The organism is Acidocella aquatica, assembly GCF_030160635.1.
Lineage (GTDB): Bacteria > Pseudomonadota > Alphaproteobacteria > Acetobacterales > Acetobacteraceae > Acidocella > Acidocella aquatica.
Window position 1 is genome coordinate 113,723 of sequence record NZ_BSOS01000065.1, and the last position, 111,352, is coordinate 225,074.

A 111,352-nucleotide genomic window follows, 5' to 3' on the forward strand; every position below is an offset into this window, starting at 1 on the left:
ATTCCCGCAGATGATGCGCTACGCGCTTCCAGGCCTGGCGAACAACTGGCAGGTGATTCTTAAAGCCACTGCACTGGTCTCGCTGATCGGTCTGTCCGACATCATCAAGGCAGCGCAATATGCCGGTGAGGGGACGTTCCGTACGTTCTTTTTCATGAGCATCGCGGGGCTGGTGTATCTATTTCTGACGACGATTTCCAACGGCGTGTTGCTGCTGCTGGAACGTAAATACGCGGTTGGCGTAAGGAAGGCTGTGCTGTGATCTATATTTTACAGAATTTCGGTCGGGAGTTTTTATACACCGATGGTTATCACATCACCGGCCTTGCGATGACGCTTTGGTTGCTGCTGATCTCGTGTTCAATCGGTTTTTGTATCGCATTGCCATTGGCGATTCTGCGCAACGCGCGCAATCCGCTGATCTGGGGCCCCGTGTGGGTTTATACTTTCGTGATCCGCGGAACGCCGCTGTATGTGCAATTGCTGATCATCTACACCGGCTTTTACGGCTTGGATTTCGTGCGAAATTCCGCACCGCTGGCGGCTTTTTTCAAACAGGGAATTGACTGTACGCTGCTCGCCTTCGCCCTGAATACTGGTGCTTACACCACGGAAATTTTCGCCGGCGCGATCCGTGATACCTCGTTTGGTGAAGTGGAGGCCGCTCGCTCGCTTGGCATGTCGCAGTTCACACTATACCGGCGGATCATCATTCCCTCGGCGCTGCGCCGCGCGCTGCCGGTATACAGCAACGAGGTGATCCTGATGTTGCACGCCACAACGCTGGCTTTCACCGCGACGGTGCCGGACCTCTTGAAAGTGGCCAACGATGCCTACGCCGCGACATATAATCCCTTCGCCTCGTTCGCGACGGTTGCGTTGATCTATTTGTGTATTTCCTTCACGCTGATCTTCGCCTTCCGCAAGGCCGAGGGCCATTTCCTGGCATTTTTGAAGCCGTAATCAATTTTCTTCAGTTCTTCCCAGGTGTACGCGCTCAACCGCGGCACCGCTCGGAGTTTATCCCCGCAAAATGAGAGAGTTCATAGATTACCCAATCGCCGTCGTTGATGAAGCCTTTGGCGCGCCCACGACTGTTGGCCGTGTCGTCAGCGCGCTCGTGGCGGCGTTCGAGGCGCGAAACCACCGGGTGTTGACCGGGATCACCATCGCCGATGCCAGCGCGGGGCGGGTTCTCTACACTGGCCTCTCCGCCGTGCTTATCGCCATTGACGGTTTTGCAACGCGTGACGCATTGATCGAGACGCTGACCACTTTGTTGGATCTCGCACTTGCACGCGCGCCGGATTTGCCGATTTTTCTCTACGGCGAACAACGTATGCAGGAGGATTTGCCGACCCATCTGATGGGCCGGATCGACGGCTATCTCTATCTTCATGAGGACACGCCAGGCTTCATCGCCGGCTATGTGTCGAGCGCCATCCACCGTTATGTCGACGCGATGCTGCCGCCATTTTTCAAGGCGCTGGTCCGCTATACCGATGCCGCGAAATATTCCTGGCACACCCCAGGGCACGGCGGCGGCGTTGCGTTCATGCGCTCGCCGGTCGGGCAGGCGTTCCACCGGTTTTTCGGTGAAAACACGTTGCGCGCGGATCTTTCCGTTTCAGTTCCCGAATTAGGTTCGTTGCTCGATCATTCCGGCCCCGTGCGCGAGGCCGAGCGCGAGGCGGCTCAAAGCTTCGGCGCTGACACAAGCTTTTTTGTAACCAACGGAACCTCAAGCGCCAATAAAATCATCTGGTCCGGCCTCGTCGGCCCCGGGGATTATGTTCTGGTTGATCGCAATTGCCATAAGTCGCTGGTTCACGCGCTTATCATGACCGGCGCACAACCTATTTATCTGCGCCCCAGCCGTAATGCCTATGGCATCATCGGGCCGATTCCGCGCGCGCAATTTGATGCCGAAGCCCTGGCGGCGCGGCTGCCGCCGGGCGCGCGGTTGAGCGTCGCCACCATCACAAACTCAACTTATGACGGACTCTGCGTAAATACCGACGTCGTAAAAGCCGCGCTTGCTCCCATCACAAATGCAATTCATTTTGATGAAGCCTGGCTGGCGCAGGCCAAGTTCCACGAGTTTTACAGCAGCTTTTACGCCATGAGCGACACCGCGGCGCCGGTTTCGTCTCTGGTTTTCTCCACCCAATCAACCCACAAGGTTCTCGCGGCCTTCTCGCAGGCATCGATGATCCACATCAAGGAAGGCACTGAAGTCCGGCTTGATCCTGATCGCTTCAACGAGGCTTTCATGATGCATTCCAGCACCTCGCCTTGGTATGGCATCATTGCCTCCTGCGATGTTGCCGCCCGTATGATGCGTGGCGCCGCGGGCCGCAGCCTGGTTGATGAAACCCTGCATGAGGCTGCTGATTTCCGCGCCGGCATCGCGCGGCTTGGCGCTGAATCCACCAGGGCGGGCGATTGGTGGTTCCGCCTGTGGGAACCGGAAAATGCCGGGCTGGATCAGGATGACTGGACCCTGAAACCCGGCGATTCCTGGCATGGTTTCAGTGACATCACCGAGAATTTCACCTTGCTCGACCCGATCAAGGTGACAATCCTTTGCCCTGGCCTCGGTGCGCAGGGTGAGGATGCGCCGGGCATCCCGGCTCCTATCGTCGCGAAATTCCTCTGGTCGCGCGGGATTGTTGTCGAGAAAATCGGCATCTATCATTTCCTGATTCTGTTCACGCTGGGCGTATCGCGGGGGAAATGGAGCAACCTGATCACCGAGCTTCTGGCCTTCCGCGCCCATTATCAGGCCAACACCCCGCTTGCGGATGTTCTGCCCGATCTGGTGCGTTCAGCGCCCGAACATTATGAACGCATGGGGCTGGCCGAACTCTGCGCGGCGCAGCATGAGGCGTATCAGCAAGGCGATGTGTTGGCGCTGCAGAGCGCCATGTTCGATGATTTGCCCGAACCCGCGATGACCCCGCAAATGGCGCATGCGGCTCTGGTGGGTAACCGCGTTGAGCAGGTTGATCTGGACCATTTGGAGGGGCGCATTCTCGCGCGCATGGTGGTGCCTTACCCGCCGGGAATTCCGCTTATTTTCCCCGGCGAGAGGGTCACACTGCCCGCCATTATCCAATATCTGCGGTTTGCCGAATCGTGGGACCGCCGCTTCCCCGGCTTTGAAACCGATATCCACGGTGCGCGCAAAGCCAGCGATGGCACCTACAGGCTTGACTGCGTGATCCTGCCGGAAGGGGAGGGGCGCTGAGTGGCGTGAGGCCCTTGGCGCCTTACACCTTGCGCAGGTAGCAGGCTTTCAGCATGAAATTCCCAGCATCCATCTTGCAGTCGACCTCATGGTCGCCACCAGCGAGGCGGATGCTCTTCACCTTCGTGCCGACCTTCAGCGTGGTGGAGGAGCCTTTTACCTTCAGATCCTTAATGAGCACGACGGAATCGCCATCGGCCAGTACATTGCCGTTGGAATCCTTCACCACATCGCCGTCATCGGCATCAGCCTTGGCGGCGTCCAGCATCGGCCATTCATAGCCGCAGTCGGCGCAAACGTAGTTCGCCCCGTCCGGGTAGGTGTTTTCCATGGAACATTGTGGGCAGGCGGGATTTTTTGACATGCCGGCCTTATACCAAGTGCCGCCGGGAATGACACTTGGCGCCGGAGATTATTTTTTCCTGATCTTTGCGGGTGCGGCCTTGCGCGTGGCTTTTTTCGGCGTGGCGGGCGCTGGCGCCAGCAGCTTCTTGCCCGTGATCTCCTCGATATAGGCGCGGTAGCGCGTGAGATAATCGTTGATGTCGAGGTATTTCTCCGCGAAGGCCCGCGCCCCGGCCCGCAGCCGCGCGGCGTGTTTGGTGTCCTGCAAAATATGCAGCACTGTTGCGGCCAGCGCGTTATGGTCGAGTGTGGGCACCACCAGCCCGTTTTCCTCGTGTTTCACGAATTCGGTCACCGTATCGGTGTCACCGCCAATCACCACGCAGCCCACCGCCAGCGCCTCGCGCAATGACCACGACGCCACGAACGGATATGAGAAATACACATGCGCGTCCGAGCGTTGCAGCAGGGTCAGATGGTCCTCGTAAGGCACCTTGCCCATGAAATGCACGCGGGTCAGGTCGATTTTATCACCCAATTCGCGCATCATCACCTCGCGCCAGGTGCCAGCCGCGGGTGGTGCGCCATAGCTGATCTCATCGCCGCCGACGATGGAAACCACCACATCCGGCCGCGCCGCCAATATAGCGGGCAGCGCGCGCATGAAAGTATGGAAACCGCGATAGGGCTCCAGATTGCGCGCGACATAGGTGATGAGCTTCTGCTTCGGCGTCACGGTCAGCTTGCCCACCGTAACGGTTTTTTTGCGCAGCTCCGGGTTGGCCTTGCAGATGTCGAGGTTCACGCCTTCCTCGATCAGGCGGATCTGTTTGCGCGCCCATTCGGGATAGGTACTGAGCTGCCACTGGGTCGGCGCCTGGCCATATTGCTCGAGCGCGAGTGCCAGCAGGTTCACGGCATTTTTGCCGCGCACCGCCGAAAACCGCGCCTCCGCCATCGGGAATTCAGGGTCGAAATTCACATCCGTACCAAGGATACGATAGTAGAATTCGAAATAACCGAGGATCGGCACACCGGGGAACACGTCCACCAGATTGAGCATTTCACCCCAGCCGTGATGGCCGATGATGATATCCGGCTTGAAGCCGAGCGCCTTGATCTGCAACGCCCCATGGTAGGCGGCCTGCCCCCGGCGGGTCGCCATCTCGAATTCGCGCGCATCCAGATGCACGCTGGCTGAAATGGACGGGGGCGTTGAATAGGTGACCTTGCGCACCCCGGTCATATTGTTGTGATTCGGTTCGGTCATGAACAGAATCTGATGCGTGCCTTCACACGCATCGTTATCGGCGATCAGGCTGCGCACAAGGTGCAGATACTGGCCGGGGAAGTTCTGGTGGACGAAGAGAAAGTTCACGGTGCGATCAGCGTTTAGCCTTGCCTCCCCGGCGGGTGCGCGGGGTCAGGGTGATCTGGAAGGCTTCCAGCGGTGCCAGTGTATCAGCCTCGCAGGTCTCATCATTACCGGCCGGCCCGGCGCTGGCGCCGCCAACGAAGCTGGCCGAGCAGCTCAGTTCATAATTTTCGGCAGCCTCTCCGGTCAGGCGGATGCGCAGGCCGAGCAAAGGCAGGGCCATGCCGCGCGAGCCGCAATACTGCCCGGCTTCCACCCAGGGGGAGAGCCAGCCACGGCCGAGCACGGCCTGATAGGACAGATCCGCCGGGTTGATCCCCTCCGGCGCGTTGAGGGCAAACCCCTCGATCCAGTTTTGGCTGCCGCGTTCGCCGAGCCAGACGCCGAACTTCGCGCCCACATCACCGCGGGTCTGTATATGCGCCATCATATCCATCACCTCGGGCGCCACCGGGGCGGGGGCCGGAGCGGGCGCGGGGGCATTGGCGGCAACCGCTGGCATATCGCCCGCGGTGAGCAACTGGCGCACCTGTAATTTGGGCGCCGCGTCGGGCATGTTTGGCAGTTGATAGATGGTGACAAGCACCTGCGCCGGCCCCTTGCGGATTCGCACGAGCGCCGCATCGCCATCGGCATTCATCCAACCATCGGCCCGGAAGCTCGAGATTTCGATATTCTGCCCACCGGCGGGGGGCGGCGAGATGCGCACGCCGGGCATGCCGTTGTTCTGGCTGGCGGCCGGATTGGCTTCATTGACAAAACAAAACAAACCGGCCGGCAAGGTCATCAGATGTCCCGAGACCTTGAGCTCCTGAACAGATGTGTGGTTATCACCGGCGCTCGCTCCGGCATTCGGTTGCGGCGAAGATTCGGCGGGTTTTTGCGCTTGTTTTACCTGAGCCATCTAAAGTCCTTAAATCTGCAGCCGTTGTAATACGAGGTTAAATACCCGTCGTTCCTATCGCAGTATAGCCATTAGATGTCACTTTCGGTTTAAAAAAAAGCGTCATTTTCCGTGGGTTGGCATCCAACTTCGCAAAATATCGTTGATCCGTGGCGCAGGCAGGCCAAGCGGCAAAGTCAGGCCCCGCCCGGTGGCGCGCAGGCGCTCGGCCTGGGCGCCAAGGTCGAATGTCACGGCGTAGAGTCCGGCGCGCCAGGCTTCGCCGAGCGCGAAGCACCAGGTTTCCGGCCAGATCGAGGGCAAAAACACGAGGTCCGGCGCAAATCTGGCGATCAGGCCTTGGGCCTCGCCCTCCTGGTAATGGCCGGTGACGAAAATACGCCCGGTGGCAAGCAGCTTGTCATCATCGGCGCTGCTGCCCGCGACGATGAATTGCAGCCCCAGCCCGCGCGCCGCCGCATCCTCGGCGCACGCGGCTAACAGATCAAAACCCTTGGCCGGGCCTATGCCGCCTATCACCATGATGGTGCGCGCCCCGTTGCCTGGAGGGTGCCGTGGCACGGTGAGGGCATCGTCCTCCCAGGGGACAACCCGGGGCACAACTCCGGGAAAATGCCGTGCGATGCGTTTCGCGGCATCGGCGGAGGGGACCGTGATCCGCGCCGCCCCGGCGAACTCGGCGGCCGAGCGTTTGAGCAGGGCAGGGACGCCGAGCGCCTCGTAAATGCCGTTATGGTCGCGCGCGCAGCAGGCGATGCAGCCGCGCACACCGGGTTCGCCGCAATAACGCGGCGGGGCGTCCGGTTCCGGGCGGGTGAGCAGGTTCACGCGCGGGCAGAAGCTGGCGTAGTCATGAACCACGATCTCCTGCGGCACGCCCAGCGCCTTGGCCAGCGTGCGCACGCCCGGGTGGTGCCCAAGCGTGTGGTGCAGAATAACCCTTTGCACGCCTAAGGCTTTTAACAGGCGCCGCAGCGCCGGGCGCTCTCGCGGCAGGGTGTAGGCGAGGTTGGGCGTATCCTTTGGGCTACCCTCGCTCAGCAGCGCGGGCCAGGGATAGGGCGTGCTCAGCGGATCAGCGGGAAACTGCGTGAGCAACAGCAACGGCCGCACGCCTTGCGCGCGCAGCGCCGCCATATCGGCCTCCACCTGCCGGGCGACGCCGCCGCCATGGCTGTGCGAGATCAGCAGCACGCGCTCTCGCGCCGCCTCCGCGCGCAGCCGGGCGGCATCCAGCTTTGCCCGCGCCGGGCGCAGCGGGTCTGCGGCGATGAAACCCGTCACCAGCTCATGATACCCCGGATACAGCCGCTCCAATATGCCAAGGTTGCGCAATGTCAGCCCATGCGCGGCGGCGCGGAAGGAAACCCCGCCCGCATGCGCCACATACGCCCCCAGCGCGGCCTGATGCCTGAACCCCTTGTGGCGCGCGCGCAGGCACCAGTCATTTTCCTCGCCGTAGCCCTGCGCGAAAATCCCGGGCCGCAACCCGCCCACGGCCCGCAGGCAGTCGTGCCGCAGATACATGCAGAACCCGACCCCGGTGGGAATTTCCAGGCTCCGGCGCCCGTTGCTCCGCCGCGCCAGCGCGTCCAGCGCCACCGCGTCCGCGAGGCTGGGCATCGGGTTGCCGCCGCGCGGGTCCGGGTAGCTTAAAATTGACGCCTCATTGGCAAAGGGTGTCACCGATCCGGTGGCGGCATCGGCATAGGCGACCGCGCGCATGGTTTTCACCGCACCCGGGGGGAGCAGAATGTCGCTGTTGAGCAGCAGCACATCATCCCCGGCGGCGGCGGCCAGCCCGGTGTTCACCGCCGCGGGAAAACCAAGGTTGGTTTCGTGGCGGCATAAAACAATGCGCCCCGCCGCCGCCAGCCCATCCAGCCAGGCGGCCAGCTCCGGCTCCGGCGTGGCGTCATCCACCACGATAACCCGCACCAGCCCAGCCACCGCGAACACACTCTCCAGACAGGCCTGGGTCTCCCCCAGCCCGCGATACACCGGGATCAACGCGCTGAGCGCCCGGCGCGCGGGCAGGCGCGCGCGCTCCCGGCCGCGCCGTGCCGCCGGGCGGGGGGCGAGGGTGGCGAGCACCGCCGGGTCCAGCGGGCTGCCGGCAATGTTGCTGCCATCAGGGCCGCTGAGCGTAAAGGGCGGGGTCAGCCCCGCCAGCGCGCGCGGCGCGATTTTGAAACCATGCCGGGGCAGCAGGGGCACATCGTCATCGGCGGGCAGAATTTTACCGAATTTTACCGCGCGGCGATGCCCGGCGGCGTCGCGCAAGGTGAGTTGCGGCGGCGTATGTGGCGCGGCCTGGCGGCAGGCCCAGCCGCTCAACCCTCCCTCACCACTCACCGCGACCAGCCCCTCGACCCGCATAAGCGCCGCCCGGTCCAGCGGCGCGCCGAGCAACCGGCCTCTGCCCTGGCCGCGCATTTCGCCCTCCGGGTCCAGGCCGCAAAAACCATCATACCCGGCGGCGGCGGCAACCTGCCCGGCAATGGCGGAAAAACCGGGCTCGTCAGGCAGGCAATGGCGCGCCAGCAGGGTATTCAGCGCCGCCGCCGCGCCGCTTGCGTCACCCTGCCTGAGCTTGGCCATGGCCAGCCCGAGCCAGGCCGTGGCATTGTCATAGCGTTGCGCGACCCGTTCAAAATCCCCGGCGGCAGCGGCAATATCCGTCTCGCCGCCGCTCAGGCGGAGCCGCGCAAGGTCAAGCGTGATCCGCGGGTCACCCGGCGCCAGCCGCGCCGCGCGTTCCAGCCAGGGGATGCTGGCCTCGTCCAGCCCGCGCTTCCAGGCGCCGGCCGCGTCACTCCGTTGTGGAGGTTTCAACTTCAGTTTCGGCTTCCGGTTCCGGCTCGGGTTCGGGCGGCACCAGTGCGTCAAGGTCGTTCTGTGCCTCGGCGATGCCGCCGTTCAGCGCCTGGGTGAACCAGTGTTTGGCTTCGGCCAGATCAACCTCGGTGGCGATGCCGTGCGCCAGATAGCGGCCCAGCATGAGGCAGGCCAACGGATGCCCGCGCTCGGCGGCGGCGCGGTAACAGGCCAGCGAGCGCGCGCGGTCGGTGGGGATGTCATGCCCGCCGCCATACATGGCGCCCAGCGCGAACATGCCCCTGGGATCACCCCGGTTGGCGGCGCGTTCATATAATTGCCGCGCGGCCTCGTGGTCGCGCGGCCCGCCAGCACCCTTCAGGCACAAATCCGCCAGGGCGATCAGCCCGTCCGGCAACTCGACATCGGCGCATTTCTGCAGCCATACGCGCGCCTCTTCCGGGTTGGCGTCCACCCCGCGGCCTTCCGCAAGCATAACGCCGTACCAGTATTGCGCGTTCAGCACCCCCTCGGCGGCGCGGCGCATCCATTTCGCGGCGCGGATTTCATCGCGCTCCACCCCCACGCCCTGGGCCAGGCAAACCGCGTAGTTGAACGCGGCGATCAGATCGCCTGTTTCGGCCGCCTGCTCAAACCACTCATGCACCGGCGCCGGTTCGGTCAGCTTCGGGCTGGTCTGGCCGCTGAGCAGCAGCGAGGCAAGGTCGGCCTTCGCGGTCTCGTCTCCCGCCTCGGCGGCGCGGCGGAACCAGATGGCGGCTTCATCCGGGTTGCGCGGCACGCCGGTGCCCGTGAGGTAGAGCATCCCCAACGCCCTGGCGCTGTTCTTATGCCCCAATTCGGCAGCGGTGCGGAACCATGAGGCGGCTTCGGCATAGTTGGGCGGCAGCTTACCGTCGCCGCGCACATAAATCTCGGCGACCAGCGCCGCCGCCTCCGGGTCCCCCGCCAGACCGGCCCGGCGCAGCCAGGACTCCCCCTCGACCTGATTGGCCTTGATGCCGATGCCGTTGAACAGCATGAAGCCATATTTCGCCTGCGCGTTGGAGAGGTTGGCCTTGGCGGCAATGCCGTAATGCTTTGCCGCGCGTGCCGGGTCGGCCGGGAGATTAACCCCCATGTCATAGAGCAGGGCGAGGTAATAATGCGCGGTGGGCAGTTCCGCATCGGCGGCCAGGCGGATATGCGCGATGGCTTCGTCCGGCGCCTCTCCGGCGGCCTGGCGCAGCAGCGTGATGCCAAGGCCCAGATGCCCTTGCGGCGCGCCGGCCTGCACGGCTTTCTCAAACCAGGGCAGGGCTTTGGCATCATCGCGCTGCGGCCATGTCGGGTTGGAATAGATGAACCCGGCCATCAGCTGCGCATCGGTGTCTCCAGCCTCCGCCGCCGGCAGCGCCCAGCGCAAGGCGGTGTCGTAGTCAGGCGGGGTGTTTTCGGCTTCCGCAGGTGCGCCTTGCGTGAATAACGAAGCGCCGGTGTGCGAGACCGCATCCTCGCGCATGCCGAACATATACAGCCCCGCCAGATTGCGGCTGGCCACCATGTCGCCCTTTTCCGCCGCGCGCATAAACCAGCGCGCGGCCTCCACGGCATTGCGCCGGACCCCTTCGCCCGTCAGGTAATGCCGGCCAACCTCGCGTTCGGCCTCCGCGATTCCAGCCTGCGCCGCGACGCTGAAAAGCTTGAGGGCGCGTTCATACTTCCCCTCCGCGTAAAGCTCTTTCGCGCGTGCCAGCGCCTTTGGCGGCTTGCGCGCTGCCACGCGGTCGGAAATATCCTGTTTGATACTCATGGAATTTTATGGCTCATGCATGCTCTGATAGGCGACGGGCAGGATCTGCCGCATGAAATAGGCCAGCATCGTGTGTTGGCCGACCTTCACATCCGCTTCAACCGGCATGCCGGGAACCAGATGGAAACCGGGCGGCAGGTTATGCAGGTTCAGCACATCGAGCGAAATCTGTGCCTTGTAGAATAAATCGCGCGGCGCATTGGGCAGGGGGACGCCATTGACCCCATAAGCCTGCTGGTCGAGCGGGTTGATGCTTTGCGGGCTGATGAAGGTCACGGTGCCGGAAATTTGGCCATATTGCAGATAGGGAAGCGTGACGAGCTTGATGGCAACCGGGTCACCGACGGCGACATAGCCTGATTGCGAGCCGTCGATGTCCACTTCCACGCTGAGCGGCGCGTTCACCGGGGTCAGGTCCATGAAGCTCTGCCCGCTTTGCAGCTGGCTGCCGACCGAGACCGATGCGATAGACTGCACGATGGAATCCTGCGGCGCGGTCAGCACCACCAGCGAGTTGTTCAGCCTGGCCTTGACCAGCGCCTGCTGCGCCTGCGCGAGGTTATTGAGCGCCGTCGCCAGCTGTTGCGAGATATTCGCCTTCCACTGCTGGTTTGCGCTGTCGCGCTGCGCCGTGATCGAGGCGATCTGCTTTTGCGCGGCCTTGGCCGAGGATATCGCACTATCGAGCGAGGCCTGCATGCCCACCCGGTCATCCGTCGCGGCCAGCGTGTCCAGCCGGCTTCCCACCTGCAATTGCTGCAAATCCTTGCGCATCGTCTCGACATTCGAGGCAATGCTCAAACGCTGGCGGTAATAGGCCGCCTGGTCGTTATACCCTTTAATCTGGGTTTGCAGCTGGCTGATCTGCTGGTCGTAATACTCAACAGTCGAGTTATACTGGCCGATCTGCTGATTATAGGTCTGCAGCGCCAGCGTGGCGGCCGGGTTGTTGGGGTCGCCGTAATAGGGTTTGCCGTCTTCCTGCGCCTGCAACTGCGCCACCTGCGCGGCGTAGCTTTGCTGCTGCTGGGTCAGTGATGTCAGGTCGGCCTCGGCGTAGGTCGGGTTCAGCGTGGCCAGAACCTGCCCCTTGGTGACGAACTCCCCCTCATGCACGTTGATGCTTTTGATGATCGACGCGGTCGAATCCGCGGCAAAGGCCTGCACCACGGTATCGGGCACGGCGGAGACCAATGTGCCCGAGGAGGTGACAAGCTGGTCGATCGGCATCATTCCCGAGGCGGTGAGCCCCGACAAAACGAGCGCGCTGACAAACCAGTTGATATACCGCCCCACGAACGGCACAGGCGTGGCGATGACAGCCGCGGTCGGTGACTGAAACTCCAGCACCGCCAGCGGCATTGTCTCGGCATTGGCCACAGCGTTGCGCGAACCGATCGCCTTAGGCAAGAGTTGGCTTAGGCGCAGCAGCATGAGTTTTTCCTTGTGGGTCGAGATGGCGGTTTTGTTGCAGCCACAGATGGCGATAGATGGCGCAACGCTCCACGAGTTCGTGATGCGTGCCGATATCCATGGTGCGGCCGCGATCCAGGACCATGATGAGGTCGCAATCAATCAGCGAGGACAGCCGGTGCGAGACGATCACCATGGTGCGCCCTTGCGCGATGCGCAGCAGGTTGGCGTTCACCAGCGCCTCGCTCTCGGGGTCGAGCGCGGAGGTCGCCTCATCGAGGATCAGCACTTTCGGGTCGGATATCACCGCGCGCGCAATGGCGAGGCGCTGCTTCTGCCCGCCGGAGAGGTTGGGCGAGCCTTCCTGAATGAACGTGTCATAGCCCTGGGGCATGCGCTCGATGAATTCCTCGGCCCCGGCCAGCCGCGCGGCCTGCACCGCATCCTCAAAGGAGAGCCCCGGCCGCCCGGCGATGATATTATCCTTCACCGAGCCGCGGAACAGGAAGTTATCCTGCAGCACCATGCCGAAACTCTTGCGCAGATGCCGCAGGTTGATCTCGCGCATATCCGTGCCGTCGATTTTTATGGCGCCTGAATAATCGCGGTTGATACCCTGCAACAGCCGGGTCACGGTTGATTTCCCCGAGCCCGAGCGCCCCACCAGCCCCAGCATGGTGCCGGCGGGAATTTTAAAGCTCATCTTGTCCAGCGCGGGCGTCTTGGAGCCTTCATAGCTGAAGGTCACGTCGTCAAACTCCACCGCGCCCTCAAAACGCGGCCGCAACCCGTGGGTCAGCGCGCGTTTCTCGTTGGGCCGGTTCAGGATCGAGCCAACCTGCCAGATCGCGGCCTGCGCTTTTTGGACGTCCTGCATCACGGTCGCCAGGCTCACTAGCGGCCCCGCCACCCGGCTGCCCAGCAGCATGTAGCCGGTGAGCGCGCCGATATCGAGCGGGTTGTTGGAGTTCATGGCGATATAGGCGCCAAAGATCATCACCCCGTATTGGCTGTAGCGCTGCAGGGGCATCACCAAGGTGGCCGGCCAGTTCGCCAGCTGCCCCATCTCCATGCCCAGATTGGCCGAGGTGGCGACCTTGCGATCCCAGTCGGCGGCGCGGGCCGGCTCCAGCGCCAGCGCCTTGACGGTGCGGATACCGTAAATGGTCTCGACCAGCACCGAGCCCTTGGCCGATTCAGCCGCGATCAACTTGCCGGTCATGATCCCCAGCGGGCGCAGGAAGATGCCGATGATCACCGCGATCAGTGAAGCGGCGATCAGCACGGTCCAGGCCATCGGGGCGCTCATATAGAACAAGATCGGCAGCAGCAGCACCACCATGAACACATCGATAAACGTGTTCATCAGCCGCCCGGTCAAAAACTCGCGGACCTGATAGATCTGCTGCACCTTATAAGTGAGCACGCCAGCCTGCTCGCGCTCGAAAAACTCGATGGGCAGCGAGACCAGCCGGTCAAAAATCCGCAGGTTGAGCCGCGCGTCGAGCTTGGTGGCGATCATCACCTCCAGCAGCTTGCGCCCGAAGGTTAAAATCATCTCAAAGCCGGTGGAAAGAATGATCAGCACCGTCACCAGCGCCAGCGTGTTCCAGCTATGATACTGGATGACTGTGCCGATGACGCGCATCACCATGAAGATCGGGATGATGCTGAGGATGGTGATGGTGATCGAGGCGATCCCGATATCGCGCAGCAATGCCCGGTCGGACCATACCAACCGGCCCAGCATGGTAAAGTTAAAGGCCTGTTCTTCGTCATTGCCTTCGCGCGCGGTGCGCACCAGCAGCGTGGCGCCGCTCCACACCTGTTTCAGCCGCAGCTCGTCCACCGGCATCGCGGGGTCGCTGGCGCGTCCGCGCGGGTCGCGCAGCAACAGCACCTGGTTTTCCGGGTCACGGCCGGTCACCAGCGCGGCGCCGCCATCGTCGAGCAGCAGGACAATCGGGGCGGCATCATCAATGCGCATCAGCTGGCGGAAGGTCATGGGCACGCCGCGTGCCCACAGCCCGGCGTCCTTCAGCCAGTCCAGCAAAACCAGCGGGGAGGGGGCGGCGTCATCGGTCTGCAGCCGCAGGTTCTCGGGGTTCAGCTCAACGCCATGGTAGCGCGCCACATTCATCACCGCCGCCAGCCGCGCCTGCACCAGGGGGCTGACGTTGATCTCGGCATCCATCAGCGCCGCCATGTCCAGGTTGGCTGCCCCGTGCCCCGTGGCGGAATTCGCGCCCGGATCGCGCTGCGTATCGTTCATGCGGTATCAACCTTCTCTGCACAGCTACTTAACCCCGGTGACCCGAGGGGGTGTAGGCGGCTTATGCCCGAATTACCTCCGCGAATACAACGCCATTCGGCCCATCTATCATTAAGGTTGTGTTTTTTGGACCGTGATTTCCTCAAAATGCCACGCACCGGGCGCCCCGGCGCTGTTCAATATCCAAGGAATCTGTAAATTCAGCCCATCACAAGGGGTATCACGGTCTCGTATGGAAATCCTGAACGCAACAGACTCAGACCTGCCGGCCATCCAGTCGATCTACGCGCATCATGTGCTGGCCGGCACCGGCACATTTGAGGAAGTGCCGCCCTCGCTTGAGGAGTTTCAAATCCGCTACCGTGCCGGCCTGGCCGCGGGTTATGCCTGGCTGGTCGCGCGCGATGCCTCCGGCTGCCTCGGATTTGGCTATTACGGCGCCTTCCGCGACCGTGCGTCCTACCGCTCCACGGTGGAGGACAGCGTGTATGTTCGCGAAAATGTGCACGGCCAGGGCGTGGGCAAGGCGATTGTAGCGGCGCTGCTGGCACATGCCTCGGCGGCGGGGTTCAAGCAGATGCTGGCGCTGATAGGCGATTCGGAGAACGTGGCCTCCATCGGCGTGCATGCGAGCCTGGGCTTCCAGCCGGTCGGCACCATGCGCAAGGTCGGCCATAAATTCGGCCGCTGGCTGGATGTGGTGATTATGCAAAAAGGGCTTTGAGGCAGCCGGGCCAAGGGTGGCAGTCCCCTGGCCCGGCTGTGTCAGCGGTTACGCGCCCAGCCCGTCGAGAGACCCCTTCATCGCCGCGACGAGAATCCGCTTCATATCAGCGGCGGTGGCGGGGCGGGGGTTGTCGGGCGTGTTGGGGTCGAGGAAGGCTTCCTGTGCCAGCCCATCCAGCGCGTCTTCCGTCACTTTCAAATCCACGATGGTATGCGGAATTTTCAGCGCCGCGCGCAGATCCAGCACCCAGGTCAGAAACCCGTCGAACCCGCCCGCGAGTCCCAGGCAGCGCGCCAGCACCGCCATCCGCTCCTCGATCACCGGCCGGTTATAGGCCAGCACATAAGGCATCAAAACCGCGTTGGTCAGGCCATGATGCGCATGGAAGCGCGCGCCGATCGGGTGGCTGAGCGAGTGGATCGCCCCCAGCGCCTTCTGGAAGGCGGTCGCCCCCATCGAGGCGGCGGCGAGCATGTTCATGCGCGCGTTCGCGTTGCGCGGCTCGTTAACGGCGGTGATGAGGTTTTCCTTCACCAGCAACATGCCCTGAATGGCGATGCCATCGGCAAACGGGTTGTAGAACGGCCCGTAATAAGCCTCCAGGCAATGCGCGAGCGCGTCCATGCCGGTCCACGCGGTGATGCTGGCGGGCAGGCCGAAGGTCAGCTCGGGGTCCAATATCACCAGCCGGGGCAGCATCTGCGCGTGCAGCAAAATCAGCTTGCGGCCGATGCTCGTGTCGGTCACCACGCTGGCGCGGCCCACTTCGGAGCCTGTCCCCGCGGTGGTCGGCACCGCGAAAATCGGCGGCAGCGGGCGGTCCAGCTCCGGCCCGGCCAGCGTGATCTCAAAATCCCACAGCGGGCGCGAGGTCGATACCGCAAGCGCAATGGTCTTGCCGCAATCCAGCCCCGAGCCGCCGCCAATGGCGATCACCGCCTCCGCCCCATGCGCCTTATAAACCTCGGCCCCCGCCGCCACGTTGGCGGCAATCGGGTTGGGGTTCACATCATGGAACACGGCGGGGGCAATGCCCTCGGCTTCCAGCCCGGCCACGATGGCCGCGAAAAACGGCAGCCCGGCAACGCCCGGATCGGTCACAATCAGCACGCGCTTTATTCCAAGCGCCTTCACCCGGCCGGGCAGTTCCGCGATGCGCCCCGCTCCGGCCAAAATCTCAGTCGGGATACGCCAGTTGCCGCGTAATTCGATCGTCATCTCACATCCTCTCAAATGACCGGAAACGCTCCCAGTCGGTAACGGCCGCGTTGAACGCGTCCAGCTCAACCTTCGCCATATTGGCGTAATGCGCCACCACGTCCGCGCCGAAGGCAGCCTTGTTGAATTCGCTCTCGCGGAACAGCCGGGCGGCATCCGCCAGCGTATTGGGCACGCGCGGCAGCCCGGCGGTGTAGGCATTGCCGGTAAACATCGGCACCGGGGCCAGATCGCTCTCCACCCCGTCCAGCCCGGCGGCGAGCATGGCGGCCAGCACCAGATAAGGGTTCACATCGCCGCCCGGCAGGCGGTTTTCCACCCGCAGCGACTTGCCATGGCCCAGGATGCGCAGCGCGCAGGTGCGGTTATCCATGCCCCAGGCCAGCGCGGTGGGCGCGAAGCTGCCGGTGGCAAAGCGCTTGTAGGAGTTGATGTTGGGCGCGAAAAAGAATGTCAGCTCCGGCGCATGTTTCAACAAACCCGCCAGAAACTGCAGGAAGAACTTCGATGGGCTGTGCCCGTCGTCATCCAGGAACACAGCCTTTCCGTTGCCGTCGCGCAAGGAGAGATGCGTATGGCACGAACTGCCCTCGCGCTCGTTGAACTTGGCCATGAAGGTGATGGCATGGTCCATCGAGGCGGCAATCTCCTTCGCCGCTTCCTTATATATAACGTGTGCGTCGCAGGTCGTCACCGCGTCGCTATACGCAAAATTGATCTCATGCTGGCCGAGGTTGCACTCACCCTTGGAGTTTTCCACCTGGATGCCGGCGGCCTCCATCGCGTTGCGAATCGCCCTTATCACCGGCTCCACCCGCGCGGTGCCGAGGATCGAATAATCATTGTTATACTGGTTCGCCGGGGTCAGCCCGCGATAGGCGCGGTTCCAGGCATCCTCATAGGTATTCTTGAAAAGAATAAACTCAAGCTCGGTGGCGGCGAAGGCGCTGAGCCCGTGCGAGGCCAGGCGCTCCAGCTGTTTCTTCAGCATGGTGCGCGGCGCGATGTCAGCCGGGCGATGGCCTTTCAGCTCGATGTCGCACAAAATAATCGCAGCGCCCGGCTGCCAGGGCGCGAGTCGCAGGGTGGCGAGGTCCGGCGCGAAGATGAAATCGCCATAGCCTTTTTCCCAGGAGGTAAGATCATAACCGGGAACCGTTCCGCATTCGATATCGGTGGCGAGCAGATAAGAGCATCCCTCGGCGGCCTCGGAAGCCACCGAATCAAAGAAAAATTTAGGCATCACCCGCTTGCCCTGCAACCGCCCCTGCATGTCCGGCGCGGCCATGATAATCGTATCAATTTCGCCGCGTTCCGCCATTGCGCGCAGTGTTGGCAGGGTCAGTTTCGGTTCGTCAGCCATGGGTGCCTCCCTCTGTTTTGCGGATATAAGCACAGCTTTGGCGGCGCGAGAATGACAGCGCAACACACCAGCCCCCGCGTTAAATGACAGGGCGTTAAGTTTCGCTTGAAGAATGTGGGAGCTTCTGCCTAGACTGAACCAATCATTAATAGTGGATGAACCACTCGAGGGGGTTAAATATGGCGGACCAGACCGAACAACAAATACTCGCGGCCGATGCCGCGACCCTGCACAAGATGGGCTACGCGCAGGAACTCTCAAGGCGCATGCACGGGTTTTCAAATTTTGCCGTGTCGTTTTCGATCATCTGCATCCTGGCCGGCGGCATCACCTCCTTCCAGGTCGGCTTCTCCACAGGCGGCGGGCTGACCGCCATTGTCGGCTGGATCGTGGGCTGCACCTTCGCCCTCATCGTCGGCCTTTCCATGGCGCAGATCGCCTCGGCCTACCCCACCGCGGGCGGCCTGTATCACTGGTCATCCATCCTTGGCGGGCGTGCCTGGGGCTGGATCACCGCCTGGTTCAACCTACTGGGTCTCATCTTCGTCATCTCCTCGGTGAACGTCGGCGTCTACAACCTAGGCGTCGGGCTGATCCTCAATAACATTTTCGGCATCAACACCTCCGCCTGGGGTTTTGAGCAGCAGACCATCGCGGTTATCGGCATCACCGTCGCCCAGGGGCTGCTCAACCATTTCGGCATCCGCACCACGACCAAGCTGATCGACTTCTCCGGCGTGCTCATTCTGGTCATCGCCGTGCTGCTGACCGGTGTGATGCTTTTCGGCATCCAGCATTTTGATTTCTCGCGCCTCGTCACCTTCACCAACTACTCCGGCGATGCCGGTGGCGGCGTGGTGCCGCATGCCTCCAGCCCGTTCTACCTGTTCTTGCTGGCGCTGCTCTACCCGCTCTACACAGTCACCGGGTTTGACGGTTCAGCCCACACCTCCGAAGAAACCGTGGACGCCCGCCGCAACGTGCCGCGCGGCATCCTCAACGCCATCATCTGGTCGGCCGTGTTCGGCCTGGCGATGGCCGGCGCCTTTGTCCTGGCGATGCCCGACCAGGCAAAAGCCGCGGCCGCCGGCGGCAATGTCATCTTCAACCTGATGGCCTCGCTCACGGTTCCCGACTGGATCAAGGACGTTCTCTATGTCGGCATCGTGCTGGCCAACTTCCTCTGCGCCCTGGCGGGTGTTACCTCCACCTCGCGCATGGTCTATGCCTTCTCGCGTGACGGCGGCCTGCCCGGCAGCAAATGGCTCAAACAGGTGAACGAGACGCATCGTTCGCCGGTCTACGCCATCTGGTTCACCGTGGTGCTCTCCATCGCCTCCACCCTCTACTCCCCGGCCTTCGCGGCGCTGGCGGCTGGTTGCGCGATGTTCCTCTACATCTCCTACGCCATGCCGATCCTCGCCGGGCTGTTCGCCGAGGGCAAAACCTGGACCGAGTTCGGCCCGTTCCGTCTGGGCTTCCTCTCCAAACCGCTGGCGCTCATCACCAGCATCGGCGGGGTTATCATCATCTACATCGGCACGCGCCCACCCAATGACGTTCTGGACAGCTACCTCATCGGCCTGCTCGGGTTGATGGCGATCATCTGGTTCGGCATCGCCCGCACCCGCTTCCCCGGCCCGCCGATTGGCGCCGCCGCGGTCGCCGCCCGCGCCGCCGAGATCGCCGCCGAGGAAGCCGCGCTGCGCGGCTCCCCGGACTAGAGCGCGATCGTTTGAGGCTCGCTCAACCGAGCGAGCCGAAAGCGTGAATCGCCCTCAGAAAAACGGCCAGAGCCTGATCGCACTTAAAGCGATCAGGCTCTGGCGCGATCGTTTGAGGTTCGCTCAACCGAGCGAGCCGAAAGCGATCAGGCTCTGGCACGGATGGCATGAGGTGGAATCGCTCCGCGATTTCATCTCATTCCGGAGGCGGCTTGCGGGCGAGTCCCTTCCGCCGCCGGAATTGCCGGCCCAGTAGTCTGGCCCGGAAACACACAGGTCCGGCCATGAAAAGGTCAAAAAAAACGGCGCCACCAGGCGCCGTTTTTTTTGAAAGCCGAAGTTAAAAATTCAGTGGGCGTCGAATGTCGCCTCCGGCGGCGCCAGAGACTTCATCAGGTCGAACATGCGCTTGCGCATCGCGGGGTCGGTAATGCGGTAATAGGCGCGCACCAGCTCCAGCGTCTCACGCTTGGTCAAATGGTCATCCACCCCGGCGGAGAAAGGCTCCTGCGCCTCGGCGAAGCCATACATCCGCCCGCGCGGCCCCGAGACCGGGCTTTCCGACATGCCTTCAGGCATATCGTCAAAAAAATAACTGATCGGCACATCCAGCACGCGGGAAATATCGAACAGGCGCGACGCGCCAACGCGGTTCACGCCGCGCTCATATTTCTGCACCTGTTGAAAAGTCAGGCCCAACGCGTCACCCAGCCGTTCCTGAGACATGCCGAGCAATGTGCGGCGCAAGCGGACCCGCGAGCCCACATGGATATCGATCGGGCTCGGGCGGCTTTCGCGTTCTGGACGTTCGGCGTTCTCTTCGGCCATTTAACTCAACATCTCCAACAATGGGGGCGAATTACTCTCGCTTCCCGGTACGCCTGACAGCCACAATATTGCCACCACCCGGCGGCTGATTGAACCCGCTTAAACTAAATTTGTCGTACATCACCACCCAGGGTAAAGTGCAACCAGACTAAAGTGATTACCAGAGGTTAACGGGCAAGACAATACAAAAACTACAAATATCGAATTATTAAAGAGACGATCAAGCTGAGCATCAGCAAATATGAGGCTAAGCCAGGGTGGAAATTAATACACCGGCAATCGTTGCAACAAAAGCGAGCATAGCAGGGATTTCCAGTCCAAACCTAGCAAAAAACGGTGCCGGAAGGTTTCCTGGCAAAGATGTAACCAGCACACCTTGGCTTTTTAGCGGCAGATATGCATCGACATGACCAAAAGCGTCGAACATGGCGGTAATGCCGGAGTTCGCGTCGCGCGCGAGTGGCAGCCCTTCCTCCACGGCGCGCAGCCGCGCGTCGGCGAAGTGCTGGCGCGGCCCGGCGGTGTCACCAAACCAGGCATCATCGGTGACATTCACCAGCCACGCCGGCCGGTCATGCATATCCACAATCTGGCCCGAGAAAATAGCCTCATAGCAGATCAGCGGCCCGAATGGCGGCAATCCTGTTACATGCAGCGTCTCGGGCCCGGGGCCGGAGGTGAAGCCGCCGCCCATCATGTTGGGGATGATCCTGAGCGGAATCCATTTGGGCGTATACTCGCCAAAGGGCACCAGCTTCCATTTGTCGTAGATGCCAACCGCCGGCAGCGGTCCGTCAGTCACCACCAGTGAGTTGCGGAAATCAGTCGCGCTCACCCGCCGCAGCGAGCCGGCCAGGATAGGCGCGGTCCCGGTCACGGCGGCGAGCTGTTGGCGGGCGGCGGCATCGGTATCCAGCAGCCAGGGGGAGGCGGCTTCGGGCCAGACCACCGCCGTCGCGCCGTTGTTCAGCCCGGCCTGGCTCATGTCCAGCAATTGCTGCCAGCGCGCGAAGAGTGCCGCGCGATCATAGGAGCCGGGCACCGGAAAATCGGGCTGCACCAGCGCCAGAGTCACGCCCGTGGCGGCGACCGGGGTTTGCAGCCGGTGCCAGCCATACCCGGCCCAAACCAGCATAACCGCCAGCAGCGCGGCCAGCCCCCGCCGCCCGAACATCGGCAACCCGGCCAGCAGCACGGTCAGCAGCGTCATGCCCTGCACACCAATCAGCGCCGCAGGCTGGATGAGCACATCGCCCGCCACGCCCGGAATCGCCCAATCCGTGCCCCAGAGATTCCATGGAAAACCTGAAAAGGCGAATTGCTGCACCAGATTCGCCGCCCCCCAGGCCCCGGCAAACACCAGCAGGCGGCCAAACCCGGGCTTCACCGCCCGCGCGGCCAGGGCGGGAATAATGGAATAAAATGCCACCGCCCCCGCCAGCAAAGGGGCAGCCAAGGGCACCAGCCACCAGAAGGTGCCAATCTCGGTCAAAATCGGTTCGGTGATCCAATACAGCCCGGCCAGCCCCAGGCCAAAGCCGAACAGCCAGCCGGTCAGCACCACCTGTTTCCAGGTTTTCGCAGCCCCGATCAGCCGCAAAAACGCTGGCACGCTGAACAGCAGCACCGGCAGCAGATGCACCGGCGGCAGGCCGAGCGCCGAGGCCATGCCCCATAAAAAAGCCCGCACCAGCGGGCGCGCGGCCAGCCGTGCGCGGATTCGCTCAAACATGCGGCAGACCAAATTGCTGCGCCACCCCGGCAAAATCCACCGCGGTTGGGTGCCGTGCCGAGGCCAGGGTGCCATCCTGCGGGCGCACCAGCTGGCAGGTGCGCAAGCCCGCCGCGCGCGCCGCATCCAGCTCCGCTTCAACATCGGAGAGAAACAACACCTCGCCCGCCGGAATCCCGATCCCGCGCGTAATCGCGCCATAGCTCGCGGCTTCGCGCTTCGGCCCGGCCTTGGTGTCGAAATACGCCTGGAACAGCGGTGTCAGATCGCCCTCGGCGCTATGCCCGAACAGCAGCTTCTGCGCCGGCACGGAGCCGGAGGAATACACATAAAGCCGCACCCCCCCGCGCGCCCAGCGGCGCAGGGCAGGGGCCACATCCGCATAGATTTCCGCCTTCAGCTCGCCCGCCGCATAGCCTTCCTCCCAGATCATCCCCTGGATGGTTTTCAGCACCGGATCTTTCTCGTCGCGGTCCATCTGCGCATACAGCGTTTCAAGCGGCGGCACCGGCACGCCGCCCACCTCGGCATGTGCCGCGCAAAACGCCGCGAGCCGCGCCCGCGCATAGGGAAACAGCACACGATGCACAAAGGCGATGGGCGTGGTCGTGCCCTCAATATCCGTGAGGACGGCGGCGGGCGGCACCATTACGCGACGGGGAAGCGGGTGGAAATATCGTCCCCGGTGAACTGCGCGACCCAGCCGGAGGTGTCGGTGAACACCCGCAGCGCCGTGAACAATGGCGCCGCTCCGGCATCGAACCAGTGCTTCGCGTTGGCGGGCACGCGCAGCAGGTCCCCCTGCTCGCAGAACGCATCATACACCCGCCCGTTCTCATGGATCACGAAATGCCCGCTGCCCTGCACGAAAAAGCGGATTTCATCCTCGCTGTGCGTGTGCTCCTTGAGGAATTTCTCGCGCAATGCCGGGGCGGCGGGATTATCAGGCGTCATTTTGATGACATCGGCCGACCCAGCCCCCGTGGCGCCCATCAGCGCATCCAGATACGGCCGGTAGGCGGCCAGAATCTCCTCCGCCGGCGCGTCAGCGGCCAGATGCACCGGGCTCTCCCAGCGCGCGAAGTCAACGCCGATCTTGGTCAGCTCCGCCGCCACCGCGCCCGCATCCTCGGAGCAAAACACTGAAACACCGGGGTTCGTGTCTTCATAGATCGTCAAACGGCTCATTTCATTCGTCTCCGTTCCAACTCACATTGCAGCAGAAATTCCAGCGCCTCCAGCCGCCAGTAGGCATGCTCAACGCTGGTTCCCCAGGCGTAAACGCCGTGCCCGGCGATGACATAGCCAATCGGCGGGTCGCGCAGCAGCAGCGGCTCGATATACGCGGCCAGCCGGCCGATGTCCTGGTCATTGGCATATACCGGCAGCACCACGTCTATCTCATGCGTGGCAAAGCCGAAGGCTTTCAAAATTTCATAGTCCGAAAAGGTGATCGCCCCCTGCATGGAGAGCACGGTGGCGGCCACCGAATGGCCGTGCAGCACCGCGCCCACCTGCGGAAACAGCCGGTAGAGCTGGCAATGCAGCAGCGTCTCGGCGCTGGGCTTCATCCCCTCGCTGAGCGTTTTGCCGTCATAATCCACAGCCATGATGTCGCTGGTCTTCAGCCGCCCCTTATGCACGCCGCTGCGGGTGATCGCGATACGGGCATCATCCACGCGCGCGGAGAGGTTACCGGCGGAGCCTGGCACCCAGCAGCGCAAATCCATCCGCTGCCCGGCCTCGGCCAGCGCGTTCGCCAGTTCAGCGGGGACCATTTCAGCCCTGGTTGACGGTCGTCTTGTTCTGGTCCGGCACGGGCGCGCTCAGCGAGTCCGGCTGGCTCATCGAGGCGTCCGCAGGCCCCTTCTTGCCGTCCTCATCGGCGATATTCTGCTTGAAGGTTTTAATCCCCTTGCCGAATTCGCCCATCAGATTGCTGACCTTGCCGGTACCGAACACAAGCATGACCACAAGCAGCACGATCAGCCAGTGCCAGATGCTCAATCCACCCATAAATACTCTCCACCCAGATATTTTCTGCTTCAGTCTACGACGATCACGGGCGAATGCCAAATCGCGGGAGTTGTAGGAGCAACCAACCTGTGGTTGAAAAACCGCAGATGCGTATTGAGCCCGCCAAGCACCTCACCATTTTCCGCCATGCTGCGGTGTGCCTGCTCTATCTCGCCGCCAGCTGGGTTTTCTACGCGCCGCCGCGCCATTGGCCGGGGCTCACCTATTTCGGCGACGAGCAGGATTCCCTGGCCTTCATCTGGTTCCTCAACTGGTGGCCTTTCGCGCTGACGCATCATTTGCCGCTGCTGTTCACGCATTATGTGGATTACCCGGCGGGCACCGATCTGGTCTGGAAAACCTCCATCCCCGCTCTGGGCTTGCTGGCGGCACCTTTCACCCTGCGCTTTGGCGCGGCGGCGGTGTTCAACGTGCTGATGATCGCCGCCCCAGCACTCGCCGCCTTCGCCCTCTACCTCGCCGCCTGGGAGCTTACCGGCGTATTCGCAGCCGCGCTGCTGGCCGGCGCCATGTTCGCCTGTTCCGGCTATGAGATCGGCCAGACCCTTGGCCATCTCAACCTCGCCTTCACTGCCGCCGTGCCGTTCAGCCTCTGGGCCTGCCTGCGCGCGGCCGCGCATAACTGGCCGCGCTGGCATCTGGGCGCCGTGCTGGGCGGCCTGTTTTTATTCGAGTTCGGCGTCTCCCAGGAGGTTTTCGCCAGCGAAATGCTTTTCGGCGCCGCCGCGCTGCTGCTGCTGGCCTGGCTGGCCCCTTTGCCCCGCCCCGCGCTGGGCCGCCTGCTGGGCGGCATCCTGCTGGGCCTGGCGCTCTGCCTGCTGCTGGCAGCCCCCTTCATCTGGGCCATGCTGCGCGGCTACGCTGCCGCGCGGGCGAATTTCTCCACCCCGGATGTCTACGCCAACGACTTGCTGGCAGCCTTCATCCCCACCCCGCTGGTGTTCCTGGGCGGGCATCCGGCGCTACCGCTGTCAAAGCTTTTTACGGGCAATTCAAGCGAGCAGGGCGGCTATTACGGTCTGCCCCTGGTGCTGCTCGCGCTCCATATCTGGCGCACAACCCCCCTCCCGGCGGCGCGGGTGCTGGCAGGCATGGCGCTGCTGGCGGTGGTGGCCTCGCTCGGCCCTTATGTCCATGTTCTGGGCCACCGGCTTGGCCCGGCGCCGTGGCTGCCCTTCGCCCAGATGCCGGTTTTCGCCGCGATGCTGCCCGGCCGTTTCGCGCTTTACGCCTGGCTCTCCCTCACGCTGCTGCTGGCCCTGTGGCTGGCGCAGCCGGGCAGCGGCTGGCGCCGCTACGCGCTGGCCGGGCTGTGCCTGCTCAGCCTTCTTCCGGCGCAATCCACCGCGCGCAACTGGCGGCAGCCGATGCTGCCCCCGGTCTTCGCCACCCTGCCGCCGGGCGCGCATGTGCTGGTCATGCCGGTGTTCGCCCAGGAGATGGGCTGGCAATACGCCGCGGGCATGCGCTTCATGCTGGCGGGCCAGGGCTATATCGGCAACGGCCAGCCTGCTCCCTTCAGCTCCTGGCCGTTATATCAGCCATTGTGGGAGAATCGCTTCCCCGCCATCGCCCCCGGGGAATTCTCCGCCTACCTGCAGGCCTATGATGTGCAATATGTGGTGCTGCTCCCCCAGGGCTACGCCTATTACAGCGGCAAGCCGGTTGATGAAGCCGCCGAAACCCGCGCCGCCGCCACATTGCTGCAACAGGCTGGCTGGCGCATCGCCACCGCGACGCCGCGGGGCGCGGTCTACCAGCCCAGCGCCACCACCCCTCGCTGGACCCCGGCCCAGATCGCGGGCTTCATCGCCCAGGGCACCCAGCAACATCGCGCCGATGTGCTCCCTTATGAAATTCACCGGGTCTGCCAGATCCGCCGCCTCGCGCGCCTCATCCGCCTCAACCCCGCGCCGTTGTTATACCTCTGGGCGCTTCACGCGCACCCGCTGGTCCCCGCGGCCACGCTCGCCTGTCCGCTCAGCGCACAAACAATCCCGCCGCCAGCATAGACCCGCCATTGTAGAGGATATGCAGCACAATCGCGGGCCGGATGGAGCGGAACTTCAGCCGCAGCACCACGGCGCAGGCCGCCATCAGCCCCACATCGATAAAGCCCGGCGGATAATACATCTTCTCCGGCGCGTGCGCGGCCATGAAGACCAGCGTGGTCACAACCCCCGCCCAGCCCGGCCCCAGCCGCGCCGCCAAACCGGCAAAGGCGATGCCGCGGAAGACGATCTCCTCCAGCGCCGGGCCAATGAACACTGCCACCACCAACAGCGGCAGCGCCGCCACCCCGCTGGCCTCAAAGAGCCTCGCTTCAGGCAAATTCCGCAACGCCCGCATATCCGGCGGAAAGAAGTGGAACAGCAGCCCGACGCTGCAAACAATCCATACCGCCATAACAGCCGCGCTCACATAACCCAGCGCCGGGGCGGCGCACCAGCCGATGCCGGTCTCTCCGCCGTCCTCCACCCGCGCGGCACCCAGCTGGCGCAGATACCACACCACCCACAACGCCGCCGCGCACTCCCCGGCCAGCACCATCGCCAACAGAAACGGCTGCCCCGTGAAATCCACCCGCGCCTGCGCGTGCCGGGCGAGCAGGGTGAAATCCTCGAGGGTAAGCACATTCGCCAGCACCGCGCCGCCGCTTGCCATCGCGAGGCCAAAGCCCGCCATCCCCCAGATGCCCTGCGCCACGCCAAAACGCGCCGCCGCTCCTGGTGGCCGCCGCGCACCAGGCAGCAGCGCGAAGCACATCGCCAGCACAAACAGGTTGAACCCGAACTCCGCCCCCAACCCGATCAGCTTCATCCGCAAAGCCGGTGCATGCACATGCGGAAACATCACCTGGATGAACACATCCATGGCAACACCGCCCAGCAGCGCAAACCCCGCGAGCCACGCCAGGCTGACCAGAATACGCCTCATGCCGCGATGCCCTCCTCGAATTGCCGCAAAATCGCGCGCGGCTGCACGCCCGCCGCCCGCATGGAGCGTAACGTAGCGGCAAAATCGCGCTTGGCCAGCCGCCTGCCTTGGGCATCGCGCAGCAGCCGGTGGTGCGCATAAACCGGCGTAGGCAGCTCCAGCAGCGCCTGCAGCAGCACATGCACATGCGTCGCCTCAAACAAATCCTCACCCCGGATCACATGGCTGATGCCCTGCAGCGCATCGTCATGCACCACGCAGAGATGATAGCTGGCCGGCGTATCCTTGCGCGCCAGCACCACATCGCCAAAGGGCAGGGGCCTGGCCTCGATCCAGCCCTTGCTCTCCTCGAAAAACCGCAGCTCCCCCGCCTGGCGCACCGCCGCCGCCATATCCAGCCGCAGCGCATAGGCCGCCCCGGCGCTCATCCGCTCCGCCCGCGCGGCCTCGCTCAAATGCCGGCAGGTGCCCGGATACACCGCCTCCGCCCCATGCGGCGCGGCCTGCGCGCGGGCAATTTCCGCCCGGCTGCAAAAACACGGGTAGAGCAACCCCCGCCCGCGCAACCGCTCCAGCGCCGCCTGATATTCGGATAAATGCGCTGATTGCACGCGGATTTCGCCATCCCATGCCAGACCCAGCCAGCGCAGATCCTCAATGATGGCGGCGGCAAACGCAGGCCGGCAACGTGTGCTGTCGATATCCTCCAGCCGCAGCTGGAAAACATCCGCCCGCGTCCGGGCGTTCCATGCCGAAAATGCGTGGCCAAGGTGGAGATATCCGGTCGGGCTGGGGGCGAAGCGCGTGGTGATATTCATGGCTCCGCCGATATAAGCATGGCGGCGCGTGCGTGTGACAAGTGGTTTACAAACGCTTTCCTGTCTTGCGGCGGCCCGTCGCATTTGTCATAAAGTTCACATGACTCGTACTAACCACCATATCTGGCTGGGGTTCGCGGTTTCTCCCCAAAATCTGGTCCCGTTCTGGGACAGGTTCAGTAATGCCTGACGGCGGGTCAAATTTTCCCGCTCTCGTCTTGAATGCGGATTTCCGTCCGCTGTCCTATTTTCCGTTGTCGACCTGGAACTGGCAGGATGCCGTGAAAGCGGTGTTCCTTGATCGTGTCTCGGTGCTTTCCGAATATGAGAAAGAGGTCCACAGCCCCAGCTTCACCATGCGCCTGCCCAGCGTCATCGCGCTGCGCGACTTCATCCCCTCCGCGCGCAACCCGGCCTTCACCCGCTTCAACGTGTTCCTGCGCGACATTTTCACCTGCCAATATTGCGGCCACAAGCGCGCCGCCCCGGAGCTGACCTTCGACCACGTCATCCCCCGCGCCCATGGCGGGCGCACGAGCTGGGAGAATGTCGTCACCGCCTGCGGACCGTGCAACCTGCGCAAGGGCAGCAAGCTGCCGCGCGAATGCAACATGATCCCCCATCAGGAACCCCGCCGCCCCACCAGCTGGGAACTGCAGGACCGGGGCAGGGGCTTCCCGCCCAATTTCCTGCACCAGAGCTGGCGCGATTTCCTCTACTGGGATTCCGAGCTGGAGAATTAACCAGCCCGCCGCACCCTTGCTCTCCCGCGGTTTTCGTTGGATCAGACGAACAAGGCCTCCTCGGGGCCGAGGGTGAATTCTGAACAGAGGTTGTATGCCGATCGTAATCGAACCAGCGGTGCTGGAAAAAGCTCTCGCCGGCGGGGTGCTCATCGGCATTTCCGCCGCCGGGTTGTTATTGGTCAATGGCCGCATCGCCGGCATCAGCGGCATCATGGCGGGGGCCTCCGGGCGGCAGTCCAAAATCTGGCAATGGGCATTTCTGCTCGGCCTGGTGATGGCGGGTATCGCCGCGGCCCCGCTTGGGCGCGGGTTGCCCGCCGCTCTGGGGCGCGAGTCGCTGCCCTTGCTGGCGGCGGCCGGCCTGCTGGTCGGCTTTGGCACCCGCCTGAGCAATGGCTGCACCAGCGGCCACGGCGTTTGCGGCATCGCCCAGCTCAACCCGCGTTCCATCATCGCCACTTGCGTGTTCATGCTTGCCGCCGGGCTCACCGTGTTCGTCACCCGCCACCTCCTGGGGCACGGCTGATGCGCCCCACGCACATATTTTCCGCCTTCGCCTTTGGCCTCATCCTCGGCGCCGGGCTGATCCTCTCCGGCATGGCCGATCCTGACCGCGTCAAAGCCTTCCTCGATGTCTCCGGCGCCTGGAATCCCTCCCTGGCCCTGGTCATGGGCGGCGCCATCGCCGTTGCCGCCCCGGCCTTTGTTTGGGCCAAACGCCGCCGCCTCACCCCGCGCGGCTGCGCCGCCGCCTCTCCCGGCGACAAACTGGCCAGCACCAAACTTGTTCTCGGCGCCGCGATCTTTGGTCTCGGCTGGGGGCTTTCGGGCATCTGCCCCGGCCCCGGCATCGTCCTGCTCGGCTATGGCGCACGCGGCGCAATCATCTTCGCCGTCACCATGGTCATCGGCGCCCGCCTCGCCGGGTTGTTTGCCCCACCCGGGGACGCATGAACAACTTGTCATCAGCCCGCGGCAATGGCACTGCGGGATGACCAGATTACCAGCCTCGAGGAAAGCAGCATCATGAGCGAAGTCAAAATCGGCAACCGCCCCGTCGGCGGCAGGCACCCCTGCTACGTCATCGCCGAAATCGGCATCAACCATAACGGCGATCTCGACATCGCCAAACACCTGATCGACGTCGCCGTTGCCGCCGGCTGCGATGCCGTCAAATTCCAGAAGCGCACCGTCGATGTCGTCTACACGCCCGAGGAACTCGCCCGCCCGCGCGAAAACCCTTTTGGCGCCACCAATGGCGACCTCAAGCGCGGCCTCGAGTTCGGCCACGCCGAATATCACGAGATCGACGCCTATTGCGCCAAAAAGAACATCGCCTGGTTCGCCTCCTGCTGGGATGAAGCCTCCGTCGACTTCATCGACCATTTTGACCCCCCGGCCTATAAAATCGCCTCCGCCAGCCTCACCGATGACGACCTGCTGCGCCACACCCGCGCCAAGGGCAAAGCCATCATCCTCTCCACCGGCATGAGCAGCCTGGAGCAGATCGACCATGCGGTTCAGGTTCTCGGCAAAAAGGACCTCATAATCCTCCACTCCAGCAGCACCTACCCGGCCCATTACGAGGAGCTGAACCTGCGCGTCATCCCCGTGCTGGCGCAGCAGTTTGATGTTCCGGTCGGCTATTCGGGCCACGAAACCGGCATCCCCTCCTCCGTCGCCGCCGCCGCCATCGGCGCCTGCGTGGTGGAGCGCCACCTCACGCTCGACCGCGCCATGTGGGGCTCAGACCACGCCGCCTCCCTGGAGCCCAACGGCATCACCCGCCTGGTGCGCGACATCCGCCTGGTCGAAACCTCCATGGGCGACGGCGTCAAGCGCGTGCTTGACCGCGAAAAGCCGGTCATCGAAAAACTCCGCCGCGTCCACGGCCCGCGCATCCAAGGCGCATAATTATGCCGCTGGTGGACGCCGTGGTGCTCGATGTCGACGGCGTCCTCACCGATGGCAGCTTCTGGTGGGGACCAAACGGCGAGGAGTGGAAGCGCTTCCACTTCGCCGATGTCATGGGTATCTCGCGTGGCCGCCAGGCTGGTCTGGTCTTCGGCCTCATCTCCGGCGAGGCCAGCCCCCTGGTTGACCGTTTTGCCGCCAAAATGCAGATCACCCAGGTCTTTAAAGGCATCAAGGACAAAGGCGCCGCCCTGCGCCAATTCTCCGCCAACACCGCCATCCCCCTGTCGCGCATCTGCTTCATGGGCGATGACGTGAACGACCTCCCAGCCTTCGCCCTCGCGGGCCTCGCCGCCGCCCCCGCCAACGCCCAACCCCAGGTGCTGGCCGCCGCCGCCATCCGCCTCACCCAATCAGGCGGCAACGGCGCCGTGCGTGCGTTGATAGAGCTGGTGCTGGCCCCGGTGGAGGCCACGCCATGACCACCCCCCCGGACAAACTCATCTGCGCCGTCCTCCCCTGCTACAACGAATCGGGCAACATCGCCCCCTTGTATGAGCGCATCACCGCCGCCTTCGCCACCATCCCGGACCAGCGCTACACCCTCCTCTTCATCGACAACGCCTCCACCGACTCCACCGTTGCTGAAATCAAACAACTTGCCGCGCGAGACTCCCGCGTGAGCCTCATCGTCAACGCCCGCAATTTCGGCGTTTTGCGCTCAGGCCTGCACGGCTTTCTCTCCGCCCCCGGCGACGCGCTGATCACCATGGTAACAGACCTGCAAGACCCGCCCGAGATGATCCCCGCCTTCGTCAACAAATGGCGCGAGGGTTTCAAGGTCGTCATCGGCATCAAGCCCGAAAGCCGCGAAAACCGGCTGATGTTCCTCATCCGCCGCGCCTATTACAAACTCATCGGCCGCCTCTCCGAAGTTCCGCTCATCGAAAATTTCACCGGCTTTGGCCTTTATGACCGCGAAGTGGTCGAGCAGGTCCGCGCCACGGGCGACCGCTACCCCTATTTCCGCGGCCTGATCGCCGACCTCGGCTACCCCCGCGCCGAAATCCCCTTCATCCAGCCAAGGCGCGAACGCGGCGTCACCAGCAATAATTTCTACTCCCTGTATGACCTTGCGATGCTCGGCATCACCAGCCACTCCAAAGTCCCCCTGCGCCTCGCCACCATGGCCGGCTTCTGCCTCTCCGCCATCAGCCTGCTCGTGGCGCTTGGCTACCTGGCGGCAAAATTATTGTTCTGGTACCGCTTCCCCGCCAACACCGCCCCCATCCTCATCGCCGTATTCTTTTTCGCCTCGGTGCAATTGTTCTTCATCGGCATTTTGGGCGAATATATCGGTGTTATTCTTACTCATGTCACCAAAAGACCGTTGGTGATTGAGAAGGAGCGGGTGGGGAGATTGGAGGTGGAACGATGACGTATGTATTTAAACCCAGAGTCGCTCTTATAACGGGTGGTGGGTCAGGTATCGGTGCAGCCATGGCCAGGGAATTGGCGTCACGAAAAACGTACGTTGTCGTTGCGGATATCGATCTTAAAAAAGCCGCAAACGTAAGCCATGAGATCGGCGAAAGAGCAGAAGCCATTAAACTCGATGTAACGGACCGTAATCAGGTAGAGGCTCTATTGATTAGCTTGCAAGATCGTCTTGGTAGCCTAGATTGTCTGGTGAATTGTGCTGGCATCAATTCTTATGGAGAGGCGCTTGATGCCCCTTGGAGCGATTGGCACCGGATAATATCCGTGAATCTAATGGGAACCATAACCTCAAGTATGGCTGCGTATGCCGTGATGGCAAAACAGGGGCATGGAACAATCATCAACATGGGCTCGATGGCAACATTTCTTGTTGATCCACTTTTTGCCCCTTATGTAACTAGCAAATTTGGTGTCGTTGGTTTCTCGCGCGCATTGGGCGTCGAAGCCGAAGCTTATGGCATCCACGTTTGCGTTGTTTGTCCAGGCAACATTCTAACTCCTATGCGGGGAGAAAAATACAAGCTTTCTTGGTTAACGCCGGCCATGACAACAACATTGGCGGTAAAAAAAATTCTTCAAGGCGTAAAGAAGCGCCGCCGAATCATTGTGTTCCCCTTTCATGCCAAAATGTTTTGGTGGCTTGATCGGATTAGTCCAAGGCTTCTCAATTCAGTGAGACGAGAAATTTTTAGGCGTGCCAAAAAGCGAGTAAATTCAAATTAATGCATACGAAATGGCACTCTATTTCAAAAAAATTTAAAATTTTGGCTGTTTTTGCTATGTCAAGAAGTTGTTGGATCGTGGCCAAGTCTATGGCTGAAGCAGATAATGGAGCAGGGATAAACGGCCTGTGATATATCGCTAATTTTTATTGCAAGTAAAAAATTAATTGTTTAATTTAAAAAGATGAAGACTAAAAATTTAAAATTTAAAGAAAAACCATCATCCCGACATTTTTTATAAACGATCCAAACCAAAGTCCGTGTCTTATGACGCGAACGCGGCGCATTACCATGGTGCTAGATGGCAAACAAGAAGCTGCTTCAAGTGCTAAATAATCAGATGTTTTTAATTTATCTCGAAAACGCAATGAAAATGCGGTGGCTTGAAGTGCTAACTGACGAATCAGAAATTGTACTCGACTGTGAGCTTTGCCGATTTTTTTTGCGGCTTGACTATAATTTTGTGTCAACGGCTCCAGAGAATCATTGGCGCCATGCCTTCTGTAAAGAAGGGTAGATTTTTTAATTAAAACAATTTTGCCAAATGCGCAGGCTACGAGCGCCAGCCACCAGTCGTGATAAGCGGCACCGCCATTTAACGGCATAGCTAAAGTAAGAAGAGGACGGTTGAACAACATTGTTGGACCCAAAACAGGGTTTTCCATCACCATCAGTGACAGCTTTGATGTCGAATTCGTATTCATCCTTGCCCACTTCCAGAGCGATGGTGAAATAGGTTTCAGGTCTTTGTCAACAGGTTCTGCGTCAGTGCCGATAACAATGGGCATATCTACCCCAAATTCTTTCTCAGCTTGCATCATCACTTCGTATGTCAGCGTAATTTTCCCAGGTTTCCATACATCATCAGGGTCGCCGACCATTATTAGCTCTGCGCAACATTCATCAAAAATAGCCTCATAGTTTCCAACTATTCCGAGGTTTATTTTTTCTGGATTTTTGATAATTTTTATTTTTTCGCCAAGCCGGTTTCCCCAAGAAAGAATAATATTTTCAGTGCCGTCTTTGGAGCCATCGTCACGGGTCACTATTCTCCAATTGGAGAAATCCTGCTGCACGATAGATTCCAGAAAAGCATCAAGCCATTGCGCAGAATTATAGGTTGGAACGGCGATATCAATGTTCATTTTGACTGTCCTGCTTTATTCCGATACCTAATATCGCAGCGCTCACTGGAATCTTTAATCCTTCAAGACCAATCCCTGCAATAAGGTGAATTTTTTGAATTGATTCCGAGAAAGTATTGAATGCAACTTTGATGATGCACACGATAGTGTCTATAAATAGACCACGCTGAGTTATGACTGCAGATTTAGCTTTCATAGTTAAAACCTCCTGAAAGCCTCCAATCTTTAAAATGAATCTCAATGATTCGATACTGAATAAACATTTGTGCGTCCAGTCACAATATCTCCAACGTGCCGCTAAAGGAGAATCTGCATTGGGGACTTCACAAACGAGTTTGCCACCGGGGGCCAAAGCAAATCTAACGGAGGAGATAAACTCTGCTTGATGCTCTACGGAAACATGTTCTAAAACGTGCATAAAAAAAATCAGAGCGTATTTGTTCTCATCTTTGCGCAAAAAATCATTCACTTTGTCTTCGGGTACATACTTTATGGGGATACCATATTTTTGAGCGTCTAAGGCTAGATTTTTATCAATATCTAATCCCAAGGCATTTTTATATTCATTTTTTAGTAATAGGCTGATTACCAATCCATTGCCCGGTCCAATTTCTAGAATAGGTGCCTCACGATTGGCAGGAAGATATGGGCGAATAGTCTCAAAATTTCGATTGGCTAATAAATGCCATACCGGACTATCTTTGTCACGCGCAGAATAGTAATGCTTGGAATAATCTATCGTTGACATCAAGGGCCTGCTTTCAGTGTTTGTAGCCTTTTAATTTTCATAACTTTTAAAATTTTCAAGGAAGACTTGGGCATCTATTTATGCATTTTGTTGTTAGCTTAGGTTAAATAATATAAGCTTATCTATGACTATCATATTCATCGTTACTCACCCTCACACCACCCCCTCACTCTCCTCCGTCAGCGCCCCCAGCATCCGCGCCCTTAACGCCGCGCGCGGCAGCAGCGGTGTCATCTCCTCCAGCCCTATCGCCTTCGCAACCGTCCCCAAATCCGGCATGAACAACCCGCCCCCGGCCCTGATGTCATGAGCGCGCCGCCAACTCCCCCGCTCCACCGGAAAAGAGGCAATAAAATCAGCGCCGCGCACCGCAATGGTCATAATATCCCCAAACCAAGTGTTATCTTACCCCAATGATGCCAGATACCCCGCCGTGTCGGCAATCTGTTCATCCAGCCCGCGCAGGCTCACCCCCGCCAGCGCCGCCGCCCGGCGATACCCCGCCATATCCCCCGTATAATAATCCGCCGCCCCCTCGCGCCACGCCGGGCGTATAATCTCCGCGCCGCCCGCGCCCATCACCCGCGCCACCCGCGCCGCCAGATCGCCAATCTCCACCTCCACCTCGCCCGCCGTATCAAACCCCTCCAGCGTCACTCCCCGCAGCAACCCCGCCAGCCCGATGCTCAACACATCCCCCACATGCGCATAAGAGCGCCAGACCGGATGCGCCGCCCGTAACCGCACCGGCCGGCCCCCAGCCACATCCGCGATCATGCAGGCCAGCGCATAGTGATTCACATTATTGATAAACGGCCCCGCCAGATTGAAAATCCGCGGTATCACCGCCGGAAACCCCAGCCGTTTCGCCAGCGCCGCAAAAACCGCCTCGTCCTCCAGCTTCAACGCGCCATAAATATCGTGCTCCGCCCGATACGCCGCCCCCGAGGAGGGAATGAAAACCCCCGCCGCCCCGTTGCGCTCAATATAGCCGCGCACGGCCGCCGTAATCCGCCGGTTCACCGCCTCAAAATCAGGCGCCTGCGCAAAGCCGCGCGTCAAAAACGCAAAATGCAAAACCAGCCCCGGCGGCCCCGCCTCGCGCTCCAGCTCCGCGAACGCGCGCGCCTGCACCACAAGCCCGCAGCGCAGCCGCACATCACGCGCCGCCGCCGCATACACGCGCACCCGCCGCGCGAAGTCCTCGCCCAGCGCGCCCTCCAACATCTCCAGCGCCGCCTGGCCCAGCCACCCGCCCGTGCCGGTCACCACCACCGGCACATCGCGCAGCCGCAGCGCCCCGGCCAGGGCAGGGGGGAGGCAAAGCCGTTTCATCAGGCGCAGTTGGCGCGGCGCGCCCAGCCGGTCATTATGCAATCCATGACCTTAGAGACCACTCATGCCGCGTGAGCGCAACCGCCGGATCTTGTTCATCTCCGGCATCGGCCTGGGCCAGCGCGCGGCGCAGCTGCTCAGCACGCTCATAACCCTGCCGCTGGTGCTGCATGCGCTGGGCCTGGCGGGGTTCGGCATCTGGGGGGCGGCCACCTCGCTGGCCTGGCTGTCGAGCATGCTCGACCTCGGCCTCGGCAGCGCGCTGCTCTCCCTGTTGCCGCAGGCCAAGGCCGCCGGGCAAAGCGCTGCTCTGCATCGTTATATCACCGCCTCGCTGTGCATCGCCGCTTGCCTCTCGCTGCTGGTCCTGGGCGGTGGCGCGGCGCTCTGGCTTGGCGGGCAACATCTCCTCTCCGCCCCCTTTTTGGCCGCGGTCATCCTGCTCGCGTTGAACATTCCGCTCAATATATCACGCGACATCTGGTTCGGCCTGCACAAGGGCTACATCGCCGGCTATTGGGATTTCGCGCAGACCCTCCTCACCCTGGCGCTTCTCCTGCTCGCCGCCTGGTGGGGCGGCGGCATCACGATCATGACAATCGCCGTCTACGCCGCCATGCTCGCCATCAACGCCGCCAGCCTCGCCCATGCGCTGCTGCGCCACCCTGAGCTGCGCCCGCGCGCGCCGCCGGCCATCGCCGCGCTGCGCGAAATCCTCACGCGCGGCAGCCTGCTCTTTGCCATCACCATCGCAGCTTCCTGCGCCTATTCGTTTGACACCCTCTTAGCACTGCACTGGCGGGGCGCCGCCGCCGCCGCCCAAATGGTCATCGCCATGCGCGTCTGCACCACCGCCATCGGCTTCCTCAACATCATCACCCAGCCGCTCTGGCCGGAATTTGTTGAAGCCGCGGCCGAAGGTGACCTGCTCTGGCTGAAAAAAATCCTGCGGCACGGCACATTGCTCACAAGCGCGCTGGCCATCGCCGGGTCAGCGCTGATCGTGGCCTTCGGCGCGCCGGTGCTGCGCTGGTGGCTGCATCAGGATATGCACATAACCCAGGCCTTCCTCTGGGTCATGGCCGCCTGGATCATCGCCCTGAACCTGCCGCGCATCGCGGGACTTTATCTGAATGCGGTCAGCGAACTGAAATTCCAGATATACCTGCTTACCGCGGCCGCCCTGCTCGGCTTCATCCTCAAATATTTCGCCGTGAAAAGCTTCGGCGCGGCCGGCATCCTCGCCGCCACCCCCATTCTCTGGCTGCTCATTGTAGCCCCAGCCTATTTCTGGCTCGCCTGGGGGCGGGTGCAACGAGGAAACTAGCGCCTGATCGCTTTAATTGCGATCAGGACCTAGCCGTTTTTCTGAGGGCGATTCACGCTTTCGGCTCGCTCGGTTGAGCGAACCTCAAACGATCGCACTCTAGGTCCTGATCGCTTTAATTGCGATCAGGACCTAGCCGTTTTTCTGAGGGCGATTCACGCTTTCGGCTCGCTCGGTTGAGCAAACCTCAAACGATCGCACTCTAGCGCCGAGGGGCGCCGCCCCCCGGTTTAACGAAACGCCCAGACACAGCCTCAGGTATCCAGATTGGCGACCTTGAGGGCGTTGGTGACGATAAAGTCCCGCCGGGGTTCCACAATGTCGCCCATGAGGGTGGAGAAGATCTGGTCGGTATCCTCCGCGTCGGCGATTTTCACCTGCAACAGGCGGCGCACCTGCGGGTCGAGGGTGGTTTTCCAGAGCTGGTCCGGGTTCATTTCGCCGAGGCCTTTAAACCGGTTGATGGCAAGCCCCTTGCGGCCATAGCTCAGCATGGTCTCCCACAACGCCACCGGGCCGTGAATCGGCTTCGGCGGGCCGTCGATGCTTAATGTGGCATCGGTGCCGAAAAGCTGTGCGAGGCGTGTGCCGCGCTCGGCGAGGTAGCGGGCCTCGGTGGTGCGCAACACGGCGGCATCCACCGTGTAGCGCTCGGCGACACCGCGCACCATGCGCCCCAGCGTTACCCCGGAAGCATCAGAGGTCACCACCCAGCCGCGTTCAGTGGGGGCGGCGTTGCTGTTCAGCCGTGTGGCCAGCGCCTGGTCGCGTTCCGGGTTGCCCAGCGCGTCAGTCGCGAGCAGGCCGGTGATGGCCATTTGCTCCAGATAGGTGATCGGCAGCAGGCGCGAAAGCGCGTTGAAGCGGTGCACCACCTGGCCGAGCCAGGCCATTTCGCCGCGCAGCTCGTCACCGGCGTAAAGCGTGCCGTCGGCGGCGGTGAGGGTGGCCTCGCCCAATGCGCGCTCCAGCAGATAGGTCTCCAGCGCGTCGTCGTCTTTCAAATACCGTTCCTCATTGCCGCGCTTGGCGCGGTAGAGCGGCGGCTGCGCGATGTAGAGATAGCCGTGCTCGATGAGTTTGGGCATCTGGCGATAAAAAAACGTGAGCAGCAGCGTGCGGATATGCGAACCGTCGACATCCGCGTCCGTCATGATGACAATGCGGTGGTAGCGCAATTTGGTCTCATCAAACCCGCCCTGTTCCGGCTCGCCCCGGCCGATGCCGGTGCCAAGCGCCGTAATCAGCGTGCCGATCTCCTGGCTGCCCAGCATCTTGTCAAACCGCGCGCGCTCAACGTTGAGGATTTTGCCCTTCAGCGGCAAAATCGCCTGGAATTTACGGTCACGTCCCTGTTTGGCGGACCCGCCCGCGCTGTCACCCTCGACGAGGAACAGTTCAGACTTCGCCGGGTCGCGCTCCTGGCAGTCAGCGAGCTTGCCGGGCAGGGAGGAAATGTCGAGTACGCCCTTGCGGCGGGTAAGTTCGCGCGCGCGCCGGGCGGCTTCGCGGGCGGCGGCGGCGTCCATCACCTTGCCGACGATGCTTTTCGCTTCCTTCGGATGCGTCTCAAACCAATGGCTCAGCGCATCGGCCACGGCCGCCTGCACCACCGGCTGCACCTCGGAGGAGATGAGCTTATCCTTGGTCTGCGATGAGAATTTCGGGTCCGGCACTTTCACCGATAGCACCGCGGTCATGCCTTCGCGCATATCCTCGCCGGAGAATTCCAGATTGTCCTTCTTGCTCATGCTCTGGGCATATTTGCTCACCACACGGGTCAGCGCGGCGCGGAAACCGGCGAGATGCGTGCCGCCGTCGCGCTGGGTGATGTTGTTGGTGAAGCAGAGCATGGTCTCGTGGTAGGAATCATTCCACGTCATCGCGAATTCAACGCGGATGCCATGTTCCTTGGCCTCGCCGATGGAGGTGATGGGCGTTGCCAGCACGGGTGTTTTGGCGCGGTCGAGCCAGGAGCAGAATTCCGCGACGCCACCTTCGTAATGGAATTTGGCTTCCTGAATCGGGTCGTGGCGCTCATCGCGCAGGACGATCGCCAGGCCGGAGTTGAGAAACGCAAGTTCGCGCAGGCGGCGCTCGAACACCGCGTAGTCGAATTCGGTATGTGTAAAAGTCCCGGCGGAAGGTTTGAAGGTGACTTCGGTGCCGTTGGGGTGGCCGGAGGTGCCGATCAGCTTGAGCGGCGCCATGGTCTCGCCGTGCTGGAAGCGGATGAAATGCTCCTCGCCATTGCGCCAGATACGCACCTCCATCCATTCGGAGAGCGCGTTCACCACCGCGGCGCCCACGCCGTGCAGGCCGCCGGAGACTTTGTAGGAATTCTGGTTGAACTTCCCGCCAGCGTGCAGCTTGGTCAGCACCACCTCGGCCGCCGAGATACCTTCCTCGGCGTGGATGTCAGTCGGGATGCCGCGCCCATTGTCGCGCACGGTCATCGAGCCATCGCCGTTGAGGATCGCCTCCACCCGGTCGGCGTAGCCGGCCTGGGCCTCGTCCACCGCATTGTCGATGATCTCGAAGCCCATATGGTGCAGGCCCGAACCGTCATCCGTATCGCCGATATACATGCCGGGGCGCTTGCGCACGGCATCCAGCCCCTTCAATACGCTGATGGAAGCAGCGTCATAGGCGTCGTCTTTCGGGGCTTCGGGCGAGGTCGGCGGCAGCGGTTCAGACATAAAGGCGGATGCTCCAGAATCGTCAGGACTAGCACCCTGTATAGCCGAATACGCCACAAAATCCTAATCCGGGGCTTAGGGTATCTCCGCCGAGGAGGTGGCTCCCAGCGCCTTGGCCAGGGTGGCGATGGCATCGCGGAAGGGGCCGCGGACCGAAGCGGCGGGTGTGCCGAACTGGCTTGCCTTTGGCACGGAGCGCGGGAGATCGGGGATCACCGCATCAAAGCGCAGCCCCAGGCTCTGCTCCATATAGCTTTGGGAGAGCCCCCCCGGCGTTTGCGCCCTGTTGAGCACAACCAGCGGGCGCGAGGATTGCGAACGCTCACCCGGCAGGGTGTGCAGCCGCTCCAGGTTGCGCACGGAGACCATGCTGGGGTCCATCACGATGATCCGCTGCTGGGCCAGGTTCAACAGGTCGCGCGAGAAGGGGGAGAGGCGGTTGCCGGCATCCATGACGACAAAATTATAGCGTGCGTGCAGCGCGCTGATGAGCGTGCCGCCGCTGCCTGGCTTGTAGGTGAAATCCTTGTCCAGCCCTTCCTGCCCGGCCAGCACATGCAACCGGTCCCCGGCTGGCTGCATCGAGCGCTCCAGCAGCAGCTGGTCCACCCGTTCGGGCACGGCCAGCGCCGTCCCCAGGCCGTTGTTGACATTCAGGTTGAGGTTGAGCGCGATGGTGCCTGTATGCAGCTCGGCATCCACCAGCGCGGTGTGGCGGTGCAGCTCGTTGCCGATCAGCCAGGCGAGGTTGGTGGCGACGGTAGAGGTGCCGACACCGCCGCGGGTGCCCGCGAACACCACGAACCGCCCGCTGCGCCTGACCGTGTTGTCCTTCGCCATATTGCTGATGATGGGAAGAAAATTCTGTTCCAGCGTGGCGTGATTGAGGGGTTTTGGCAGATATTCCTTAATCCCCATGCCCTTGGTGACGGTCCGGTAAAAATTCACGTTGATGGTCTCGCCGATGGCCATCACGACGGTTCCAGGCTCGACCACCTCGGCCAGTTCCATCACGGCGTTAATCGGCTGATCCTCGCCCGAGAGGTCGATCAGCACGATCTCGGGCGTGGTCATGGCCGAGAGAATGGCCAGGCTGGCGCGGAAATCCACCACGTGGATCTGGTTGCTATCGCGCAGCTGCGGCGCCAGCACCGTATGCAGCATCCTCGCACTGGCCTCATCGCGCGCGAAGCCGATGAATTTTTCCCGTTTGGGGAGGCTCTGGTCCGGCGGGAGTGGTTGCGCGAAGGCGGCGTTGTATGAGGGAGCGACCCTGGAGGGGGTCAGCTTCGGGAAAGAGCTCGATGCATTTATACCAGACATATAGGCAATCCTCCGGGTGAGGGGCCGCCGGACTTGCCGCCGGACAAGTCTTTTTCAACAGATCAAGATTGCCGGGGCGTTAATGGATCAACCCTGGATCGAAAAATTATGAATAAATGTTTGCGGCGCGTGGCTTTTCGCGGCGCGCCGCATTCGCTATCAGCCGTGTCTCATTCTTGATTGGATTTAATATGGCTAAACAAAAGCGGGGCCGCAAGCTCGACGGCTGGCTGATTCTGGATAAACCCCAGGGAATCACCAGTACGCAGGCGGTAAACAAGGTGAAGCGCGCGCTGGATGCGCAGAAGGCGGGGCATGGCGGCACGCTGGACCCGCTGGCCACCGGTATTCTGCCGATCGCTTTGGGCAATGCGACCAAAACCGTGCCTTATGTCATGGATGGGACCAAACTTTACCATTTCACCATCCGCTTCGGCGAGGCGCGCGACACCGATGATGCCGAGGGCGCGGTGACGGCGACCTCGGATGCGCGGCCCACGGATGAGCAGATAAGAGCGGCGCTCCCCGCGTTCCGGGGCAGTATCATGCAGATTCCGCCCGCTTTTTCGGCCATCAAGGTCGATGGCGAGCGCGCCTATGACCTGGCGCGCGCCGGAGCCCCGCCGGAGTTGCCGGCGCGCCCCGCGCAGGTTGACCGTTTTGAGCTGATCGGCCGGCCCGATGCCGACACCGCCGAATTTGAGGTGGAGTCCGGCAAGGGGGTTTATATGCGCTCGCTGGCCCGCGACCTCTCCGCCGCCTGCGGCACGGTCGGGCATATCGTGGTGCTGCGCCGCCTGCGCGTGGGGCCATTCCTGGAAAACATGGCGGTTAGTATGGACACGATCCTCGATCCGTCGCATACGCCCCAGGCACTTGCCGAGCTTGTTCGGCCGCTCGAGACCGCGCTGGACGACATCCCGGCACTGGCCCTGACGGCAGTAGAGGCTCATGCCCTCTCACAAGGCCAGCCGATTAACCTGGTTGACCTGATGGGGCGGATTCCAGATGCCGCCAATCCTGATGAAGGGCTGGTTCGCGTACTGGCGGCGGGGCGCGTTCTGGCGCTGGCCCGACTCTCTGATGGGTGGCTGAAGCCGGAGCGGTTGATTCAACAATTTTCGTGAAGGATATCACGATGTCGATTACGCCAGAGCGCCGCACGGCGCTGATTGCCGAATACGCGACCGCCGAACATGACACCGGCAGCCCCGAAGTGCAGGTTGCCCTGCTCTCCGAGCGCATCTCCAACCTTACCGAGCATCTCAAGACCCACGCGAAGGATTTCCATTCGCGCCGTGGCCTGCTCGTGCTGGTTGGCCAGCGCCGCTCGCTGCTGGACTACCTGAAGCGCAAGAATGTGAAGCGCTACCAGGACCTGATCGGCCGGTTGAGCCTGCGCCGCTGATTTTTCAGAAGTGACATTAAAAGCGCCGTGTGGGAAACCGCACGGCGCTTTTTTTATGCGCCTACGGGCGCCTCACGCGGCGCATTCGCGGGCAACATATTGTTCTTACACCCCAATTTGCGCGGGTTTGGTATAAAAACGGCGCCTTCAGAATTGATACGCAACTTAACTTTATTCTCCAGCTAAAGTATTGTAGCTTACAAAATGGGAGATACCTCGGCGCGTGGGGTGTCCGCATATAAAAATACCGGAGGAGAATTGCGATGGACCAGGCTGTTACCCTTGCCAATTTTGACTTCAGCCATGCCGGTGAACTCGGCGACCGGCTGTTCCCGATCCTCAATGAACTGCGCGAGAGCGACCCGGTGCATTGGGATGAGAAGTCCAGATGTTGGATCGTGACGCGGCATGCCGATATCATGGATGCGCTCTACGGGCGGGTTCCGGTGAGCAACGTGCGGCTGGCGCAGGCGTCTATTTCGGCGATTCCGCAAGCGCAATGGGCGGAGAAACTGCCAAACCTGGTTAAATACTCCCCCTACCAGATCACCAATATGGACCCGCCAAACCACACGCGGATGCGCGGGCTGTTGACCAAGGCGTTCAGCCGCAACGTGGTGGAGGCGCTGCGGCCCTATGCGAAGGGTATTATCGCCGGGCTGATGGAAAAGCTGCGCGCGCCGGGAGAGATTGAGTTTGCCGATATTGCGCTGGCGCTGCCGGGCAATGTGATTTTGAAGCTGCTGGGGCTGCCGGAGGAATTTTATCCACGCCTGCGGGTGTGGGCGAATGATGTGATGGTGGGGCTGGGCACGCCGAACCCGCAGGGCGAATGGGTGATCGCCGCCGACCGCGCATTTGCCGAGCTGACCGCCGCGGTGCTGCCCATCATCAAGGACCGGCGCGAGACCCCGCACCGGGCGGATGATTTCATCTCCTCGCTGGTTTACGCCAAGGACGGCAAGGACGGGTTGAGCGAGGATGAGATTGTCGGCGTGTTGCAGGTGGCGGTGATCGCCGGGCATGACACGACGGCAAATTCGATGACGCTGGGGATTGAGAAACTGGCGCGCGATGCGAAAGCCTGGGCGTATATGGCGGATCATCCCGAGCAGATGATGAATGCGGTGCTGGAGCTGATGCGCTACTCGGCGATGTCAGCCGCGCAGAACCGCGCGGTGGCGGCGGATTTTGAGTGGCATGGCAAGCAGATAAAAAAAGGCGATACGATATTTTTGATGCATGCGGCCGGGAACCGCGATCCGCGCGCTTATGAAAATCCGGAGGTGCTGGATTTGTCGCGCACGAATGACCAGTCGCTGACCTTCGCGCCGGGGATTCATCATTGCATAGGGCATCTGCTGGCGAAAATGCAGTTGACCGAATTTTTCGCGGCGCTGACTGAGAATTTTTCCGGGGCGGAGGTGCTCGATGCTGAGGTGAAATTCGCCAATATTCTGGCGTTCAGGGCGATACCTTCGTTGCGGATGAAGTTTTATCCGCGGTAGGGGGGCTGGCATGCTCAAGGCGAAAGTGCGGGCGTTTTTCGGTGTGCTGGCCAGTGGAGATTTGAACGCGCTGGAGCGGCTGGTTGCGGATGCCTATGTGCCCCATTGCGCGAAACTTGCAGGTGTGCCGGTGTTGCAAGCAGGGCGCGAGGCGCTGCGGCGGCGGCTGGCCGCGCGCGGGGCGCTGCCGCACCAGGTTTTTCGAATTGTCGCCGATGGCGATTTTGTTTTTGCGCAGGTGAGATATGATGGCGCGGTACCGGTTTCCGGCGCCGATATTTTCCGGTTTGATGATACCGGGATGATTGTTGAGCATTGGAATTCACGCCAGTTTATTCCACAGGATTCTCTAAACGGCGTGGACAGGTTTGCCGGCGGCGGTAATGCGGATTTGCCGGTGAGCGCGGCGCGGCGGGCGGAGATGAAAACGGTAATGACCAGCGTTTTGCTGAATATGTGGAGCAAGGGCAACGCGGCGCTGGTGCCGGTTTATTACGATGAGTCATATATTCAGCATAACCCTGACATGCCGGGCGGGTTTCATCGCATCAAGGAAATTGTCGAGACGGAGATTCCAAAATACATCGCAGCAACCGGCGGGGATTTCCCGGTGGATATTCATTTGATGGGCGCCGGGGGTGATTTGATCTACGTCTATCACAGTGTTTTTATGGCGGGGATCAATCGCAACGACGGGGCGCGCTCAACGAATACGGATATTTTCCGCATGAATGCGGAGAACCGGATGATTGAGCATTGGGATGTGTTGGAGATTGAGGGCGATAAATTGGCGGATGACGCGACGTTGTTTTAGGGGGGGGAGATGCCAGCTTTCGCTGGCATGACGGTGAAAATTCCGGGGCGCAGCCTTGGTGCCTAGGGTGTCCGTTTCGGTTTCATCGTCTCCGGGATGGTAAAACCCAGGTGTAAAAAACTGTCGCGCATGTGTTTGGGCAGGGGGGCTTCTACCGTCAGGAAGCCGCCGTCAGGGTGGGGGAATGACAATCGCCGGGCGTGCAGGTGCAGTTGCGGCGCGAAACCGTCGGCGAAGGCCTGGCCGTAGGCGGCGTCGCCCAGAATGGGGGTGCCGAGTGCGAGCATGTGGGCGCGTAGCTGGTGCATGCGCCCGGTTTGGGGTTGCAGCTCCATCCAGGCGAATTTTTTGCCCGCATATTCCACCACGCGGTAGCCGGTGACGGCTTTCAGCGCTTCGGGGTCTTTGCGGCTGGCGGGCTCGGAGCGGGACATGCCGCTGACTTCCACGCGCACCAGGGGAAGGTCGATGCGGCCTTCCAGCACATCGGGCACGCCCCAGACCAGCGCCCAATAGGTTTTTTCAACATCGCGCCCGCGGAAGGCGGTGGCGAGCTTGCTGGCGGGTTTTACGCCGCGCGCCAGCAGCAGAACGCCGGAGGTGTCGCGGTCCAGCCGGTGGACGAGTTTGGGGCGCTCGGTGCCCTCGAAGCGCAGGGCATCCAGCATGCCGTCGAGATGCACAGTGATGCCGCTGCCGCCCTGGCTGGCGAGGCCGGCGGGCTTGTTGAGCACGATCACGGAGTCATCCCGGTAGAGGATCATGGCCTCCAGGTCGCGGATCATATGCGGGTCCATGGTCATCACCTGCCGGACCTTGGGCATTTCCTTCGGCGGGGTGATCTCGGGCGCGGTGACGCTATCACCCAGGGCGAGGCGCGTATTGGCCTCGGCCTTGGCGCCGTTCACCCGGATTTTGCCCGCGCGCAGGAATTTTTGGATATGCGCCTGGGTCAGCCCCTCGACATTGCGGCGCAAAAAACGGTCGAGGCGAGTGCCGGTCTCGGCCTCGGGTACTTCAAATGTAAGAGTCATGCGCCCTCTTCGCGCAATTTCGCCCAATAAGCGAGCCTCTTGGCGATATCGCGCTCAAAACCGCGCTGCACGGGGCGGTAGAAGTCCGGGCGGCCCATGCCTTCGGGGAAGTAGTTATCGCCCGAGAAGCCTTCGTCAGTGTCGTGGTCATAGGTGTAGCCCTCGCCATAACCGAGGTTTTTCATCAGCTTGGTCGGGGCGTTGAGGATGTTTTGGGGCGGCATGAGGCTGCCCGTCTCCTTCGCGGCGCGGTTGGCAGCACCCAGAGCCTTGTAGGCGGCGTTCGATTTGGGGGCGGTGGCGAGATAGAGCACGGCCTGGGCGATGCAGAGCTCGCCCTCGGGGGAGCCGAGGCGCTCGTAAGCGTCCCACGCGGCCAGGGCCTGCACCAAAGCCTGCGGGTCGGCCAGGCCAATGTCCTCGGAGGCGAAGCGGGTGAGCCGCCGGGCGATGAAGCGCGGGTCTTCGCCGCCTGCGAACATGCGGGCCAGCCAGTAGAGGGCGGCGTCGGCATCCGAGCCGCGCATGGATTTATGCAGCGCGCTGATGAGGTTGTAGTGTTCCTCGCGGTCGCGGTCATAAAGTGCGGCGCGGCGCGAGAGCAGGCGGCTTAAGTCTTCTTCATTTAAATTTAAAGTTCCGGCGCTGGGGAGCGAGAAAAGCTGTTCGGCCATGTTGAGCAGGGCGCGGCCGTCGCCATCGGCCATGGCGCGCAGCATCGCGCGGGCCTGGGGGGTTAGCGGGAGGCGCAGCCCCGTTTCAGCCTCGGCGCGCTGGAGGAGAAGCTCCATGGCCTCGTCGTCCAGCCGCCGCAACACCAGCACCTGGCAGCGCGAAAGCAGCGCGCCGTTGAGGGCGAAGGAGGGGTTCTCGGTGGTGGCGCCGACCAGCACGATGGTCCCGGCCTCGACCACGGGAAGAAAGGCGTCCTGTTGCGCGCGGTTGAAGCGGTGGATTTCGTCAACAAAAAGAAGCGTGGCGCGGCCTGCTTTTTTTAGCTTCAGCGCATCGTCGAACACGCGCTTGAGATCGGCCACGCCGGAAAAGACCGCGGAGATCTGCGTGAAGTGCAAATTGGCGCCGGCGGCGAGCAGGCGCGCGATGGTGGTTTTGCCAACGCCCGGCGGCCCCCAGAGGATGAGCGAGGCGAGCGAGCCGCGGGCCAGCATTCCGGTAAGGCTGCCCTGCGGCCCAAGCAGATGTTCCTGGCCTGCAATGTCCGCCAGGGCACGCGGGCGCAGGCGCTCGGCCAGGGGCTGGCCCTGTGTCGGCAACGATTCGGCGGCGGCGGGGGCGAACAGATCATCCTCGGACATCATTCCATTGTAGCCCGCGCGCGGGCCGGATTGAAGCGGGGGTCTCGTTGCGCTTTTAGCGCGGCAGGTGCAGAATGATATTGCGCTGCACTTGCTCAAGCAGGGCCTTGGCCGATTTGTGCCGATGGCCGCCTTTTGAGCTGGCCGTGCAAGCGTGTAAATTTCCGAACAGCTAGCTTATGAAAGTAGTCCGATGAACGCATTTAAAGTGACTGGATTGGCGGCGGCCGGTCTGCTGCTGGCAACCGTTGCGGCGATGGCGGCAACGCCCCCCGCGCTGTACACCCAGACGCAGGCAACCGCTGGTGCCGCTGTGTTCGCGCAGAGCTGCGCGATGTGCCACGGCGCCGACCTTAAAGGCGTGGCAGGCCCCGCCTTGATCGGGCCGACTTTTGCGGCAGCGGGTAACAAATATACCGTTGGCTCGGTGTTCACCGAGATCGCGCAGCAGATGCCGGTGAGCGCGCCGGGCAGCCTGTCGCACGACCAGTATACCGATATTATGGCTTATATCCTGAGCAAAAACGGCTACCCGGCCGGAACCGCCGCGCTGGATTACACAGCCGGCATGGCTTCGACCGTGCCGTTCGTTTCGCAGGTGAAGTAATTTTAAGTAACTTAGCGTAACTTAGAGTAACACGACCGATACAACGCCGCCGGGGGAATTCCTCCGGCGGTTTTGTTATTCAGGCAGGCGTAGCCAGTCTGGCGGCTTGGGGTGCAGCGGGGTGGAACCGGCCAGCAGCGTTTTGCCCAGCGCGTCCACCCGCAACATCGCCAGCGCCATTTGCCCGGCGTGCGAACCCAGCGTGCCGGCTTCCACGCCATCGGCCAATATCGGGGTTCCCGGCGGTGGGGGTTGCGCGCCGCAGAGCACGGGGATGAGCCGGCGCTTGACCAGGCCGCGGTATTTGGTGCGCGCGGTCAGCTCCTGGCCCATGTAACAGCCTTTGTCCCAGGCGATGCCGTGCAATTCATCAAACCCGGCTTCCAGCAGGAGCGTTTTCTCCACCTCCAGGTCCGGCGGGCCGTCGGGCAGGCCAAGCGCGATGCGGTGGGCCGCGTAATCGGCGGCGGTGGCGTTGGTGGCGAGCGGGGTCTCGCTCAGGGCGCGGAACCCGGCCTCGGGCAGGCGCGGGTCCGGCGCGATGACCTGCGCGGCAGGGGCGCCGCCACCCCAGCCGGCGTAGATGTGGAAGTGCTCCGAGACATCGGCCAGTTCGGCCGCCGCGCGCAGTTTGAAACGCTTCAAGCGGGTGAGCAGGCCCGCCAGCGCTTCGCGCGGGGTTTCCAGCAGCAGCGAGTCAGCGCTGGCATAAATGAAAAAGTCGCACAGGTAGCGGCCCTGCGGCGTGAGCAGGGCTGCCCAGACCGCACGGCCGGGGGCGGCTAGGGCAACATCGTTGGAGACGAGGCCGTTGAGAAAGCCGACTCGGTCCGCGCCGGTGAGGGAGATAACGCCGCGCTGCGGTAGATGTGCCAGAAAGGTCATGCCATTGAAAATGGGCGCTTGGCGCGGGAGCCGCAAGCCGTGCTAGACGCATGGCCAGATGCGAATCCTTTTTATAACCTCGTCGCGGCTCGGCGACGCCGTGATCTCCTGTGGCATTTTGGAGCAACTGCGCCTGGAGAATCCGCAAGCGCGGATCACGGTTGCGTGTGGTGTGGTGGCGGCGGGGGTGTTTGCCAGAATGCCGGGGCTGGAACAATTGATCGTCTTCGAGAAGGAAGGCTTCGACCTCCATTGGCTACGGCTATGGACCCGGCTGGTAGGGAAATTCTGGAGCCAGGTGGTGGATGTGCGCTCCTCCGGCATTTCGTTTTTTCTGGCGGCGTGGCGGCGTAAAATCCTGCGCGGCGGGCGGCGTCCCGGGCGGCGTTATGAGCAATTGGGGGCGGCCATGGGGTTCTCCCCGGCGCCCTTGCCCGTGGCCTGGACCGCCCCGGCGGACGACGCCAGGGCCGCGGCCCTGCTGGGCGAGGGGCCGGTGATCGGGCTTGGCCCAACGGCCAACTGGGGCGGTAAAATCTGGCCGCCGGAGCGCTTTGTCGCGTTGTATGAGGCGCTGACGGCGCAAATTCCGGGCGCGCGGGTGGCGGTGTTCGCGGGGCCGGGGGCGCATGAGCGCGCGCTGGCCGCGCCGGTTTTGGCGGCCTTGCCGGGCGCGATTGACCTTGTCGGCAATCTGGCGCTGCCGGAAGTTGCCGCCTGTTTGCGCCGCTGCGCCATTTTTATCGGCAACGACTCTGGGCTGATGCATCTGGCCGCCGCCGCCGGGGCGCCGACTTTGGGGCTCTTTGGGCGTTCGCGGGCGGATGAATACGCACCGGCTGGTTTGCGTACATCCGTTGCCGTCGCGCCTGGCCCGGTTGGCGAGGCGCCCATGGAAGGGTTGATGGTGGAAACCGTGGTTGCCGCCGCGCGGAGGCTGTTATGCGCATAGCTCAGATCATCGCCGGGAGCGGCGCCGGTGGAATGTATGAGCGCATGTCGCTGCTGCTCTCGCATAATGGCCATCAGGTGTTTCCGGTAATCAGCCCTGACCCGGGGCTTGAGCTGCGGCTGCGCACGGGCGCGCTGGCGCCCATGACGCTCGAATTCGGCGGGATGCTGGATTTTGCCACGCTGAGAGACATCCGCGAGGTTTTGCAGGCGCGCAAGGCGCAGATCGCTCTGGCCTGGACGGGCCGGGCCGCCACGTTTCTGCCGCGCGGGCCGTGGGTGAATGTTGGCCGGCTGGATGGCTATTACGGCCGTAACGAGTTTGGCCTTTGCGCATATCTGGCGGGGAGTACGCGCGGCATTGCCAGCCATATCGCGCAAAGCGGATTTTCACCCGCGAAGGTGCTTTATCTGCCTGATTTTGTTGAGGACTATACCCGCGAGGATCCGGTAGGCCGTGCGGCGCTGGGCGTGCCCGAGGCGGCGCCGCTGTTGCTGGGCCTGGGGCCGCTGGAGCGGAGCCGGGGGTTTGATACGCTGATCCGCGCGGCGGCGCTGCTGCCTGATATGTATTGCGTGATCGCGGGCGAGGGGCCGGAGCGCGTGGCGCTGAGCCGGTTGATCGCGCAATTGCGCCTTGAGAAACGGGTGCGGCTGTTGGGCGCGCGGCGCGACACCGGGGCGTTGTTGAAGGCGGCGGATGTGTTCGTATGCCCGGCGCGGCAGCGGCCGCTGGGGCCTGAGGTGCTGGAGGCGTTCTCCGCGCAGACGCCGGTGCTGGCCACCGATGTTGAAGGCGAACACGCCGTGGTGCGCGACGGCGAAGACGGGCTGCTGGTGCCGGTGGACGACCCCGGGGCCCTGGCCGCCGCCGCCGGGCAGATTTTTAATGATACGCGGTTGCGGGTGAAACTTGCGCTGGCCGCGCGCCAGCGCTTTGTTGGGGAATTCTCGCCGAAAGCCGTGCTCGGCATCTGGCTGGAAAATTTGCAGAAACTGCTGCCGTGAGGCGGGGTGATTTATGTATGTGAGGCTGCTATGAGTTTCGATCTTTTGCTGCAAAACGGCACCGTGGTTCTGCCCTGGGGCGAGGTTCAGGCCGATATCGGCGTGCGCGATGGGCATATTGCCGCCATTGGCAAAAACCTTGGCCCCGCCGCGCAGGTTTTTGATGTGGCGAACCTGCATGTGCTGCCCGGCGTGATCGACCCGCATGTGCATTTCCGCGATGGTGGAATGGGCGGGATCGCGGGGGTGGAAGACATGCGCTCGGGCACGCTGGGCGCGGTGCTGGGCGGGGTGACCTGCGTGTTCGACATGCCCAACACCAACCCGGCGGCCACCGATGTTGAGAACCTGACCCGCAAGCATGACTACATCGCCGGGCGGGCCTATTGCGATGTTGGCATTTATGTTGGCGCCAACAAGGAAAATATCGAGCAGCTCGGCATGATGGAGAGCATGCCCGGCGTGTGCGGCATCAAAGTGTTCGCGGGGTCTTCCACGGGGAATTTGCTGGTGGAGGATGATGCCAGCATCGAGCGTGTGCTGCGCAGCGGGCGGCGGCGGGTTTCGTTTCACTCTGAGGATGAATACCGGCTGGTCGAGCGCAAGTCGCGCTTCACCTGCGGTGATCCTTATTCCAGCCACGCGCTATGGCGCGACCCTGAATGCGCGTTTCTCGGCACCCGCCGGGTGGCGGCGCTGGCGCGCAAGACCGGGCGGCCAGTGCATATATTGCATGTGTCGACCGAGGAGGAATTTGCCTACCTCAAGGATTACCGCGCGCTGGTCACCACCGAGGTGTTGCTCAACCATCTCGTGCAATCGGCGCCGGATATTTATGACCGGCTGGGGCCTTACGGCGTGATGAACCCGCCGGTGCGCGATGAGCGCCACCGCCTGGCCGCCTGGGCCGCGGTGGCCGATGGCACGGTGGATACCCTGGCCTCCGACCATGCGCCGCATTCCAAGGCGGCGAAGGAGAAGCCCTGGCCTGATTGCGCCTCGGGCATGACCGGGGTGCAGACGCTGTTGCCGATGATGCTCGAGCAGGTGGCCCAAGGCCGGCTCTCGCTGTTGCGGCTGGTGGATTTGATGTGTGCCGGCCCGGCGCGGGTTTATGGCGCGGTGAACAAGGGGCGGATCGCCGCAGGGTATGATGCGGATTTCTCGATTGTGGATTTGCGGGCGGCGCGCCGGATCGAGAAATCATGGATCGCCAGCCAGTGCGGCTGGACGCCTTTCGAGGGCGTGTCCTGCACCGGCTGGCCGGTGGCGAGCGTGGTGCGCGGGCAGATTGTGATGCGCGAGGGCGCGGTGGAGGGTGAGCCGCTGGGCCGCGCAATGAGCTTTCGCTCATAGGTGAGGTTGGAGGGCGGTTCAGACTTCAGCTTTCCCCGCGCCGCGGGTCAAGCTGAAGTCATCGTACTTAAAGCGATCAGGCTCTAGATGCGGCGCAGGGTGAAGACTTCGGCCAGCGAGGCCTCGATGGCGGCGCCGTGGGCGGCATCGCGGGCTTCGATCATCACTTCGAGCTGCGCATCCTGCACCGAGGGGCTGGAGAACAGGCGGTGGTGCGAGACCTCGATGATGTTGCCGCCGAGCGCGCCGATGCGGGTGGCGACTTCGGCCAGCATGCCGGGGCGGTCTGGCATTTCCACCACCACGCGCAGCAGGCGGCCGTCGCGCAGGAGGTTGCGCATGAGGGTGTTGGCGAGAATGCGGGCATCAATGTTGGCGCCGCAGAGGGTGACGCCAACTTTTTTGCCGCGAAAGCGCTCGGGGAAGGAGAGGACGGCGGCCAACGCGGCGGCGCCCGCACCTTCGGCGACCTGCTTGGCGCTTTCCACCAGCAGGGCGATGGCGCTCTCGACAGCATGTTCGGAGACGACGAGGACTTCGACGTTCAGCGCGCGCAGGACTTCGAGCGGGTTAAGCCCGATATCGCGCACGGCGATGCCCTCGGCCACGGTCGGGCCGCCGACATGGATGGGTTTGCCCGCCAGGACCTGGGCGAAGGCGGAATAATTTTCGACCTCGACGCCAAAAACCTCCATCTGCGGGCGCAGGGCGCGCGCCACTGTGGCGCAGCCGGAAACCAGGCCGCCGCCGCCGGTGGCAATCACCATCGCGTCGAGGTCAGGCACATCCTCCAGCATCTCCAGCGCCATCGTGCCCTGGCCGGCCATCACGGCGGGGTCGTCATAGGGGTGGATGAAGAACAGGCCCTCTTTTTGCGCCAGCTCATGCGCATGCGCGGCGGCCTCGGCCAGGGTCTCGCCAAAAAGCACCACCTTGGCGCCCCAGGAGGCGGTGCGGGTGACCTTGGTGGAAGGCGTATGCACCGGCATGACGATGGTGGCCTTGATGCCCGCGCGCTGCGAATGGCGCGCTACGGCCTGGGCGTGGTTGCCCGCCGACATGGCGATGACACCAGCCGCGCGCTCCTCCGGCGTGAGCAAAGCGATGCGGTTGGCAGCGCCGCGCTCCTTGAAGGCGCCGGTGGCCTGGAGATGGTCGTATTTCAGGTAAATCTCGGCGCCGGTGAGGCGGGAGAGACCGTCAGCGCGCAGGAAGGGGGAGCGCAGCACCGCGCCTTCGATCCGCTTGGCGGCGGCCTGAACGTCCTGGAGGGAGATCATGATATTATCAGCCGTAGGTGATCTTGAGGATTTCATATGAACGGTCGCCGCCCGGCGCGGGGACGGAGACGGTGTCACCGACTTTTTTGGCGATCAGCGCTTTCGCCAGCGGCGAGGTGATGGACAGGCGGGCCTTGCGCACGTCCGCCTCATGGGTGCCGACGATCTGGTAGCAGAACTCCTTCTCGGAATCCTCGTCCATGATGAGCACGCTGGCGCCGAACATCACCGTGTCGCCCGAGAGGGAGGCAGGGTCGATGACTTCGGCGGCGGAGGTGATCTCCTCCAGCTCGGCGATGCGCCCTTCAACAAAGGACTGCCGCTCGCGCGCGGCGTGGTATTCGGCGTTCTCCGAAAGGTCGCCATGGCTGCGGGCTTCCGCGATGGCGCGGATAATGGCGGAGCGTTCCGAGCCTTTGAGGTGGCGCAGCTCTTCTTCGAGAGCGGCGAGGCCGGAGGCGGTCATGGGAAATTTCTGCACTGCATCTCCTCAAAGCGCGTGGGCGCCCCGATGGTTGGGGGGAACAAAAGGCAAACGCCGCCGGCACCCGCGCGGGTGCCAGCGACGCTGTTGAAAGGCTAGGGAAAGTACGACTGAAGCGGCGCAACTTCAAGACTGCCCGAAATGAGGGCGGCGATGGCGTGCGCCGTGGCCCGGGCGGCGGCGATGGTGGTGAAATTTGGCACACCATGGGTCAGCGCGGAGCGGCGGATGTCAAAACTGTCGGTGACCGACTGGGCGCCGTGGGCGGTGTTGATGACGAGCTGGATTTCACCCGAACGTATGGAGTCGACGCAATGCGGGCGGCCTTCCAGCACCTTGTTGACGCGCTTCACCGGAATGCCCGCCGCGGCGATGTGTTTGGCGGTGCCGGAGGTGGCCATGATGGAGAAGCCGAGGTCAGCCAGGCGGCGGGCCACCGGAACGATGGCGGCCTTGTCCGAGTCCTTCACCGAGAGAAAGGCCGTGCCTTTGACCGGCAGGATGACGCCCGCCCCCGATTGCGCCTTGGCGAAGGCGCGGGCAAAATTGGTGTCCAGCCCCATGACCTCGCCGGTGGATTTCATCTCCGGGCCGAGCAGCGTGTCAATATTGGGGAAGCGGGCGAAGGGGAACACGGCTTCCTTCACCGCGACGTGACGCAGGGCGACCGAATCGTCGAGCTTGAAGGAGGCCAGTTTTTCACCCGCCATGATACGGGCGCCGATCTTGGCGACATCCACCCCGGTGGCCTTGGCCACGAAGGGCACGGTGCGCGAGGCGCGCGGGTTAACCTCCAGCACATAGATCAGATCGTTCTGGATGGCGTATTGCACGTTCATCAGCCCGACGACGTTGAGCGCCTTGGCCATGGCCACGGTCTCGGCCCGCAGCTCGGCGACGATGGCGGGGGAGAGCGAATAGGGCGGGATGGAGCAGGCGGAATCACCCGAATGGATGCCCGCTTCCTCGATATGTTCCATCACCCCCGCGACGTAGACGGTCTCGCCATCGCAGATGCAATCAACGTCAACCTCGGAGGCCTCGTTGAGGTAACGGTCGATGAGGACGGGGTTTTCAGCCGAGGCGCGCACGATTTCGCGCATGTAGCGGGCAAGGCCGTTGCGATCGTAGACGATTTCCATCGCCCGCCCGCCCAACACATAGGAGGGGCGGATGATGATGGGGTAGCCGATGCGCTCGGCGATGGCCTCGGCCTGTTCGGCGGAGCGGGCGATGCCGTTCTCCGGCTGGCGGAGCCCGAGTTTTTGCAGCAGCTCGGCGAAACGCTCACGGTCCTCGGCGATGTCGATGGCATCGGCGGAGGTGCCAAGGATGGGAATGCCCGCTTCCTCCAGCGCCTGGGACAGTTTCAGCGGCGTCTGGCCGCCGTATTGCACGATGCAGCCGAGCAATGTGCCGTTCTGCTGCTCGGTGCGGATCAGCGAGATCACGTCCTCGGCGAAAAGGGGCTCGAAATAGAGCCGGTCGGAGGTGTCGTAATCGGTGGAGACGGTCTCCGGGTTGCAGTTGACCATGATGGTCTCATACCCGGCCTCGCGCAGGGCGTAGGCGGCGTGGACGCAGCAATAGTCGAACTCGATGCCCTGGCCGATGCGGTTGGGGCCGCCGCCGAGAATGATGATCTTCTGGCGCGCGGTGGGGGCGGCTTCGCAGATGGGGGCGCCGTAGCTGCCCTCATAGGTGCCATACATATAGGCGGCCTGGGAGGAGAATTCGCCGCCGGAGGTGTCGATGCGCTTATACACCGGGGTGACGCCGAGCTTCAGCCGCGCCTCGGTGATGGTGGCTTCCGTGCGGCCGCAGAGCTGGGCCAGGCGTTTGTCGGCGAAGCCGAGCGCCTTGAGCTTGCGCAAGCCCAGGGCATCGCGCGGGAGGCCGTTTTTCTTCACCTCGTTTTCAGCGTCGATGATGATCTGCATCTGGTTGAGATACCAGGGGTCGAACTTGCAGGCGGCGTGGATGTCTTCCACCGAAACGCCGGCGCGCAGGGCCTGGGCCGCCATCAACAGGCGGTCAGGGCGCGGGGTGGAGAGGGCGGCGCGGAAGGCATCGGCCGTGCCGTCGCCCGGCGGGGTGATTTCGTCGAGGCCGGAGAGTCCGGTCTCCAGGCTGCGCAGGCCTTTTTGCAGGGCTTCGGCGAAGTTACGGCCGATCGCCATGGCCTCGCCGACCGATTTCATCGAGGTGGAGAGCAGCGCCGGGGTGCCGGGGAATTTTTCGAAGGTAAACCTGGGTATTTTGATGACGACATAGTCGATCACCGGCTCGAAGGACGCGGGGGTGGCCTTGGTGATGTCGTTTTGCAGCTCATCCAGCGTGTAGCCGACCGCGAGTTTGGCGGCAATTTTGGCGATGGGGAAGCCGGTGGCTTTCGAGGCCAGGGCGGAGGAGCGCGAGACGCGGGGGTTCATCTCGATGACGACCATGCGCCCGTCCACCGGGTTGATGCCAAACTGCACGTTGGAGCCGCCGGTATCCACGCCGATGCGGCGCAGGCAGGCGATGGAGGCATCGCGCAGGATCTGGAATTCTTTGTCGGTGAGGGTGAGGGCCGGGGCGACGGTGACGCTATCGCCGGTGTGCACGCCCATGGGGTCTATGTTCTCGATGGAACAGACGATGATGCAGTTGTCGGCGCTGTCGCGGACCACCTCCATCTCATACTCTTTCCAGCCGAGCACGGATTCCTCGACCAGCACCTCGTTGGTCGGCGAGGCATCAATGCCCGAGGCGCAGATTTCAAAAAATTCCTCGCGGTTATAGGCGATGCCGCCGCCGGTGCCGCCCAGCGTGAAGGAGGGGCGGATGACGGCGGGCAGGCCCACGAACTCAAGCGCCGCGGCGGCTTCCTCGCGGTTATGCGCGATCGCGGATTTAGGCCCGGCGATGCCGATTTCGGCCATGGCGTCACGGAATTTCAAACGGTCCTCGGCGCGGTCAATCACATCCGCCTTCGCGCCGATCAGCTCCACCCCGTGTTTTTCGAGCACGCCGGATTTCGCGAGGGTCATCGCGGTGTTGAGCGCGGTCTGGCCGCCCATGGTGGGGAGCAGCGCATCCGGGCGCTCGCGGATGATGATCTTCTCCACCATCTCGGGGGTGATGGGTTCGATATAGGTGGCGTCCGCCAGCGACGGATCGGTCATGATGGTCGCGGGATTGGAGTTGACCAGGATGACGCGGTAACCCTCCTCACGCAGCGCCTTGCACGCCTGCGCGCCGGAATAGTCAAACTCGCAGGCCTGGCCAATGACGATCGGGCCGGCGCCGATGATCATGATGGATTTTATGTCGGTGCGTTTGGGCATGGTGTAAAAATTCCTAGAAGAAGTAAGACCAGGGCTCTGCCCTGCAACCCGCCGGGGCCTGAGGCCCCGGTCCCCCGTTAGTTAGTCAGTTGATGATCGGCGCCGTAGGGTGGGTGGAGCGCAGCGCAACCCGCCGATGATTCGTGAAACACCATCATTGCGAGCGCCGCGAAGCAATCCATCTTTTTGCGCCATCAACATCAGGCAATTCCTCGTAATGTTCCGTTAGATTTTTCATGGGGTATAACTTGCCGCCCATAAATTTTCTCCAAAAGAAAATTTCCTTCAGCAGAAAAAAACGGAATAAGCAAAGCTATCTCATCGGCTATTTCATCATCATAGGCTTCGCACTTCTTTTTCAAAGTGTCGCGGAATCTCATCCAAACGTCCCAGCTTTGCGTGAGAAAGCCACGCTCGTAGCCGAGCCGAATGATGTTGTGGAAGGAGAGTTCGCGCACGCCGGCTGGCTCTGAGGCTTCGAGGTAGCGGCGCAGCGTATTATGGGCCAGCTCGTAGCAATATCCGAATCGCTGGATGCAGGCGTCACGGATAAATTTGTCCTCCGGCGCGCGCGCGCGGGCCGCGAGTGTTTCGTCCAGCGTGGCGAGGGCTTTCTCCAGAGAGGAGATGTCAATCACGCCAGCATATCCACGAACCGTTTGAACAGATACGAGCTATCACTCGGCCCCGGCGACGCCTCCGGGTGGTATTGCACCGAAAACACCTTTTTGGCCTTGCAGGCGATGCCCTCGTTCGAGCCGTCGAAGAGCGAGACATGGGTGACTTCCACGCCTTCGGGCAGGGATTTTTCATCCACCGCGAAGCCGTGGTTCTGCGAGGTGATTTCCACCTTGCCTGTCACCAGGTCTTTCACCGGCTGGTTGGCGCCGCGGTGGCCGCGTTCCAGCTTGTAGGTTTTGCCGCCGAGTGCTGTGGCGAGCAGCTGGTGGCCGAGGCAGATGCCGAAAATGGGGATTTTCATATACATCACGCCCTGAATGGCGGGCACGGCATAGCGCGCGGTGGCGGCCGGGTCGCCGGGGCCGTTGGAGAGGAACACGCCGGCGGGGTTGTGCTGCAAAATGTCGTTGGCCGAGGCGTTGGCGGGGACGACGATGACCTTGCAACCGGCCGAGGCCAGCGAGCGCAGGATATTGCGCTTGGCGCCATAATCCACCGCCACGACGGTCTTGCGGGTCTCGGGGGTGGCGAAGCCGTGCTCCCAGCTCCAGGTGCCGCCGGTCCATTCATAGGGCTGGGTGCAGGAGACCTCGGCGGCGAGGTCCAGCCCGTTCAGCCCGCTCCAGGCGGCGGCGGTGGCGGCCAGGGCGGCGAGGTCGAACTTGCCGTCAGCGGGGAAGGACAGCACCGCGCTGGGAGCCCCAAGGTCGCGGATGCGCAGGGTGAGCGCGCGCGTGTCCACCCCGGCGATGCCCGGCACCCCCATGCGCCTGAGCCAGACGTCGAGATCGGTGGTGGCGCGGTAGTTGGAGGGCGCGGTCGGGTCTTCCTTCACCACCAGGCCGCGGGCGAACACCTGGGCCGCTTCGCAGTCTTCCTCATTGGCGCCGGTATTGCCGATATGGGGGAAGGTGAAGGTGATGATCTGCCCGGCGTAGGAGGGGTCGGTCAGGGTTTCCTGATAGCCGGTCATGCCGGTGTTGAAGCAGAGTTCCGCGGGCGTGCTGGTGCCGTGCGCGCCAAAGCCGCGGCCCCAGAAAACGGAGCCGTCAGCCAGCACCAAAGCGGCGGTGGCGCCGGGCGGGGTGTCGCTTTCCACCGGCGGGCGGGGCAGGTCTTCCATGGGCAGCCCGGTGGCGGACATGATCGCGGGCCAGTGGCGCGAGGGGATGGCGCCGGCGGCACGCCATTTACGGATGGCATCGGGCGAAACGCCTGTTAAAGTGGCGGCGGCTTCGGGGCCGCCGAGAAGCTCGATGAGGTCAGCGATGGAAATTGGCATGGAAATCTGCTACCGGATTTTTTATCCGGCTTCAACGTGTTTCAGAGAGGCTGGAAATTATTTCCGGAGGGGATGGATATGAGTTTGCGTGAAGATATTACCGCCGCTGTAAAAACCGCCATGCTGGCGCGCGACGCGGAGCGGACCTCCACCCTGCGGATGATCCAGGCCAAGCTGAAGGACACCGATATCGCCGCCCGCCCGAAGGGCGTCACGGCGATACCGGATGACGAGATTTTCGCGATGCTGCGCTCGATGATCAAATCCCGCCGGGACTCCGTAACCCTCTACCGCCAGGGCGGGCGCGAGGAGCTGGCCGCGAAGGAAGAGGCGGAAATTGCTGTTATTGAAGAATTTTTACCGCAGACGCTGGCTGGCGAGGCGCTGCGCGAAGCGATTGCCGCCGCCATCGCCGAGACGGGTGCTAGCAGTGCGAAGGATATGGGCAAGGTGATCGGCGCGCTGAAGGCCAAGCACGGCGCGGCGCTGGATATGGGCGTGGCCTCCGCCGCCGTGAAGGCCGCGCTGGGCTGAAACCATGGCGCTGCCCGCCAATTTTCTCGATGAGCTGCGGGCGCGCACGCCGATTGCCGGGGTGATCGGGCGCAGCGTGAAACTCACGCGCTCGGGGCGGGACACCAAGGGGTGTTGCCCGTTCCATGGCGAAAAAACGCCGTCGTTTTATGTATATGACGACCATTTCCACTGTTTTGGCTGTGGTGAACATGGCGATGTCATCACCTTCGTGATGAAGACCACCGGGGCCGGGTTCATGGAGGCGGTGGAGAGCCTGGCGCAGGAGGCGGGGCTGGAAGTGCCGAAGGCGAGCCCTCAGGCGGCGCAGGCCGAGCAGCGTCGGGCCGGAATTTCCGAGGTGCTGGAGGCGGCGGGAAAAATTTTCCAGAGGTTTTTGCATGAGCCGCAGGGCAAGTCTGCGCTGGATTATCTGCGCGGGCGCGGCCTGAGCGAGGAGACGATCCGGCGGTTTGGCCTGGGCTGGTCGGGCGAGGGCCGGGGCGTTTTGGCGGCGGCCTTGCGCGGGCAGGGAATAAAGCCGGAGCAGTTGATAGAGGCCGGGCTGATGAAGCAGGGCGAGCATGGCCCGGTGGATATGTTCTTCTCGCGCGTGATGTTCCCGATCACTGACCGGCGGGGCAATGTGATCAGCTTCGGCGGCCGGATCATGGGTGATGGCCAGCCCAAATATGTGAACGGGCCGGAGACGCCGGTGTTCTCCAAGCGGCGCTCGCTTTATGGGCTGCATCTGGCCCGTGACGCCGTGCGAAAAGGCGCGCAACTAATTGTTGTTGAAGGTTATATTGATGTCATCGCCCTGGCGCAGGGCGGGTTTGGCGGGGCGGTGGCGCCGCTTGGCACGGCGCTCACGGAGGAGCATCTGGCGGAGGTCTGGCGGCTGAGCCCTGAGCCGGTGATCTGTTTTGACGGCGATGCGGCCGGGCGGCGGGCGGCGCTGAAGACCGTTGATCTGGCGCTGACCGCGCTGGCGCCCGATAGGTCATTGAAATTCTTAAACTTACCGGAAAAGGATGACCCGGACAGCTTGATCAGGCGGGAAGGACCCGCGGCGTTCAAGGCGCGGTTGGACGGGGCGCGGCCGATTTCGGCGGCGTTGTATGACATGCTGGCCGAAGGCGGCGGGCGCGCCACGCCGGAGGCGCGGGCGGCGTTCCGGCAGCGCTTGATTGAAGTGGCGAACCGGATTCCGGATAAAAATCTGGCCTCGGAGTACCGTTCCATGCTGCTGGAGCGGTTTTTCGCCGAGCGCAGGGTCAAGCCGGGCGCGCCTAAAAAACCGGCGGTGTTCGCGCGCGGCAGTGCGCCGCCGGATGCCGGAGAGGCGAATTTCCGGCGGGGGCGGTTGATGCTGGTGACGCTGCTGAGCCATCCGGCGCTGATCAATGATGTGGACGAGGCGTTTGCGCGGGTTGCCTTGCCGCCGGCCTATGCCAAAATCAGGGATGCGCTGCATGAGTTCGCCGCTGGCGCAAAAAGCCTTGACACGGAGGGCCTGTTTGCCCACTTGAGCCTCCTTGGATTGGCCGAGGAGGCAAGGTTGATCGAGGCTCTCGCCGCTGAGGACCACCGCCCCGATCCTGATGCCAGCCTGGCCGAGGCTGCTGAAAAATGGTGGAGTTGGTATATACTGATGGATTTCAGTGTTGAGATGTTGCGTGCCCAGCGTGATGAGCTGGAGCAGTTTTGGAAGGCGCATCAGGATGATGCCGGCGCCTGGGAGCGACTCATAAAATATAACGAGCTGCTGCGTCAGGCCCTGGCCGGAGAGTACGGCAGTGCCGAAAACTGACTAAAATGAGGCAAGCTCCTTGCCTACATAACGAATAGTAAAATAATACAGCCCCGTATTTCCCGGAGTATCGCCTGATCATGGCACTTAAGCCCGCGACCACCAACGCCGCCGAGACCCCAGCCCCCGAGGCCGAAGCCGATGCCAATGTGCTCGACACGCAATCGGCCTCCGTCAAGCGGCTGATCGCCAAGGGCAAGGAGCGCGGCTACATCACCTTTGATGAGCTGAATGCCGTGCTGCCCGCCGAGCAGAACTCGTCGGAGCAGATCGAAGACATCATGGCGATGCTCTCCGAGATGGGTATCCAGGTGGTGGAGAGCGAGGAAGGCGAGGATGCCGAGACCGCTGCCGCGCCGAAGGAAGAGGCCGCCGAGGACGAAGAAGGCCCGGCGGGGAATATTTCGGAGAGCTCGGTCAGCCGTACCGATGATCCGGTGCGGATGTATCTGCGCGAAATGGGCACGGTGGAGTTGCTCTCGCGCGAGGGCGAGATCGCCATCGCCAAGCGGATCGAGGCCGGGCGGGACATGATGATCCGCGGGCTTTGCGAAAGCCCGCTGACCTTCCGCGCGATTATCGCGTGGCATGAGGCGCTCAATAACGGGCGGATGCTGCTGCGCGACGTTGTTGACCTGGAAGCGATGCAGGCCGGCAATGAGCCGGGCGTGGCGGAAGGCTTTGCCGCGGCCGAGGAGCTGGATGAGGACGAGGAAGGCGATGGCGGCGGCATGTCGCTGGCGGCGCTCGAAGAGAAGCTGAAGCCGGAAATCTTCACCTATTTCGAGGATATCGAGAAGCTTTATGAGAAGCTGGCGAAAATCCAGCAGAAGCGGCTGGATAATCTGACCGCCGGCGGCGATGTCAATTCACGCTCCGAAAAAGCCTATGAGAAGCTGCGCGACGAGCTGGTGGCCAAGGTGGAGCAGGTGCGGCTGCATAACAACCGCATCGAGGAGCTGGTGGCGCAGTTGAAGGTGCTGAACCAGAGGCTGAACGGGTTGGAAGGCCAGATCATGCGCCTCGCCGAGGGCGCCAAGGTCTCGCGCGAGGAGTTTTTGCAGCACTACCGGGGCCGCGAGATGGACCCGGGCTGGATGAATTACGTCTCGGCGCTGCCGGGCAAGGGCTGGAAGGATTTCGTCAAGAAATTCACCACGCAGGTAACCGAGCTGCGCGCGCAGATCGGCAAGGTCGCTGCCGAGGGCGGGTTGCCGATTGAGGAGTTCCGCCGGGTTTATACCACGGTTTCGCGCGGGGAGCGGGATTCGACGCGGGCGAAGAAGGAGATGATCGAGGCGAATCTGCGGCTCGTGATCTCGATTGCCAAAAAATACACCAACCGTGGCTTGCAGTTTCTGGATCTGATCCAGGAGGGCAATATCGGGCTGATGAAGGCGGTGGACAAGTTCGAGTATCGGCGTGGCTATAAATTCTCCACCTATGCGACATGGTGGATCCGCCAGGCGATCACGCGCTCCATCGCCGACCAGGCCCGCACCATCCGCATTCCGGTGCATATGATCGAGACGATCAACAAGCTGGTGCGCACCTCGCGCCAGATGCTGCATGAGATCGGCCGCGAGCCCACGCCTGAGGAGCTGGCCGAGAAACTTGGCATGCCGCTGGAAAAAGTGCGCAAGGTGTTGAAGATCGCCAAGGAGCCGATCTCGCTGGAGACGCCGATTGGCGATGAGGAAGACAGCCATCTGGGTGACTTCATCGAGGATAAGGGAGCGATCATTCCGCTTGATGCCGCGGTGCAGGCGAATTTGCGCGAGGCGGCAACGCGGGTGCTCTCCTCGCTGACCCCGCGCGAGGAGCGTGTGCTGCGCATGCGCTTTGGCATCGGCATGAACACCGACCATACGCTCGAGGAAGTGGGACAGCAATTTAACGTGACGCGCGAACGTATCCGCCAGATTGAGGCGAAGGCGTTGCGCAAGCTCAAGCACCCCTCGCGCTCGCGCAAGCTGCGCAGCTTCCTGGACGACTGAGGTGCTGGACTACGCTCGCCTTGCTCCGGGTGAGGCCTTCGACCGGGTGGAGGTGGAGGTGGTGTTTTTGCGCATGGACCAGGCGCCGCGCCGTCCGCGTGCGGTGTTTCCGGCGGGCGCGGTGCTGAGCTGCGAGCCGTTGGGCGTGGCTGAATACCGGATGCTGTATAACGAGGTTGGCGCCCCCTGGCTGTGGTGGCTGCGCCGCATGATGCCCGATGACATGCTGGCCCGGCATCTGGCGAACGCGGCGGTGGCGTTTCATGTGTTGCGGGTGGATGGGCAGGTGGCGGGGTTCTTTGAGACCGATGCCGGGTATTGGCCCAATGTGAATTTGAATTATTTCGGCCTGATGCCGGGGTTCATCGGCAAGGGGCTGGGCAAGCCGCTGCTGGATGCGGCGGTGGACAGCGTGTTCGCCGGTGGCTCGCCGCTGCGCGGGATGACGGTGAACACTTGTTCGGCGGACCATCCGCGCGCGCTGCCGAACTATGTGGCCGCCGGGTTTAAGGAGGTGCGGCGCATCCGCGAGGAGTGGGACATTCCCCGCCGCCTGGGTTTGAAATTGCCGGAGCATTTGCGCGGGTGACGCCCCCCGGCGTGCTGTATCAGGACCGGCGGTTTATAATTGTGAATAAGCCCGCTGGCTTGCCGGTGCATGCCGGGCGCGCGGGCGGGCCGAGCGTGGAGGATTTTTTCCCCCAATGGCGGCTGGGCCGGGATGGCCCGTGGCTGGCGCACCGGCTGGACCAGGATACGGCCGGGTGCCTGGTGATTGCGTTGAAGAAATCGGCGCTGCTGGCGGCGCAGGCGTGTTTTGCTGACGGGCGGGCGCAAAAGACCTATTGGGCCGTGGTGCGCGGCGTGCCGAAGGCTCTGGAGGGGGCGGTTGATCTGCCCCTGGCCAAAGTGACGCAGGGGCGGAGCTGGAAGATGGCGCCGGATGGCGCCGGGCAGCCCGCGCTGACGCTGTGGCGGGTGATGGGGCAGGGGGCGGGGATGAGCTGGATCGAATTTTCCCCGAAAACCGGGCGCACGCACCAGATCAGGGCGCATGCCGCGGCGCTGGGCCACCCGATTATGGGCGATGCGGTTTATGGCGGCGGGGCCGGTATGTTGCATTTATTGGCGCGGCGGATTGTTTTGCCGCTGGAACCGGAACTGACGGCGCAGGCGCCGGTGCCCGCGCATATGGCGGCGGCAATGAGGGCGTGCGGCCATGCCGCGCTCTGAATTCGAGCCGGGGCAGTATGTGCGCCATCCGCAAAAGCCGGAATGGGGGCTGGGGCAGGTGCAAACCGCCATTGGCCACCGGGTGACGGTGATGTTCGAGCACGCGGGCAAGGTGTTGATCGACACCTCGGTGGTGATGCTGGAGCGGGTTGCCGATTTTTAAAGCGCAAGGTGCGCCGTGCAACCGGCGAGAAAAATATCCACAGCGTCGCGTGCGCGTTTTTCCAGCGCCTGTTTGCTGGGCGCGGCGCGGAAGCCGACCAATACGCCGAGGTGGAATTCGCCGATGGCCATGCCAAAGAGCATGGCTGCCATTTCCTTCGGGTCGGCGGTGAGGCTGGTGTGTTTTTTGACGATTTCCGCGAGGCAGCACTCCAGCTTGTTCTTGGCTTTGGTGACATGCGAGCGCAGAAATACCCGGCCGAAATCCGGGCTGTGGGTGTATTCGGCCATGATGAGGCGGAGCAGGGAGATCTGCTCGGGAGAGAGCAGGTAGCGGGCGAGGCAGAGGACGTTGGCGATCAACTGGTCGCGCGCGGTGGCATCTGGCGCGGGCTCTGGAAATTTTAGCAGCGCGTGGTGATGCGCGAGCAGGGCGGCGAATAGATCGGCCTTTGATTCGACCAATGTATAGACGGTTTTTTTTCGACATGCCGGCGGCTTTGGCGACATCGCTCATGGTTGCCGCATGGTAGCCCTTGGCCAGGAAAATATTCTCCGCCGCGGCGATGAGTTGGGGCATGCGTGGCGTGCCGCTGGCATCGGCCCGTTCGGTTGGTGTCTGCGCGGCAGAGATGCGTGGTTTGGTTATTGTTTTGCGACCCGCGGGATGATCAGCCATTGCGGCATCATAGGAAGTTTTTAGAAACTTACAAGTTTCCCGCACGGGAAATTGTAGGGTTTTTGCGGCTTGACGGGTTGGGGAAACATCGGTAGCTGAAACGTATGAAACCAACGGGTTTCCTTCATTGGTCTCTCTCCCTGTTGCTCGCCAGCACGCTCGCGGCTTGCGCCGTAGGGCCTGATTATCATCAGCCCGCGGCACCCCAGGCCGCGCTGACACCATCGCCTTTGCCTGTGCAAACGCAGAGAGCTGGTGGGGTGGCGCAGGTTTTCGCGCCGGGCGCGGATATCGCGGGGGATTGGTGGAGCCTGTATCACAGCCCCGAGCTTGACGCGCTGATCAACGCGGCGCTGGCGCATAATCCAAATTTGCAGGCGGCGCAGGCGACCTTGTTGCAGACGGAGGAAAATGAGCGCGCCGACGTGGGGGTGCTGATGCCTTCGGTGAGTGCCGGTTTCAAGGTGCAGGGTGGCCAGAACTCGACGGACAGCGTGGCGGGAACGGGGTTCGCCGCCTCAACGAAGCCGCTGCCGGCCTATAGATTATATAACGCCTCGCTCAGCGTCTCGTATGCGCTCGACATTTGGGGCGGCGCGCGGCGCGGGTTGGAGAGCGCGCAGGCGCAGACGCAGTATCAGCGTTATGAGCTGGAGGCGGCGTATTTAAGTCTCACGGCCAATATCGTGACCGCCGCGGTTCAGGAAGCCTCGCTGCGGGCGCAGATAGATGCCACGAACCAGGTGATCGGCGACGAGCGGCAGCAATTGGGTATTTTGCAGAGCCAGCTCAGCCTGGGCGGGGTGGCGCAGGCCAGCGTGCTGCAGGAGCAGGCGACGCTGGCGGCGAGTGAGGCCGCGTTACCGCCGCTGCAGGCAGCGCTGGCGCAGGCGCGCAACCAGCTGGCGGGGTATGTCGGGGTTGTGCCGGGGGATTTCCACGAGGCGGATTTCACTCTGGATTCTCTGCATTTGCCGGATACGCTGCCGGTGAGCGTGCCTTCGGAAATTGTCGCGCAGCGGCCCGATATTCAGGCGGCCTCCGCGCAGCTTCATGTCGCTTCGGCGAATGTCGGCATCGCGGATGCGCAGATGCTGCCGCAGATTTCACTCACCGCCGATATCGGCCGCGAGGCGATAAACACGGGCGATTTGTTCATGCCGCAAACGCTGCTGTGGAGCCTGGTGGCGGGGGTGACGCAGCCGATTTTCGAGGGTGGGCAGCTCTCGGCCAAGCGCAAGGCGGCGCTCGCGGCGTTGCAGGCTTCCGGGGCGCAGTATCAGGCCACGGTGATCGGCGCGTTCCAGAATGTGGCCGACGCGCTCTCGGCTTTGCAATATGATGCGTTGACGTTGAGTGCGGCGGATACGGCGGCGGATGCGGCGGCGCAGAGCCTGGCGCTGACCCAGGCGCAGTACCGGCTGGGCGGGCAGCCGCTGAGCGCCGTGCTGATCGCGCAGACCAATTACCAGAACGCGGCGATTGCCCAGGTGAAGGCAAGCGCCGCGCGGCTGGTCGATACGGCGGCATTATATCAGGCGCTGGGCGGCGGGTGGTGGCATCGTAGCGATGTTGCCGTATCCTGTTGCGGCGTTATTCCATGAGGATCGCGTAGGCATGAGCAAGGCACCGAATTTAACCCGGCGCATGATAATAGTGCTGGCGAGCGTTGGCATTTTGTTTTTCCTGGTGTTTGGCTACGGCACTTTCAGGAGCATCATGATCGCGAAGTTCCTCGCCGGGTTCGCCAACCAGGTGCAGACGGTGGCGACGATCACCGCCGCACCTTCGTCCTGGCAGCCTGAGCTTAGCTCCGTGGGCAGTGTGACAGCGGTGAACGGTACGCAGATTTCGGCGGAGCTTCCCGGCATTGTCGAGAGCATTCATTTTCAGTCAGGCATGGATGTGCCGGCCGGGGCGCCGCTGGTGACGTTGCGCGCGAATAACGACCCCGCGGTGCTGGCGCAGTTGCAGGCGGCTGCGGCGCTGGCGAAGATCACTTATGAGCGCGATGTGAAGCAGTTCCAGGCCAAGGCCGTGGCGCAGGCGCAGGTGGATACCGACCGGGCCAATCTGGCGGCGGCGCAGGCGCAGGTGCAGGGTGAGCAGGCGTTGATCGCGGAGAAAACCATCCGCGCGCCGTTTGCCGGGCGGTTGGGTATCCGGCTGGTCGATCCGGGCCAGTATCTCACCGCCGGGGCACCGATTGTGACCTTGCAGCAACTCAACCCGGTGTATGTTGATTTCTATCTGCCCCAGCAGGCGCTGGCGCAGGTGAACGCCGGGCAGGATGTGCAGGTGATGGTGGATGCGTATCCGGGGCAGGTGTTTGCAGGTAAAATCTCGGCGGTGGACGCGGCCGTGGACACCGCCAGCCGCAATGTGCATGTGCGGGCGGTGCTGCCGAACGATAAGTTGGCGCTGCGCCCTGGCATGTTTGCCACGGTAAAGGTTTCAGTGGGAATGCCGCAGGATTATATCACCCTGCCGCAGACGGCGATCACCTATAATCCTTATGGCGATACGGTGTTTGTGGTGAGCCATGAGACCAGCCAGGCCGGCAAGGATGAGCTTGCCGTGCATGAGCAGTTTGTGACCACCGGCGATACGCGCGGCGACCAGGTGGCGGTGACGGGCGGGCTCAAGCTGGGCGATGTGGTGGTGAGTGCTGGGCAACTGAAGCTGCGCAACGGCTCGCTGGTTGCGATCAATAATTCAGTGCAGCCGCCCAACGACCCCAACCCTAACCCGCCGAACGAATAGACCGATGAAACGCTTCACCGATCTTTTCATCGCCCGCCCGGTGCTTGCCATCGCGGTCAGCGTGTTGATATTCGTGCTGGGCCTGCGTGCGGTCGGCCAGTTGCCGGTGCAGGATTTTCCGCAGACGGAAAACGCCACCATCACGATCACCACCACCTATCCCGGCGCCTCGCCGGATGTGGTCGCGGGGTTCATCACCACGCCGATTGAAAATGCCGTCGCGCAGGTGAATGGCATCGACTATATGACCTCGTCGAGCCAGACGAGCATTAGCACCATCACCATCAATCTGGTGTTGAACCATGACCCGGATAAAGCGCTGACGGAGATCAGCGCGCAGGTGAATTCGGTGCTCAACCAATTGCCGGGCGGGGCGCAGCAGCCGGTGCTTTCGTTGAAGATCGGCCAGACGTTCGACTCAATGTATATCGGCTTCCGCAGCGATGTGCTGTCGGGCAACCAGATGACCGATTACATCACCCGCGTGGTGCAGCCGCAGCTGCAGGCGGTGAAGGGTGTGCAGCAGGCGGAGATTTTGGGGGCACAGAATTTTGCCCTGCGCGTGTGGCTGAATCCGCAGAAGCTGAGCGCCTACGGGCTGACGGCAGCGGATGTTTACGCAGCCCTTGGCAGCAATGATTTCATCGCGCCGCTGGGCAACACCAAGGGGCAGATGACGCAGATTTCGCTCACGGCCTCCACGGGCCTGCACAGCGCTCAGGAATTTGAGAATCTGATTGTCAAACAGCAGAACGGCGCGATCATCCGGTTGAAGGATGTCGCCAATGTGATGCTGGGCTCGGACACCTATGAGCAAAACGTGACATTCGATAACAAGGCCGGCGTGTTCATGGGCATTCAGGTGGCGCCGAGTGCCAATCTGTTGCAGGTGGTGGCCGGGATACGCAAGGTCTTCCCGCAGATCCAGGCCAATCTGCCGAGCGGGCTGACCGGGCAGATCGTGTTTGACTCAACTGATTTCGTTAACGCATCAATCCGCGAGGTGCTGACCGCGCTGGTCGAGGCGCTGATCATCGTGACGCTGGTGGTGTTCGCGTTTCTGGGTTCGCCGCGCTCGGTGCTGATCCCGGTGATTGCCATTCCGCTCTCGCTGATTGGCGCGTTCGCGATGATGCTGGCGTTTGGATTTTCGATCAACCTGCTGACGCTGCTGGCGCTCGTGCTGGGCATCGGGCTGGTGGTGGATGACGCGATTATCGTGGTGGAGAATGTGAACCGGCATCTCGATGCCGGGGAGACGCCCCGCGAGGCGGCGCGGCGGGCGGCGGGCGAGCTGGGCGGGCCGATTGTCGCCATGACGGTGGTGCTGATCGCGGTGTATCTGCCGATTGGCTTTCAGAGCGGGCTGACCGGCGCGCTGTTCACCGAATTTGCGTTTACGCTGGTGGGTGCCGTGACGATTTCAGCGCTGATTGCGCTGACGCTGACGCCGATGCTGAGCTCGCGGTTTCTCAAGCCGCCCCGGCACGGCGCGCCCAACTGGGAGGACCGGCTGGTTGACTTCATCGACAGGCGCTTCGCCGAGGTGCACAACCTCTACACCGCGGCGCTGCACAGCAGCCTGAATACCGTGCCGGTGACCATCACCTTCGCGGCGATTATCCTGTGCAGTATTGCCTTTCTGGCGCTGGGCTCGAAGAGCGAGCTGGCGCCGCAGGAGGATGAAGGGGCGACCTTCGTGTTCGCCACATCGGCGCCCGATGCCACGATCACTCAGAAGGCGATGTGGGATGCGCATCTGAACGCGATTTTGCTGAATAATCCAGAAGTCGCGCATACGTTCCATATTGATGTTCCAGGGGTGGATATCACCGGCGAGGTGCTCAAGCCCTGGGACCAGCGGACCAAGACCGCGACCGTTTTACAGACGCAGTTTCAGAACGAGGCCAATGCCGGCGATGCGGGGCAGCAGGTGGTGGTGGGCCAGCCGCCGCCTTTGCCGGGGTCATCGGGATTGCCGGTGCAGTTTGTTATTAAATCCACCGATGATTTCTCGAAAATTTATCCGGTGAGCCAGGCGTTGCTGGCGGCCGCGCTGAAGAGCGGGAAGTTCATTTTTCTGCAGAGCGACCTGAAGCTTGACCAGCCGCAGGCCAATGTTGTCATCGACCGTGACAAGGCCGCCGCGCTGGGGCTGAACATGGCCAATGTGGGGGCAGCACTCGGCGAGGCGCTGGGCGGGGGGTATGTCAACTATTTCAGCCTGGATGGGCGCTCCTACAAGGTGATCCCGCAGGTGGAGCGAAAATCCCGGTTGAATGTCGCGGATTTGGATAATTATTCCGTGGCCTCGGTGAACGGGGTGAACGTGCCGCTCTCCTCGATCGCCAAAATCACCACGAGCGTGATTCCGGAATCGATCAATCATTTTCAGCAACAGAATTCCGCGACATTGCAGGGCGTGGCGGCGCCGGGGGTGAGCGAGGCGCAGGCGTTGCAGACCTTGCAGCAATTGTCTGAGAAAATTCTCTCTCCTGAGGATAGTGTCGATTACGGCGGCGAGATGCGCCAATATGTGCAGCAGAGCAGCGGGTTTATCCTCACCTTTGCCTTCGCGGTGATTATTATTTTCCTGGCGCTCTCGGCGCTGTTCAATTCGTTCCGTGATCCGTTGATTATTCTTGTTTCGGTGCCGATGTCGATCGCCGGGGCGCTGATTTTCATCTATCTCGGTTTCGGCGGGCTTTCGCTGAATATCTATACCGAGGTCGGGTTGATCACGCTGATGGGCCTGGTCAGCAAACATGGCATTCTGATGGTGGAGGTGGCGAACGAGGCGCAGCTGGGGGGCATGAACAAGCGGGCGGCGATTGAATATGCCGCCAACATCCGGTTGCGCCCGATCCTGATGACCACGGCGGCGATGGTGCTGGGTGTGTTGCCGCTGATTATCGCCACGGGTGCCGGCGCGGCATCGCGTTTCAACATGGGCATGGTGATTGCCGGCGGCTTGTCGATTGGCACGATGTTCACCTTGTTTGTGGTGCCGGCGGTGTATCTGCTGCTGTCCAGCGTGAAGCAGGTGGATGAGGATAATGATGAACTGCCGGAAATTGCCGGGGCGCAAGAGAGTTGAATTTTAATTGAGGCGCCTTCAGTTCACTTTGGATTGATCGGGCCCTGATTCGAGGGTTTTGCGCTTTTGTTGGCAGGTGACTCATGGCACCTTGCAAGCGCAATGAAATACAAAAATTCTACTCAAGGTTTCGCAGACGTTTCGCTGATCGATACGTTATCGCCTGAAATACGTCCGCAGAAGCCTGGCGTGGGTGTTAGTGGCCACCGCGCCCGTCTGCGCGCGCGGTTTTTGGCGGGCGGGGCGGACGCGATCGCTGAGCATGAGATGATCGAGATGGTGCTCTTTCTGGCCTTGCCCCGGCGGGATACCAAGCCGATCGCCCGTTCGTTGCTGATACGCTTTGGCTCCTATGCCGGGGTGATTTCAGCCAGCGTGCCTGATTTGCTGGCGGTGGACGGTGTGGGCGAGGCCGGGGCGTCGGCGCTGAAGATCGTGCAGGCGGCGGCGCAGCGGCTGTCCAAGGCGGAGGTGCTCTACAAGCCGGTGCTCAACAACTGGGACCGGCTGATGGAGTATCTGCAGGCGGTTTTGGCGCGCGAAAAGATCGAGCAGTTTCGTATTCTGTTTCTGGACAACCGCAACCGGCTGCTGGCCGATGAGTCGCAGGGCAGCGGCACTGTGAACCACACGCCGGTATATCCGCGCGAGGTGATAAAGCGCGCGTTGGAGCTGCATGCGACAGCGTTCATCCTGGTGCATAACCACCCCAGCGGCGACCCGGCGCCCAGTGAGGAGGACATCGCCATGACCAAGGAGATAAAACATGCGGCGACCGCGCTTGCCATTGTGCTGCATGACCATGTGATCGTTGGCAACGGCCGGTGGTTGAGCTTCCGCCGGGCCGGACTCTTGTGATGCGCGCGTTATGAGCTCCAGCCGGTGAGCACGGCCATGCGCAAGGTGACCTCGTACCGGTCCGCGCGCATGGGCAGCGCGGCCAGCGCGGTTAGGAAGAGGGCGCGGGGGGTGAATTTGCGGCTGCGGGCCAGCACGGCGTTGGTCTCTCCGGCGTCGCGCAGCTCGTGCAGCAGGGCCAGGGGGTTGGCGTATAAAAAGTTGATGTCCTCAACATCGGCGACCGGAAGCGCGAACCCGGCGCGCTGGAGCAGCCCGGCGCAGTCGCGCAGGTCGGGGAAGGGGGAGACGCGCGGGCTGACGGCGCCAGTGAGGGTTTCCTCGGCGGTGAGCAGGGCGGTGCGCAAGGTGGCCAGCGTGCCCAGCGCCGGCATGCTGGCGAGCAGCAGCCCTTTTGGGTTGAGCGCGCGGCGTAGCTGGATGAGCGCGCCGGGGAGGTCGTTGATCCAGTGCAGCGAGAAATGCGCGGCGATGAGGTCAAACTTGCGCCCCTCCAGGCCGAAGTTTTCGCTGGCGATCACGAGCGGTTCGCCGCCGGCCTGGGCCGCGAGGCGGGGGGAGACATCGGCGGAGACAACCTGCATGCCGCGTGCGCGCAGGGCCGGGGCAATGGCGCCGCGGCCGCCGAAGTCAAGCGCGGTGGTGAAGGTCTGGGTGGTGTCGTCCAGGCGGCCGAGCAGGCGGGCGGCGAGTTCGTCCAGCACCGGGGCGATGTTTTTGAGGCGGGGGGCGGCGCGGTCGCGGTGTTTGCGCATCGCCTCGAAGTCGAAAATCTGGTCCAAATGAAAACCCTCTTGCGGCGCGTGCTTGATACCCTGCTGCCGCCTGGCTGTCTCGCCTGCGATACGCCGGTTGATGATGACGGGCAGTTTTGTCTCGGTTGTTTCCGCGTGGCGAATTTTGTCTCGGCGCCGATGTGCGCGCAATGCGGGGCGCCGCTGCCCCATGGCGGCTTGGCCGGTGAGGGGGGGCTGTGCCCGCATTGCGCCGCGCGGCCACCCGCCTTCACGCAGGCGCGCGCCGCGCTGCGTTATGATGAGACCGCGAAGAAACTGATCCTGCCCTTTAAATATGCCGACCGCACGGAGATGGCGCGCGGGCTGGCGCGGCTGATGCGCCGCCCGGGGGCGCGGATGCTGGCGGCGGCGGATGTGCTGGTGCCGGTGCCGCTGCACAGGCTCCGGCTGCGGGCGCGGCGTTATAACCAGGCGGCGCTGCTGGCGCGCGAACTGGCGCGGCTCAGCGGGCGGCCCTGTGTGCCCGATGGGCTGATCCGCCAGAAACATACGGCGCCGCTGGAGGGGTTGAGCGTTGCGCAGCGGCAGGCGGAATTGACCGAGGCGATCATGTTGCGTCCCGGATTCGAGGTGGCGGGGCTGTGTGTTCTGCTGATTGATGATGTCATGACCTCCGGCACGACCGCGGATGCCTGCGCCACCGCGCTGCTGGCAGCGGGCGCGGGGCGGGTGGATGTGCTCACCGTGGCGCGCGTGGCTGATCTGCGATTTGAGTAAAAAGCACTTGCATAAGCCTAACGCTCGGCTAGATGACTGGGATGGCTGATATTGAAATTTATACCCAGGATTTTTGCCCCTATTGCGTGCGCGCCAAGGCGTTGCTCCAGCAAAAGGGGATTGGCTTTACTGAAATAAACGCGCCGGGCGGCTCGGCGGCGCGCGCGCAGGCGCGTGAGCGTTCTGGCGGGAAAACATCGGTGCCGCAGATTTTTATCGACGGCAAAGCGGTTGGCGGGTGCGATGATCTTTTTGCCCTCGAGCGCGCGGGCAGGCTGGATGCCTTGCTGGGCAAATGATCCATTACCAGTTGCATTGCGCCGGCGCGCATGAGTTCGACGGCTGGTTCAAGGACAGCGACGCCTTCGAGCGTCAGGCCAAGCGCGGGTTGATCTCCTGCCCGGTTTGCAGCGGGACCAAGGTGGAACGCGCGCTGATGGCGCCGGGGATTCCCCGCAAGGGCCGCGTGAAACCAGTGGAAACCATGCCCGTGCCCGAACCGGCAAAACCGGCGGCCGGGGGTGTCATCCCCGATGCGGTGCGCGCGGCGTTGGGGAAATTGCGCGCCGAAGTGGAGAAGAGCTGCGACTATGTGGGCAATGATTTTGCCGAGGAAGCGCGGCGGATTCACCATGGCGAGGCCCCGCCGCGCGGGATTTATGGCGAGAGCAGCGACGAGGAGGCTGAAGCCCTGGCCGATGAAGGAATTGATATTGCCCGCATCCCCTGGGTGCCGCGCACGGATAGTTGAGTCAGGCGGCGCTGGCCCTAGCCCGCGCCCCTAACCGGCGCCAATAAGCACGCCGGTCGCGAACACCAGCGCGCCGCCCAGCGCCACCTGCAATGTGGCGCGGATGGGGGAGGTGTCCATGAATTTCCAGCGGATCCAGGAGATGAGGGCGAGTTCGACCGCGACCACGCAGAAGGCGACGAGCAGCGCCATGTGCAGGCTGGGGATGAGGAAGGGCAAGGTGTGGCCGATGCCGCCCAGGGTTGTCATCAGCCCGGTGACCACGCCGCGGATATAGGGCGTGCCGCGCCCGGTCAGGCTGCCATCGTCGGAGAGGGCTTCGGCGAAGCCCATGGAGATGCCCGCCCCCAGCGAGGCGGCGGCGCCGACGATGAAGGCGGCGTGCGGATGGCCGGTGGAGAAGGCGGCGGCGAAAATCGGCGCCAGGGTGGAGACGGAGCCATCCATCAGCCCGACCAGGCCGGGCTGGATGTATTGCAGCATGAAGGCGCGTTCGGCGTGGATGTCTTCGGCGCGGCGGGTTTTATCGGGCAGGTTTTTGGCGGAGAGCTCGTCGGCGCGGTGTTCGTGCTCAACCTCCGCCTCAGCGAGGTCGCCGAGCAGCTTGCGGATGGAAACATCGGTCGCGCGCGAGGCGGCGAGGCGGTAGAAGCGCTGGGTTTCGGCTTCCATGCTTTCCACGAGGCTGCGGATGTCGTCGATGCTGGGCTTGGGCAGCTGCCAGACGGGCTTGCGGGTGAGGAACCCGCGTACGTCCTGCCTACGGATCAGCGGAATATGCTCGCCGAATTTTTCGCGGTAGAGGTCGAGCAGCTTGTGGCGGTGCTCGTTTTCCTCGGCGGCCATGTCGATGAACATTTGCGCCGAGGCGGGGTATTCCTCGCGCAGGCGTTCGGCGACGTCGTTATAGATACGTCCGTCCTCTTCCTCGGCGCCGATGGCGAGCGCCAGGACCTCACGTTCGGAAAGCTGTGAGAAATCGCGCATGAAACACTCCTCCTGATGCGCCCATGTGGCGGCAGATGGTGGTTTGGTCAAGCGAATCATACGGTTTTGCGAATGCGTCGCATTCCGGCAAACCGTTGAAGCGGTTCATGTTTTACCGCGCGCGCGGGTGGCGTTGCCGCATGGGGCAAAGCGGGTAATATGGGGTGGCAACGGACTGGCGTGGACACGGTGACGCAACAAAAATTGGATGATGTTTTGTGCCGTTGTGGTAGCGGGCTGCGCCGGGTGCGGTGCTGCGATGCTGATATCTCCGCCTGGCCGGGGGGCGAGGCGGTTGATGCGCTGGATGCCCAGGGGCAGGAGGCGGTTAAGCTTTTCAACGAGAAGAAATACGTTGAGGCCGAGGCGCTGGCGCTGAAGCTGCTGGATTTGGCGCCGAACCTGCGCCCGGCGTTGCGGGTGCTCTTTGAGATCCGCAAGGCGCAGAAGCGCGGCACGGCGGAGGAGGCGCTGGCGATAAGGCTGGCGGCGCTGCCCGGCGCGCCGGCGGTGCGCGCGGCGGCTAATTTGCTGCTGGCGCAATATTATGTGGGGCAGGGGCGCTATGCGCTGGCCCGCCCGCCCGCCGCCGAGGCGGTGATGGCCACCCCCCGGGATGCCACCGCGCAGCATGTGCTGGGCGTGGTGCTGACCGAGAGCGGGGCGCTGCAGGCCGGTGAACGGCACTATCGCCGGGCGCTGGCTGTGCTGGGGCGCGATGACGGGGTGGTGTTGGCGAATCTGGCCTGGAATTTGAAATTGCAGGGGCGGCTGGATGATGCCGTGGTGATTTACGAACAGGCCCTCGCGCTGCGGCCGGACAACCGGCGCGGCCAGGGTGGTTACGCGCAGGCGGAGTTCGCGCGCGGCAACCGGGAAAAGGCGCTGCGCCTGCTCGATGATGGTTTGGCCCGCTGGCCCGATGACAGGGCGCTGCGGCTGCTGCGCGCGATGGCGGATTTGGCCATGGGCGATGCCGAGGCGGTGCTGGCGCGGCTCAGCAATGCGCCGGAGACCCTGCTCTCAGCCGAGCTTTGCACGCGCGGCCAGGCGCTGGCGCGGCTTGGCCGCCCGGTGGAAGCGGTGCAGCATTACGCAACCGCGAAATTGCTCCAGCGTGAGCGCCATGGCCAGCAATATCAGGCGGAGGCGTTCGCCGCCAAGGCAGAGGCCTGCAAGGCGTATTTCACCGCCGAGCGGGTGCAGCCGCTGCCCCGCGCGGTGGCGCCGCCAGCCCGCCAGCCGGTGTTTCTGCTGGGGTTTGCGCGCTCGGGCAGTAGCCTTCTGGAGCAGTTGCTAGGCCAGGTGCCGGGTTTTGCGGCGGGGGATGAGTTCTTCCCGGTGGCGGAGTTGAATGAGATAATTCCGGCGCTGGCCGGTGCCGCGCGCGATTATCCCGAGGCGCTGGATCACGCTCTGGTGGGTGATGGCTGGGCGCTGCCCGAGCGGCTGCGCCAGCGCTATGAGGAAGCGCGGAACCAGCTGGGGCTGGCGCGGCCGGGGGTGCAATTCATCACCGACCGTTCGGCCTCCAACCATTGGCAGCTTGGGCTGATCAAGCTCTTGTTCCCGGATGCGCCGGTTATTCATGTGCTGCGCCATCCGCTCGATGTCATGCTCTCCAACCTTGGGCAGGACCGCCGGCTGGAGGCAAATTGCGGGGTTTCAATGCTGGCGCTGGCGCGCCACTATGCGCTGGTGATGTCGCTGATCCGGCATTTTCGCGGGCAGTTGACGTTGCGCTATCTGCCGGTGCGCTATGAGGATTTGGTGAGTGATACCGCCGCCAGCCTGCGCCGCGTGGTGGAGTTTGCGGGCGCGGACCCGGCGGCGGTGCCGCCCGAGGCGGTGTTGCGGGCGAATAGCGCCATGCCGCCCGGCCCGGTGCCGGCGCATTTTTCGGGGCGGGAGGCGGTGCATGGGCGCGGGCTGTATCGCCACCGCGCTTATCAGACCCAGATGCCGGCGCTGTTCGCCGAGGTGCGGGAGATTTTGGACCCCTGGATTGCCGAACTTGGCTATCGGGAGGACGGACCATGAGCGGCGCGCAGCCGGGCAAGCAGGTTGTGCCGCTGGCCGAGGCGCTGGCCAGGCTGGCGGCGCTGGAGCAGGCCAACAAGCTGGTGGAGGCGGATGATCTGGCCAACCGCATGCTGGCCGCGATGCCCGAGCATCCGCATATTCTGCATCTGGCGGGGATTATCGCGTATCGCAACGGGCGGATCGCGCAGGCGGTGGAGCGGATGGAAAAATCCGAGGTGCTGGCGCCCGAGGCGGCACTTTATCCGCGCAATATGTGCGAGGTGTATCGCGGCGCCGGGCAGCTCGATGATGCGCTGCGCGCGGGGCGGCGGGCGATTGAGCTGGCGCCGCGGGATGCGCGGGCGTATTTCAATCTTGCGCTGATTCACTACGAAAGACTGGAGCTAGACGAGGCGGTGCGGATTGCCGATCAGGCGATCGCGCTGGAGCCTGATTTTGCCGAGGCGCATTTTGAGAAGGCCGAGGCGCTGCTGCTGGGCGGGCGCATGAAGGAAGGCTGGGAGAGCTATGAATGGCGCTTCAAGCTAAAGCAGGCCGAGGGGATGCTGCCCAAAACCGGCAAGCCGCAATGGGACGGCCGGCCGCTGGCGCCGGGCAAGCTGTTGATTGTCGGCGACCAGGGGTTTGGCGACTGCATCCAGTTCAGCCGGTTGATCCCCTGGGCGGCGCTGCTGTGTCCGCAGCCGGTGCTGGCCTGTTCGGGCGAGCTGACCACGATTTTGCGGCAGATTTCCGGGATTGGAAAAATCGTCACGCGCTGGGAGGATACCGGCGATTACGAGGCGTATATCCCGCTCTCCGGCCTGCCGCGCCTGGCTGGGATCACCACTGAGAACGTGCCCCCGGCGGGGTATCTCGCGCCCGGCCCGGCGTTGGTGGAAAGCTGGGGCGCGCGGCTGGACCGGCTGGTGCCCAAGGGCCTGCGGCGCGTCGCCCTGGTGTGGGCCGGGCGGCCGACACATAAGAACGACCGCAAGCGGACGCTGAAACTCGAACAGTTCGCGCCGCTGTTTGCGCGCGATGATCTGGCGATTCTCACGGTGCAGAAGGGCGAGCAGATTGCCCAGGTGGGCGGTTATTACGGCCGCGCACCGTTGTTGAATCTCGGCCCGGAGATTGTGGATTTTGCCGACACCATGGCGATATTGCGGCATGTGGAGCGGCTGGTGACCATCGACACCTCGGTTGCGCATATCGCGGGCGCCATCGGCGTGCCCACGGCGCTGGTGCTGCCCCATGCGCCGGACTGGCGCTGGCTGCTGGGGCGGGAGGATACGCCCTGGTATCCGTCGGTCCGGCTGTTCCGGCAGGAGCGGGCGTATGACTGGAGCGGCGTGATCGAGCGGGTTTCGGATTCGATCTGATCGACTTGCGCGTCACGAAGCTGTGTTTTTTGTTGCAGACCCGCGCAAATTCGGGCGCGAAATAAACTAACGGATAGTTAGATAAAATCCGCGCAACCGCTCCATTTGGCGCCCTCAGGCCGCTCTCCAGAACCGCAACGCCACCACCAGCATCATCACCTGCATCGCGCACACGATCGCGACGCACCCCGGCCAGCCATAGCCATGCCACACCCTGCCCGGCACCACGCCACCAGCACTCCCGCCCACGTAATAAATCGCCACATACAGCCCCACGGCGGTTGATTTCGCCTCGCGCGCCGCCACGCTCACATACGCCGTCGCCAAGGTCTGCTGCATGAAAATCGCGGAACTCATCAGTAGCAGACCAAGCCCGATCAGCCAAAGCGGTGCCGCCAGCGTCAGCGCCAGCCCCACCCAAACCAGCGGCGCCGCCACCGCCATCACCCGCCGCCGCCCAAAATGGTTCGCCAGGCGTGCCGAGAGCGGGCTCATCACCACCCCGCCCAGATACACCACAAAAATCCCCCCCAGCGCCGCCGGCCCCAGAAAATAGGGCGCCGCCGCCAAACGGAAATTGATATAGGTGAATACCGCCACGAGGTTGAACAAAACGCCAAAACCGACCACGCAGGTCGCCACCAGCTCTACATTGCTTAAATGCAACGGAAACGCCCCGAGCGCGCGGCGCACCCCATACATCGGCTGAAACAGCTTCTCCCGTGGCAGCATCACCGCGATGATCGCCGCCAGCAGCAGCGTCATCGCCGCGATCGCCCAGAATGCGGCGCGCCAGCCGAACCCGGAGGTCATCATCCCCGCCAGCAACCGCCCGCAAAACCCGCCGAAAATCGCGCCGGACATATAAGTTCCCGCCAGCCGCGCCGCCGCTGCGCCGCTGGTCTCCTCGCCGATATAGGCAATGGTGATGGTGAAAATAAACGGCAGCAGCAGCCCCTGCACAAACCGCCAAACCACCAGCGCCTCGAAACTCCGCGCCGTCGCCGCCAAAATTGTCGGGACCAGCAGCAGGATCACCGCGCCCAGAATAAACTTCTTGCGGCCGAACCGGTCAGAGATTAGCCCCACCACGGGCGCCGCCATCGCGGTCGCCACCAGCGGCGCTGTCACCGTCAACCCCGTCCGCGCCTCGGAGACATGGAAACTCGCGGCCAGCACCGGCAGCAGCGCCTGCGTGCACCACATGTTGATGAACGTGGCAAAACCACCGGCAAATGCCGCGATGTTGAGCCGCGCGCTAGAACCTGCGCTCAAAGACAGTGATGACATCGCCAGGTTGCGCCAATGCAAACAGAGGAGCGCGATAGGGGGCGGGGATGCCGCCCTTCTCGCGTGTGACTCCGGCATAGCCTTGCTCAGCCCGATAGGTGAAGCCTCCCGCGACCGAAATTGCAGTCAGGACAGTCATGCCCGGACGGAATGGATACTGCCCCGGCGTGTTCACCTCGCCCAGAATGTAGAACGGCCGGTAGGCGGCAACCTCCACCGCGACACTCGGATGCAAAATCAACCCGCCATCGCGCAGGCCGTTGGCGATGGCGGCGCTCAGCCCATCAGTGCTCAACCCCGCGGCTTTTACCAGCCCCAGCAGCGGCATATCCACCATGCCGCTGTCATCGACCTGATAAGTGCCTGACATCTGCGCCTGATCATAAATCCTGATCCGCAGCGTGTCCCCCGCTCCCAGCAGATAAGGCCCCCCGGGCGGCGGCGGCAGTGCGGCCAAATTTGCGCCCGGTGCCGCCAGCGTGGCGCAACCGCTCAAGCCCGCCAGCAATCCACAAAAAATTCCACGCCGCCCCAGCTTCATGGCCCGACTATATTGTACAACTTAAAATAGCGCCAGATTGACCGGCTCATTCCCCATGTTACCAACGCATATGATCGAAGACCGCATCGCCCTCATCGCCGCCGCCCGTGCCATGTCCGCGCGCGGGCTGGCCCAAGGTACGTCCGGCAATTTGTCGCTCCGCACGGCGCGGGGCATCCTCATCACGCCCTCCGCCATCCCCTATGACCAGCTAACCCCCGAAATGCTGCCCCTGATAAGGCTGGACGGCGCATACGGCGCCTATGAGGGCGATTACCGTCCCTCCTCGGAATGGCGGTTTCATCTTGATATTTACCTCGCCAAGCCAGCGGCCGGCGCCGTGGTGCATCATCACGCGCCCTATTGCACGGCGCTCGCCATGGCGCGGCGCGAAATCCCGGCATGCCATTATATGATCGCCCGTTTCGGTGGCGCCCCGGTGCGTTGCGCGCCCTATGCGCTGTTTGGCACAGCGGAACTCTCGGCCCATGTGTTGCAGGCTTTGGAGGAGCGCACCGCCTGCCTGATGGCCAGCCACGGCGCCATCGCCACCGGCAAGACCATCGAGGCCGCGCTCGCCGCCGCCGCCGAGCTGGAAACCCTGGCGCAACAATATTTGCTTTCGCTCGCGGCTGGCGGACCGGCGCTGCTCTCGGCGGAAGAAGTCGCCGCCGCCGTGGCGCAGTTCGCCCAGGTCTACGGGCCGAATATCAAAAAAGCCTAATTCACTTCGGTCAGGCGGCGCAGCTTCGCCGCGGCGGGCCGGTAGCTCCCTGGCGTGGTTTCGCGTGCCCGGTTGATTTTGAAGGCTGAAATGGAACGGTTGAGTTCGTTGATTTCGCTTTTCAGCGAGTGCACCGCCGCTGAAGCCTCCTCCACCATCGCGGCGTTCTGCTGCACCACCATGTTCATCTCGTTCACCACCTCGCTCACCTGATTCAAGCCCCCTGACTGGTGCTGCGCCGCGTTGGCGATGCCCGAAACCAGCCCCTCGATCTGCGCCACATTGGTGCCGATCGTCTCCAGCGACTGCCCGGTTTTGCGCACCAGCTCCACGCCCTGCACCACCTGCGCGGAGGAGGTGGAAATCAACGATTTGATCGCCTTCGCCGCCTCCGCCGAGCGTTGCGCCAGCGCCCGCACCTCCGAGGCCACAACCGCAAACCCGCGCCCCGCATCACCGGCGCGCGCAGCCTCCACCCCGGCATTGAGCGCGAGCAGGTTGGTCTGGAAGGCGATATCATCGATCAACCCGATAATCTGGCTGATTTCCTGCGACGATGCCTCGATCTTGTTCATCGCATCGCCCGCCTCGCTCACCACATTGCGCGAATTGGCGGCGCCTGAATTGGCGGCCCCCACGGCGACATGGGCCTGCGCCGCGCCGGTGGCGGTGCGTTGCACGCCTTGGGTCAGCTCGTTCAACGCGGTGGTGGTTTCCAGCAGACCGGCGGCCTGCTGCTCGGTCCGCCGGGCCAGATCATCGGTCGCCTGGGAGATTTCGTCGATACTTGTGTTGATAACCCCGGTCGCCACCTGAATGCCCGAGAGCGTGCCGGCCAGACGCTCCACCGCGCTGTTGAAATCCTCGCGCAGCCTTGCATATTCGTCAGGCAGGGTGTCGCCGATCCGGTGGGTGAGATCGCCGGTGGCGAGCGCGCTCATCGCCTCGGTTACCGTCTGCATTACTTTTTTGCTGACCGTTTCGGCCTTGGCCTCGGCGGCCTTGCGCGCCGTCTCCGAGGCGCTGAGATATACTGAAATGGCAAGATCCATGTCCAGAAGTGCGGCTTTGAGCAGCGCTCCCAGCTCCGCGTTCAGCTCCTCGCAGCTTTCCTGGTGTTGCCAGAACTGGCGTTTGGGCCAACGGGCCGCGACCACGGCGGCGATGAGCGGTTCCAGGACCAGCGCATACCCGCCGATATACCAGCGCGGCTCCAGACTGATGCGGGCGTGAATCTCGCCCACTTTTGTCACCGCATTCAGATATTCCTGGTCAAAACGGCCTTCTGAGATGGTGTTCCAATGCAGCATCTGCCGGGCCTCGGCATGTTTCATCATCTCATCGCCGGAGAAAAACGCCCTGGTATGCGGCTCCGCGCTGATTTTGGTGTAAAAGCCGCTGAGTGCCGCGGGAAGCGCCTGCCGGATTATGGATTTTATGCCCCGCAACCGTGCCAGCGCCTTCGCGTTCAAGTTAATGAAATTGAGACGATCGGTCAGCGGGTTCGCATCCGGCATCACAGGGCTTCCTTCAGGCGTGAGGACATGTGGCCCAGTTTGGCCGCGTCGTGCTTAAGTCTGGATTAAATCCGGGAATTAAACTTGCCGCCGTGCCGGGGCATTTGGCCGCCGGGGATGGGCATTCTATAACGGCTCATGGATTTTAATTTCTCCGAGGACGAAATTCAGCGTTACGCGCGGCATATTCTGCTGCGCGAGGTTGGCGGCGTTGGCCAGGCGCGGCTGAAGGCCGCTAAGGTGCTGATTGTTGGCGCGGGGGGGCTGGGGTCGCCGCTGGCCTTATATCTGGCCGCTGCCGGGGTGGGCACCATTGGCCTGGTGGATGGCGATGTGCTGGAGCTTTCCAACCTGCAACGCCAGATCGCGCATGGCATGGAAAATCTGGGACAGCTCAAAACCGAGTCGGCCGCCGAGTCGATGCGCCGGATCAATCCGCTGGTACGGGTGAACACCCATGACCATCGGCTGGACGCGGCCAACGTGGCGGGGCTGGTGGAAGCCTATGATATCATCTGCGACGGCACCGATAATTTCGCCACGCGCTTTTTGCTCGCCGACGCCTGCGTGGCGGCGCGGCGCACGCTGGTGAGCGCCGCGGTGTTGCGTTTTGAGGGGCAGCTCTCCACCTTTAAGCCGCATGCCGACCCGCAGGGGCCTTGCTACCGTTGCCTCTACCCCGAACCGCCGCCCGAAGGGCTGGTGCCGAGTTGCTCCGAGGCCGGGGTGCTGGGCGCGGTGACCGGGGTGATGGGCAGCTTGCAGGCAACCGAGGTGCTGAAGGAGATTATGGGGATCGGGACTTCAATGTCCGGCTGGCTGCTGATCTGGGACGCGCTGGACGCGCAATTCAGGAAAATCAGATTACGGAAAGATAAAGCATGCCCCGTATGTGGTTGAGATGTTGTGCCCTGGCGTTGTTGCTGCTTGGCGGCTGGACCACCGTGCCCCCGGGCAGCGGGCCGGGGCCGGGGATTGGGCCGGTGACGAAACTGCCGGTGCCGCGCTTTGTCTCGCTGCGCACCGATGAGGTGAATTTCCGCGCCGGGCCGGGGTTTCAGTATCCGGTCTCCTGGGTTTATCAGCGCGATGGATTGCCGGTGGAGATCATCGGCGAGTTCGACGTGTGGCGGCAGGTGCTGGCCCCTGACGGTGGAACCGGCTGGGTGCATATGGCGACCATTCGCGCGCGCCGCACGTTTTTTATCACCGCGCAGCAGGCGGTGCTGCGGCGGAGTGCTGATGCGGATGCGGCGCCGGTGGCGTATCTGCAAAACGGTGTCAGCGGCACGTTGATCGCGTGCAAGCCGCCGTCGGATTTCTGCAAGGCGGCGGCCGGGCAATATACGGGGTATTTGGCGCGCGAGGATTTCTGGGGCGTGTTTCCGGACGAGACCGTTAAGTAAAAAAAGTTTTCCACAGAAAAGGACTCGTGAAAGTCTCTCTAGATATTGCGGGTAAGCCTCGCCCTCTCTACTGTATTTTGTAGTTTGAGTGAGGGGAGCCACAATATGGAGTGGACGGAAGAGGCAATTGCGAAATTGCGGAGCTTATGGGCCGAAGGGCTTTCAACCGCGGAAATTGGCCGCAGATTGAATATTTCAAAAAATGCCGTGGTCGGGAAGGCGCATCGTCTGAATCTGCCGCCGCGCCCCTCGCCCATTCGCCGCCATGAGGGCGAGGCGGCGATCGCCCGCCCGGTGGTGCCCAAGCGGGTGCAGGGGGCAACGCTGCCGCCGCTTTCGGCTTCGATGTCGGTGCCGATGCCGGCGCTGCGGGCGATGATCCCGGCGGTGAAGTTCAGCCAGCGCGCAACACCTTGTTGCTGGCCGATTGGCGAGCCGGGCAAACCCAGCTTCCACTTCTGCAATGCCTCCGCGGTGACGGGCAAGCCGTATTGCGAAGAGCATGCCGCGATCGCCTATGTGCGGGTGCGCGACCGCCGCGAGGACGCCGCCTGATTTTGTTTGTTTTGGCGGGCAAATTTATCCGATCAGATGCTTCCATCTGATCGGATGTTGCTAAAACGGGTGAGTGACAAAACGCCGGGTTGTTAGTGACCGCAACTTTTAGATGTTGCCGGCGCGAACAGTCCGGTTTTTTCTGGCGGTTTGAAACCTCCTGCTGCGATGCAGCACATGTTCCAATTGATAAATTAAGATCAATGCGCGTAATCTCAGCCTTGCCGGCGGACGTGACCGGCATAATGAGGCACGCCCGGTAGCGATCCGGTATAAGGAAGGTGTCGGTATGGAAACAATTCATGGTGACAATGCGGGGCAGGAAGCCGCCCTCACGGGCGTTGTCAAATGGTTCAATCCTGGAAAAGGCTATGGGTTCATTGCGCCGGATACCGGCGGAAATGACATTTTTGTCCATATCAGTGCGGTGCAGCATGCCGGTTTGCGCAAATTGAACGAAGGTGAGCGCGTGCGCTTCGCATTGCAGCAGCGCGAAGGGCGGGTAGCCGCCGTGGGGATCGAAAAACTGCATTAGAGCGCGGTCGTTTGAGGTTCGCTCGCCTGAGCGGACCGAAAACGTGAATCGCCATTTGAGAATTTCAAAGCATGATCGCATTTAACGTGGTCATGCGTTCGTGTGGCCGAAATTTGCCGGGGGGCCACGCAACTGCCCTTGGTTGCCCGTACCTGATATAACGGACCTGATATAACGGATCAGGGAAGATGGAGTCGGGCATGGCACGGGAATTGGCGGGGCTGGCGGCGGACGGCGATATGGCGTTGCCGCTTTATGGGGTGCGTCCGGGCGGTGTCGCGGCGCTTCTGGCTGAACTGCCGCCGGAGGAGGCGGCAATGCTGCGTTTCCAGAATTTTGCCGGACAGGCGGGCGTTGCAACGCTGCTGCCTGGTCCTGCCGGAGCGCCGCGGGCGGCGTTGCTGGGTCTGGGCGGTGAGCCGGCCGTGCATGGCTTTGGCGCGGCGGCGGGGGCCTTGCCGGCCGGGAGTGTGTGGCGGATCGCCGCCGGGGAGTATTCTCCAGAGGATGCGGCGTTGGGCTTTCTGCTTGGCGCCTACAGGTTCGAGCATTTAAAAACAAAGACGCAAAAAAAACTGGCCCAGCTTGAGCCCTCCCAGGTGCCGGAGCGGGTGCGCGTGGTTGCGCAGGCTGTCTGCACGGCGCGGGACCTGATTAACACACCAGCCAACCTGCTGGGGCCGGCTGAGCTGGCGCGCGCGGTGCTGGAGGTTGGCGCGCGGTTTGGCGCGCGGGCCGCGCATGTGCATGGCGGGGAGGTGGCGGCGCGCTATCCGGCGCTGGCGGCGGTGGGGGCGGGCTCAGAGCGTGGCCCTGAGGTTGTGGTGCTTGCATGGCAAGGTTCCAACACGGACGCACATGCGCCGCTGCTCTCGCTTTGCGGCAAGGGTGTGTGTTTCGACACCGGCGGCTACGATCTGAAGCCGGGCGCCGCGATGCTGCGCATGAAAAAAGATATGGGCGGAGCTGCAATATTGTTGGGGCTTGCGCAGGCGGTGATGGCGCTTGATTTACCGTTACGGTTGCAATTGCGCATTGGTTGCGTGGAGAACAGCATTTCGGGCCACGCCATGCGGCCTTCCGACGTGTTACAGACTGTTGCTGGTTTAAGCGTGGAAGTTGGCAACACCGATGCGGAAGGCCGGCTTGTGCTGTGCGATTTGCTCGCGGAGGCCGCGCGTGAATCACCGGATTGGCTGATAGATGCGGCAACGTTGACGGGTGCTGCGCGTGTGGCGCTGGGGCCGGATTTGCCTGCGTTGTTCTGTAACGACGATCGGCTGGCGGAGACAATTTTGGCGGCGGGGCGGTTGGTTCATGATCCGCTCTGGCGTTTGCCGTTGTTCGATGGATATGCCGCATGGCTGGACAGCCCGGTTGCCGATCTCAACACCGTCTCCGCCAAGCCCATGGCTGGTGCGATAGTTGCGGCCTTGTTCCTGCGGCATTTTGTTCCGGCTGGTGTCGCCTGGGCGCATGTGGATGTATACGGGTGGAATGATTCCACACGCCCTGGCAGGCCGGAAGGCGGCGAGGCGCAGACGTTGCGGGCTTTGCTCTCGGCGGTTGAGTCGCTCAAGGCGTGAGCGCGCAAGGGCGCTGATACCCGGGCCATTTTTTGAGGGCGAAGCACGTCTTCGGCCCTCTCGCCAGCGCAAGCCTCAAACGATCGTGCCTCTGCTTTGAAGCTTGTGGTTTATCCAGGCGCATGCGGATGCAACCGGTTACTATCGCGAGATGATTAAATCTGCGCAACTTTTAATGATGATGAAATGTTTTTGTTTTTTAACAGCTTGAATTTTGCAGCTATAATGCGTATTTCCGGTGCTCCTTGTTTCATTGCGTGAAGCTTTCGCCGTTTGGTTTCGGTTTGCTCAGCGAGGGAACGGGAGATGTGGTTTCTAACTTGTTAATCGTCTGCCGTGGTGACTTGGATTATGTTTTGATAGTCAACCGGATGGATATAAGCCACGGCTAAAAATAAAAATGGCTTTCATGCTTTTGGTTAAGGATCTCAGTTTATGGCGGCGCAACTCTCTTCTGACCAACTTGTTGGTATTCTGCGTGACACAATCGTCTCTCTGGTGCGGCGCGAGGGCGTTGACCTTTCGGCCCGGCAGTTGGGTGTATTTCTGACCTGTTACCTGAACGAGGGCGGGCATACCGTGCGCGGGTTGGCACAGGATCTGAATGTCTCCAAGCCTGCGATTACCCGCGCGCTGGACCGCTTGACCGAGTTGGATTTTGTCCGCCGCAAGGTGGACCCCTCCGATCGCCGGAGCGTGCTGGTGCAGCGCACGGTGAAGGGCGCGGCGTTTTTGCGTGAAACGCGGCATATTATGACCGATGCCCTTGCCGCGAATAAGACCGAAGCCGCGAGCCGCCGTAGCGCGAGCTAAGGCTGTGGCTTTGAGATGCTGTCGCGTTGTTTTGGCAGCGCTGTTGGGGCTTTTTGTTTTGGAGTCTGCGCCGGCGATGGCGCAGACGCATCCGTTCGTGTTGAGTCCCGCCGATCAGGCGTTGGTGACGCAGGTCGAGACTTATTTGAACCAACAAACCGGGCTGACCGCCAATTTCCTGCAGGTGGCGGCGGATGGGTCGACGCGGACAGGCAAAGCCTGGCTGGAGCGGCCGGGGAAGATGCGCTTTGAATACGACCCGCCGGACAAGCAGTTGCTCGTCGCGGGGTTTGGGCTGCTGGTGTATTATGATCCAGATTTGGACCAGACGACGAATATTCCGCTGGGCAGCACACCGCTCGGAATTTTGCTGGCAAAGCATGTGAATTTGAATTCGGCCGGCGTGGTGGTGACAAATATCCAGAGGCAGCCTGGCGAAGATGACATTACACTGGTGCGCAAGGATAAAGCCGCGGCGGGGAGCCTGACGCTGGTGTTCGGCACTGATCCGCTGGAATTGCGGCAATGGGTGGTGGTGGATGCGCAGGGGCGCCAGACCCGGGTGAGCCTTTATGATATCGTGCCCGGCGGCCCATATCCTGACTCGCTGTTTCAATATAACACCGGCACGTCCCCGATACAGTCGGGCGGTTAAGGTTACATGAAGATCACGATTGCGACCTGGAACATCAATTCATTGCGGCTGCGCCAGGGGTTGTTGCATAAGCTTATGGCCGGGCTCGCGCCCGATGTGATTTGTCTGCAGGAAACCAAGGTGCCGGACGAGCTGTTTCCCGAGGCCATCGCCGGGGAAATTGGTTTTGCGCATGTGCTCAAGCGCGGCATGAAGGGTTATAACGGCGTTGCGATATTGTCGCGGCTGCCGCTGGTGCTGGCGGAGAACACACCTGATTGGTGCGCGAAGAATGATTGCCGGCATATTTCCGCGCGGCTGGAGACAGGCGGCTTGCCGCTGACATTGCATAATTTTTATGTGCCGGCGGGTGGCGATATCGCGGACCGGGAGCAGAATGTGAAATTCGGCCATAAGCTGGATTTCATTGCGGAGGCGCGGGCGCATTTTGCCGCCTATCCGCCAGGGCGCAGCGTGCTGGTGGGGGATTTGAACATCGCGCCGCTGGAGAACGATGTTTGGAACCACAAGCAGTTGCTCGGCATCGTCAGCCACACGCCGGTGGAGACGCAGGGGCTGAACGCCTGGATGGCGGAGGGCTTTGTGGATGCGCTGCGCCATTTCGTGCCGCCGGAGCAGAAACTCTACACTTGGTGGTCATACCGCAACCGCGACTGGGAGGCCTCCAACCGCGGGCGGCGGCTGGACCATGTGTGGGTGAGCCGTGACCTGGAAGCGGGGCTGGTTGGCTGCGAGATTTTGCGGGAGGCGCGCAACTGGGAGCAACCTTCAGACCATGTGCCGGTGAGCGTGACCCTCAAGCTGGATTGAGGCTCAGGGCGTGCGGATTTCCCAGCCGTTTTCGGTGGGCTCGCAATGGAGCGGCACGGCGTTGGGGGTTAACCCTTCCTTTGTCAGCCCCATGAGGTCGCGCAGGGCGCGGAAAATGCCGCCATGGGCGACGACGAGCACCGGGCCGGGCTGGGCGAGCACGCGGCGCATGGCGATGCGCGCGCGGATGGTGACCTCGGCGAAGGTTTCAGCGCCTTCGGGGGTGAAGCGGCCTTCCATCCATTCCGGGAACCAGGGCTGGAGGGGTTTGCCTTCCATGCCGCCGAAAACCACCTCGCGCAGACCAGCCTCGAAGCTGACCGGCAGGTTGAGGAATTCGTTGATGATGGCGGTGGTCTCGCGCGTGCGCACCATGGGCGAGGAGATGATGGCGGTGATGCCCTGGCCGGCGAGCAGCGGCCCGGCGGCCTGCGCCTGCGCGCGGCCGGTGGCGTTCAGCGAGATGTCCAGCGCGCCTTGGGAGAGTCCGGCGGCGTTATAGTCTGTCTCGCCATGGCGGAGGAACCAGAACGGGACGGATGGCAGGGACATTTACGCCAGGCCTTCGGCGGCCAAGGATTGTTGCACGCTGGGGCGGGCGAGCATGCGATCAAGATGTGCCTCGAAACATGCGGGCATTTGCATTTTTGCGCGCGTGCGGGCCCAGAATTCCAGGTAGAACAGCGCGCAATCGGCAATGGAGAAATCGCCGAATAGATACGGCTTGGTGCCGAGCGCCGGTTCAAGGTTGGCGAAACCCTGGACGGCGATCTCGCGCCCGGTCTGTTTGATCTTGTCAGTGTCGCCCGGGGTGGTGCTGAAGGCATCGGCGCGAAACATGCGGGTGAAGCCGCGCATGTGGACGGTGGCGACCATGAAATCGAGCAATTCCAGGGTGCGGACTTCACCTTCGAGATCGTTGGGGAGGAGATGCATCTCGGGGTTGGTGAGTGCCAGATAAAACGCGATGGCGGGGAATTCGGTGAGGATGCTGCCGTCGTCGCGTTGCAGCACCGGCACCTTGGCTTTTGGATTGATGGCAAGGAATTCTGGCGTGTGATGCGCGCCTTTGTGCAGTTCGGTTCTGACCAGTTCGAAGGGTTTGCCGATTTCGCGCAGCAGGACGTGGATGCCGAGTGAACAGGCGCCGGGTGAGTAGAAGAGTTTCATGAGACGCCTCGCGATATGGGTGCGGCTGGCTAGTCGAACAATGAGCTGACCGAACTTTCGGTCGAGATGCGGCGCATGGCCTCGGCCAGCAGCGGGGCGATAGAGAGCTGGCGCACGTTATGCGCCAGGCGCACGGCCTCGGTGGCGGCGATGGAGTCGGTGATGGTCAGCATCTCGATCTTGGAGGCGGCAATGCGCGCGACGGCGCCGCCGGAGAGCACGCCGTGGCTGACATAGACGCTGACGGAACGCGCGCCCTCGTTGATCAACGCTTCAGCGGCGTTGCAGAGCGTGCCGCCGGAATCCACGATGTCGTCGATGATGATGCAGTCGCGTCCTTCCACCTCGCCGATGATGTTCATCACCTCGGAGACGCCGGCGCGCTCGCGGCGCTTGTCGATGATCGCGAGATCGGTGTTGAGGCGCCGGGCGATGATGCGCGCGCGCAGCACGCCGCCGACATCGGGCGAGACGATCATAGGGTCGCGCCCGGCGAAGCGCTCGGTGATGTCAGCCGAGAACAGCGGGGCGGCGGGGAGGTTATCCACCGGAATGTCAAAAAAGCCTTGGATCTGGCCTGCATGGAGGTCCATGGTGAGGACGCGGTTGGCGCCGGACTCGGTGATGAGGTTGGCGACCAGCTTGGCGGAGATGGGTGTGCGCGGGCCTGATTTACGGTCCTGCCGTGCGTAGCCGAAATAGGGGATGACCGGGGTGATGCGCCGGGCCGAACCGCGGCGCAGGGCGTCGCAGGTGATCAGCAGTTCCATCAGATTGTCGTTGGTCGGATACGAGGTGGACTGGATGACGAACACGTCCTCCCCGCGCACGTTTTCATGGATTTCGACGAAAACCTCCATATCGGCGAAGCGGCGGATGGAGGCTTTGGCGAGCGGGATGTTCAGACCGGCGGCGACAGCTTCGGCCAGCGGGCGGTTGCTGTTGCAGGCAACAATTTTCATGAAATTTCTTTCCGGTCTGGCTAAAAGTAAACTCGGGCGCGGTTTAGCAACGGGGGGCGGCAATGTCCATTAACTGGAGAGCTCGCGTGACCGTTCCGTGGCAGCCTGAATCGCTTTTGCGAAAGTTTCCGGCCAGGCGTCATCCGCGCGCAACACCGCCAGGGCGCGCTCGGTGGTGCCGCCGGGCGAGGTGACGGCGATGCGCAGGGCGGCGGCGTCCTCATCGCTGGCGGCGAGCAGAGCCGCGGAGCCGATGAGGGTCTGGCGGGCCATCTGGCGGGCGAGCGCGGGGGGCAGGCCCTGGTCCAGCCCGGCCTGTTCCATCAACTCGGCGAGCAGGAACACATAGGCGGGGCCGCCGCCGGAAATGGCGGTCACGGGGTCGAGCATGGCCTCGCTCTCGACCCAGGAGATCAGCCCGGTGGCGGCCAGAAGCTCATCGGCCAGGGTTTTTTGCGCGGGGGTGACATGGCTGCCCGCCACCGCGACGGTGATGCCCTGGCGCACGGCGGCGGGGGTGTTGGGCATGGCGCGCACCACGGCGGCCTTGACCCCCAGCATCGCGGCGATGGCGTTGAGGGTTTTACCGGCCATGATGGAGATGAACACCGCGTGGCCGCCAAAGCGGGCATAGGCGGGCAGGGCCTGCGCGGCCATTTGCGGCTTTACCGCGAGGATGACGGCGCCGGGGGCGAAGCCATGCGGAATATCGGCCGCTGATGCGACCACGGTGACATTCGGCCCGGCCAGCGCGGCGGCGGCGGGTGAGGGGTCAACGACGAGCACGGATGAAAGTCCGCGCTCGCGCCAGCCAGCCAATAATGCGGAGCCCATGCGGCCGCCGCCGACGAGGAGAAGCGAGGGAAGGGTGTTGCTCATGCGCGGCGGGGTATCACGCCTCGCCGGCACATTCCAGCATGGCGGCTTCCAGCGCATCGCTGGGGGATTTGCCGCCCCAGAGGGTGAACTGGAAGGCGGGGAAGAAACGCTCGCATTCGGTGATGGCGATGTCCACCAGGTCCTCGATGGATTCGGCCGAGGCGCTGGGGGTGCCGCGCAGCAGCACCGAATGGCGGTAGATCGGCATGCCGGTGTCTTCGTCCATGCCGAAATGGCCGATCCACAGGCGCTCATTGGCCTTGGCCAGCAGCTCGTAGAGGGCGCCGCGGCGTTTGGGCGGTGATTTCAGCTCGAAGGCGCAGGAGAAATGCATGACGGAAATTTCGTCCGACCAGCAGAAATACAGGCCGTAGTCGCACCATTTGCCGGGGGCTTCGGCGGCCATGTCAGAGTCTGAACGGCGGTCAAAAGCCCAGTCATTGGCCGAGATCACCTGCTCGACCAGGTCGAGCGGGTTGGCGACCGAGGGATTGTCGAAGGAAAGAGCGAGGCTCGGCATGGGAGTCTCCTGATCCAGGGATGGTCCAAACGGGTGGAGACAACTCTAGCGCTAGTGCCATGAGTGTTTCTTCACCACGACTCCTAGTCTACCGGGTTTTTATGGCGCGCTGCAATGAAGGAATTTTGCGAAGGGTGACGGCTTGCCAGTTTTGCCCGGGGCGATGATAGAGGCGCGGATTGTTGCCGCGCGGTTTGGCGCGGGCGCGAGATTGAGGATTGGTTGATGAGTTACGCGGTGAAGGAGATATTCCTTACCTTGCAGGGAGAGGGCTTGCAGGCCGGAAGGGCGGCGGTGTTCTGCCGTTTCGCGGGCTGTAACCTGTGGTCCGGCCGCGAGGAGGACCGCGCCGCGGCGGTTTGCACGTTTTGCGACACTGACTTCATCGGCACGGACGGGCCGGGGGGTGGCAGGTTTGGCGATGCGCAGGCTCTGGCCGGGGCGATTGAGGCGGCCTGGCGCGGCGGGGGGGCGGAGCGGCTGGTGGTGTTGACCGGCGGGGAGCCGTTTTTGCAGGTTGATGCCGCGTTGACCGCGGCGCTGCATGCGCGGGGTTTTCGCATTGCCGCCGAGAGCAACGGCACGCTGGCGCCGCCCGAGGGGATCGACTGGCTCTGCATCAGCCCGAAAGCCGGGGCGCCGCTCGCGGTGAGCGGGGGCGACGAGCTGAAACTGGTGTTTCCGCAGGAGCAGGCGCCGCCCGCCCGGTTTGAGGCGCTGGATTTCACGCATTTTTTGCTGCAGCCGATGGATGGGCCGGAGCGCGACGCCAATACAAGGGCGGCCATCGCCTTCTGCCTCGCCCATCCGCGCTGGCGGCTCTCGCTGCAAACACATAAATATCTGGGTATTCCGTGATGCATGAACTGAGCAAACAATTCCGTTTTGAGGCGGCGCACACCTTGCAGCGGCGCATCGATGCCGAGCCGAGCCGGCGGATCCATGGGCATTCGTACCGCGCCGAGGTGGTGCTGCGCGGCGTGCCGGACGCTGGTAGCGGGATGCTGATCGATCTGGGGCATTTTGCCCAGTGCATCGGCGAGGTGCGCGAGGCGCTGGATCACCGGTTTTTGGATGACATCACTGATTTGGGCCCGGCGACGCTGGAGAATCTCTCAAGCTGGATATGGCGCAGGCTGGCCGGGGCATGTCCGGGGCTGGTGCGGGTGAGCGTGTATCGCGACAGCGAGGGCGACACCTGCAGTTATTTCGGGCCGGGGTAGGCGGGCTAATAAATCCGGCACAACAAAGGCCCCGGTGGCGAACCGCCGGGGCCTTTGTGTTTTAGACGATCACCGGAAATCAGGCGCGGCGCAGGGCCGGGCCGTTGTAGCGGGCGGTGAGGCCCAGCTCGTCCTCGATGCGCATGAGCTGGTTATACTTCGCCGTGCGGTCAGAGCGGGCGAGCGAGCCGGTTTTGATCTGGCCGCAGTTGGTGGCGACGGCAAGGTCGGCGATGGTGGAATCCTCGGTCTCGCCCGAGCGGTGCGACATCACGGCGGTGTAGCCGGCGCGATGCGCGATCTCCACGGCTTCCAGCGTTTCGGTCAGCGTGCCGATCTGGTTGACCTTCACCAGGATGGAGTTGGCGGTGCCGGCGGCGATGCCGCGGCGCAGGCGGGTTGGGTTGGTGACAAAGAGATCATCGCCGACCAACTGCACGGTGGCGCCAAGGCGCTCGGTGAGGAGTTTCCAGCCGTCCCAGTCGTCCTCGGAGCAGGCGTCCTCAATGCTGGTGATGGGGAAGCGCGAGCAGAGCCCGGCCAGGTAGTCAATGAAACCGGCGGCGTCGTATTTTTTGCCCTCGCCGTGCAGGTTGTAGATGCCGTCCTTATAAAACTCGGTCGCGGCGCAATCCATGGCGAAGGTGATGTCCTCGCCGGGGCGGTAGCCGGCGCGCTCAACCGCCTTGGCGATGAAACTGAGCGCCTCGTCGGCTGATTTCAGGTTGGGGGCGAAGCCGCCCTCGTCACCCACGTTGGTGTTATGGCCAGCCTCGGCGAGGGATTTTTTCAGCGCGTGGAAGACCTCGGAGCCCATGCGCACCGCCTCGGCGATGGAGGAGGCGCCGACCGGCTGGATCATGAATTCCTGGATGTCGATGGGGTTGTCGGCATGCTGGCCGCCGTTGACGATGTTCATCATCGGCACCGGCAGGGTGCGGGCCGAGACGCCGCCGATGTAGCGGTAGAGCGGCATGCCGTTATCGGACGCGGCGGCTTTTGCCAGCGCGAGCGAGACACCGAGGATGGCGTTGGCGCCCAGGCGCGATTTGTTGGGGGTGCCGTCCAGGTCGATCATGATATTGTCGATGGCGACCTGTTCCTCGGCGTCCATCCCGCCGATGGCGTCGAGGATTTCAGTCTCGACCGCGGTGATGGCCTTGGTGACGCCCTTGCCGCCGTAGCGCGATTTGTCGCCGTCGCGCAGCTCCACCGCCTCATGCGCGCCGGTGGAGGCGCCGGAGGGAACGGCGGCGCGGCCGAAGGCGCCGGATTCCAGAAGCACATCAACTTCGACGGTCGGGTTGCCCCGGCTGTCCAGGATTTCGCGGGCGACGATATCGGCAATGGCGGTCATGTTGGCATCCTCCGGTTGATGGGCGCGTTGTGCGGGCGGGGTAGACCAGCGGACGCGGACAGGCAAGGTTTTAGCGTAAATTACCAAGTGTGATGAGGCTAAATGACCTTCCCCACTTCACGCCGTGTTTCAATCTGGTAATAGACGCCCATATGTATGGGCGCGTCCACTCAAGGGGGTGGGCTAAAAGCCAAACCAGGGTTTTCGGACAATGAAGCTTATCAATGCCATCCGCATGGGCGGAACTGAAATTCTGCCCCTCGTGGAGGGCGGCAAGGGAGTTGCTGTCTCCAACGGCGTGACCGCCGGCCATTGGGCCGCGGGCGGCGGGGCGGGGACGTTCTCGGCGGTTAATCCTGACAAATATGATGCGGACGGGCATGTGATCTCGCCGGTTTATCACGGCAAGACCCGGCGTGACCGCCATGAGGAGCTGATTGCCTACGCCATCGAGGGCGGCGTTGCCCAGGCCGAGCGGGCGTATGAGATATCCGGCGGCAAAGGCCGCATCCACGCCAATATCCTGTGGGAGATGGGCGGCGCGGAGCGGGTTATCACCGGTATCCTCGAGCGCACCAAGGGCATTGTGAACGGCATCACCTGCGGCGCGGGAATGCCTTACCGGCTCTCCGACATCGCGGCCAAATTCAACGTGCATTATTACCCGATCGTCTCTTCCGGGCGCGCGTTTTCGGCGCTGTGGAAGCGGGCCTATTCCAAGGCCGCGAATCTGCTTGGCGGCGTGGTGTATGAAGACCCCTGGCTGGCCGGGGGGCATAACGGGCTTTCCAACAGCGAAGACCCGCAGAAGCCCGAGCCGCCGTTTCCGCGCGTGCTGGCGCTGCGCAAGATCATGCGCGAGTTCGGCCTGGGGGAAACCCCGATTATCATGGCGGGCGGTGTGTGGGCGCTGGAGGAATGGGAAGACTGGATCGATAACCCCGAGCTCGGGCCGATCGCCTTTCAGTTCGGCAGCCGCCCGCTGCTGACCAAGGAAAGCCCGATTCCGGCGAGCTGGAAGGAGCGCCTGCGCACCCTGAAGCCGGGCGATGTGTTCCTCAACAAATTCTCCCCCACCGGGTTTTATTCATCCGCCGTGAACAACAGCTTCATTCAGGAGCTGCGCGGCCGCAACGAGCGCCAGGTGGCCTATTCACCCGAGCCGGTTGGCGAGCATGTGGTGGAATATGGCGTCGGCGCGCGCAAGCGCTCTGTGTATCTCACGGCGCCTGATTATGCGCGGGTGAAGGGCTGGGAAGACGCTGGTTATGTGGATGCGCTGCGCACCCCCGATTCCACGCTGATCTTCGTGACCCCGGACAAGGCCGAGGAGATCCATACCGACCAGGTGAACTGCATGGGCTGCCTGAGCCAGTGCCGGTTCTCCAACTGGAGCCAGGAGCCGCCGGAATATGACAACGGCAAAAAGGCCGATCCGCGCAGTTTCTGCATCCAGAAGACCTTGCAGGATATTGCCCATGCCGCGCCGGATGATCTGGACGCGCTGGACCATAACCTGATGTTCGCCGGGCATAATGCCTGCCGCTTTGGCACCGATCCGTTCTATTCCAACGGGTTCATCCCGACGGTGCGCGAGCTGGTGGACCGGATTCTGACCGGGAAATAACCGGTCAGCCGGGTTTGGGCAGGTAGCGCCCGGCCGCGAGAAAGCCGGCGCCGGTGCCCGCGAACAGCAGGGCGAGACCGGCGATGTTCAGGCAGGCCCTGGGGTAGCCGAGCGTTGCGGCGTCGAGAAACGGGTAAGGGTAGTAGCCGCTAAGCGCGCCGTGCAGCAGGGTGTAGGCCGCGTAGACCAGCGGGCAGATGAGCCAGTAGGGGATCTGGCGGAAGCGTAGCGCTCCCTTGGGCACGAAGAGCGCCCAATCCAGCACATAAAGCGGCGGGTTGATGTCGTGCAGCTGGAAGTTCACCAACCAGTCCAGCCCGGTGAGGTGGTAGAGTTTGCGCAACAGAAAATAATACACCACCGCGATTACGAGGATATAGACCCCGATGGCCGTGCGCACGCCGGGGCGGAGGAAAAACGCGGGCCGGGCGGCGGCTGGCAGCAGGGGCGCGGTGAAGGCCAGGGCCACGAGAAGATTGCCCCAGATGGTGAAGAAGCCGAAATAGGTGATGCTGCCGGGGAGCAGGCCCGCGTGCGAGGTGGTGAGCCAGTATTGGGTGAGCAGCGCGGACCAGCCGGAGGACGCGCCCGCAACGCGGTATAGGTTCATGTCACCCCTCTCCTGTTTTATGCCGGTGGTATAAGGCGGCGGCGCGGCGGCGCATAACGAATCCTTGGGCAGAATCGGCAGACTCGGTTAAAGGAGGATTCGAAACCCGAGTCGGAGAGTTGCCCATGGCCAGCGTGTCTGCCCAATCGCGTCCTTATGTTATCGTGCTGGGCAATGAGAAGGGCGGCTCGGGCAAATCCACCACCTCCATTCATATCATCGTCTCGCTGCTGCGCGATGGCTACAGCGTGGGGGCCATGGACCTTGACGCGCGCCAGGGCACGCTGGCCGGCACGCTGGCGGCGCGCAAGCATTTCGTGGAAAGCAAGGGGATTTCGCTGCCGCTGCCGGAGTTCCGCTCCGTGCACCGCGCGATTTTGGACAACCGGCTGGAGGCCGAGGCCGAGGAACGCACGCGGTTTGATACGGCGTTGGGCGAGTTCGAGGGCTTGGACGTGGTGGTGATCGATTGCCCGGGGGCGGATACATATCTCTCGCGCTACGGGCATAGCCACGCGGATACGCTGATCACCCCGATCAACGATAGTTTTGTCGATTTCTCGATGCTGGCGAAGGTGGACCCGGATAACCACGATATTGTGAACCCGAGCATCTACTCGGAAATGGTGTGGGAGGCGCGCAAGAACCGCTTCTCGCGTGACCGCGGCAAGATCGACTGGATGGTGATGCGCAACCGGCTGGCGGCCTCCGAGGCGCGCAACAAGCGCGATGTGGGCGAGACGCTGGAGCTGCTGGCCAAGCGGATCGGCTTTCGCACGCTGAAAGGCTTTGGCGAGCGGGTGATCTTTCGCGAGCTTTATTTGCAGGGGCTGACGCTGATGGATGTGCGCGAGGCGAATATCGGCATCGCGCTGGGATTGTCGCATATCGCCGCCCGTACCGAGGTGCGCGCGCTGATCAGCGCCATCAAGCTGCCGCCGGCGAAAATGTCGCTGGTGGCATGATCGCAATTTAGGACTCACGTTCCGGCGCCGCCCGCATTATATGGCGGGAAAATGCTGGAGTGTGTGATGGGGCGCGTGTTTCTGGCCGGGGCTGGTCCCGGAGACCCGGAATTGCTGACATTGAAGGCCGCGCGCGTGATCGCGGCGGCTGATGTGCTGCTGTATGACAGCCTGGTGGACCCGCGCGTGGTGGCGATGGCCAGGGCGGATGCGCGCCTCATCGATGTTGGCAAGCGCTGCGGCAAGCATTCGGCCAGCCAGAAGGAGATTTGCCGGCTGTTGGTGGCGCAGGCGCGCACCGGCAAGCTGGTGGTGCGGCTGAAAGGCGGCGACCCGATGGTTTTTGGCCGGGCCACCGAGGAGATGGAGGCGCTGCAGGCGGCGGGGATCGGCTTTGAGGTCATCCCCGGCGTTACGGCGGCGACAGCGGCGGCGGCGGCGCTGCATGTCTCGCTCACCAAGCGGGCGGTGGCGCGTTCACTGCATTTTCTGGTGGGGCATGGCGCCGAGAGCGGATTGCCGGCGCATGACTGGGTTTCCCTCACCAAATCCGGCGGCACGCTGGTGGTGTATATGGGCGGGCAGACGCTGCCCGGCCTGGCGGCGCATTTCATCGAGGCGGGGATGGCGCCTGATATGCCGGCCGTGGCGGTGGAGAGTGCGAGCCTCGAAGGGCAGCGGATTTTGCGCGGAACCATCGGCTCGTTGCCGGGGCTGGTGCTGGGGGCCAAGGCCACCGGGCCGGTGATCGTGTTGATCGGCGAGGCCATGGAGCAGTCTGACGAGCTGGACGATGTGCTGCTGCAGGTTGAGGCCGAGGGGTAGGCTTCTCTATGCCAGCCGCGCCAGCCGCACCGCCGTGTGGCCAAGGCTGACGCGCAGGCTGGGCATCACCAGCATGCAACTGTCATAGGGGGTGCGGATTTCGGTATCGCCGTCATGGGCGATCAGCGTATCGGCGGCGGGGATGATCTCGCCGCCCTGGAAGCTCCGCAGAAACACGAAACGGTTGGTGCGCGCGGTGATGGTGTGGGTGACCTGCGCGAAGGTGATGGGTGCGGGCGGCGGCGGCGGGGCCAAAAGCATGCCGGTCTGGCGCAGCAGGGCGCGCACGGTAGCGCGGGTTTGGCTCAGGGCGGCGGGTTCCCAGTGTTGGCCCGCCTCGGCCAATATGCCCGTGGCCTCGCTGAAGCGGCCGTAGTCGATAAGGCGCTTGCCGCCGGCGTGGCCGCTGTCGGCGATAACGGTGGCGGGTGTCGCCAGCTTGAGCGCAAGCTCGCGCCCCTGCGCGGTGGGGCCGCACAGCAGAACCGGGTTTGAGGGCCAGAGCATTGTGTGCAGGTCCAGCAGGATATCGGCCGTGTCGACCAGCGGGCGGATTTCGCGCGCGCGGTTAAGCTCCAAGGAGCGGCGCACGCCAAAGAGCTGCAGATCGTCCCAGACGCGGTTCATGTCCTCCTCGATATGGCGCGAGGCGAGGGGGGTTTGGGAGTTGAAACGGTCAAACGCGGCGAGGTTAGCGAAGCCGAAGGTGAGCTTGCCCCGGCGGGGGGTGAATTTCGCGCGCAGCAATTCGGCCAGAATGGCCGCACCGGCGATCTCATTGCCGTGAATGAGGCTGACCAGGACCACATGCGGGCCGGGGAGGCCGGAGTCATGCGTGGTGAATCCGGGAATGCCGGTGTTGCCCTGGCGGAAGGCGGAGATGTCAGGTGTTGCGATGTGAACCGGAAACGCCTGAAGGTCCGCCGGGCGGGCGGAATCTACTGGGGCGAAATCAGCCGGCGGCGGGCCAGGAGTCATGAAGGCAGTGTAACGCAGTTGTGACGAGGCGCAATCGCGGGGGTGCGCGGGATTGACGCCAGCGAACACACGCCGCAAAGCCGCCGCATGGTTACCGCAAGAATTTTATGCACCGATCTGGCCGGGTTACGGGCGCAGGCTCTGGGTCTGGCCGAGGCCGCCGGCATGGATGCCGATATGCGCACGCTGGAATTTCAGCCGCCCTGGGACAAGATTTCGCCCCGGTTATGGCCGAATATTCACTGGGCCGTGGGCGCTGATGCGTTTGAGCCGCCCTTGCCCGCGGTGGTGCTGGGCTGCGGCGGCGCGGGGGCGCGGGTGGCGGCGGGCCTGCGCGGGCCGGGGGTGAAGGCGGTGGCGATTCAGCATCCGCGCATGAATTTGAACAAGTTTGATCTGGTGATGGCGGCGCGGCACGACGGCATTACTGGCGCAAATGTGATCGTGACCCGCACGGCGCTGCACCGGGTGACACAGCCGCGCCTGGCGGCGGAGCTGATAAAATGGGCGCCGGTGTTTGCGCCTTATCGGCGCCCGCTGTTGGCGGTGCTGCTGGGCGGCAGCAACGGGCGCTACCGCTTTGAGGCAGCCCAGGGCCGCGAGCTGGCCGGGCACCTCGCGGCGCTGATCCGCCGTGACAGGATCGGCGTGGTGATAACACCCTCGCGCCGGACCGCGCCGGAGATTGTCAAAATTTTGCGCGAGACGCTGGAGCCGCTGGGCGGCTGGATCTGGGATGGCGCCGGGGAGAATCCGTATTTTGGCATGCTGGCCTGCGCCGATGCGATTTTGTGCACGGCGGATTCGGTCTCCATGGTCTCCGAGGCGGTAGCGACCTCCGTACCGGTGTTTTTGCTGCGGCTGCCGGGGAAATCCGCGCGGATCGGCGCGTTCATGGATAGTCTGGTGGATGCGGGGCGCGTGCACGACTTTGCCGGAAAACTGGAGCTGTGGGATACGCAGAGCCTGGATGACACGCAGATGGCGGCGCAACAGATGCGCGACCGCTTGGGATTGTAACGATGCTGGATATTGAGACCTTCGATAATCTGCGTGGCGGCAACGTGGCCTATAAGGCGCTGGCGCATCCGGTGGCGGCCGAGGGGCTGATACGGGTTGCGGCGGAGGCGGGGCGCATGGCGGTTTTTGACCCCGATGGGATCGCCGGGCCGTTGCTGGCGCTGTGCCCGGATTTTGATGTCGAGGGCGTTTATGTGCAGGACACGCTGGCGGTCGGCCAGCTGCGCGGCGGGCATGTGGCGCGCGCGCTCACGCAGCTGAGCACCGCAAAGGTGCGGAGTGTGCTGATTGCCGCGTTCGATGCCGGGCGGGTGGCGGAGCGGCTGGCGCGCTTTGCGCCGCCGGGGGCGCGGGTGCTCACGCTGGATGGCGCGAAGCTGCCGGAGGCGATGCTGACCAGCAGGGCGCGGTATCTGGACGCGGTGAATTTCGCCACCAATTTCGTGTTCTTCCGTGATGACGGGCGTTTCTCCACGCGGCTGACGACGGCGAATTACTGGGCCGGGTATGGCGCGAAGGCGGTGCGGTTTTTCTGCCGCCTCTACGGCGCGGCGGGCGAGGTGCTGGCGCAGTGGGAAGAGGCGGCGCCAGCGGGTACTGGCGGGTTTGTGCTGGATAGCGCCGCGGTGCGCGCGCGGTTTGGCCTGGGGGCGTTTACCGGGCAGCTGTTCATCCATGCGATCGGCGCGGCGGGGCATGATGTGGTGAAATATGCGCTGGATACCTACGCCTCGGACAATGGGGCGTCGCTCTCCTGCACGCATGATGCGAATGCCTGGCCATCGGAGCGCTTTGCCGGCCTGCCCGCGCCGCGCGCGGATGAGCGGGTGATATTATGGGTGCAGAACAGCCATGCCGTGGCGATCCCCGCCGGGGCGCTGGCGCTGGACCGCATGGGCGCCGAGGCGCCGGTGGCGCTTGCCGCCGAGGTTGCGCCCTTCGCGACCCTGGCGGTGGATGTGGCGGCGGTGCTGCCGGGGGTTTCCTGGCCGGCGCAGGTGGAGTTGCGCGCCGGGCGGCATGTGGTGCGTCCGCGCTACGAGGTTGAGCGCGCCGGGCGCACGCGCATCGCGCATGTGAATGTGGAGCGCGGGGATCTGCGCGGCGATGCCGGGATCAAGACGCTGCATTCAGAGCTGGGGCGCGGGTTTCTGCTACCCTTCCCCGTGCTGCCGCGCGGGCGCTTCAAAACCATCGTGCAGCCGACGCCGATGGCGGTGCATGAGCACAACATGCCGCTGCGGCTGGATGTTTTCGGCGCGGACGGCGTGAAGGCGGCTGAGCGGTTTCTGGGCGTTTTGCCGCGCCGGCATGATCTGGCGCTCGACCTCGACGATGTGTTGCGCCCCGGCGTGCTGGAGGATGGCGGACATGCCGAGCTGGTCTATGATTTTCGCGACGGCGGCGAGGCCAACGGCTGGCTGCACGCGCTGTTCCGCTTTGAGGACCGGGTGAGCGGGCACGCCGCGGAGAGCAGCTTTGGCGGGCATATTTTCAATACGATCATGACCTATAAGAACGAGCCGCAGAGCTACACCGGCAAGGCGCCGGGCCTCTCGACGCGGTTGTTTTTGAAGCTGGGGTTTGGCGGGCGGCAGAGTTTTTGCGTGCTGATCTATCCGGCATCCGGGCCGTGGCTGGATTTTTCCAGCACCACGCTGGAGCTTTATGATGCGGCGGGCGCGCTGCTGGCCAGCGCGGCGCTGCGGATCGCGTGTTCGGGTTCGGCCATTGTGTATCCGGCGAAGTATTTTTCCGGGGCCGAATTAAGCGCGGCGGGGGAGGCGGGTTATGTGCTCATCCGCGATACCACCTGCCGGCTGTTCGGGTTTCATGGGGTTGACGATGGCGCGGGCGGGTTTTCATTCGACCATATGTTCGGATTTTAGCTGAAAATCAGCGCCTCGAGCCGTTTGACCTCGATTTCGACGAAGGCCATCGGCGTGTCGGAGGCGTTCATCACGTCATGCTCGATGCCCGAGGCGCGGCTGTATGAGTCTCCGGCCTTGCGCGGGTAGTCGGTAATGTTTTTGCCGTCGTCAACGCGCATTGTTGAATCGGTCAGCATAACGATGAAATAGGGTAATCCGTGGCTGTGCCATCCGGTCACCGCGCCGGGGGCAAAATCCCAGCGTGTGATCCGAACATCGGCATCGTCGCGCTGGACGGTGGGGACCGCGGGGGTGGTGCATGCGAAGGCCATTCAGGCTCCCTCTTCTGGTTGGTAATGTTATGTTGGATAATGCGCGAATTATCCGGCGGGCGCCAATGCCGAAGCCGTGAAATGATGCAACCGGTGTTCCACCAGCGGCACCCATTGCCCGTGTTTTAACACCTCGCTGGGGCGGAATTTGGCCTTGTAGGCCATTTTTCGGCTCTCCTCGACCCAGTAGCCGAGGTAGACAAACGGCAGGCCCAGCGCCACCGCGCGGGCGGCCAGCCAGAGGATGGCGTAGGTGCCGAGCGAGCGTTCGTCCATGCCGGTTTCAAAGAAGCTGTAGACGGCGGAAAGCCCGTCGCCGAGGTGGTCGGTGAGGCAGGCGCCGAGCAAGGTGCCCTGGGGGGTGCGGAATTCGATGACCGAGGTTTCAATCGGCGTGTCCTCGACCATGGCGCGGTAGTCATAAAAACTCATGGTCGCCATGTCGCCCTCGCCGTGGCGGGCCTGCTGGTAGCGCTGGAAGAGCTGGTATTGCTCGGTGGTGGCGCGGGGCGGGATTTCCTGCACCACCAGATCGGCGTTGAGGCGGGCGATGCGTTTTTGCGTGCGGTTGGGGGTAAAGTCGCGCGCGCGGATGCGGATGGGCACGCAGGCGTTGCAGCTGGGGCAGACCGGCGCGTAGGCGATGTTGTGGCTGCGCCGGAAGCCGCCGCGCGAGAGACGGTCGTGCAGGGTTTCAGCCGAGACGCCGGCAAGCTCGGTCACCACCTTGCGCTCGGTGCGGCCCTCCACATAGGGGCAGGGCAGCGGCGCCGTGGTGTAGAAGAAATGCGGGCGGCGGGCGGGCTTGAAACTCATTATGCGTATGTTTGGGTGTTCAAGGGCCTGCGTCAACAACTGTTTTGCGGAGGCTGCCCGCCGCGCTCAGCGCCAGCACCGCGATGGTGGCGAAAAGCAGGGATTCGGGCAGTGAATAAAGGAACCAGTGCGAGGCCGGAGAGAGCAGCAGCAGCGGCGCCAGATACACAAGGCAGCCCAGCAGCACCTGCCAGAGCGGGGTTTTACCGGTGAGGCAGAGGGCCATGGCGGCGGGCAGGGTGATGGTGTCGTAAGCGTAGGCGTGCGGCACGGCGAGGAAGCTGCCAATGAGCAGCATGGCAACGGCCAGCGGGTAGGGCGCGCGCCGGGCGGCGAGGAAGGTGAGCGCGGCGGCAAGGGCGCTGCACAGGGTTTGCACCGCCCAGGCCGTGGCGGGCGCCACCCCCAGGGTGACGAGGTTTGCGGCAGGGGTGATGATAATATTCAGGTTGAGGCCGTGGCTGGCGAAATATTGGGTTTGGTAGGCGGGCAGCGTATGCGCCCAGAGCAGCCACAGCCCGGGGGGAAAAGCGAGGCAGGAGAGTGCGATGAGGCCAAGCGCGGTGGCGCTGGCGGCCACAATGGCGGCCCATTCGCCGCGCGCAAGCAGAAAGAAGGGAATGAGCACGCCAAGCTGGGGTTTGAGCGTGAGCAGGCCAAAGGCGATGCCGGCCAGCAGCGGGCGCCGGGGCAGCGCCGCGAAGCCGAGGAACAGCAAAGCGGTGGTGAAATAGGCGGTCTCCCCGGTGACGCCATTGAGCAGCGAGGCGGGGCTGGCCAGCAGGGCCAGCAGCATGAGCCACGGTCTTTGGGGGAAAAATGCAAAAACAGCGGCGATGAAAATGCCGAGGCCGGCCAGGGTCCAGAGCCATTGCGCCGCCGCGAAGGAGAAGAATTTGAGCCACCAGCTGGGGAGCAGGAAGGTGGGCGGGTAGAGATAGGGGTAGAAGCTGTTGAAGCCCGGATAGAGGCTCTGTTGAAACCCCTGCAAGGAAGTGGCGTTGTAAATCTGGGCGATGGGGTGCGTGGCGGCAAAGCGCGGGAACGACCAGAAGGCCATGAAATCGCTGTTAAGGGCGGGCGGGTGCAGCAGGCAGAGGGCCAATACAGCGAGATTGAGGGCCGCGCAGGCGCCGAGCATGGCGGTGACGATGAGTTTTCCGGGGTTGGTTGTGGCACGGCGCGGCATCATTTAAGCCATAACCGAGCCGTGCCGGGTGGTCGATGCCCGCGCGGAATTTTGCAAGGGGTGCGGCATGGCGCGGGCGAATTCGGTTAACTATCTGCTGGGCACGAGCTTCCACAAAATGGCCTTTGTCGAGTTCGGCAACCCGGCCGCGCCCGCGGTGGTGTGCGTGCATGGGCTCTCGCGCAACGGGCGCGATTTCGACCCGCTGGCGGAGGCGCTCTCGGACCGTTTCCATGTCATCTGCCCCGATCTGCCGGGACGCGGCAAGTCTGACTGGCTGCCCGATGCCATGGCCTATCAGCCGCCGAGCTATGTGGTGGCGCTGGCGCATCTGCTGGCGGCGCTGAACAAGCCGGTGGCGTGGGTGGGCACCTCGCTTGGCGGCATCTGCGGCATGATGCTCGCCGCCGCCGGGCATACGCCGATCACGCGCCTCGTGCTCAATGACATTGGCCCGCATATTCCCGCCGCCGCGCTGAAGCGGGTCGGCGGCACGCTGGCCACGCCGGGCGAGCGTTTTGCCACCATGGCGGCGCTGGAGGCGCATATGCGCGAGATTTACGCCCCGTTCGGCAGGCTGACGGACCCGCAATGGGCGCATCTGGCGCGGTTCTCCGCCCGGGTGGTGCTCGACCAGACCGGGGCCGGGGCGTTCGCCATGCATTATGACCCCAAGATCGCCGAGCCGCTGCGTAACACCGTGCCGCTGGATGTGGATATGTGGCCGCTGTGGGAGATGTTGAAGCTGCCCATCCTCGCGGTTCGCGGCGCCGCCAGCGACCTGCTGCTGCCCAGCACGTTTGAGCGCATGTGCGAGGCCGGCGCGCAGGGTTATGTGGTGGCGGATGCCGGACATGCCCCGGCGCTGATGGACGCACCCGCGATCGCGGCGGTAAGGGCGTTTCTGCTGGGCCGGTAGTTGTTAAGCTTTCGTGGCGCGATTGCGCGGCGCGGGAAAATCCTTAGGGTCGGCGCATGATCGGCAGGATTCTGGACCGCGCGCATATCCCGTTTCTGCGGCGCTCCTTTGTGGCGGCGGGGCAGGCCACGGCCTCGCAACGGGTCTCGCTGGTGGCGGCGGGCTGCGCATTCTACGCGACGCTGGCGCTCTTTCCCACCATCACCATGCTCATCTCGTTCTACGGTCTGGTCTATAACCCGGACACGGTGCAGCCGCAGTTGCAATATCTGCAGACCTTCATGCCGCCGGCGGCGTTTGCGTTGATCTCGGATAGGATACAGAGCCTGGTGCAGGCCCCGGCGCAGGGGCTGGGGCTGGGCTTTGGGGTGAGTTTGCTGATCTCGTTCTGGTCGTCATCGACCGGGACCAAGTCGATCCTCAATGCGCTCTCGCTGGCGTATCATGAGCGTGAGGAGCGCGGGATCATCCGGTTTCAACTGGTCTCGCTGGGGATGACGCTGGTGGCGGTGATCGGCGCGGCCCTGGCCATCGGCCTGCTGGTGTTCATCCCCGTCGCGCTGGCGTTTCTCGGCCTGCCGGGGGATACAAAAATCATCGTCAACCTGCTCAGCCTGGGGGCGATGGTGCTGTTCGTGCTGGTGGCGCTGGGGTTGCTTTATCGTTTTGGCCCGGCCGGGAACAACCGGATTTTCTACGCGCCGGGGGCGGGCATCGCGACCCTGCTGTGGCTGCTGGTGTCCTGGGCGTTTGGCTTCTATGTGGGGCATTTCGCGGCCTACAGCGCTACTTATGGGCCGCTCTCCACGCTGATTGGCCTGATGATGTGGTTTTATCTCTCGGCCTATGTGGTGCTGTTCGGCGCCGAGGTGAACGCGGCGATGGACCGTGAATGGAAGCGCCAGGCCGCGCGGGAGGTTTAGCCCCGCATTGCCGCCGGTGGTGGAATGTGGAAACCTGACCGCAACATTCCACCAGGGGGACAAATGGGCGAGGCTGAGGTCGAGGCGCTGCCGTTCTGGACGGGCAAGATTAAAATCTGGCCGCTCACCGGGGGGATCACCAACCGCAACTTCGGCGTGGAACAGGATGACGGGCGGCGCTTCGCGGTGCGGCTGGGCAAGGATATTCCCGAGCATGGGGTGATGCGCTTCAACGAGCAGGCGGCGGCCAGGGCGGCGGCGCGGGCCGGACTCTCGCCCGAGATTTATTACACGGCGCCAGGTGTGATGGTGAGCCGGCTGCTGCCGGGGCGCACGCTGAGCCCGGAGGAGATACGCGCGCCCGCGAACCTGCCGCGCGTGGCGGCGCTGATAAAGCAGTGCCACACCGGGCTGGGGCCTTATTTGCAGGGGCCGCTGCTGGCGTTCTGGGTGTTTCACATCAACCGCTCGTATGGGGCGGCGTTGCGCAGCAATAGTTCCAGCCTGGATGCGCAGCTGAACCGCCTGCTCGGGGTGAATGAGATGCTGGAGCGGCGCCTGGGGCCGGTGGAGGTGGTGTTCTCGCATAACGACCTGCTGCCGGGGAATGTTTTCGACGATGGGGAGCGGCTGTGGCTGCTGGACTGGGATTACGCGGGGTTTAATTCATCGTTGTTTGATCTGGCGAACCTCGCCTCCAACAACGGGTTTGGCCCGCAGCACGATGCGGCGTTGCTGGAAGCATATTTCGGCCAGCCGCCGGGTGCCGCGGTGTGGGATGCCTTCAGGGTGAGCCAATGCGCCTCGCTGTTGCGCGAGACGCTTTGGAGCGCGGTCTCGGAGATCACCTCCGGGCTGGATTTTGACTATAAGGCGTATACGGCGGAGAATCTGGCGCGCTTCGAGGCGGCGCTGGCGGGGCTTGGTTGAATTGCGGCGGGCGGGGACTATATTGGCGTCATGGCAAATTCAAACGGTCCGGTGATCGATATGACACCGGAGGGCGACTTCATCGAGCCACCCAAACCCACGCTGGGTGCGATATTGCTCCGCCTTGCGATGTTCGGTCTTTTTTTGTGCATCGCCGGTGTCATGTTCTGGGTGATGTTCTGGGCCGCGATTTTCGTGGTCCCGATTTTGGTGCTGCTCGGGCTCGCCGGTTTCATGCTGACGAAACTCCAGGGGCGATAGGCCCCGCCTGACAGGCCGGGTGTTCAGGTCAGCACGGGGTCCAGGTCAACGTTCACGCGCAGTGAGTGCCGCCCGCCGCCGAGGATGATGCCGCGCAGCGGGCTGACATCCTGAAAATTACGGCCCCAGGCGAGTGTTACGTGTTCATCGCTGACCAGCAGATTATTCGTGGGGTCGAAATCGACCCAGCCGATTTCCTCCCCGAGCCAGGCGGAGACCCAGGCGTGGGATTGGTCAGCGCCGCGGCGCCTGGTTTGCCCGGCGGGGGGAGAGGTGCGCAGGTAACCGGACACATAGCGCCCCGGCAGGCCCAGCGAGCGCAGGCAGGCCAGCATGAAATGCGCATAATCCTGGCAGACTCCGGCGCGGGTTTTAAAAATATGCGCCGCCGTGGTGGCGTTGTTGGTGACACCTGGGGTGTAGGTCATGTCCGTCCAGATACGCAGGTTCAGTTCCAGCAGGCCGGCAAGGATGGTGCGGCCGGGCGGAAAGCTGACGGCGGTATAACCCGCGATTTCACCATTTGGCTTGGCGAGCGCGCTGGGCAGGCAGAATTCGGCGACATCGGGGTCTTTAACGCCCCGCACGGCAATGGCCTCCCAGCGCGGGGTTTGCTCCGGCGGCGGCGGGGCGGGTTGTTCAACCGCGATGGTCGCGCTCAACGATACCACAAACTGCCGGTGCGGCACGGTGAGGGAGATGGTGGTGGTGGTGTTGCCGAAATGGTCGGTCTCGTCGCGCCTTGTGTCGGGCTGCGGGGAAACGCTCAGCACCGCCTCCCTGATGAATTGGCCGGGCCGCTCGCGCGGCAGCAAATGCATGAAATGCGTGCCGAGAACCACGGGTTCGGCATAGTCGTAAGTGGTGGCGTGGTGCAGCCGGTAGATCATGCTGGCAGGCGCATCGGGATATTCATTGCGCGAAGGCGCATCGGGATATTCATTGCGCGAAGGCGCATCAGGATATTCATTGCGCGGCTTCCAGTTCCAGCTCGTCCTCGAGCTGATGCGCCTCGGGCAGCAGGCTGAAGAAGCGGCGGTGCACATGGTCGGAGAGCAGGCGCAGGCGGGCGGCGATGGCGGCCAGCGGCTTGGCGAGACCCGTGGTCTCCCCGCTGAGATTCACCGCTTCCTGCTGCAGTTGCTTCAGGGATTCCGCGTCGTCCTCGGCGCCCAGATGCTGCAGACAGTTGCGCAAAACGATGAATTGATAGGCAAGGCTGCGCGGGTTGCCGATATCGGCCAACAGCATGGAGAGCACGGGGCCGGGCGCCAGAATGCCTGCGTGGCGCAAATCGTAGCTGAGCACGGAGTCAGCCAGTTCGATGCCGAGCGCCATGCCGGGTTCCAGCCGCTCGGGCGGGGCGTTGAGCAAAATAGCGAGACTCTCGGCCAGGGTTTCGGCGCGCTCGAGCCTGCGGCCCATCTCCAGGAACAGCCAGCCGCCGTCACGCGACATGTTCTCCGCCGCGATGCCCGCGAAGGTGGCGGCGAAGCTGAGCATGGAGGGCAGGGCGGTCTCCTCGTTGGGGAGGGATTCGGTGGCCTGGTTCAGGGCGAAGCGCACGGTTGCGAGCATGCTGGGGCTCAGGCGCTCGCTGGCGGCGTTGATCAGCCGGGCCACTTCTTTCAACTGCCCGGTGATGGGCTTGCGCCGCGCCAATGCGCCGCGCAGCTGGCGGCCCGAGAGTGCGCCGCCCGCGAGGTCGGCCGGGAGCAGCCCGGCCTGGGCCAGACATTTGGCGATCAGCCCGCGCTCGGCCAGATCGCGCGGCAGCGAGGTGCCCGATTCCAGCCGGGGCAGCGCCAGCATCAGCAGGCGCGAGGCGGATTCCAGCCGCTCGACCGAGCGGCCGAGCCAGAACAGATTGTCGGCCACGCGCGAGGGTAGATGCGCGGCGGCGAGGAACTGGGTGCGCTTGGGGGTGTCCGAATGGGTGGCGCCGGAGATCAAATGCGGCTCGTCGGCGTCCAGTATCCAGAGGTCTTTCATGCCGGTGACGGCGATGCCCTGCGCCGCGTTGTTCTGTTCCAGGCCGAAACCGAGGCCGCCGGGGAGAACCTGCCAGGTGGTGCCGTCGTGCCAGGCGTAGAGCCGGAACAGGATGGGGGTGGAGACCAGATTGGTGCCGTTGACGAAGGGGGCGCGGGACGCGCTTGTCACCGGGTCGCCGGAGGCTTTCGCGAGTAGCGGCGCGGCGCCGAGCATGCGCTGGAACAGTGGTTCAATATATTCCGCAAATTCAGCGGCTTCCATCAAGGCGCTGCCGGGTGCGTTGAGCATGTTGAGCGCCCCGGAGCGGATCGCGCCGAAGGCGCCGGGGATGCCAGCGCCGGGGCGGCCGCCTTGTTCCAGCGGGTCCAGGTCTATCCCGGAAAGCCCGCGGATGAGGCTGGCGACGGGCAGCAGGCCGCTCAGGGTTTTCATGTGCAGGCCGCCGTTGCGGGTGGCGAGGTCGCCGGGTTCAATCAGCAGCACGCCGAGCGCGCGCGCGAGCAGCGCGTCGTCCATGGCGTCCTGCGTTTGGGCGGGGCTGGAGGCGCCGGCGGAGAGCACGGCAACGACCCCGCCCTGGGCCGAGCGCTGCAGATGGTCCACCAGCATCTCACGCACCGGGCGCAGGCTGCGCAGCCCGCCGGTGCGGAAGAGTTCGGGCACAGTGCTGGAGGCCATGCGCCGCAGCGAGAGCGCGTGGCCAAGGCCGGGGATGACGCCGGTATGGTCGCGCAGAACCTGAAAGCGCCCGTCCGGTCCGCGGATGACATCCGCCGCGTAGAAGGTGAGGCGCGGGAAG

107 protein-coding genes and 3 pseudogenes (2 of these 110 cut by a window edge) are annotated in these 111,352 nt (G+C 63.1%); 58 read left to right on the forward strand and 52 right to left on the reverse strand.

The genetic code is table 11. The annotated features are described in order from the left end of the window. The 3 genes from QQJ84_RS09920 to QQJ84_RS09930 all read left to right on the forward strand — a co-directional run. On the forward strand, positions 1 to 262 hold the 3' end of the coding sequence (locus QQJ84_RS09920; RefSeq protein ID WP_284258011.1) for an ABC transporter permease. It extends 449 nt beyond the left edge of the window; only the last 262 of its 711 coding nucleotides appear in the window; its start codon lies beyond the left edge, outside the window; its stop codon occupies positions 260 to 262. Beyond that, positions 259 to 963 (forward strand): histidine ABC transporter permease HisM, encoded by a 705-nt coding sequence (hisM, locus tag QQJ84_RS09925; RefSeq protein ID WP_284258012.1) that lies wholly within the window; start codon positions 259 to 261, stop codon positions 961 to 963. Before QQJ84_RS09920 ends, hisM begins: the two co-directional genes overlap by 4 nt. Positions 964 to 1,033: 70 nt before the next feature. After that, positions 1,034 to 3,250 (forward strand): Orn/Lys/Arg family decarboxylase, encoded by a 2,217-nt coding sequence (locus tag QQJ84_RS09930; RefSeq protein ID WP_284258013.1) that lies wholly within the window; start codon positions 1,034 to 1,036, stop codon positions 3,248 to 3,250. Positions 3,251 to 3,272: 22 nt separating this feature from the next. Here QQJ84_RS09930 and QQJ84_RS09935 read toward each other — a convergent pair whose 3' ends face one another. The 7 genes from QQJ84_RS09935 to QQJ84_RS09965 all read right to left on the reverse strand — a co-directional run bounded on the left by QQJ84_RS09935 (position 3,273) and on the right by QQJ84_RS09965 (position 14,057). Beyond that, positions 3,273 to 3,614 (reverse strand): zinc ribbon domain-containing protein YjdM, encoded by a 342-nt coding sequence (locus QQJ84_RS09935; protein WP_284258014.1) that lies wholly within the window; start codon positions 3,612 to 3,614, stop codon positions 3,273 to 3,275. 48 nt (positions 3,615 to 3,662) lie between these two features. Continuing rightward, positions 3,663 to 4,973, reverse strand: a complete 1,311-nt coding sequence (locus QQJ84_RS09940) for a glycosyltransferase (protein WP_284258015.1) — start codon at positions 4,971 to 4,973, stop codon at positions 3,663 to 3,665. Positions 4,974 to 4,980: 7 nt separating this feature from the next. After that, complete coding sequence (locus tag QQJ84_RS09945; protein ID WP_284258016.1) at positions 4,981 to 5,874, reverse strand: hypothetical protein; 894 nt, start codon at positions 5,872 to 5,874, stop codon at positions 4,981 to 4,983. A 102-nt stretch (positions 5,875 to 5,976) separates the two neighbouring features. Then, positions 5,977 to 8,709, reverse strand: a complete 2,733-nt coding sequence (locus tag QQJ84_RS09950; RefSeq protein ID WP_284258017.1) for a glycosyltransferase — start codon at positions 8,707 to 8,709, stop codon at positions 5,977 to 5,979. Beyond that, entirely contained in the window at positions 8,687 to 10,504 is a 1,818-nt protein-coding gene (locus tag QQJ84_RS09955; protein WP_284258018.1) for a tetratricopeptide repeat protein, read from the reverse strand. Before QQJ84_RS09955 ends, QQJ84_RS09950 begins: the two co-directional genes overlap by 23 nt. Positions 10,505 to 10,510: 6 nt before the next feature. Next, positions 10,511 to 11,938 (reverse strand): HlyD family type I secretion periplasmic adaptor subunit, encoded by a 1,428-nt coding sequence (locus QQJ84_RS09960; protein ID WP_284258019.1) that lies wholly within the window; start codon positions 11,936 to 11,938, stop codon positions 10,511 to 10,513. Next, positions 11,907 to 14,057 carry a peptidase domain-containing ABC transporter gene (locus QQJ84_RS09965; RefSeq protein ID WP_284258159.1) on the reverse strand — a complete coding sequence of 717 codons (2,151 nt, stop codon included), beginning with the start codon at positions 14,055 to 14,057 and terminating at the stop codon, positions 11,907 to 11,909. The genes QQJ84_RS09960 and QQJ84_RS09965 overlap by 32 nt, the downstream gene beginning before the upstream one ends. A 364-nt stretch (positions 14,058 to 14,421) precedes the next feature. On the opposite strand from QQJ84_RS09965, the gene QQJ84_RS09970 reads away from it, so the two are divergent. Beyond that, on the forward strand, positions 14,422 to 14,913 hold the full coding sequence (locus tag QQJ84_RS09970; protein WP_284258020.1) for a GNAT family N-acetyltransferase: 492 nt from the start codon (positions 14,422 to 14,424) through the stop codon (positions 14,911 to 14,913). Positions 14,914 to 14,961: 48 nt separating this feature from the next. Here the strand turns inward: QQJ84_RS09970 and QQJ84_RS09975 are convergent, their stop codons facing one another. Next, on the reverse strand, positions 14,962 to 16,134 hold the full coding sequence (locus QQJ84_RS09975; RefSeq protein WP_284258021.1) for an iron-containing alcohol dehydrogenase: 1,173 nt from the start codon (positions 16,132 to 16,134) through the stop codon (positions 14,962 to 14,964). A gap of 1 nt (position 16,135) precedes the next feature. Next, positions 16,136 to 17,497, reverse strand: a complete 1,362-nt coding sequence (locus QQJ84_RS09980; RefSeq protein WP_284258022.1) for a glutamine synthetase family protein — start codon at positions 17,495 to 17,497, stop codon at positions 16,136 to 16,138. A gap of 179 nt (positions 17,498 to 17,676) precedes the next feature. Between QQJ84_RS09980 and QQJ84_RS09985 the strand changes: the two genes are divergently transcribed. Beyond that, positions 17,677 to 19,221, forward strand: coding sequence for an amino acid permease (locus QQJ84_RS09985; RefSeq protein ID WP_284258023.1), 1,545 nt, complete (start codon positions 17,677 to 17,679; stop codon positions 19,219 to 19,221). Positions 19,222 to 19,569: 348 nt separating this feature from the next. On the opposite strand, the gene QQJ84_RS09990 is transcribed toward QQJ84_RS09985, so the two are convergent. The 6 genes from QQJ84_RS09990 to QQJ84_RS10015 form a co-directional block, all read right to left on the reverse strand. Then, entirely contained in the window at positions 19,570 to 20,049 is a 480-nt protein-coding gene (locus QQJ84_RS09990) for a helix-turn-helix domain-containing protein (RefSeq protein WP_284258025.1), read from the reverse strand. Positions 20,050 to 20,296: 247 nt separating this feature from the next. Then, a complete protein-coding gene (gene lnt / locus QQJ84_RS09995) occupies positions 20,297 to 21,781 on the reverse strand; it encodes an apolipoprotein N-acyltransferase (protein ID WP_284258026.1) in 1,485 nt (494 codons plus the stop codon). After that, positions 21,774 to 22,430: an acireductone synthase gene (gene mtnC / locus QQJ84_RS10000; protein WP_284258027.1), complete on the reverse strand. Its 657-nt coding sequence runs from the start codon at positions 22,428 to 22,430 to the stop codon at positions 21,774 to 21,776. Before mtnC ends, lnt begins: the two co-directional genes overlap by 8 nt. After that, positions 22,430 to 22,969: a 1,2-dihydroxy-3-keto-5-methylthiopentene dioxygenase gene (locus QQJ84_RS10005; RefSeq protein WP_284258028.1), complete on the reverse strand. Its 540-nt coding sequence runs from the start codon at positions 22,967 to 22,969 to the stop codon at positions 22,430 to 22,432. The genes mtnC and QQJ84_RS10005 overlap by 1 nt, the downstream gene beginning before the upstream one ends. Beyond that, positions 22,966 to 23,559: a methylthioribulose 1-phosphate dehydratase gene (locus tag QQJ84_RS10010; RefSeq protein WP_284258029.1), complete on the reverse strand. Its 594-nt coding sequence runs from the start codon at positions 23,557 to 23,559 to the stop codon at positions 22,966 to 22,968. The genes QQJ84_RS10005 and QQJ84_RS10010 overlap by 4 nt, the downstream gene beginning before the upstream one ends. A gap of 1 nt (position 23,560) precedes the next feature. Continuing rightward, positions 23,561 to 23,797 (reverse strand): twin-arginine translocase TatA/TatE family subunit, encoded by a 237-nt coding sequence (locus QQJ84_RS10015; protein WP_284258030.1) that lies wholly within the window; start codon positions 23,795 to 23,797, stop codon positions 23,561 to 23,563. An 89-nt stretch (positions 23,798 to 23,886) separates the two neighbouring features. On the opposite strand from QQJ84_RS10015, the gene QQJ84_RS10020 reads away from it, so the two are divergent. Beyond that, a complete protein-coding gene (locus QQJ84_RS10020) occupies positions 23,887 to 25,830 on the forward strand; it encodes a hypothetical protein (protein WP_284258031.1) in 1,944 nt (647 codons plus the stop codon). Here QQJ84_RS10020 and QQJ84_RS10025 read toward each other — a convergent pair. Both QQJ84_RS10025 and gluQRS read right to left on the reverse strand, forming a co-directional pair. Beyond that, positions 25,799 to 26,755 carry a CPBP family intramembrane glutamic endopeptidase gene (locus QQJ84_RS10025; RefSeq protein ID WP_284258032.1) on the reverse strand — a complete coding sequence of 319 codons (957 nt, stop codon included), beginning with the start codon at positions 26,753 to 26,755 and terminating at the stop codon, positions 25,799 to 25,801. The two genes, QQJ84_RS10020 and QQJ84_RS10025, sit on opposite strands and share 32 nt — an antisense overlap. Continuing rightward, complete coding sequence (gene gluQRS, locus QQJ84_RS10030) at positions 26,752 to 27,573, reverse strand: tRNA glutamyl-Q(34) synthetase GluQRS (protein ID WP_284258033.1); 822 nt, start codon at positions 27,571 to 27,573, stop codon at positions 26,752 to 26,754. Before gluQRS ends, QQJ84_RS10025 begins: the two co-directional genes overlap by 4 nt. A 182-nt stretch (positions 27,574 to 27,755) precedes the next feature. Between gluQRS and QQJ84_RS10035 the strand changes: the two genes are divergently transcribed. From QQJ84_RS10035 to QQJ84_RS10065, 7 genes are all read left to right on the forward strand, one after another. Further along, complete coding sequence (locus QQJ84_RS10035) at positions 27,756 to 28,316, forward strand: HNH endonuclease (RefSeq protein WP_284258034.1); 561 nt, start codon at positions 27,756 to 27,758, stop codon at positions 28,314 to 28,316. 94 nt (positions 28,317 to 28,410) lie between these two features. Next, positions 28,411 to 28,845, forward strand: coding sequence for a YeeE/YedE family protein (locus QQJ84_RS10040; protein WP_284258035.1), 435 nt, complete (start codon positions 28,411 to 28,413; stop codon positions 28,843 to 28,845). After that, positions 28,845 to 29,273 (forward strand): DUF6691 family protein, encoded by a 429-nt coding sequence (locus tag QQJ84_RS10045; RefSeq protein WP_284258036.1) that lies wholly within the window; start codon positions 28,845 to 28,847, stop codon positions 29,271 to 29,273. The genes QQJ84_RS10040 and QQJ84_RS10045 overlap by 1 nt, the downstream gene beginning before the upstream one ends. 72 nt (positions 29,274 to 29,345) lie before the next feature. Beyond that, positions 29,346 to 30,233, forward strand: coding sequence for an N-acetylneuraminate synthase family protein (locus tag QQJ84_RS10050; RefSeq protein ID WP_284258037.1), 888 nt, complete (start codon positions 29,346 to 29,348; stop codon positions 30,231 to 30,233). Between the two features lie 2 nt (positions 30,234 to 30,235). Continuing rightward, complete coding sequence (locus tag QQJ84_RS10055) at positions 30,236 to 30,715, forward strand: KdsC family phosphatase (RefSeq protein ID WP_284258038.1); 480 nt, start codon at positions 30,236 to 30,238, stop codon at positions 30,713 to 30,715. Beyond that, a complete protein-coding gene (locus QQJ84_RS10060; RefSeq protein ID WP_284258039.1) occupies positions 30,712 to 31,671 on the forward strand; it encodes a glycosyltransferase family 2 protein in 960 nt (319 codons plus the stop codon). The genes QQJ84_RS10055 and QQJ84_RS10060 overlap by 4 nt, the downstream gene beginning before the upstream one ends. Then, positions 31,668 to 32,456: an SDR family NAD(P)-dependent oxidoreductase gene (locus QQJ84_RS10065; RefSeq protein ID WP_284258040.1), complete on the forward strand. Its 789-nt coding sequence runs from the start codon at positions 31,668 to 31,670 to the stop codon at positions 32,454 to 32,456. Before QQJ84_RS10060 ends, QQJ84_RS10065 begins: the two co-directional genes overlap by 4 nt. A gap of 205 nt (positions 32,457 to 32,661) precedes the next feature. Here the strand turns inward: QQJ84_RS10065 and QQJ84_RS10070 are convergent, their stop codons facing one another. The 4 genes from QQJ84_RS10070 to QQJ84_RS10085 form a co-directional block, all read right to left on the reverse strand. After that, positions 32,662 to 33,600 carry a glycosyltransferase gene (locus tag QQJ84_RS10070; protein WP_284258041.1) on the reverse strand — a complete coding sequence of 313 codons (939 nt, stop codon included), beginning with the start codon at positions 33,598 to 33,600 and terminating at the stop codon, positions 32,662 to 32,664. Further along, positions 33,590 to 34,348 carry a class I SAM-dependent methyltransferase gene (locus QQJ84_RS10075; RefSeq protein WP_284258042.1) on the reverse strand — a complete coding sequence of 253 codons (759 nt, stop codon included), beginning with the start codon at positions 34,346 to 34,348 and terminating at the stop codon, positions 33,590 to 33,592. Before QQJ84_RS10075 ends, QQJ84_RS10070 begins: the two co-directional genes overlap by 11 nt. 153 nt (positions 34,349 to 34,501) lie before the next feature. Then, positions 34,502 to 34,729, reverse strand: a complete 228-nt coding sequence (locus tag QQJ84_RS10080) for a hypothetical protein (RefSeq protein WP_284258043.1) — start codon at positions 34,727 to 34,729, stop codon at positions 34,502 to 34,504. Positions 34,730 to 34,753: 24 nt separating this feature from the next. Further along, positions 34,754 to 35,725 (reverse strand): NAD-dependent epimerase/dehydratase family protein, encoded by a 972-nt coding sequence (locus QQJ84_RS10085; RefSeq protein WP_284258045.1) that lies wholly within the window; start codon positions 35,723 to 35,725, stop codon positions 34,754 to 34,756. Between the two features lie 22 nt (positions 35,726 to 35,747). Between QQJ84_RS10085 and QQJ84_RS10090 the strand changes: the two genes are divergently transcribed. Continuing rightward, entirely contained in the window at positions 35,748 to 37,010 is a 1,263-nt protein-coding gene (locus tag QQJ84_RS10090) for a lipopolysaccharide biosynthesis protein (protein ID WP_284258047.1), read from the forward strand. 254 nt (positions 37,011 to 37,264) lie between these two features. Here QQJ84_RS10090 and gyrB read toward each other — a convergent pair whose 3' ends face one another. Both gyrB and QQJ84_RS10100 read right to left on the reverse strand, forming a co-directional pair. Continuing rightward, positions 37,265 to 39,709: a DNA topoisomerase (ATP-hydrolyzing) subunit B gene (gyrB, locus tag QQJ84_RS10095; protein ID WP_284258048.1), complete on the reverse strand. Its 2,445-nt coding sequence runs from the start codon at positions 39,707 to 39,709 to the stop codon at positions 37,265 to 37,267. 75 nt (positions 39,710 to 39,784) lie between these two features. Further along, positions 39,785 to 41,032, reverse strand: coding sequence for an AAA family ATPase (locus QQJ84_RS10100; RefSeq protein WP_284258049.1), 1,248 nt, complete (start codon positions 41,030 to 41,032; stop codon positions 39,785 to 39,787). A 191-nt stretch (positions 41,033 to 41,223) separates the two neighbouring features. Between QQJ84_RS10100 and truB the strand changes: the two genes are divergently transcribed. From truB to QQJ84_RS10120, 4 genes are all read left to right on the forward strand, one after another. Next, positions 41,224 to 42,159: a tRNA pseudouridine(55) synthase TruB gene (gene truB / locus QQJ84_RS10105; protein ID WP_284258050.1), complete on the forward strand. Its 936-nt coding sequence runs from the start codon at positions 41,224 to 41,226 to the stop codon at positions 42,157 to 42,159. 11 nt (positions 42,160 to 42,170) lie between these two features. Continuing rightward, the gene (gene rpsO / locus QQJ84_RS10110; RefSeq protein ID WP_284258052.1) at positions 42,171 to 42,440 is read left to right on the forward strand and encodes a 30S ribosomal protein S15; all 270 of its coding nucleotides are present in this window, start codon (positions 42,171 to 42,173) and stop codon (positions 42,438 to 42,440) included. A gap of 263 nt (positions 42,441 to 42,703) precedes the next feature. Next, positions 42,704 to 43,948: a cytochrome P450 gene (locus QQJ84_RS10115; protein WP_284258053.1), complete on the forward strand. Its 1,245-nt coding sequence runs from the start codon at positions 42,704 to 42,706 to the stop codon at positions 43,946 to 43,948. A 10-nt stretch (positions 43,949 to 43,958) separates the two neighbouring features. Continuing rightward, the gene (locus QQJ84_RS10120) at positions 43,959 to 44,762 is read left to right on the forward strand and encodes a nuclear transport factor 2 family protein (RefSeq protein WP_284258054.1); all 804 of its coding nucleotides are present in this window, start codon (positions 43,959 to 43,961) and stop codon (positions 44,760 to 44,762) included. Positions 44,763 to 44,824: 62 nt separating this feature from the next. Here QQJ84_RS10120 and QQJ84_RS10125 read toward each other — a convergent pair whose 3' ends face one another. Further along, positions 44,825 to 45,796, reverse strand: a complete 972-nt coding sequence (locus tag QQJ84_RS10125; RefSeq protein WP_284258055.1) for an RluA family pseudouridine synthase — start codon at positions 45,794 to 45,796, stop codon at positions 44,825 to 44,827. Further along, complete coding sequence (locus QQJ84_RS10130; RefSeq protein WP_408861994.1) at positions 45,793 to 47,115, reverse strand: replication-associated recombination protein A; 1,323 nt, start codon at positions 47,113 to 47,115, stop codon at positions 45,793 to 45,795. Before QQJ84_RS10130 ends, QQJ84_RS10125 begins: the two co-directional genes overlap by 4 nt. A 190-nt stretch (positions 47,116 to 47,305) precedes the next feature. On the opposite strand from QQJ84_RS10130, the gene QQJ84_RS10135 reads away from it, so the two are divergent. Beyond that, positions 47,306 to 47,719, forward strand: coding sequence for a c-type cytochrome (locus tag QQJ84_RS10135; protein ID WP_284258056.1), 414 nt, complete (start codon positions 47,306 to 47,308; stop codon positions 47,717 to 47,719). A 75-nt stretch (positions 47,720 to 47,794) separates the two neighbouring features. On the opposite strand, the gene ygfZ is transcribed toward QQJ84_RS10135, so the two are convergent. Then, on the reverse strand, positions 47,795 to 48,604 hold the full coding sequence (gene ygfZ / locus QQJ84_RS10140) for a CAF17-like 4Fe-4S cluster assembly/insertion protein YgfZ (protein ID WP_284258057.1): 810 nt from the start codon (positions 48,602 to 48,604) through the stop codon (positions 47,795 to 47,797). Between the two features lie 58 nt (positions 48,605 to 48,662). Here ygfZ and QQJ84_RS10145 point away from each other — a divergent pair, with 58 nt between their 5' ends. Genes QQJ84_RS10145 through QQJ84_RS10155 form a run of 3 tightly spaced genes read left to right on the forward strand, consistent with a single transcriptional unit; the run spans position 48,663 to position 51,919 of the window. Continuing rightward, the gene (locus QQJ84_RS10145) at positions 48,663 to 49,556 is read left to right on the forward strand and encodes a glycosyltransferase family 9 protein (protein WP_284258058.1); all 894 of its coding nucleotides are present in this window, start codon (positions 48,663 to 48,665) and stop codon (positions 49,554 to 49,556) included. Next, positions 49,547 to 50,563 (forward strand): glycosyltransferase, encoded by a 1,017-nt coding sequence (locus QQJ84_RS10150; RefSeq protein ID WP_284258059.1) that lies wholly within the window; start codon positions 49,547 to 49,549, stop codon positions 50,561 to 50,563. The genes QQJ84_RS10145 and QQJ84_RS10150 overlap by 10 nt, the downstream gene beginning before the upstream one ends. 30 nt (positions 50,564 to 50,593) lie before the next feature. After that, positions 50,594 to 51,919 carry a dihydroorotase gene (locus tag QQJ84_RS10155; RefSeq protein ID WP_284258060.1) on the forward strand — a complete coding sequence of 442 codons (1,326 nt, stop codon included), beginning with the start codon at positions 50,594 to 50,596 and terminating at the stop codon, positions 51,917 to 51,919. Between the two features lie 83 nt (positions 51,920 to 52,002). Here QQJ84_RS10155 and QQJ84_RS10160 read toward each other — a convergent pair whose 3' ends face one another. From QQJ84_RS10160 to carA, 5 genes are all read right to left on the reverse strand, one after another. Further along, positions 52,003 to 53,199: a threonine ammonia-lyase gene (locus tag QQJ84_RS10160; protein ID WP_284258061.1), complete on the reverse strand. Its 1,197-nt coding sequence runs from the start codon at positions 53,197 to 53,199 to the stop codon at positions 52,003 to 52,005. A 7-nt stretch (positions 53,200 to 53,206) separates the two neighbouring features. Further along, positions 53,207 to 53,680 (reverse strand): transcription elongation factor GreA, encoded by a 474-nt coding sequence (greA, locus tag QQJ84_RS10165; protein WP_284258062.1) that lies wholly within the window; start codon positions 53,678 to 53,680, stop codon positions 53,207 to 53,209. Between the two features lie 98 nt (positions 53,681 to 53,778). Then, the gene (gene carB / locus QQJ84_RS10170) at positions 53,779 to 57,012 is read right to left on the reverse strand and encodes a carbamoyl-phosphate synthase large subunit (protein ID WP_284258063.1); all 3,234 of its coding nucleotides are present in this window, start codon (positions 57,010 to 57,012) and stop codon (positions 53,779 to 53,781) included. Positions 57,013 to 57,212: 200 nt separating this feature from the next. Further along, positions 57,213 to 57,650, reverse strand: coding sequence for a nucleotidyltransferase substrate binding protein (locus QQJ84_RS10175; RefSeq protein WP_284258064.1), 438 nt, complete (start codon positions 57,648 to 57,650; stop codon positions 57,213 to 57,215). After that, complete coding sequence (gene carA / locus QQJ84_RS10180; RefSeq protein ID WP_284258065.1) at positions 57,647 to 58,975, reverse strand: glutamine-hydrolyzing carbamoyl-phosphate synthase small subunit; 1,329 nt, start codon at positions 58,973 to 58,975, stop codon at positions 57,647 to 57,649. The genes QQJ84_RS10175 and carA overlap by 4 nt, the downstream gene beginning before the upstream one ends. 78 nt (positions 58,976 to 59,053) lie before the next feature. On the opposite strand from carA, the gene QQJ84_RS10185 reads away from it, so the two are divergent. The 6 genes from QQJ84_RS10185 (at position 59,054) to QQJ84_RS10210 (ending at position 64,694) form a co-directional block, all read left to right on the forward strand. Next, positions 59,054 to 59,509 (forward strand): GatB/YqeY domain-containing protein, encoded by a 456-nt coding sequence (locus QQJ84_RS10185; protein ID WP_284258066.1) that lies wholly within the window; start codon positions 59,054 to 59,056, stop codon positions 59,507 to 59,509. Between the two features lie 4 nt (positions 59,510 to 59,513). After that, complete coding sequence (gene dnaG / locus QQJ84_RS10190) at positions 59,514 to 61,301, forward strand: DNA primase (protein WP_284258067.1); 1,788 nt, start codon at positions 59,514 to 59,516, stop codon at positions 61,299 to 61,301. 80 nt (positions 61,302 to 61,381) lie between these two features. Then, on the forward strand, positions 61,382 to 63,298 hold the full coding sequence (gene rpoD, locus QQJ84_RS10195; RefSeq protein WP_284258069.1) for an RNA polymerase sigma factor RpoD: 1,917 nt from the start codon (positions 61,382 to 61,384) through the stop codon (positions 63,296 to 63,298). Between the two features lies 1 nt (position 63,299). Next, positions 63,300 to 63,887, forward strand: a complete 588-nt coding sequence (locus tag QQJ84_RS10200) for a GNAT family N-acetyltransferase (protein WP_284258070.1) — start codon at positions 63,300 to 63,302, stop codon at positions 63,885 to 63,887. A gap of 41 nt (positions 63,888 to 63,928) precedes the next feature. Further along, complete coding sequence (locus QQJ84_RS10205) at positions 63,929 to 64,531, forward strand: RluA family pseudouridine synthase (protein WP_284258071.1); 603 nt, start codon at positions 63,929 to 63,931, stop codon at positions 64,529 to 64,531. Then, positions 64,518 to 64,694: a DUF3553 domain-containing protein gene (locus QQJ84_RS10210; RefSeq protein WP_284258072.1), complete on the forward strand. Its 177-nt coding sequence runs from the start codon at positions 64,518 to 64,520 to the stop codon at positions 64,692 to 64,694. Before QQJ84_RS10205 ends, QQJ84_RS10210 begins: the two co-directional genes overlap by 14 nt. Here QQJ84_RS10210 and QQJ84_RS10215 read toward each other — a convergent pair. Continuing rightward, on the reverse strand, positions 64,691 to 65,203 hold the full coding sequence (locus QQJ84_RS10215) for a TetR/AcrR family transcriptional regulator C-terminal domain-containing protein (RefSeq protein WP_284258073.1): 513 nt from the start codon (positions 65,201 to 65,203) through the stop codon (positions 64,691 to 64,693). The two genes, QQJ84_RS10210 and QQJ84_RS10215, sit on opposite strands and share 4 nt — an antisense overlap. Positions 65,204 to 65,216: 13 nt before the next feature. Then, positions 65,217 to 65,372, reverse strand: a pseudogene (locus tag QQJ84_RS19485) (hypothetical protein); the annotation flags it as partial. Between the two features lie 104 nt (positions 65,373 to 65,476). On the opposite strand from QQJ84_RS19485, the gene QQJ84_RS10220 reads away from it, so the two are divergent. The 4 genes from QQJ84_RS10220 (at position 65,477) to radC (ending at position 72,090) form a co-directional block, all read left to right on the forward strand. Further along, a complete protein-coding gene (locus QQJ84_RS10220) occupies positions 65,477 to 66,976 on the forward strand; it encodes an efflux transporter outer membrane subunit (protein ID WP_284258074.1) in 1,500 nt (499 codons plus the stop codon). A gap of 13 nt (positions 66,977 to 66,989) precedes the next feature. Continuing rightward, positions 66,990 to 68,135, forward strand: a complete 1,146-nt coding sequence (locus tag QQJ84_RS10225; protein WP_284258075.1) for an efflux RND transporter periplasmic adaptor subunit — start codon at positions 66,990 to 66,992, stop codon at positions 68,133 to 68,135. A 4-nt stretch (positions 68,136 to 68,139) separates the two neighbouring features. Then, the gene (locus QQJ84_RS10230) at positions 68,140 to 71,232 is read left to right on the forward strand and encodes an efflux RND transporter permease subunit (protein ID WP_284258076.1); all 3,093 of its coding nucleotides are present in this window, start codon (positions 68,140 to 68,142) and stop codon (positions 71,230 to 71,232) included. 102 nt (positions 71,233 to 71,334) lie between these two features. Continuing rightward, positions 71,335 to 72,090, forward strand: a complete 756-nt coding sequence (radC, locus tag QQJ84_RS10235) for a RadC family protein (RefSeq protein WP_284258077.1) — start codon at positions 71,335 to 71,337, stop codon at positions 72,088 to 72,090. A gap of 8 nt (positions 72,091 to 72,098) precedes the next feature. On the opposite strand, the gene QQJ84_RS10240 is transcribed toward radC, so the two are convergent. Further along, on the reverse strand, positions 72,099 to 72,872 hold the full coding sequence (locus tag QQJ84_RS10240; RefSeq protein WP_284258078.1) for a methyltransferase domain-containing protein: 774 nt from the start codon (positions 72,870 to 72,872) through the stop codon (positions 72,099 to 72,101). On the opposite strand from QQJ84_RS10240, the gene QQJ84_RS10245 reads away from it, so the two are divergent. From QQJ84_RS10245 to QQJ84_RS10255, 3 genes are read left to right on the forward strand one after another with little or no spacing between them, the layout of a single operon-like run. After that, positions 72,873 to 73,604, forward strand: coding sequence for a ComF family protein (locus QQJ84_RS10245; protein ID WP_284258079.1), 732 nt, complete (start codon positions 72,873 to 72,875; stop codon positions 73,602 to 73,604). It begins immediately after the preceding gene. Positions 73,605 to 73,645: 41 nt separating this feature from the next. Beyond that, complete coding sequence (grxC, locus tag QQJ84_RS10250) at positions 73,646 to 73,903, forward strand: glutaredoxin 3 (protein ID WP_284258080.1); 258 nt, start codon at positions 73,646 to 73,648, stop codon at positions 73,901 to 73,903. Then, positions 73,900 to 74,355 carry a DUF1178 family protein gene (locus QQJ84_RS10255; RefSeq protein ID WP_284258081.1) on the forward strand — a complete coding sequence of 152 codons (456 nt, stop codon included), beginning with the start codon at positions 73,900 to 73,902 and terminating at the stop codon, positions 74,353 to 74,355. The genes grxC and QQJ84_RS10255 overlap by 4 nt, the downstream gene beginning before the upstream one ends. Positions 74,356 to 74,385: 30 nt before the next feature. Here QQJ84_RS10255 and mbfA read toward each other — a convergent pair whose 3' ends face one another. Then, complete coding sequence (gene mbfA / locus QQJ84_RS10260; protein WP_284258082.1) at positions 74,386 to 75,342, reverse strand: iron exporter MbfA; 957 nt, start codon at positions 75,340 to 75,342, stop codon at positions 74,386 to 74,388. Between the two features lie 189 nt (positions 75,343 to 75,531). Here mbfA and QQJ84_RS10265 point away from each other — a divergent pair, with 189 nt between their 5' ends. Continuing rightward, positions 75,532 to 77,382, forward strand: coding sequence for a tetratricopeptide repeat-containing sulfotransferase family protein (locus tag QQJ84_RS10265; RefSeq protein ID WP_284258083.1), 1,851 nt, complete (start codon positions 75,532 to 75,534; stop codon positions 77,380 to 77,382). Continuing rightward, complete coding sequence (locus tag QQJ84_RS10270; RefSeq protein ID WP_284258084.1) at positions 77,379 to 78,749, forward strand: tetratricopeptide repeat-containing glycosyltransferase family protein; 1,371 nt, start codon at positions 77,379 to 77,381, stop codon at positions 78,747 to 78,749. The genes QQJ84_RS10265 and QQJ84_RS10270 overlap by 4 nt, the downstream gene beginning before the upstream one ends. 114 nt (positions 78,750 to 78,863) lie before the next feature. On the opposite strand, the gene QQJ84_RS10275 is transcribed toward QQJ84_RS10270, so the two are convergent. Then, complete coding sequence (locus QQJ84_RS10275; protein WP_284258085.1) at positions 78,864 to 80,024, reverse strand: MFS transporter; 1,161 nt, start codon at positions 80,022 to 80,024, stop codon at positions 78,864 to 78,866. Continuing rightward, a complete protein-coding gene (locus QQJ84_RS10280; protein WP_284258086.1) occupies positions 80,008 to 80,535 on the reverse strand; it encodes a polysaccharide biosynthesis/export family protein in 528 nt (175 codons plus the stop codon). Before QQJ84_RS10280 ends, QQJ84_RS10275 begins: the two co-directional genes overlap by 17 nt. A gap of 100 nt (positions 80,536 to 80,635) precedes the next feature. Here QQJ84_RS10280 and QQJ84_RS10285 point away from each other — a divergent pair, with 100 nt between their 5' ends. Then, the gene (locus QQJ84_RS10285; RefSeq protein WP_284258087.1) at positions 80,636 to 81,304 is read left to right on the forward strand and encodes a class II aldolase/adducin family protein; all 669 of its coding nucleotides are present in this window, start codon (positions 80,636 to 80,638) and stop codon (positions 81,302 to 81,304) included. Here the strand turns inward: QQJ84_RS10285 and QQJ84_RS10290 are convergent. Both QQJ84_RS10290 and QQJ84_RS19490 read right to left on the reverse strand, forming a co-directional pair. Continuing rightward, on the reverse strand, positions 81,301 to 82,356 hold the full coding sequence (locus tag QQJ84_RS10290) for a methyl-accepting chemotaxis protein (RefSeq protein ID WP_408862013.1): 1,056 nt from the start codon (positions 82,354 to 82,356) through the stop codon (positions 81,301 to 81,303). The genes QQJ84_RS10285 and QQJ84_RS10290 overlap by 4 nt on opposite strands. Further along, positions 82,330 to 82,791: pseudogene (locus QQJ84_RS19490) on the reverse strand (protoglobin domain-containing protein); the annotation flags it as partial. The gene QQJ84_RS10290 and the pseudogene QQJ84_RS19490, both read right to left, overlap by 27 nt. On the opposite strand from QQJ84_RS19490, the pseudogene QQJ84_RS19495 reads away from it, so the two are divergent. The 9 genes and pseudogenes from QQJ84_RS19495 to QQJ84_RS10330 form a co-directional block, all read left to right on the forward strand. Then, positions 82,708 to 82,890: pseudogene (locus QQJ84_RS19495) on the forward strand (hypothetical protein); the annotation flags it as partial. The pseudogenes QQJ84_RS19490 and QQJ84_RS19495 overlap by 84 nt on opposite strands. A 69-nt stretch (positions 82,891 to 82,959) precedes the next feature. Beyond that, entirely contained in the window at positions 82,960 to 83,721 is a 762-nt protein-coding gene (locus QQJ84_RS10295) for a HesA/MoeB/ThiF family protein (RefSeq protein WP_284258090.1), read from the forward strand. Then, positions 83,703 to 84,227: an SH3 domain-containing protein gene (locus QQJ84_RS10300; protein WP_284258091.1), complete on the forward strand. Its 525-nt coding sequence runs from the start codon at positions 83,703 to 83,705 to the stop codon at positions 84,225 to 84,227. Before QQJ84_RS10295 ends, QQJ84_RS10300 begins: the two co-directional genes overlap by 19 nt. Positions 84,228 to 84,332: 105 nt before the next feature. Next, positions 84,333 to 84,782: a GcrA family cell cycle regulator gene (locus QQJ84_RS10305; protein ID WP_284258092.1), complete on the forward strand. Its 450-nt coding sequence runs from the start codon at positions 84,333 to 84,335 to the stop codon at positions 84,780 to 84,782. A gap of 289 nt (positions 84,783 to 85,071) precedes the next feature. Beyond that, positions 85,072 to 85,317, forward strand: a complete 246-nt coding sequence (locus QQJ84_RS10310) for a cold shock domain-containing protein (RefSeq protein WP_284258094.1) — start codon at positions 85,072 to 85,074, stop codon at positions 85,315 to 85,317. 200 nt (positions 85,318 to 85,517) lie between these two features. Beyond that, positions 85,518 to 86,903, forward strand: coding sequence for a leucyl aminopeptidase family protein (locus tag QQJ84_RS10315; protein WP_284258095.1), 1,386 nt, complete (start codon positions 85,518 to 85,520; stop codon positions 86,901 to 86,903). 435 nt (positions 86,904 to 87,338) lie between these two features. Beyond that, the gene (locus tag QQJ84_RS10320) at positions 87,339 to 87,716 is read left to right on the forward strand and encodes a MarR family transcriptional regulator (protein ID WP_284258096.1); all 378 of its coding nucleotides are present in this window, start codon (positions 87,339 to 87,341) and stop codon (positions 87,714 to 87,716) included. 76 nt (positions 87,717 to 87,792) lie between these two features. Beyond that, positions 87,793 to 88,371: a LolA family protein gene (locus QQJ84_RS10325; protein WP_284258097.1), complete on the forward strand. Its 579-nt coding sequence runs from the start codon at positions 87,793 to 87,795 to the stop codon at positions 88,369 to 88,371. 6 nt (positions 88,372 to 88,377) lie between these two features. Then, positions 88,378 to 89,181: an exodeoxyribonuclease III gene (locus QQJ84_RS10330; protein ID WP_284258098.1), complete on the forward strand. Its 804-nt coding sequence runs from the start codon at positions 88,378 to 88,380 to the stop codon at positions 89,179 to 89,181. Positions 89,182 to 89,184: 3 nt separating this feature from the next. Here QQJ84_RS10330 and QQJ84_RS10335 read toward each other — a convergent pair whose 3' ends face one another. From QQJ84_RS10335 to QQJ84_RS10355, 5 genes are all read right to left on the reverse strand, one after another. Then, positions 89,185 to 89,733 carry a histidine phosphatase family protein gene (locus QQJ84_RS10335; RefSeq protein WP_284258099.1) on the reverse strand — a complete coding sequence of 183 codons (549 nt, stop codon included), beginning with the start codon at positions 89,731 to 89,733 and terminating at the stop codon, positions 89,185 to 89,187. Then, complete coding sequence (locus QQJ84_RS10340; RefSeq protein WP_284258100.1) at positions 89,734 to 90,351, reverse strand: glutathione S-transferase N-terminal domain-containing protein; 618 nt, start codon at positions 90,349 to 90,351, stop codon at positions 89,734 to 89,736. A 29-nt stretch (positions 90,352 to 90,380) separates the two neighbouring features. After that, positions 90,381 to 91,313 (reverse strand): ribose-phosphate pyrophosphokinase, encoded by a 933-nt coding sequence (locus QQJ84_RS10345; RefSeq protein ID WP_284258101.1) that lies wholly within the window; start codon positions 91,311 to 91,313, stop codon positions 90,381 to 90,383. Between the two features lie 69 nt (positions 91,314 to 91,382). Next, a complete protein-coding gene (gene proC, locus QQJ84_RS10350; RefSeq protein WP_284258102.1) occupies positions 91,383 to 92,192 on the reverse strand; it encodes a pyrroline-5-carboxylate reductase in 810 nt (269 codons plus the stop codon). Positions 92,193 to 92,205: 13 nt separating this feature from the next. Continuing rightward, positions 92,206 to 92,712, reverse strand: coding sequence for a type III secretion system chaperone family protein (locus QQJ84_RS10355; RefSeq protein ID WP_284258103.1), 507 nt, complete (start codon positions 92,710 to 92,712; stop codon positions 92,206 to 92,208). 225 nt (positions 92,713 to 92,937) lie between these two features. On the opposite strand from QQJ84_RS10355, the gene queE reads away from it, so the two are divergent. Together queE and QQJ84_RS10365 are read left to right on the forward strand one after the other, a co-directional pair. Further along, entirely contained in the window at positions 92,938 to 93,570 is a 633-nt protein-coding gene (gene queE / locus QQJ84_RS10360; protein WP_284258104.1) for a 7-carboxy-7-deazaguanine synthase, read from the forward strand. Continuing rightward, entirely contained in the window at positions 93,570 to 93,935 is a 366-nt protein-coding gene (locus tag QQJ84_RS10365; RefSeq protein ID WP_284258162.1) for a 6-pyruvoyl trahydropterin synthase family protein, read from the forward strand. Before queE ends, QQJ84_RS10365 begins: the two co-directional genes overlap by 1 nt. A 79-nt stretch (positions 93,936 to 94,014) precedes the next feature. Here the strand turns inward: QQJ84_RS10365 and eno are convergent, their stop codons facing one another. Further along, complete coding sequence (gene eno, locus QQJ84_RS10370) at positions 94,015 to 95,292, reverse strand: phosphopyruvate hydratase (protein ID WP_284258105.1); 1,278 nt, start codon at positions 95,290 to 95,292, stop codon at positions 94,015 to 94,017. A gap of 211 nt (positions 95,293 to 95,503) precedes the next feature. On the opposite strand from eno, the gene QQJ84_RS10375 reads away from it, so the two are divergent. Beyond that, the gene (locus QQJ84_RS10375) at positions 95,504 to 96,919 is read left to right on the forward strand and encodes an NAD(P)H-dependent flavin oxidoreductase (RefSeq protein WP_284258106.1); all 1,416 of its coding nucleotides are present in this window, start codon (positions 95,504 to 95,506) and stop codon (positions 96,917 to 96,919) included. A gap of 4 nt (positions 96,920 to 96,923) precedes the next feature. On the opposite strand, the gene QQJ84_RS10380 is transcribed toward QQJ84_RS10375, so the two are convergent. Then, on the reverse strand, positions 96,924 to 97,529 hold the full coding sequence (locus QQJ84_RS10380) for a Pr6Pr family membrane protein (RefSeq protein ID WP_284258107.1): 606 nt from the start codon (positions 97,527 to 97,529) through the stop codon (positions 96,924 to 96,926). A gap of 125 nt (positions 97,530 to 97,654) precedes the next feature. Here QQJ84_RS10380 and QQJ84_RS10385 point away from each other — a divergent pair, with 125 nt between their 5' ends. Then, the gene (locus QQJ84_RS10385) at positions 97,655 to 98,494 is read left to right on the forward strand and encodes a division plane positioning ATPase MipZ (RefSeq protein WP_284258108.1); all 840 of its coding nucleotides are present in this window, start codon (positions 97,655 to 97,657) and stop codon (positions 98,492 to 98,494) included. A 51-nt stretch (positions 98,495 to 98,545) separates the two neighbouring features. Then, positions 98,546 to 99,319 (forward strand): uroporphyrinogen-III C-methyltransferase, encoded by a 774-nt coding sequence (gene cobA, locus QQJ84_RS10390; RefSeq protein WP_284258109.1) that lies wholly within the window; start codon positions 98,546 to 98,548, stop codon positions 99,317 to 99,319. Positions 99,320 to 99,325: 6 nt separating this feature from the next. Here the strand turns inward: cobA and QQJ84_RS10395 are convergent, their stop codons facing one another. Then, positions 99,326 to 100,366, reverse strand: a complete 1,041-nt coding sequence (locus QQJ84_RS10395) for a M14 family metallopeptidase (RefSeq protein WP_348522680.1) — start codon at positions 100,364 to 100,366, stop codon at positions 99,326 to 99,328. 18 nt (positions 100,367 to 100,384) lie between these two features. Here QQJ84_RS10395 and QQJ84_RS10400 point away from each other — a divergent pair, with 18 nt between their 5' ends. After that, positions 100,385 to 101,317 (forward strand): mitochondrial fission ELM1 family protein, encoded by a 933-nt coding sequence (locus tag QQJ84_RS10400; protein WP_284258111.1) that lies wholly within the window; start codon positions 100,385 to 100,387, stop codon positions 101,315 to 101,317. 2 nt (positions 101,318 to 101,319) lie between these two features. Then, positions 101,320 to 103,206, forward strand: a complete 1,887-nt coding sequence (locus QQJ84_RS10405; RefSeq protein ID WP_284258112.1) for a hypothetical protein — start codon at positions 101,320 to 101,322, stop codon at positions 103,204 to 103,206. Here QQJ84_RS10405 and QQJ84_RS10410 read toward each other — a convergent pair. Genes QQJ84_RS10410 through QQJ84_RS10420 form a run of 3 tightly spaced genes read right to left on the reverse strand, consistent with a single transcriptional unit; the run spans position 103,203 to position 105,528 of the window. Continuing rightward, positions 103,203 to 103,520, reverse strand: a complete 318-nt coding sequence (locus QQJ84_RS10410; protein WP_284258113.1) for a cupin domain-containing protein — start codon at positions 103,518 to 103,520, stop codon at positions 103,203 to 103,205. The genes QQJ84_RS10405 and QQJ84_RS10410 overlap by 4 nt on opposite strands. Positions 103,521 to 103,568: 48 nt before the next feature. Next, positions 103,569 to 104,336 carry an arginyltransferase gene (locus tag QQJ84_RS10415; RefSeq protein WP_284258114.1) on the reverse strand — a complete coding sequence of 256 codons (768 nt, stop codon included), beginning with the start codon at positions 104,334 to 104,336 and terminating at the stop codon, positions 103,569 to 103,571. Positions 104,337 to 104,355: 19 nt separating this feature from the next. Next, a complete protein-coding gene (locus QQJ84_RS10420) occupies positions 104,356 to 105,528 on the reverse strand; it encodes a glycosyltransferase family 87 protein (protein ID WP_284258115.1) in 1,173 nt (390 codons plus the stop codon). Positions 105,529 to 105,592: 64 nt separating this feature from the next. Here QQJ84_RS10420 and QQJ84_RS10425 point away from each other — a divergent pair, with 64 nt between their 5' ends. The 4 genes from QQJ84_RS10425 (at position 105,593) to QQJ84_RS10440 (ending at position 108,558) form a co-directional block, all read left to right on the forward strand. Continuing rightward, positions 105,593 to 106,444, forward strand: coding sequence for an alpha/beta fold hydrolase (locus tag QQJ84_RS10425; RefSeq protein WP_284258116.1), 852 nt, complete (start codon positions 105,593 to 105,595; stop codon positions 106,442 to 106,444). A 56-nt stretch (positions 106,445 to 106,500) separates the two neighbouring features. Continuing rightward, a complete protein-coding gene (locus tag QQJ84_RS10430) occupies positions 106,501 to 107,367 on the forward strand; it encodes a YihY/virulence factor BrkB family protein (protein ID WP_284258117.1) in 867 nt (288 codons plus the stop codon). Positions 107,368 to 107,430: 63 nt separating this feature from the next. Then, positions 107,431 to 108,297, forward strand: a complete 867-nt coding sequence (locus QQJ84_RS10435; protein ID WP_284258118.1) for a phosphotransferase — start codon at positions 107,431 to 107,433, stop codon at positions 108,295 to 108,297. Positions 108,298 to 108,327: 30 nt separating this feature from the next. After that, positions 108,328 to 108,558: a hypothetical protein gene (locus tag QQJ84_RS10440; RefSeq protein WP_284258119.1), complete on the forward strand. Its 231-nt coding sequence runs from the start codon at positions 108,328 to 108,330 to the stop codon at positions 108,556 to 108,558. Between the two features lie 23 nt (positions 108,559 to 108,581). On the opposite strand, the gene QQJ84_RS10445 is transcribed toward QQJ84_RS10440, so the two are convergent. Both QQJ84_RS10445 and QQJ84_RS10450 read right to left on the reverse strand, forming a co-directional pair. Continuing rightward, on the reverse strand, positions 108,582 to 109,448 hold the full coding sequence (locus QQJ84_RS10445) for a transglutaminase family protein (protein WP_284258120.1): 867 nt from the start codon (positions 109,446 to 109,448) through the stop codon (positions 108,582 to 108,584). Positions 109,449 to 109,524: 76 nt separating this feature from the next. Further along, positions 109,525 to 111,352, reverse strand: partial view of a circularly permuted type 2 ATP-grasp protein gene (locus tag QQJ84_RS10450; protein ID WP_284258121.1) — the 3' portion only. The gene runs 383 nt beyond the window's last position; the window shows 1,828 of its 2,211 coding nt (coding positions 384-2,211); its start codon lies beyond the right edge, outside the window; it ends in the stop codon at positions 109,525 to 109,527.

Excerpts from the sequence above, each read along its gene's own strand:
- QQJ84_RS09930 (WP_284258013.1), top strand. The coding sequence starts at position 1,034 with ATGAGAGAGTTCATAGATTACCCAATCGCCGTCGTTGATGAAGCCTTT.
- QQJ84_RS09935 (WP_284258014.1), bottom strand. The coding sequence starts at position 3,614 with ATGTCAAAAAATCCCGCCTGCCCACAATGTTCCATGGAAAACACCTAC.
- QQJ84_RS09945 (WP_284258016.1), bottom strand. The coding sequence starts at position 5,874 with ATGGCTCAGGTAAAACAAGCGCAAAAACCCGCCGAATCTTCGCCGCAA.
- QQJ84_RS09955 (WP_284258018.1), bottom strand. The coding sequence starts at position 10,504 with ATGAGTATCAAACAGGATATTTCCGACCGCGTGGCAGCGCGCAAGCCG.
- QQJ84_RS09960 (WP_284258019.1), bottom strand. The coding sequence starts at position 11,938 with ATGCTGCTGCGCCTAAGCCAACTCTTGCCTAAGGCGATCGGTTCGCGC.
- QQJ84_RS09965 (WP_284258159.1), bottom strand. The coding sequence starts at position 14,057 with ATGAATGTGGCGCGCTACCATGGCGTTGAGCTGAACCCCGAGAACCTG.
- QQJ84_RS09970 (WP_284258020.1), top strand. The coding sequence starts at position 14,422 with ATGGAAATCCTGAACGCAACAGACTCAGACCTGCCGGCCATCCAGTCG.
- QQJ84_RS09975 (WP_284258021.1), bottom strand. The coding sequence starts at position 16,134 with ATGACGATCGAATTACGCGGCAACTGGCGTATCCCGACTGAGATTTTG.
- QQJ84_RS09980 (WP_284258022.1), bottom strand. The coding sequence starts at position 17,497 with ATGGCTGACGAACCGAAACTGACCCTGCCAACACTGCGCGCAATGGCG.
- QQJ84_RS09985 (WP_284258023.1), top strand. The coding sequence starts at position 17,677 with ATGGCGGACCAGACCGAACAACAAATACTCGCGGCCGATGCCGCGACC.
- QQJ84_RS09990 (WP_284258025.1), bottom strand. The coding sequence starts at position 20,049 with ATGGCCGAAGAGAACGCCGAACGTCCAGAACGCGAAAGCCGCCCGAGC.
- lnt (WP_284258026.1), bottom strand. The coding sequence starts at position 21,781 with ATGTTTGAGCGAATCCGCGCACGGCTGGCCGCGCGCCCGCTGGTGCGG.
- mtnC (WP_284258027.1), bottom strand. The coding sequence starts at position 22,430 with ATGGTGCCGCCCGCCGCCGTCCTCACGGATATTGAGGGCACGACCACG.
- QQJ84_RS10005 (WP_284258028.1), bottom strand. The coding sequence starts at position 22,969 with ATGAGCCGTTTGACGATCTATGAAGACACGAACCCCGGTGTTTCAGTG.
- QQJ84_RS10010 (WP_284258029.1), bottom strand. The coding sequence starts at position 23,559 with ATGGTCCCCGCTGAACTGGCGAACGCGCTGGCCGAGGCCGGGCAGCGG.
- QQJ84_RS10015 (WP_284258030.1), bottom strand. The coding sequence starts at position 23,797 with ATGGGTGGATTGAGCATCTGGCACTGGCTGATCGTGCTGCTTGTGGTC.
- QQJ84_RS10025 (WP_284258032.1), bottom strand. The coding sequence starts at position 26,755 with ATGAGGCGTATTCTGGTCAGCCTGGCGTGGCTCGCGGGGTTTGCGCTG.
- gluQRS (WP_284258033.1), bottom strand. The coding sequence starts at position 27,573 with ATGAATATCACCACGCGCTTCGCCCCCAGCCCGACCGGATATCTCCAC.
- QQJ84_RS10035 (WP_284258034.1), top strand. The coding sequence starts at position 27,756 with ATGCCTGACGGCGGGTCAAATTTTCCCGCTCTCGTCTTGAATGCGGAT.
- QQJ84_RS10040 (WP_284258035.1), top strand. The coding sequence starts at position 28,411 with ATGCCGATCGTAATCGAACCAGCGGTGCTGGAAAAAGCTCTCGCCGGC.
- QQJ84_RS10045 (WP_284258036.1), top strand. The coding sequence starts at position 28,845 with ATGCGCCCCACGCACATATTTTCCGCCTTCGCCTTTGGCCTCATCCTC.
- QQJ84_RS10050 (WP_284258037.1), top strand. The coding sequence starts at position 29,346 with ATGAGCGAAGTCAAAATCGGCAACCGCCCCGTCGGCGGCAGGCACCCC.
- QQJ84_RS10055 (WP_284258038.1), top strand. The coding sequence starts at position 30,236 with ATGCCGCTGGTGGACGCCGTGGTGCTCGATGTCGACGGCGTCCTCACC.
- QQJ84_RS10060 (WP_284258039.1), top strand. The coding sequence starts at position 30,712 with ATGACCACCCCCCCGGACAAACTCATCTGCGCCGTCCTCCCCTGCTAC.
- QQJ84_RS10065 (WP_284258040.1), top strand. The coding sequence starts at position 31,668 with ATGACGTATGTATTTAAACCCAGAGTCGCTCTTATAACGGGTGGTGGG.
- QQJ84_RS10070 (WP_284258041.1), bottom strand. The coding sequence starts at position 33,600 with ATGAACATTGATATCGCCGTTCCAACCTATAATTCTGCGCAATGGCTT.
- QQJ84_RS10075 (WP_284258042.1), bottom strand. The coding sequence starts at position 34,348 with ATGTCAACGATAGATTATTCCAAGCATTACTATTCTGCGCGTGACAAA.
- QQJ84_RS10080 (WP_284258043.1), bottom strand. The coding sequence starts at position 34,729 with ATGACCATTGCGGTGCGCGGCGCTGATTTTATTGCCTCTTTTCCGGTG.
- QQJ84_RS10090 (WP_284258047.1), top strand. The coding sequence starts at position 35,748 with ATGCCGCGTGAGCGCAACCGCCGGATCTTGTTCATCTCCGGCATCGGC.
- gyrB (WP_284258048.1), bottom strand. The coding sequence starts at position 39,709 with ATGTCTGAACCGCTGCCGCCGACCTCGCCCGAAGCCCCGAAAGACGAC.
- QQJ84_RS10100 (WP_284258049.1), bottom strand. The coding sequence starts at position 41,032 with ATGTCTGGTATAAATGCATCGAGCTCTTTCCCGAAGCTGACCCCCTCC.
- truB (WP_284258050.1), top strand. The coding sequence starts at position 41,224 with ATGGCTAAACAAAAGCGGGGCCGCAAGCTCGACGGCTGGCTGATTCTG.
- rpsO (WP_284258052.1), top strand. The coding sequence starts at position 42,171 with ATGTCGATTACGCCAGAGCGCCGCACGGCGCTGATTGCCGAATACGCG.
- QQJ84_RS10115 (WP_284258053.1), top strand. The coding sequence starts at position 42,704 with ATGGACCAGGCTGTTACCCTTGCCAATTTTGACTTCAGCCATGCCGGT.
- QQJ84_RS10120 (WP_284258054.1), top strand. The coding sequence starts at position 43,959 with ATGCTCAAGGCGAAAGTGCGGGCGTTTTTCGGTGTGCTGGCCAGTGGA.
- QQJ84_RS10125 (WP_284258055.1), bottom strand. The coding sequence starts at position 45,796 with ATGACTCTTACATTTGAAGTACCCGAGGCCGAGACCGGCACTCGCCTC.
- QQJ84_RS10130 (WP_408861994.1), bottom strand. The coding sequence starts at position 47,115 with ATGATGTCCGAGGATGATCTGTTCGCCCCCGCCGCCGCCGAATCGTTG.
- QQJ84_RS10135 (WP_284258056.1), top strand. The coding sequence starts at position 47,306 with ATGAACGCATTTAAAGTGACTGGATTGGCGGCGGCCGGTCTGCTGCTG.
- ygfZ (WP_284258057.1), bottom strand. The coding sequence starts at position 48,604 with ATGACCTTTCTGGCACATCTACCGCAGCGCGGCGTTATCTCCCTCACC.
- QQJ84_RS10145 (WP_284258058.1), top strand. The coding sequence starts at position 48,663 with ATGCGAATCCTTTTTATAACCTCGTCGCGGCTCGGCGACGCCGTGATC.
- QQJ84_RS10150 (WP_284258059.1), top strand. The coding sequence starts at position 49,547 with ATGCGCATAGCTCAGATCATCGCCGGGAGCGGCGCCGGTGGAATGTAT.
- QQJ84_RS10155 (WP_284258060.1), top strand. The coding sequence starts at position 50,594 with ATGAGTTTCGATCTTTTGCTGCAAAACGGCACCGTGGTTCTGCCCTGG.
- QQJ84_RS10160 (WP_284258061.1), bottom strand. The coding sequence starts at position 53,199 with ATGATCTCCCTCCAGGACGTTCAGGCCGCCGCCAAGCGGATCGAAGGC.
- carB (WP_284258063.1), bottom strand. The coding sequence starts at position 57,012 with ATGCCCAAACGCACCGACATAAAATCCATCATGATCATCGGCGCCGGC.
- carA (WP_284258065.1), bottom strand. The coding sequence starts at position 58,975 with ATGCCAATTTCCATCGCTGACCTCATCGAGCTTCTCGGCGGCCCCGAA.
- QQJ84_RS10185 (WP_284258066.1), top strand. The coding sequence starts at position 59,054 with ATGAGTTTGCGTGAAGATATTACCGCCGCTGTAAAAACCGCCATGCTG.
- dnaG (WP_284258067.1), top strand. The coding sequence starts at position 59,514 with ATGGCGCTGCCCGCCAATTTTCTCGATGAGCTGCGGGCGCGCACGCCG.
- rpoD (WP_284258069.1), top strand. The coding sequence starts at position 61,382 with ATGGCACTTAAGCCCGCGACCACCAACGCCGCCGAGACCCCAGCCCCC.
- QQJ84_RS10210 (WP_284258072.1), top strand. The coding sequence starts at position 64,518 with ATGCCGCGCTCTGAATTCGAGCCGGGGCAGTATGTGCGCCATCCGCAA.
- QQJ84_RS10215 (WP_284258073.1), bottom strand. The coding sequence starts at position 65,203 with ATGTCGCCAAAGCCGCCGGCATGTCGAAAAAAAACCGTCTATACATTG.
- QQJ84_RS10220 (WP_284258074.1), top strand. The coding sequence starts at position 65,477 with ATGAAACCAACGGGTTTCCTTCATTGGTCTCTCTCCCTGTTGCTCGCC.
- QQJ84_RS10225 (WP_284258075.1), top strand. The coding sequence starts at position 66,990 with ATGAGCAAGGCACCGAATTTAACCCGGCGCATGATAATAGTGCTGGCG.
- QQJ84_RS10230 (WP_284258076.1), top strand. The coding sequence starts at position 68,140 with ATGAAACGCTTCACCGATCTTTTCATCGCCCGCCCGGTGCTTGCCATC.
- radC (WP_284258077.1), top strand. The coding sequence starts at position 71,335 with ATGAAATACAAAAATTCTACTCAAGGTTTCGCAGACGTTTCGCTGATC.
- QQJ84_RS10245 (WP_284258079.1), top strand. The coding sequence starts at position 72,873 with ATGAAAACCCTCTTGCGGCGCGTGCTTGATACCCTGCTGCCGCCTGGC.
- grxC (WP_284258080.1), top strand. The coding sequence starts at position 73,646 with ATGGCTGATATTGAAATTTATACCCAGGATTTTTGCCCCTATTGCGTG.
- QQJ84_RS10255 (WP_284258081.1), top strand. The coding sequence starts at position 73,900 with ATGATCCATTACCAGTTGCATTGCGCCGGCGCGCATGAGTTCGACGGC.
- mbfA (WP_284258082.1), bottom strand. The coding sequence starts at position 75,342 with ATGCGCGATTTCTCACAGCTTTCCGAACGTGAGGTCCTGGCGCTCGCC.
- QQJ84_RS10270 (WP_284258084.1), top strand. The coding sequence starts at position 77,379 with ATGAGCGGCGCGCAGCCGGGCAAGCAGGTTGTGCCGCTGGCCGAGGCG.
- QQJ84_RS10285 (WP_284258087.1), top strand. The coding sequence starts at position 80,636 with ATGTTACCAACGCATATGATCGAAGACCGCATCGCCCTCATCGCCGCC.
- QQJ84_RS10290 (WP_408862013.1), bottom strand. The coding sequence starts at position 82,356 with ATGGATCTTGCCATTTCAGTATATCTCAGCGCCTCGGAGACGGCGCGC.
- QQJ84_RS10295 (WP_284258090.1), top strand. The coding sequence starts at position 82,960 with ATGGATTTTAATTTCTCCGAGGACGAAATTCAGCGTTACGCGCGGCAT.
- QQJ84_RS10300 (WP_284258091.1), top strand. The coding sequence starts at position 83,703 with ATGCCCCGTATGTGGTTGAGATGTTGTGCCCTGGCGTTGTTGCTGCTT.
- QQJ84_RS10305 (WP_284258092.1), top strand. The coding sequence starts at position 84,333 with ATGGAGTGGACGGAAGAGGCAATTGCGAAATTGCGGAGCTTATGGGCC.
- QQJ84_RS10310 (WP_284258094.1), top strand. The coding sequence starts at position 85,072 with ATGGAAACAATTCATGGTGACAATGCGGGGCAGGAAGCCGCCCTCACG.
- QQJ84_RS10315 (WP_284258095.1), top strand. The coding sequence starts at position 85,518 with ATGGCACGGGAATTGGCGGGGCTGGCGGCGGACGGCGATATGGCGTTG.
- QQJ84_RS10320 (WP_284258096.1), top strand. The coding sequence starts at position 87,339 with ATGGCGGCGCAACTCTCTTCTGACCAACTTGTTGGTATTCTGCGTGAC.
- QQJ84_RS10325 (WP_284258097.1), top strand. The coding sequence starts at position 87,793 with ATGGCGCAGACGCATCCGTTCGTGTTGAGTCCCGCCGATCAGGCGTTG.
- QQJ84_RS10330 (WP_284258098.1), top strand. The coding sequence starts at position 88,378 with ATGAAGATCACGATTGCGACCTGGAACATCAATTCATTGCGGCTGCGC.
- QQJ84_RS10335 (WP_284258099.1), bottom strand. The coding sequence starts at position 89,733 with ATGTCCCTGCCATCCGTCCCGTTCTGGTTCCTCCGCCATGGCGAGACA.
- QQJ84_RS10340 (WP_284258100.1), bottom strand. The coding sequence starts at position 90,351 with ATGAAACTCTTCTACTCACCCGGCGCCTGTTCACTCGGCATCCACGTC.
- QQJ84_RS10345 (WP_284258101.1), bottom strand. The coding sequence starts at position 91,313 with ATGAAAATTGTTGCCTGCAACAGCAACCGCCCGCTGGCCGAAGCTGTC.
- proC (WP_284258102.1), bottom strand. The coding sequence starts at position 92,192 with ATGAGCAACACCCTTCCCTCGCTTCTCCTCGTCGGCGGCGGCCGCATG.
- QQJ84_RS10355 (WP_284258103.1), bottom strand. The coding sequence starts at position 92,712 with ATGCCGAGCCTCGCTCTTTCCTTCGACAATCCCTCGGTCGCCAACCCG.
- queE (WP_284258104.1), top strand. The coding sequence starts at position 92,938 with ATGAGTTACGCGGTGAAGGAGATATTCCTTACCTTGCAGGGAGAGGGC.
- QQJ84_RS10365 (WP_284258162.1), top strand. The coding sequence starts at position 93,570 with ATGCATGAACTGAGCAAACAATTCCGTTTTGAGGCGGCGCACACCTTG.
- eno (WP_284258105.1), bottom strand. The coding sequence starts at position 95,292 with ATGACCGCCATTGCCGATATCGTCGCCCGCGAAATCCTGGACAGCCGG.
- QQJ84_RS10375 (WP_284258106.1), top strand. The coding sequence starts at position 95,504 with ATGAAGCTTATCAATGCCATCCGCATGGGCGGAACTGAAATTCTGCCC.
- QQJ84_RS10380 (WP_284258107.1), bottom strand. The coding sequence starts at position 97,529 with ATGAACCTATACCGCGTTGCGGGCGCGTCCTCCGGCTGGTCCGCGCTG.
- QQJ84_RS10385 (WP_284258108.1), top strand. The coding sequence starts at position 97,655 with ATGGCCAGCGTGTCTGCCCAATCGCGTCCTTATGTTATCGTGCTGGGC.
- cobA (WP_284258109.1), top strand. The coding sequence starts at position 98,546 with ATGCTGGAGTGTGTGATGGGGCGCGTGTTTCTGGCCGGGGCTGGTCCC.
- QQJ84_RS10400 (WP_284258111.1), top strand. The coding sequence starts at position 100,385 with ATGGTTACCGCAAGAATTTTATGCACCGATCTGGCCGGGTTACGGGCG.
- QQJ84_RS10405 (WP_284258112.1), top strand. The coding sequence starts at position 101,320 with ATGCTGGATATTGAGACCTTCGATAATCTGCGTGGCGGCAACGTGGCC.
- QQJ84_RS10410 (WP_284258113.1), bottom strand. The coding sequence starts at position 103,520 with ATGGCCTTCGCATGCACCACCCCCGCGGTCCCCACCGTCCAGCGCGAC.
- QQJ84_RS10415 (WP_284258114.1), bottom strand. The coding sequence starts at position 104,336 with ATGAGTTTCAAGCCCGCCCGCCGCCCGCATTTCTTCTACACCACGGCG.
- QQJ84_RS10420 (WP_284258115.1), bottom strand. The coding sequence starts at position 105,528 with ATGATGCCGCGCCGTGCCACAACCAACCCCGGAAAACTCATCGTCACC.
- QQJ84_RS10425 (WP_284258116.1), top strand. The coding sequence starts at position 105,593 with ATGGCGCGGGCGAATTCGGTTAACTATCTGCTGGGCACGAGCTTCCAC.
- QQJ84_RS10430 (WP_284258117.1), top strand. The coding sequence starts at position 106,501 with ATGATCGGCAGGATTCTGGACCGCGCGCATATCCCGTTTCTGCGGCGC.
- QQJ84_RS10435 (WP_284258118.1), top strand. The coding sequence starts at position 107,431 with ATGGGCGAGGCTGAGGTCGAGGCGCTGCCGTTCTGGACGGGCAAGATT.
- QQJ84_RS10440 (WP_284258119.1), top strand. The coding sequence starts at position 108,328 with ATGGCAAATTCAAACGGTCCGGTGATCGATATGACACCGGAGGGCGAC.
- QQJ84_RS10445 (WP_284258120.1), bottom strand. The coding sequence starts at position 109,448 with ATGATCTACCGGCTGCACCACGCCACCACTTACGACTATGCCGAACCC.